This window comes from Streptomyces sp. NPDC005494, from assembly GCF_042872025.1.
GTDB lineage: Bacteria > Actinomycetota > Actinomycetes > Streptomycetales > Streptomycetaceae > Streptomyces.
Genome location: NZ_JBIAJR010000001.1, coordinates 463,354 through 576,076 on the forward strand (window position 1 = coordinate 463,354; position 112,723 = coordinate 576,076).

Annotated in this window: 96 protein-coding genes, 1 other RNA gene and 3 pseudogenes (2 of these 100 running past the window's edge); 52 read left to right on the top strand and 48 right to left on the bottom strand. The window is 72.2% G+C overall.

Annotated elements, in window-relative coordinates; genetic code table 11:
* Positions 1-355, bottom strand: the beginning of a protein-coding gene (locus ACFYQ6_RS02120) for a Gfo/Idh/MocA family protein (protein WP_388759835.1). Its footprint begins 584 nt before the window's first position; 355 of the gene's 939 nt are visible here — the first part of the coding sequence; the start codon lies at positions 353-355; its stop codon lies beyond the left edge, outside the window.
* 196 nt (positions 356-551) lie between these two features.
* On the opposite strand from ACFYQ6_RS02120, the gene glnII reads away from it, so the two are divergent.
* From glnII to ACFYQ6_RS02145, 5 genes are all read left to right on the top strand, one after another.
* A complete protein-coding gene (glnII, locus tag ACFYQ6_RS02125; protein WP_356735776.1) occupies positions 552-1,586 on the top strand; it encodes a glutamine synthetase in 1,035 nt (344 codons plus the stop codon).
* A 390-nt stretch (positions 1,587-1,976) separates the two neighbouring features.
* Complete coding sequence (locus tag ACFYQ6_RS02130; protein WP_361570544.1) at positions 1,977-2,606, top strand: winged helix-turn-helix domain-containing protein; 630 nt, start codon at positions 1,977-1,979, stop codon at positions 2,604-2,606.
* A gap of 186 nt (positions 2,607-2,792) precedes the next feature.
* Positions 2,793-4,058 (top strand): sensor histidine kinase, encoded by a 1,266-nt coding sequence (locus ACFYQ6_RS02135; protein ID WP_388760905.1) that lies wholly within the window; start codon positions 2,793-2,795, stop codon positions 4,056-4,058.
* Complete coding sequence (locus ACFYQ6_RS02140) at positions 4,043-4,690, top strand: response regulator transcription factor (RefSeq protein ID WP_361570547.1); 648 nt, start codon at positions 4,043-4,045, stop codon at positions 4,688-4,690. The genes ACFYQ6_RS02135 and ACFYQ6_RS02140 overlap by 16 nt, the downstream gene beginning before the upstream one ends.
* Positions 4,691-4,913: 223 nt before the next feature.
* Positions 4,914-6,407, top strand: a complete 1,494-nt coding sequence (locus ACFYQ6_RS02145) for a DUF1996 domain-containing protein (protein ID WP_388759839.1) — start codon at positions 4,914-4,916, stop codon at positions 6,405-6,407.
* Between the two features lie 44 nt (positions 6,408-6,451).
* On the opposite strand, the gene ACFYQ6_RS02150 is transcribed toward ACFYQ6_RS02145, so the two are convergent.
* Positions 6,452-6,928 carry a hypothetical protein gene (locus ACFYQ6_RS02150; protein ID WP_361570551.1) on the bottom strand — a complete coding sequence of 159 codons (477 nt, stop codon included), beginning with the start codon at positions 6,926-6,928 and terminating at the stop codon, positions 6,452-6,454.
* Positions 6,929-7,044: 116 nt separating this feature from the next.
* Between ACFYQ6_RS02150 and ACFYQ6_RS02155 the strand changes: the two genes are divergently transcribed.
* Both ACFYQ6_RS02155 and ACFYQ6_RS02160 read left to right on the top strand, forming a co-directional pair.
* Positions 7,045-8,970, top strand: a complete 1,926-nt coding sequence (locus ACFYQ6_RS02155; RefSeq protein ID WP_388759842.1) for a hypothetical protein — start codon at positions 7,045-7,047, stop codon at positions 8,968-8,970.
* 115 nt (positions 8,971-9,085) lie between these two features.
* Positions 9,086-9,820: a TetR/AcrR family transcriptional regulator gene (locus ACFYQ6_RS02160; RefSeq protein ID WP_361570556.1), complete on the top strand. Its 735-nt coding sequence runs from the start codon at positions 9,086-9,088 to the stop codon at positions 9,818-9,820.
* Here ACFYQ6_RS02160 and ACFYQ6_RS02165 read toward each other — a convergent pair.
* The 9 genes from ACFYQ6_RS02165 to ACFYQ6_RS02205 all read right to left on the bottom strand — a co-directional run bounded on the left by ACFYQ6_RS02165 (position 9,805) and on the right by ACFYQ6_RS02205 (position 25,102).
* Complete coding sequence (locus tag ACFYQ6_RS02165; protein ID WP_388759845.1) at positions 9,805-10,155, bottom strand: 5-carboxymethyl-2-hydroxymuconate Delta-isomerase; 351 nt, start codon at positions 10,153-10,155, stop codon at positions 9,805-9,807. The genes ACFYQ6_RS02160 and ACFYQ6_RS02165 overlap by 16 nt on opposite strands.
* Before the next feature lie 232 nt (positions 10,156-10,387).
* Positions 10,388-15,694, bottom strand: coding sequence for a pullulanase-type alpha-1,6-glucosidase (gene pulA, locus ACFYQ6_RS02170; protein ID WP_388759848.1), 5,307 nt, complete (start codon positions 15,692-15,694; stop codon positions 10,388-10,390).
* Positions 15,695-15,786: 92 nt separating this feature from the next.
* Positions 15,787-17,511 carry a carbohydrate-binding module family 20 domain-containing protein gene (locus tag ACFYQ6_RS02175; protein ID WP_388759850.1) on the bottom strand — a complete coding sequence of 575 codons (1,725 nt, stop codon included), beginning with the start codon at positions 17,509-17,511 and terminating at the stop codon, positions 15,787-15,789.
* Positions 17,512-18,025: 514 nt separating this feature from the next.
* Positions 18,026-18,787, bottom strand: a complete 762-nt coding sequence (locus tag ACFYQ6_RS02180) for a hypothetical protein (RefSeq protein WP_361570566.1) — start codon at positions 18,785-18,787, stop codon at positions 18,026-18,028.
* 312 nt (positions 18,788-19,099) lie between these two features.
* A complete protein-coding gene (locus ACFYQ6_RS02185; protein ID WP_361570568.1) occupies positions 19,100-20,158 on the bottom strand; it encodes a LacI family DNA-binding transcriptional regulator in 1,059 nt (352 codons plus the stop codon).
* Positions 20,143-21,819: a glycoside hydrolase family 13 protein gene (locus ACFYQ6_RS02190; protein WP_361570571.1), complete on the bottom strand. Its 1,677-nt coding sequence runs from the start codon at positions 21,817-21,819 to the stop codon at positions 20,143-20,145. The genes ACFYQ6_RS02185 and ACFYQ6_RS02190 overlap by 16 nt, the downstream gene beginning before the upstream one ends.
* A 98-nt stretch (positions 21,820-21,917) precedes the next feature.
* A complete protein-coding gene (locus ACFYQ6_RS02195) occupies positions 21,918-22,796 on the bottom strand; it encodes a carbohydrate ABC transporter permease (protein WP_361570573.1) in 879 nt (292 codons plus the stop codon).
* On the bottom strand, positions 22,793-23,809 hold the full coding sequence (locus ACFYQ6_RS02200; RefSeq protein ID WP_388759855.1) for a carbohydrate ABC transporter permease: 1,017 nt from the start codon (positions 23,807-23,809) through the stop codon (positions 22,793-22,795). The genes ACFYQ6_RS02195 and ACFYQ6_RS02200 overlap by 4 nt, the downstream gene beginning before the upstream one ends.
* 21 nt (positions 23,810-23,830) lie before the next feature.
* Positions 23,831-25,102, bottom strand: coding sequence for an extracellular solute-binding protein (locus tag ACFYQ6_RS02205; RefSeq protein WP_361570579.1), 1,272 nt, complete (start codon positions 25,100-25,102; stop codon positions 23,831-23,833).
* Positions 25,103-25,462: 360 nt separating this feature from the next.
* Here ACFYQ6_RS02205 and ACFYQ6_RS02210 point away from each other — a divergent pair, with 360 nt between their 5' ends.
* Together ACFYQ6_RS02210 and ACFYQ6_RS02215 are read left to right on the top strand one after the other, a co-directional pair.
* Entirely contained in the window at positions 25,463-26,506 is a 1,044-nt protein-coding gene (locus ACFYQ6_RS02210) for a LacI family DNA-binding transcriptional regulator (protein WP_356735734.1), read from the top strand.
* A 91-nt stretch (positions 26,507-26,597) separates the two neighbouring features.
* A complete protein-coding gene (locus tag ACFYQ6_RS02215) occupies positions 26,598-27,566 on the top strand; it encodes a phosphatase PAP2 family protein (RefSeq protein WP_388759859.1) in 969 nt (322 codons plus the stop codon).
* Positions 27,567-27,622: 56 nt separating this feature from the next.
* Here the strand turns inward: ACFYQ6_RS02215 and ACFYQ6_RS02220 are convergent, their stop codons facing one another.
* Positions 27,623-30,619, bottom strand: coding sequence for a bifunctional [glutamine synthetase] adenylyltransferase/[glutamine synthetase]-adenylyl-L-tyrosine phosphorylase (locus tag ACFYQ6_RS02220; RefSeq protein WP_388759862.1), 2,997 nt, complete (start codon positions 30,617-30,619; stop codon positions 27,623-27,625).
* Between the two features lie 173 nt (positions 30,620-30,792).
* Here ACFYQ6_RS02220 and ACFYQ6_RS02225 point away from each other — a divergent pair, with 173 nt between their 5' ends.
* A complete protein-coding gene (locus ACFYQ6_RS02225) occupies positions 30,793-31,317 on the top strand; it encodes a pyridoxamine 5'-phosphate oxidase family protein (protein WP_361570588.1) in 525 nt (174 codons plus the stop codon).
* A 24-nt stretch (positions 31,318-31,341) separates the two neighbouring features.
* Here the strand turns inward: ACFYQ6_RS02225 and ACFYQ6_RS02230 are convergent, their stop codons facing one another.
* On the bottom strand, positions 31,342-32,130 hold the full coding sequence (locus ACFYQ6_RS02230) for a putative protein N(5)-glutamine methyltransferase (RefSeq protein WP_361570591.1): 789 nt from the start codon (positions 32,128-32,130) through the stop codon (positions 31,342-31,344).
* 227 nt (positions 32,131-32,357) lie between these two features.
* Positions 32,358-32,540, bottom strand: a complete 183-nt coding sequence (locus ACFYQ6_RS02235; RefSeq protein WP_388760960.1) for a hypothetical protein — start codon at positions 32,538-32,540, stop codon at positions 32,358-32,360.
* A gap of 57 nt (positions 32,541-32,597) precedes the next feature.
* Between ACFYQ6_RS02235 and ACFYQ6_RS02240 the strand changes: the two genes are divergently transcribed.
* Positions 32,598-33,188, top strand: a complete 591-nt coding sequence (locus tag ACFYQ6_RS02240; protein ID WP_361570594.1) for a TetR family transcriptional regulator — start codon at positions 32,598-32,600, stop codon at positions 33,186-33,188.
* 169 nt (positions 33,189-33,357) lie between these two features.
* On the opposite strand, the gene ACFYQ6_RS02245 is transcribed toward ACFYQ6_RS02240, so the two are convergent.
* Positions 33,358-34,101 (bottom strand): metallophosphoesterase, encoded by a 744-nt coding sequence (locus tag ACFYQ6_RS02245; protein WP_361570597.1) that lies wholly within the window; start codon positions 34,099-34,101, stop codon positions 33,358-33,360.
* A gap of 23 nt (positions 34,102-34,124) precedes the next feature.
* Here ACFYQ6_RS02245 and ACFYQ6_RS02250 point away from each other — a divergent pair.
* A pseudogene (locus tag ACFYQ6_RS02250) lies at positions 34,125-34,253 on the top strand (CGNR zinc finger domain-containing protein); the annotation flags it as partial.
* 121 nt (positions 34,254-34,374) lie between these two features.
* Here the strand turns inward: ACFYQ6_RS02250 and ACFYQ6_RS02255 are convergent.
* Complete coding sequence (locus ACFYQ6_RS02255) at positions 34,375-34,860, bottom strand: hypothetical protein (protein ID WP_361570599.1); 486 nt, start codon at positions 34,858-34,860, stop codon at positions 34,375-34,377.
* A gap of 231 nt (positions 34,861-35,091) precedes the next feature.
* On the opposite strand from ACFYQ6_RS02255, the gene ACFYQ6_RS02260 reads away from it, so the two are divergent.
* Together ACFYQ6_RS02260 and ACFYQ6_RS02265 are read left to right on the top strand one after the other, a co-directional pair.
* Complete coding sequence (locus ACFYQ6_RS02260; RefSeq protein ID WP_388760907.1) at positions 35,092-36,345, top strand: MFS transporter; 1,254 nt, start codon at positions 35,092-35,094, stop codon at positions 36,343-36,345.
* An 82-nt stretch (positions 36,346-36,427) separates the two neighbouring features.
* Positions 36,428-36,892: a hypothetical protein gene (locus ACFYQ6_RS02265; RefSeq protein WP_361570602.1), complete on the top strand. Its 465-nt coding sequence runs from the start codon at positions 36,428-36,430 to the stop codon at positions 36,890-36,892.
* A 157-nt stretch (positions 36,893-37,049) separates the two neighbouring features.
* Here ACFYQ6_RS02265 and glnA read toward each other — a convergent pair whose 3' ends face one another.
* Positions 37,050-38,411: a type I glutamate--ammonia ligase gene (glnA, locus tag ACFYQ6_RS02270; RefSeq protein ID WP_014156604.1), complete on the bottom strand. Its 1,362-nt coding sequence runs from the start codon at positions 38,409-38,411 to the stop codon at positions 37,050-37,052.
* Positions 38,412-38,657: 246 nt separating this feature from the next.
* Here glnA and ACFYQ6_RS02275 point away from each other — a divergent pair, with 246 nt between their 5' ends.
* The 6 genes from ACFYQ6_RS02275 to ACFYQ6_RS02300 all read left to right on the top strand — a co-directional run bounded on the left by ACFYQ6_RS02275 (position 38,658) and on the right by ACFYQ6_RS02300 (position 45,760).
* Positions 38,658-39,332 carry a DUF3105 domain-containing protein gene (locus ACFYQ6_RS02275; protein WP_361570604.1) on the top strand — a complete coding sequence of 225 codons (675 nt, stop codon included), beginning with the start codon at positions 38,658-38,660 and terminating at the stop codon, positions 39,330-39,332.
* The gene (locus ACFYQ6_RS02280; protein ID WP_388759868.1) at positions 39,329-40,006 is read left to right on the top strand and encodes a DUF305 domain-containing protein; all 678 of its coding nucleotides are present in this window, start codon (positions 39,329-39,331) and stop codon (positions 40,004-40,006) included. Before ACFYQ6_RS02275 ends, ACFYQ6_RS02280 begins: the two co-directional genes overlap by 4 nt.
* Before the next feature lie 125 nt (positions 40,007-40,131).
* Complete coding sequence (locus ACFYQ6_RS02285; protein ID WP_361570609.1) at positions 40,132-40,557, top strand: CBS domain-containing protein; 426 nt, start codon at positions 40,132-40,134, stop codon at positions 40,555-40,557.
* Between the two features lie 360 nt (positions 40,558-40,917).
* Positions 40,918-42,492, top strand: a complete 1,575-nt coding sequence (locus ACFYQ6_RS02290) for a multicopper oxidase family protein (RefSeq protein ID WP_361570612.1) — start codon at positions 40,918-40,920, stop codon at positions 42,490-42,492.
* A 123-nt stretch (positions 42,493-42,615) separates the two neighbouring features.
* Complete coding sequence (locus ACFYQ6_RS02295; protein WP_388759872.1) at positions 42,616-44,370, top strand: NAD+ synthase; 1,755 nt, start codon at positions 42,616-42,618, stop codon at positions 44,368-44,370.
* A gap of 172 nt (positions 44,371-44,542) precedes the next feature.
* A complete protein-coding gene (locus tag ACFYQ6_RS02300) occupies positions 44,543-45,760 on the top strand; it encodes an MFS transporter (protein ID WP_388759875.1) in 1,218 nt (405 codons plus the stop codon).
* Between the two features lie 206 nt (positions 45,761-45,966).
* Here the strand turns inward: ACFYQ6_RS02300 and ACFYQ6_RS02305 are convergent, their stop codons facing one another.
* From ACFYQ6_RS02305 to ACFYQ6_RS02325, 5 genes are all read right to left on the bottom strand, one after another.
* Positions 45,967-47,187: an MFS transporter gene (locus ACFYQ6_RS02305; protein WP_361570620.1), complete on the bottom strand. Its 1,221-nt coding sequence runs from the start codon at positions 47,185-47,187 to the stop codon at positions 45,967-45,969.
* Between the two features lie 178 nt (positions 47,188-47,365).
* Positions 47,366-48,553, bottom strand: coding sequence for a Cmx/CmrA family chloramphenicol efflux MFS transporter (locus ACFYQ6_RS02310; RefSeq protein ID WP_361570623.1), 1,188 nt, complete (start codon positions 48,551-48,553; stop codon positions 47,366-47,368).
* A gap of 292 nt (positions 48,554-48,845) precedes the next feature.
* Positions 48,846-49,877 carry an endonuclease/exonuclease/phosphatase family protein gene (locus tag ACFYQ6_RS02315; protein ID WP_361570626.1) on the bottom strand — a complete coding sequence of 344 codons (1,032 nt, stop codon included), beginning with the start codon at positions 49,875-49,877 and terminating at the stop codon, positions 48,846-48,848.
* 167 nt (positions 49,878-50,044) lie between these two features.
* Positions 50,045-50,779, bottom strand: coding sequence for a TetR/AcrR family transcriptional regulator (locus ACFYQ6_RS02320; RefSeq protein ID WP_361570629.1), 735 nt, complete (start codon positions 50,777-50,779; stop codon positions 50,045-50,047).
* 99 nt (positions 50,780-50,878) lie between these two features.
* Positions 50,879-52,489 carry an MFS transporter gene (locus ACFYQ6_RS02325; RefSeq protein ID WP_361570632.1) on the bottom strand — a complete coding sequence of 537 codons (1,611 nt, stop codon included), beginning with the start codon at positions 52,487-52,489 and terminating at the stop codon, positions 50,879-50,881.
* 201 nt (positions 52,490-52,690) lie between these two features.
* Between ACFYQ6_RS02325 and panB the strand changes: the two genes are divergently transcribed.
* From panB to ACFYQ6_RS02340, 3 genes are all read left to right on the top strand, one after another.
* On the top strand, positions 52,691-53,578 hold the full coding sequence (gene panB / locus ACFYQ6_RS02330; protein ID WP_361570634.1) for a 3-methyl-2-oxobutanoate hydroxymethyltransferase: 888 nt from the start codon (positions 52,691-52,693) through the stop codon (positions 53,576-53,578).
* A gap of 110 nt (positions 53,579-53,688) precedes the next feature.
* Complete coding sequence (locus tag ACFYQ6_RS02335) at positions 53,689-54,711, top strand: ATP-binding cassette domain-containing protein (protein WP_361572346.1); 1,023 nt, start codon at positions 53,689-53,691, stop codon at positions 54,709-54,711.
* Positions 54,708-55,565 (top strand): ABC transporter permease, encoded by an 858-nt coding sequence (locus ACFYQ6_RS02340; RefSeq protein WP_361570637.1) that lies wholly within the window; start codon positions 54,708-54,710, stop codon positions 55,563-55,565. Before ACFYQ6_RS02335 ends, ACFYQ6_RS02340 begins: the two co-directional genes overlap by 4 nt.
* Positions 55,566-55,567: 2 nt before the next feature.
* Here the strand turns inward: ACFYQ6_RS02340 and ACFYQ6_RS02345 are convergent, their stop codons facing one another.
* Complete coding sequence (locus ACFYQ6_RS02345) at positions 55,568-58,894, bottom strand: BTAD domain-containing putative transcriptional regulator (protein WP_388759881.1); 3,327 nt, start codon at positions 58,892-58,894, stop codon at positions 55,568-55,570.
* Positions 58,895-59,030: 136 nt separating this feature from the next.
* On the opposite strand from ACFYQ6_RS02345, the gene ACFYQ6_RS02350 reads away from it, so the two are divergent.
* Entirely contained in the window at positions 59,031-59,843 is an 813-nt protein-coding gene (locus ACFYQ6_RS02350) for a site-2 protease family protein (RefSeq protein WP_388759883.1), read from the top strand.
* Here the strand turns inward: ACFYQ6_RS02350 and ACFYQ6_RS02355 are convergent.
* Both ACFYQ6_RS02355 and npdG read right to left on the bottom strand, forming a co-directional pair.
* On the bottom strand, positions 59,840-60,028 hold the full coding sequence (locus ACFYQ6_RS02355; RefSeq protein ID WP_361570646.1) for a hypothetical protein: 189 nt from the start codon (positions 60,026-60,028) through the stop codon (positions 59,840-59,842). The two genes, ACFYQ6_RS02350 and ACFYQ6_RS02355, sit on opposite strands and share 4 nt — an antisense overlap.
* Positions 60,029-60,112: 84 nt before the next feature.
* Complete coding sequence (npdG, locus tag ACFYQ6_RS02360; protein ID WP_388759886.1) at positions 60,113-60,823, bottom strand: NADPH-dependent F420 reductase; 711 nt, start codon at positions 60,821-60,823, stop codon at positions 60,113-60,115.
* Positions 60,824-60,996: 173 nt separating this feature from the next.
* On the opposite strand from npdG, the gene ACFYQ6_RS02365 reads away from it, so the two are divergent.
* Positions 60,997-61,599, top strand: coding sequence for a hypothetical protein (locus tag ACFYQ6_RS02365; RefSeq protein WP_388759889.1), 603 nt, complete (start codon positions 60,997-60,999; stop codon positions 61,597-61,599).
* 67 nt (positions 61,600-61,666) lie between these two features.
* Complete coding sequence (locus ACFYQ6_RS02370; RefSeq protein ID WP_388759892.1) at positions 61,667-62,947, top strand: MFS transporter; 1,281 nt, start codon at positions 61,667-61,669, stop codon at positions 62,945-62,947.
* Here the strand turns inward: ACFYQ6_RS02370 and ACFYQ6_RS02375 are convergent, their stop codons facing one another.
* A complete protein-coding gene (locus ACFYQ6_RS02375) occupies positions 62,948-63,184 on the bottom strand; it encodes a hypothetical protein (RefSeq protein ID WP_356735680.1) in 237 nt (78 codons plus the stop codon). It abuts the gene before it with no gap.
* 58 nt (positions 63,185-63,242) lie between these two features.
* On the opposite strand from ACFYQ6_RS02375, the gene map reads away from it, so the two are divergent.
* A complete protein-coding gene (gene map, locus ACFYQ6_RS02380; RefSeq protein ID WP_356735678.1) occupies positions 63,243-64,100 on the top strand; it encodes a type I methionyl aminopeptidase in 858 nt (285 codons plus the stop codon).
* A 169-nt stretch (positions 64,101-64,269) separates the two neighbouring features.
* Positions 64,270-64,932 carry a heme oxygenase (biliverdin-producing) gene (locus ACFYQ6_RS02385; RefSeq protein ID WP_388759895.1) on the top strand — a complete coding sequence of 221 codons (663 nt, stop codon included), beginning with the start codon at positions 64,270-64,272 and terminating at the stop codon, positions 64,930-64,932.
* Between the two features lie 72 nt (positions 64,933-65,004).
* Here the strand turns inward: ACFYQ6_RS02385 and ACFYQ6_RS02390 are convergent, their stop codons facing one another.
* Positions 65,005-65,676, bottom strand: a complete 672-nt coding sequence (locus ACFYQ6_RS02390; RefSeq protein ID WP_388759898.1) for a PhzF family phenazine biosynthesis protein — start codon at positions 65,674-65,676, stop codon at positions 65,005-65,007.
* A gap of 463 nt (positions 65,677-66,139) precedes the next feature.
* On the opposite strand from ACFYQ6_RS02390, the gene efeO reads away from it, so the two are divergent.
* Genes efeO through ACFYQ6_RS02410 form a run of 4 tightly spaced genes read left to right on the top strand, consistent with a single transcriptional unit; the run spans position 66,140 to position 70,431 of the window.
* Positions 66,140-67,276 (top strand): iron uptake system protein EfeO, encoded by a 1,137-nt coding sequence (efeO, locus tag ACFYQ6_RS02395; RefSeq protein WP_388759901.1) that lies wholly within the window; start codon positions 66,140-66,142, stop codon positions 67,274-67,276.
* Between the two features lie 13 nt (positions 67,277-67,289).
* Positions 67,290-68,549 (top strand): iron uptake transporter deferrochelatase/peroxidase subunit, encoded by a 1,260-nt coding sequence (gene efeB, locus ACFYQ6_RS02400; protein WP_361570666.1) that lies wholly within the window; start codon positions 67,290-67,292, stop codon positions 68,547-68,549.
* A 36-nt stretch (positions 68,550-68,585) separates the two neighbouring features.
* A complete protein-coding gene (efeU, locus tag ACFYQ6_RS02405; protein WP_361570669.1) occupies positions 68,586-69,521 on the top strand; it encodes an iron uptake transporter permease EfeU in 936 nt (311 codons plus the stop codon).
* The gene (locus tag ACFYQ6_RS02410; protein WP_388759906.1) at positions 69,433-70,431 is read left to right on the top strand and encodes a hypothetical protein; all 999 of its coding nucleotides are present in this window, start codon (positions 69,433-69,435) and stop codon (positions 70,429-70,431) included. Before efeU ends, ACFYQ6_RS02410 begins: the two co-directional genes overlap by 89 nt.
* Positions 70,432-70,446: 15 nt before the next feature.
* Here ACFYQ6_RS02410 and ACFYQ6_RS02415 read toward each other — a convergent pair whose 3' ends face one another.
* Both ACFYQ6_RS02415 and ACFYQ6_RS02420 read right to left on the bottom strand, forming a co-directional pair.
* Entirely contained in the window at positions 70,447-71,190 is a 744-nt protein-coding gene (locus ACFYQ6_RS02415) for a bifunctional DNA primase/polymerase (RefSeq protein ID WP_361570675.1), read from the bottom strand.
* Positions 71,191-71,326: 136 nt separating this feature from the next.
* Positions 71,327-71,962 (bottom strand): TetR/AcrR family transcriptional regulator, encoded by a 636-nt coding sequence (locus tag ACFYQ6_RS02420; protein WP_388759909.1) that lies wholly within the window; start codon positions 71,960-71,962, stop codon positions 71,327-71,329.
* 186 nt (positions 71,963-72,148) lie between these two features.
* Between ACFYQ6_RS02420 and ddaH the strand changes: the two are divergent.
* Positions 72,149-72,988: pseudogene (ddaH, locus tag ACFYQ6_RS02425) on the top strand (dimethylargininase); the annotation flags it as partial.
* Positions 72,989-73,058: 70 nt separating this feature from the next.
* Here the strand turns inward: ddaH and ACFYQ6_RS02430 are convergent.
* The gene (locus tag ACFYQ6_RS02430; RefSeq protein WP_388759912.1) at positions 73,059-74,066 is read right to left on the bottom strand and encodes a small ribosomal subunit Rsm22 family protein; all 1,008 of its coding nucleotides are present in this window, start codon (positions 74,064-74,066) and stop codon (positions 73,059-73,061) included.
* Positions 74,067-74,232: 166 nt separating this feature from the next.
* Here ACFYQ6_RS02430 and ACFYQ6_RS02435 point away from each other — a divergent pair, with 166 nt between their 5' ends.
* Positions 74,233-75,540, top strand: coding sequence for a hypothetical protein (locus ACFYQ6_RS02435; protein WP_388759915.1), 1,308 nt, complete (start codon positions 74,233-74,235; stop codon positions 75,538-75,540).
* Positions 75,541-75,806: 266 nt separating this feature from the next.
* On the opposite strand, the gene ACFYQ6_RS02440 is transcribed toward ACFYQ6_RS02435, so the two are convergent.
* Both ACFYQ6_RS02440 and ACFYQ6_RS02445 read right to left on the bottom strand, forming a co-directional pair.
* Complete coding sequence (locus tag ACFYQ6_RS02440) at positions 75,807-76,589, bottom strand: phosphotransferase (RefSeq protein WP_361570687.1); 783 nt, start codon at positions 76,587-76,589, stop codon at positions 75,807-75,809.
* Positions 76,590-76,683: 94 nt separating this feature from the next.
* Positions 76,684-78,078 (bottom strand): Bcr/CflA family multidrug efflux MFS transporter, encoded by a 1,395-nt coding sequence (locus tag ACFYQ6_RS02445; protein WP_388759918.1) that lies wholly within the window; start codon positions 78,076-78,078, stop codon positions 76,684-76,686.
* An 85-nt stretch (positions 78,079-78,163) separates the two neighbouring features.
* Between ACFYQ6_RS02445 and ACFYQ6_RS02450 the strand changes: the two genes are divergently transcribed.
* Positions 78,164-79,171 carry a Gfo/Idh/MocA family oxidoreductase gene (locus tag ACFYQ6_RS02450; protein ID WP_361570692.1) on the top strand — a complete coding sequence of 336 codons (1,008 nt, stop codon included), beginning with the start codon at positions 78,164-78,166 and terminating at the stop codon, positions 79,169-79,171.
* Positions 79,172-79,183: 12 nt separating this feature from the next.
* Here the strand turns inward: ACFYQ6_RS02450 and ACFYQ6_RS02455 are convergent, their stop codons facing one another.
* Entirely contained in the window at positions 79,184-80,851 is a 1,668-nt protein-coding gene (locus ACFYQ6_RS02455) for an alkaline phosphatase D family protein (RefSeq protein ID WP_361570694.1), read from the bottom strand.
* A 142-nt stretch (positions 80,852-80,993) separates the two neighbouring features.
* On the opposite strand from ACFYQ6_RS02455, the gene ACFYQ6_RS02460 reads away from it, so the two are divergent.
* The 3 genes from ACFYQ6_RS02460 to ACFYQ6_RS02470 all read left to right on the top strand — a co-directional run bounded on the left by ACFYQ6_RS02460 (position 80,994) and on the right by ACFYQ6_RS02470 (position 83,360).
* Positions 80,994-81,749, top strand: a complete 756-nt coding sequence (locus ACFYQ6_RS02460) for an SDR family oxidoreductase (protein ID WP_361570697.1) — start codon at positions 80,994-80,996, stop codon at positions 81,747-81,749.
* A 138-nt stretch (positions 81,750-81,887) separates the two neighbouring features.
* Positions 81,888-82,352 carry a lamin tail domain-containing protein gene (locus ACFYQ6_RS02465; RefSeq protein WP_388759921.1) on the top strand — a complete coding sequence of 155 codons (465 nt, stop codon included), beginning with the start codon at positions 81,888-81,890 and terminating at the stop codon, positions 82,350-82,352.
* A 153-nt stretch (positions 82,353-82,505) separates the two neighbouring features.
* Complete coding sequence (locus ACFYQ6_RS02470; protein WP_361570703.1) at positions 82,506-83,360, top strand: PhzF family phenazine biosynthesis isomerase; 855 nt, start codon at positions 82,506-82,508, stop codon at positions 83,358-83,360.
* Positions 83,361-83,508: 148 nt separating this feature from the next.
* Here ACFYQ6_RS02470 and ACFYQ6_RS02475 read toward each other — a convergent pair whose 3' ends face one another.
* The gene (locus ACFYQ6_RS02475) at positions 83,509-84,507 is read right to left on the bottom strand and encodes an aldo/keto reductase (protein WP_388759925.1); all 999 of its coding nucleotides are present in this window, start codon (positions 84,505-84,507) and stop codon (positions 83,509-83,511) included.
* A 70-nt stretch (positions 84,508-84,577) separates the two neighbouring features.
* Positions 84,578-85,189, bottom strand: a complete 612-nt coding sequence (locus ACFYQ6_RS02480) for a TetR/AcrR family transcriptional regulator (RefSeq protein ID WP_361570709.1) — start codon at positions 85,187-85,189, stop codon at positions 84,578-84,580.
* 107 nt (positions 85,190-85,296) lie between these two features.
* Here ACFYQ6_RS02480 and ACFYQ6_RS02485 point away from each other — a divergent pair, with 107 nt between their 5' ends.
* Both ACFYQ6_RS02485 and ACFYQ6_RS02490 read left to right on the top strand, forming a co-directional pair.
* On the top strand, positions 85,297-86,742 hold the full coding sequence (locus ACFYQ6_RS02485) for an MFS transporter (RefSeq protein ID WP_388759928.1): 1,446 nt from the start codon (positions 85,297-85,299) through the stop codon (positions 86,740-86,742).
* 57 nt (positions 86,743-86,799) lie between these two features.
* Positions 86,800-87,372, top strand: a complete 573-nt coding sequence (locus tag ACFYQ6_RS02490) for a GNAT family protein (protein WP_361570714.1) — start codon at positions 86,800-86,802, stop codon at positions 87,370-87,372.
* A gap of 49 nt (positions 87,373-87,421) precedes the next feature.
* Here ACFYQ6_RS02490 and ACFYQ6_RS02495 read toward each other — a convergent pair whose 3' ends face one another.
* Positions 87,422-88,219 (bottom strand): inositol monophosphatase family protein, encoded by a 798-nt coding sequence (locus ACFYQ6_RS02495; RefSeq protein WP_361570717.1) that lies wholly within the window; start codon positions 88,217-88,219, stop codon positions 87,422-87,424.
* 107 nt (positions 88,220-88,326) lie between these two features.
* On the opposite strand from ACFYQ6_RS02495, the gene ACFYQ6_RS02500 reads away from it, so the two are divergent.
* On the top strand, positions 88,327-88,755 hold the full coding sequence (locus tag ACFYQ6_RS02500; RefSeq protein WP_388759932.1) for a pyridoxamine 5'-phosphate oxidase family protein: 429 nt from the start codon (positions 88,327-88,329) through the stop codon (positions 88,753-88,755).
* Between the two features lie 100 nt (positions 88,756-88,855).
* Here ACFYQ6_RS02500 and rnpB read toward each other — a convergent pair.
* The 3 genes from rnpB to ACFYQ6_RS02515 all read right to left on the bottom strand — a co-directional run bounded on the left by rnpB (position 88,856) and on the right by ACFYQ6_RS02515 (position 91,359).
* Positions 88,856-89,255: RNase P RNA component class A (gene rnpB / locus ACFYQ6_RS02505), an RNA gene on the bottom strand.
* Between the two features lie 18 nt (positions 89,256-89,273).
* Entirely contained in the window at positions 89,274-89,801 is a 528-nt protein-coding gene (locus ACFYQ6_RS02510) for a TetR/AcrR family transcriptional regulator (RefSeq protein ID WP_361570722.1), read from the bottom strand.
* Between the two features lie 118 nt (positions 89,802-89,919).
* Positions 89,920-91,359 carry an RNB domain-containing ribonuclease gene (locus ACFYQ6_RS02515; RefSeq protein WP_388759936.1) on the bottom strand — a complete coding sequence of 480 codons (1,440 nt, stop codon included), beginning with the start codon at positions 91,357-91,359 and terminating at the stop codon, positions 89,920-89,922.
* 207 nt (positions 91,360-91,566) lie between these two features.
* Between ACFYQ6_RS02515 and yaaA the strand changes: the two genes are divergently transcribed.
* A complete protein-coding gene (gene yaaA / locus ACFYQ6_RS02520; protein WP_388759939.1) occupies positions 91,567-92,367 on the top strand; it encodes a peroxide stress protein YaaA in 801 nt (266 codons plus the stop codon).
* 73 nt (positions 92,368-92,440) lie between these two features.
* Positions 92,441-93,091 carry a bifunctional 4-hydroxy-2-oxoglutarate aldolase/2-dehydro-3-deoxy-phosphogluconate aldolase gene (gene eda / locus ACFYQ6_RS02525; RefSeq protein ID WP_361570730.1) on the top strand — a complete coding sequence of 217 codons (651 nt, stop codon included), beginning with the start codon at positions 92,441-92,443 and terminating at the stop codon, positions 93,089-93,091.
* Positions 93,092-93,282: 191 nt separating this feature from the next.
* On the opposite strand, the gene ACFYQ6_RS02530 is transcribed toward eda, so the two are convergent.
* From ACFYQ6_RS02530 to ACFYQ6_RS02545, 4 genes are read right to left on the bottom strand one after another with little or no spacing between them, the layout of a single operon-like run.
* Positions 93,283-94,068 carry a sulfite exporter TauE/SafE family protein gene (locus tag ACFYQ6_RS02530; RefSeq protein ID WP_388759942.1) on the bottom strand — a complete coding sequence of 262 codons (786 nt, stop codon included), beginning with the start codon at positions 94,066-94,068 and terminating at the stop codon, positions 93,283-93,285.
* Positions 94,069-94,078: 10 nt separating this feature from the next.
* Positions 94,079-95,416, bottom strand: a complete 1,338-nt coding sequence (locus ACFYQ6_RS02535; RefSeq protein WP_361570736.1) for a bifunctional RNase H/acid phosphatase — start codon at positions 95,414-95,416, stop codon at positions 94,079-94,081.
* Positions 95,416-96,159, bottom strand: coding sequence for a C4-type zinc ribbon domain-containing protein (locus ACFYQ6_RS02540; RefSeq protein WP_361572349.1), 744 nt, complete (start codon positions 96,157-96,159; stop codon positions 95,416-95,418). The genes ACFYQ6_RS02535 and ACFYQ6_RS02540 overlap by 1 nt, the downstream gene beginning before the upstream one ends.
* On the bottom strand, positions 96,156-96,992 hold the full coding sequence (locus tag ACFYQ6_RS02545) for a Nif3-like dinuclear metal center hexameric protein (RefSeq protein ID WP_361570738.1): 837 nt from the start codon (positions 96,990-96,992) through the stop codon (positions 96,156-96,158). The genes ACFYQ6_RS02540 and ACFYQ6_RS02545 overlap by 4 nt, the downstream gene beginning before the upstream one ends.
* Positions 96,993-97,842: 850 nt before the next feature.
* On the opposite strand from ACFYQ6_RS02545, the gene ACFYQ6_RS02550 reads away from it, so the two are divergent.
* Together ACFYQ6_RS02550 and ACFYQ6_RS02555 are read left to right on the top strand one after the other, a co-directional pair.
* Entirely contained in the window at positions 97,843-99,243 is a 1,401-nt protein-coding gene (locus ACFYQ6_RS02550; protein ID WP_388760911.1) for a hypothetical protein, read from the top strand.
* A gap of 675 nt (positions 99,244-99,918) precedes the next feature.
* A pseudogene (locus ACFYQ6_RS02555) lies at positions 99,919-100,353 on the top strand (response regulator); the annotation flags it as partial.
* 22 nt (positions 100,354-100,375) lie between these two features.
* On the opposite strand, the gene ACFYQ6_RS02560 reads toward ACFYQ6_RS02555, so the two are convergent.
* Entirely contained in the window at positions 100,376-101,818 is a 1,443-nt protein-coding gene (locus ACFYQ6_RS02560; RefSeq protein ID WP_388759946.1) for an MFS transporter, read from the bottom strand.
* A gap of 232 nt (positions 101,819-102,050) precedes the next feature.
* Here ACFYQ6_RS02560 and ACFYQ6_RS02565 point away from each other — a divergent pair, with 232 nt between their 5' ends.
* The 4 genes from ACFYQ6_RS02565 to ACFYQ6_RS02580 all read left to right on the top strand — a co-directional run bounded on the left by ACFYQ6_RS02565 (position 102,051) and on the right by ACFYQ6_RS02580 (position 106,293).
* Positions 102,051-103,568, top strand: a complete 1,518-nt coding sequence (locus tag ACFYQ6_RS02565) for an MFS transporter (protein ID WP_361570744.1) — start codon at positions 102,051-102,053, stop codon at positions 103,566-103,568.
* 55 nt (positions 103,569-103,623) lie between these two features.
* A complete protein-coding gene (locus ACFYQ6_RS02570) occupies positions 103,624-104,319 on the top strand; it encodes a class I SAM-dependent methyltransferase (RefSeq protein ID WP_388759949.1) in 696 nt (231 codons plus the stop codon).
* Between the two features lie 22 nt (positions 104,320-104,341).
* Entirely contained in the window at positions 104,342-105,298 is a 957-nt protein-coding gene (locus ACFYQ6_RS02575; RefSeq protein WP_388759952.1) for an N-acetylmuramoyl-L-alanine amidase, read from the top strand.
* A 185-nt stretch (positions 105,299-105,483) separates the two neighbouring features.
* A complete protein-coding gene (locus ACFYQ6_RS02580; RefSeq protein WP_388759955.1) occupies positions 105,484-106,293 on the top strand; it encodes a DUF5336 domain-containing protein in 810 nt (269 codons plus the stop codon).
* A gap of 76 nt (positions 106,294-106,369) precedes the next feature.
* Here ACFYQ6_RS02580 and ACFYQ6_RS02585 read toward each other — a convergent pair whose 3' ends face one another.
* Positions 106,370-107,149: a maleylpyruvate isomerase family mycothiol-dependent enzyme gene (locus ACFYQ6_RS02585; RefSeq protein ID WP_361570753.1), complete on the bottom strand. Its 780-nt coding sequence runs from the start codon at positions 107,147-107,149 to the stop codon at positions 106,370-106,372.
* A 202-nt stretch (positions 107,150-107,351) separates the two neighbouring features.
* Here ACFYQ6_RS02585 and ACFYQ6_RS02590 point away from each other — a divergent pair, with 202 nt between their 5' ends.
* A complete protein-coding gene (locus ACFYQ6_RS02590; RefSeq protein ID WP_361570756.1) occupies positions 107,352-107,645 on the top strand; it encodes a hypothetical protein in 294 nt (97 codons plus the stop codon).
* A 62-nt stretch (positions 107,646-107,707) separates the two neighbouring features.
* Here the strand turns inward: ACFYQ6_RS02590 and ACFYQ6_RS02595 are convergent, their stop codons facing one another.
* Genes ACFYQ6_RS02595 through ACFYQ6_RS02605 form a run of 3 tightly spaced genes read right to left on the bottom strand, consistent with a single transcriptional unit; the run spans position 107,708 to position 110,875 of the window.
* Positions 107,708-108,781: a prenyltransferase gene (locus ACFYQ6_RS02595; protein ID WP_361570759.1), complete on the bottom strand. Its 1,074-nt coding sequence runs from the start codon at positions 108,779-108,781 to the stop codon at positions 107,708-107,710.
* Positions 108,778-109,509 (bottom strand): class I SAM-dependent methyltransferase, encoded by a 732-nt coding sequence (locus ACFYQ6_RS02600; RefSeq protein WP_356735593.1) that lies wholly within the window; start codon positions 109,507-109,509, stop codon positions 108,778-108,780. Before ACFYQ6_RS02600 ends, ACFYQ6_RS02595 begins: the two co-directional genes overlap by 4 nt.
* A gap of 52 nt (positions 109,510-109,561) precedes the next feature.
* Complete coding sequence (locus ACFYQ6_RS02605; RefSeq protein ID WP_388759960.1) at positions 109,562-110,875, bottom strand: glycosyltransferase family 4 protein; 1,314 nt, start codon at positions 110,873-110,875, stop codon at positions 109,562-109,564.
* 233 nt (positions 110,876-111,108) lie between these two features.
* Between ACFYQ6_RS02605 and ACFYQ6_RS02610 the strand changes: the two genes are divergently transcribed.
* Both ACFYQ6_RS02610 and ACFYQ6_RS02615 read left to right on the top strand, forming a co-directional pair.
* The gene (locus ACFYQ6_RS02610; protein WP_361570765.1) at positions 111,109-111,714 is read left to right on the top strand and encodes a TetR family transcriptional regulator; all 606 of its coding nucleotides are present in this window, start codon (positions 111,109-111,111) and stop codon (positions 111,712-111,714) included.
* 128 nt (positions 111,715-111,842) lie between these two features.
* A protein-coding gene (locus ACFYQ6_RS02615) for a substrate-binding domain-containing protein (RefSeq protein ID WP_388759963.1) crosses the window boundary here: on the top strand, positions 111,843-112,723 show its 5' portion. It continues 355 nt past the right edge of the window; only the first 881 of its 1,236 coding nucleotides appear in the window; the start codon lies at positions 111,843-111,845; the stop codon falls past the right edge of the window.

Here is a 112,723-nt window from a genome sequence, read left to right on the forward strand (position 1 = left end):
CCTCGGCGACCGTACGGGCTCCCTCCACCGTGGTGGCGACCGGCTTGTCCAGCAGCAGATGGCAGCCGGCGGCAGCGGCGCGCGCCGCCAGCGGGGCCTGGACGTCCGGCGGCACGGCGAAGGCCACCGCGTCGCTCGCGGCCAGGAGGGCCTCGAAACCCTCGTCCCCCGAGTACGCCTCGGCGCCGTGGGCGGTGGCGAGAGCCCGGGCCGCTTCGGGCCGACGGCCCCAGACGCCGCTCAGCCGGACACCCGGGTGGGAGGCCAGCGCGGGGGCGTGGGTCAGGCGTGCCCAGGGGCCCGCCCCCACGAGGCCCGTACGCATCGGTGCGCCGGAAGCGGCGTGTGTGGTCATGCCGCCAGTGTGCCGGGCGGGGCGGGACCGTATCCATTCCGACGCAGGGTGAGACGGCCCCGGACGGCGCGGGCCTGGCGTCCGACACTCTCGGGAAACCTCGGTAACACGGGGTTCACATTCGGGCAACGGTCGGGAAATCGCGTCTTGCGAAGCTGCGCACCATAGACCGCAGCACCCGCAAAGGATGGCGTCCGTGACCTTCAAGGCTGAGTACATCTGGATCGACGGCACCGAGCCGACCGCCAAGCTTCGCTCCAAGACGAAGATCATGTCGGGGAGCCCCTCGCAGGATGTGGCGGATCTGCCCATCTGGGGCTTCGACGGTTCGAGCACCAACCAGGCCGAGGGTCACGCGTCCGACCGGGTCCTGAAGCCGGTCTTCACGTGTCCGGACCCGATCCGCGGCGGCGACGACGTACTCGTCCTGTGCGAGGTCTTCAACATCGACATGACCCCGCACGAGTCCAACACGCGCGCCTCGCTGCGTCCGGTCGCCGAGCAGTTCGCGGGCCAGGAGCCGATCTTCGGCATCGAGCAGGAGTACACCTTCTTCGACGGCCACCGCCCGCTGGGCTTCCCCGAGGGCGGCTTCCCGGCCGCGCAGGGCGGCTACTACTGCGGTGTCGGCGCGGACGAGATCTTCGGCCGCGACATCGTCGAGAAGCACCTCGACAACTGCCTGAAGGCGGGTCTCGGCATCTCCGGCATCAACGCCGAGGTCATGCCCGGCCAGTGGGAGTTCCAGGTGGGCCCGCTGTCCCCGCTGGAGGTCTCCGACCAGCTGTGGATCGCCCGCTGGCTGCTCTACCGCACCGCCGAGGACTTCAACGTCTCCGCGACCCTGGACCCGAAGCCGGTCAAGGGCGACTGGAACGGCGCCGGCGCGCACACCAACTTCTCGACCAAGGCGATGCGTGAGGGCTACGAGGCCATCATCACCGCGTGCGAGTCGCTCGGTGAGGGCTCGAAGCCGATGGACCACGTCAAGAACTACGGCGCGGGCATCGACGACCGTCTGACCGGTCTGCACGAGACCGCCCCGTGGAACGAGTACAGCTACGGCGTCTCCAACCGCGGCGCCTCGGTCCGCATCCCGTGGCAGGTCGAGCAGGACCAGAAGGGCTACATCGAGGACCGTCGCCCGAACGCCAACGTCGACCCGTACGTCGTCACGCGGCTGATCGTCGACACCTGCTGCACCGCGCTGGAGAAGGCCGACCAGGTCTGATCCGTACCGGATCCGGTGCGGAGGGGCGCCCGCCGACGGGCGCCCCTTCGGCGTTCCCGGCCGCTTCCGAGCCCCGCCGGCGACCGGAACCGGGCGGTGCGCAGGGGGGAGGCGGGACGGCTGACACCAGGGTCCGTATCGACGGGTGAGAGACCACTCCTGCCCGGCCCCGATCTCTGCTTCAATGGGGGCATGGCAGGCTTCCAGTACACCGCATCGGGTCGCAGCGACCTCGAGCCGTTCTGGCCTTCCCGTCAGCATCATGACTTCGACCGGGTGTGTTGCCGCGCGTGGAACGCGCAGGCCCTCTAAAGCCGCCTCACCCCGGCCTTCGGCCCGCGCGCACGACGTACGTCCTCGACGACTCCTCGCGCGAAAGAGCTGACCCTCATGGCGAACACCCGTACCTTCTCCGCCGCCACCGCGGCGTCCGCTGCGACCCCCACCGCCCGCACCGCTCTGTCATCCAGCCGCCACCGGCTGCGCGCCGTCGACCGTGACGAGGTCGTCGAGCTCACGGACGTGGCGGACTTCCTGCCGCCGGGCGCCACCTGGCTGCCCGCTCCCGCGCACACCCTGCCGGCGCTTCCCGGCCGGCCGCCCATGGTCGGTTACCTGGTGCTGGTCCCCGCCGACCAGCAGCCGGCCCTGGCCGGGGCCGTGGCCTCCGCCCAGCACCGGCAGCTGGTGCCGGAGCCCGTGGCGGAGCCGCAGGCACCGGCCTCCGGCGTTCCGGCGACCGGTCCCGTGCGGATCGACTCCACCCGGCGCACGGCCTCCGTGGACGGCGTCGCCCTCGACCTCACGTACCTCGAATTCGAGCTGCTGGCGCACCTCGTGGCGCACCCGCACCGGGTGCACACCCGCGACCAGCTGGTGACGACGGTCTGGGGTTACGGACACGTGGGCGACGGGCGGACCGTCGACGTCCACGTCGCCCGGCTGCGCCGCAAGCTGGGCGCCGAGCACCGCCGGTCGATCCAGACCGTGCGGCGCGTGGGCTACAAGTACACGCCCTGATCACACCGCACGGACGGACGGCGGCCCCGGGAACCGTCCCGGGGCCGCCTCCTGCGTGAACGGGCGGAAGGTGGTGCCAGGTACACCCTTGTCGGGTGGCGGAACGGCTGACGACGACCCCCGCGCGCAGGACAGACTGGAGGCCGGACGGGATCCGACGGGGGCCCGGTGAGAGGAGACGTCATGATGAGACCGGCAAGGAACCGGGTGCGGGCCGCAGTGCGGACCGGGGGGCGGGCTTTCGCCCTCTCCTTCGCGAGCATCGTGGGCTCGACCGTCCTGTTCGTCCTGTCGCTCCTCTCCCTCGTCTTCATCCTGCTGGGCGTGGGTCTGGTCACGACGCCGTGGCTCATGGGTCTGGTGCGCCGACACGCAGACCGGCGGCGCGCGCTCGCGTCGGCCTGGTCGGACGTCAGCATCCCGGTCCCCTACCGGCCGTTCCCGAAGGATGTGCGCTCCGGCTTCACCGGGCAGGTCGAGCGCACCACCCTGCTGCTGAAGGACCCGGCGACCTGGCGGGACCTGCGGTGGCTGCTGATCGACATGACCGCCGGTTACGTGGTGCTGGTCCTCGCCTTCGGGCTGCTGCTCTTCCCGCTGGAGGGGCTCGTCCTGGCGGCCGGACTGTGGCGGGTGTTCGCGGACGACCCGTACTGGTACGGATTCGTGCCGGTCGACAGTCAGATGACGGCGCTGGCCGCCGCCCTGCTCGGCATCGTGATCTTCCACGTCGGGGTGTGGGCGAGCGGCCCGCTGCTGCGGCTGCACTTCGTGCTGGCCCGTTCGGCACTGGCGCCCACCCCGGACGAGCTCAAGCGCCGCATCGACCGGCTGACCGAGACACGGCACGAGGCCGTGGACACGGCGGCGTCCGAACTGCGGCGTATCGAGAGGGATCTGCACGACGGGGCGCAGGCCCGGCTGGTGGCCATGGGCATGAATCTCAGCACCATCGAGGCGCTGATCGAGAAGGATCCGGCGCAGGCGAAGAAGATGCTGGCGATGGCGCGTACGTCGTCCGCCGAGGCCCTCACCGAGCTGCGGGACCTCGTACGGGGCATCCACCCGCCGGTGCTCGCCGAGCGCGGACTCGGGGATGCCGTGAGGGCGCTGGCCCTGCGGCTGCCGGTCACCTCGGAGGTGACGGTGGAGCTGCCCGGCCGCGCCGAGGCCCCGGTCGAGTCGGCCGCGTACTTCGCCGTCAGCGAGACCCTGGCCAACGCGGTGAAGCACGCGGACGCGGACCGCCTGTGGGTGGACATGCACCACGCGGAGGGCATGCTGCGGATCTCCGTCACGGACAACGGCAAGGGCGGCGCGGTGGTCGGAAGCGGATCGGGACTGAGCGGGATCGAACGCCGACTGGGTACATTCGACGGCGTACTGGCCGTCAGCAGCCCTGCGGGCGGTCCCACCATGGTGACCATGGAGATCCCTTGCGCGTTGTCCTAGCCGAAGATCTCTTCCTGCTCCGCGACGGGCTCGTGCGCATGCTCGAAGCCTTCGACTTCGAGGTCGTGGCAGCCGTCGAGACAGGTCCTGAACTGACGAAGGCACTGGCCGAGTTGAAGCCGGACGTCGCCGTGGTCGACGTCCGGCTCCCGCCGTCGCACACGGACGAGGGCCTGCAGTGCGCCCTGACGGCCCGCCGGAACAGGCCGGGGCTGCCGGTGCTCGTCCTCTCCCAGCACGTGGAGCAGCTGTACGCCCGGGAGCTGCTGGCCGACGGCAACGGCGGCATCGGCTATCTGCTGAAGGACCGGGTGTTCGACGCGGACCAGTTCATCGACGCGGTGCGCAGGGTCGCCGCCGGCGGTACGGCGATGGATCCGCAGGTCATCTCCCAGCTGCTCTCGCGGCGTGCGGCGGACAAGCCGATGGGCGGCCTGACACGCCGCGAGCGGGAGGTCATGGAGCTCATGGCGCAGGGTCGTTCGAACGTGGCGATCGCCTCGCAGATGGTGATCACGGAGCGGGCGGTGGCCAAGCACACCTCGAACATCTTCACCAAGCTCGGCCTGCCCCCGTCGGACGACGACAACCGCCGCGTGCTCGCCGTCCTCGCCTATCTCGACCACGGCTGACCGTCCTCCCCGGTCAGCCGTCGTACGGCGTTCCGGCTCCCGGCCGGAACGCTCCGGCGGGCACCGCCCGGCGCGGGTCCGCGGCAGAGCGGCCGGGCGGCACGGCCCCTGCCGGCGCCCCGCCAATTCCCCCGCGCCCTGAACGGGGCGGCCCCGCCGTCCGTATGGGACGTCACGCTTCCGATTCGAAGCACTCGAAGCGGACTCGAAGCGGAGGAGTTCCATGGGACGCACATCGCGCAGGAAACGTTCGACTCCGGCCAACCGGGTGATCGTCGCCACGGCCGCTCTGATTCTGGGGGGAGGTGGGCTGATCGCCGTCAACGTCTACGCGAGCGCCGGCGAGGGTTCGTCCGGCTCGTCGCGCGGGGAGTTCCGTGACGCGGGCCGCCGGATGTCCACCATCGACTGTCCCGACGCGGGCATCGCGCTGCCCGGGATACCGGAAGGCGCGCGGCCGGAGGTCGACCGTGAACTGGCCGCCATGGATACGCAGATCACCGAGGCGTACCGGCAGTTCGCGGACCGCAGGGAGCAGATCGCCCGGGATCCGGCTCTCGCCGGGAACGCCGTGCTCGGACCGCTGAAGGACAAGAGGACCGCCAGCCTCGACCGGATCGGGATCGCGGTCGAGCGGGCCTCGGGCGAGCGGCCCCAGGGCCTGGAGGGGCTCGCGGGGTGCAGCATGCGTGCCGACGACGAGCAGGGCGCGGGGCAGGAGGCGGGCTCGGGCGGACAGGGCGAAGGCCAGGAGCCCGGCGAGGACCCGGAGCAGGGGCAGGACGGGGGCCAGGACCCGGGTCAGGGCGAAGGTGAGGGCGAGGTGCAGGGCAACGGTCCCGAGGTCTCCGACTTCGTGGACATCGAATCGGTCCGGCCCGCCGCCGACCGCCCCCGCAACCGCAGGGGCGCCTCCCGGGGTTCGTTCAGCACCGACTGCGGGCGTAACGACAACGGGAAGTTCAACCCGGACAACGTCATCGCCGCCCCCGGCGTGAGCAACGGCGCGCACCACATGCACGACTACGTCGGGAACCAGGCCACCGACGCCTTCGCCGGCGACGACGACCTGGCCGCCGGGGCGACCACGTGCCGGAACCAGGGCGACAGGTCCACGTACTACTGGCCCGTGCTGCGCCTGCAGAACGGCCAGGACGAGGACGACGTGGCCGCGGACGGCGGCGGCAAGGACCAGAACACCGGGGAGATCCAGACCCCTTCCCAGGTCACGCTGAAGTTCGTCGGCTCACCGGCCGGAAAGGTCACGGCCATGCCGCGCTTCCTCCGGATCATCACAGGGGACGCCAAGGCCTTCACCAACGGTGACGCCAACGCCAACGCCTCGTGGAGCTGCACCGGGTTCGAGGACAGGCAGCTCAGGGACAAGTACCCGATCTGCCCGGAAGGCAGCCAGGTGGTGCGCTCCTTCGCCTTCCAGAACTGCTGGGACGGGCAGAACACCGACAGCGCGAATCACCGCACGCACGTCGCTTTCGCCCAGGAGGACGGCCGGTGCCCGGACGGCTTCAGGGCCATCCCGCAACTGGTGCAGCGCATCGTGTACGACGTCCCTCCGGGGCCGGGCTTCGCCGTGGACTCCTTCCCGGAGCAGCTGCACAAACCGGTCACCGATCACGGTGACTTCATCAACGTCTTCGACGACCGGCTGATGAAGAAGGTGGTGAGCTGCATCAACGGCGGACGCAGGTGCCGCTGACGCGGCTCCCCCGGCGGCGGTGTCCGCCCCCTCGACCTGCGCGGTCAGCTCCCGTGGTGACCGGAGTGCCCGTCCTCGCTCCCCCCACCGCCACTGTTCCCCGAGTGGTGCGGCGAGGCGGTCTCCACCGTCCCCCCGAGCCGGCCGCGCAGCGCCGCGACCACCTCCGGGTCACCGACGGCGACCCACCTGCGGCCGACGAGATACGAGCCGCCGTAGTCGTTGGCCTCGTTGATCCACTCCCGCTGGCCGCGGTCGGTCGCGAACGTGGCGAGGACGTAACGCCCGTCCTTCGTCGTACAGTTGGCCTGCCGGATCTCCTCGGCGTCGGTCTGCACGTTCGGTTCGCAGTCCGCCTTCGACGCGAGCTGCTCCAGCGTGCCGCTCGCGGTCCGCGGCGCGGCGTCCGCCTCGCCGCGGACCGCTCCGCCGGTGCACGCGGCGAGCAGGGCACATCCGGCCAGCACGGCCGCGGCGGCCCCGCGGGCCCGTCCTCGTCGCCACTCCAGCTGCTCCACCATCCGGCCATCGTGCCCCGCCCGCTCGCGGCGCGCGGGGAAACGCGGGAAACGCCACGACCCGCCCCGGGGCGCGCACGCCGGAGTGACCATCGCACCATTCGCTCGTTCTGCTGAACATGCCCCCACTGCGAGCAGTACCGCCGTCCGCAGGCCGCCCGTTCGCGGAGCAGGCCGCCGGGGAGCGAGCCGACGCCGAGGCCGCCGAGCACTACGCCCGGCTGGTCCGGATCGCGTACCTGGTGCTGGCCCCCTCGCTCGGCCGCACCCGCCGGGTGCTGTCGGCCCACTGGCTGGCCCAGCGGGCACTCGGCGGGGGCCGGGGGCCCGAACCCGGGCGCGCGTACGCCTCCGTGCGGCTCCGGGTGGTGCGCGCCGCGCTGGAGGCGGGGCTGCCGCTGTTCCGGCTCGCCAGGCCCCGGCGGGCGCAGTTCCCGCCCCTGGTGCCGCAGGTGTGGGGGCTGCGGCTGTTCCCGCACTCCTGCGGTGCGGACGAACTGGCACTGGAGCAGGCGCTGGCCGGGGTGTCGGGGCCCTGCCGCGCCGCGCACGTGCTGCGGGGCCTCGAAGGGCTCGACGACGCCGAGGTGTGCCGGGAGCTCGAAGCGGCGGGCGTCGCGGACCCCCGGGCGGCGCTCCTGGAGGCCGACGTGCTCACGGCGCCCCATGCCCTGCTGGCCTCGCCGGAGTTCGACCCCTGCTCCCTGCAGGTCCGGCCGGCCGATCCGGCACGCCGGCGGCGGCGTGGGCGCACGCTCCTGGCCTCGCTGGGCGCGCTGCTGGTCTGCGGCTCCCTGCTGCTGTTGCCGGGCGACGGCCTGGGCGGCCCGCAGCCCACCTCGGGGCCGCTCTACTCCCGGCACCACAGCGCCGAGGAGGCGCTGGACCCGGCCGCGATACGCCGGGTGCCCGCCGGGCTCTGGCGGGGCTCCGCCCGCATGGACTTCACCGTCTGGCCCACGCGCGGCGACCGCACCGGGGACAACGGGCTGCTGGGCCGCGCCCTCGCGACGTGGGCCAGGCCAGGGGCCCCGGTGGTCTCCTCGGCCACGCCGGGGACGCCCGACGGCCCTCCGATGGGCCCGCCCCAGCTGCTGTACGCGGGCGAGGTCGGCGCCGCCGCCGTGGTGCTGTTCCACGACGGATTGCGCGTCGTGCGCTACGCCGAGTCCCGCAACGCCGATCCGGCCCGGGGGGCCGCGCTGGACTTCGCCCGGGTGGACGGCGCGGACGCGGTGTCGGCGAGCGCGCTCGTGGTGCAGCGCCGCGACGGCCGGGTGCGCTATCTGACCGCGCCCTGGGTGCGCGAGGCCGCCGTACGGGATCTGCTCGAACCGGGCGGACCCGCGCGGACGTTGCACCGGGACGGCGCCGGGGTGACGGACCCGGTGTCCGCGCCGGCGCCGTCCCGGGACGGCGGTGCGGACTGCCGTTCCTGGCAGGCGCTGGAGGTACGGGACGGCACCGCGGTCCGGCTGATGACCGACCTCGGGGAACTCACCCCGGTCCGTCTCACCTCCGGTGCACCCTCCTCCCCCCACGACGTGACGGGCCGCGCGGAGCGCGAGAGCTGGGCGCGCACCGCGTGCCTCCTTCCGGCCGTACGCTCCAACGGCGTCCGCTCGGTCAACTCCTGGCCGTACGCGAAGCAGCGGCTTCCCGAGGGCGCGGGGGTCGCCCGGTGGCTCTGCACCCGGGCGGACACCTGGCGGGGCACGGGCAGCAGGGTGCTGGCGCAGTTCCAGGCGCCGCCCGAGGTGTCCGGCGGCGCGGGTGCGCCGGGGGCGGTCGCGGCCCGCGCCGAGGACTCCCCGGACTGCGGTACGCGCCGGCCGAGGGTACTGGCGGGCGTGCTGTGGCGGTCGGACGGCGGCCGGTGGTACGTACTGGCGGCGGGCTCACGGCAGTTCACGTCGCTGACCGCCACGGGAGGCGTGCGGGGCCGGGCCCCGGGGCGGTTGCTCGCGCTGCCCGCCGGGGAGGGCGACCGGGCCCGGCTGGACGGCCTGCTGGCGGACGGCAGCCGGGTCGGCGCCCTGCACTGACCCCGTGGCGGCGGCGGCCGGGGCACGCCCCGGCCGATCGCTGCCGACGGGCCGGTGAACTGCCTGGTGGGAGCGGGCCGCAGGCCATCGGGCAGGGCCCGTTAGGCTGTTCGGCATGACGACCGGGGTGCGGCGCAGGATGGGTGTCGAGGAGCGCAGAGCACAGTTGATCGGCGTCGCGCTGGAGTTGTTCAGCCACCGCTCGCCCGACGACGTGTCCATCGACGAGATCGCGGCCGCGGCCGGCATCTCGCGGCCACTCGTCTACCACTACTTCCCGGGCAAGCGCAGTCTGTACGAGGCGGCGCTGAAGCGTGCGGCCGACGAGCTGGCCGGCCGCTTCCTGGAGGCGCACGAAGGTCCCCTGGGGGCCCGGCTGAGCCGCGTGATGCACCGGTTCTTCGATTTCGTCGAGGAGCACGGGCCGGGCTTCGCCGCGCTGCTGCGCGGCGGCCCGGCCGGCGGGTCGTCCACGGCCGACGCCCTGATCGACGGGGTGAGGCAGGCGGCGTACGAGCAGATCATCGCGCATCTCGGTGTCCCGCACCCGCCTGCCCGGCTGGAGCTCGTCGTGCGGTCCTGGGTGTCGCTCGCCGAGTCGACGGCCCTGCAGTGGCTGGACGGGAAGCGCGTCCCGCGCGCGGAGCTGGAGTTGCAGCTGGTGCACGACTTCGCGGCGCTGGCGTCGGTGAGCGCCGCGTACGACCAGGAGATGGCCGGGATCGTGCTGCGGGTCCTCGCGCAGGAGCCGGCGGACGGGCCGTTCGGTGAACTGCTCGCCCGGCTCGCGGTCCTGGCGCCCGCCGCTCCTGCCGTGCCGCCGCAGCGGAAGCCTCAGCTCTTCCGGTAGGAGGCGTCCAGGTCCCGGACCTCGGCCGAGACGTGGACGGTGAGGCCGTCGACGGGCTTCAGGTGCCCGGCCAGCAGTTCCAGCACGGCCTCCGTCAGCTCTGCCTTGATCTCGGGGGTGCGGCCGGGCAGCATCGCGATCGAGACGTTCACGATGGAGTCACCCGCCGGTGCGTCGCCGACGACGGTGTCCTCGGCCCGGCGGAACCGGGTCTTGCAGGAGGGGACCTTGGTGGACACGGTCTCGGCGACGAGCGGGTGCAGCGCCAGGGCGAAGCCGCGGCGGTCGAAGCTGTCGTCCAGCTCGGCGGAGTAGTCGACGGTGATCTGCGGCATCAAGCGCTCCTGGATGCGGGTGTCGTACGGATACGTGTACGACGTGCATGGACATGTACGCCTTCAGCTTCGCGTGATCGCGCCGTCGGCACAAGGGAGCACGAGGGAGCACGAGGCGCGAAGGACCACGAGGCACGAAGGACCACGGCCGTGCGGGAGGGAAAACGGAGCGGCCGGCCCGGGCTCCCCGCGCGAGGGCGGGGAGCCGGGGCCGGCCGGTGAGGTGGGTGCGTCAGCGCGCGGAGAACACGGCGACCGTGCGTCCCGGGACGGTGAAGCTGCCCGACTTCCCTTCGTACGAGGCCTTCTTGACCGTGGCGTCCGAGCCCGCCGCCTGGACGGGGTGCAGGGCGTACGCCTTCCCGGCCAGGCCGGAGACCTCCTGGCTCTGCGTCTGCGGGGTGGCGTTCAGGACGACGACCAGGTCACCCAGGCGCATCGTGATCACGCCGGGGGTCTCGTCCTTCCCGGAGAGCGGGAAGGAGAGGGCTTCCTGCACCTGCGCGGTGGTGGAAAGACCGAAGTCCTTCTCCGTGGTGCGGATCGTGAGCAGGTCCTGGTACGCGGTGGACGCACCGGTGATCTCCGCGCACCCGGGGGTGAGCGCCGCGGAGGACAGCAGCGGCTTGCCGTAGGACCACTTGGGCTGGTTGTCGGCGGCGGGCGGCAGCCCCCGGCCGAAGCCGTTCCCCTTGCGGCAGTCCCAGTTCAGCACGTTGAACCAGTCACCGCTGTCGTAGGAGTTGCGGTCGAGCGACTTGGAGCGCAGCAGGTCGGTGCCCGCCTGGGAGAGCGCGGGCCCCTGCGAGAGCACCGCGGTCGCCATCGCCAGGACCTGCATGCGGGACCGTTCGGCGGGCGTGGTGTCCGCCGGGAGCTTGAAGGCGAGGGCGTCGTAGAGGGTCTCGTTGTCGTGTGCGTCGGCGTAGGCGAGGGCGTCACCGGGGACCGCCGCGTATCCGGCGGGGGCTCCGTTGTAGTCGACGGCCGAGCCCTTGACCGTACGGCCCTGGGTGTCGGTGAAGGTGTAGTCGGCCAGGTTGCCGGTGAGACCGACCTTGATCAGGTCCTGGTAGTGGAGCAGCCGGGCCTTCTGTTCGGCCTCGGTGCCGTTGGCGGACGACGTGTTGGGGTCGGTGTAGAGACCGGAGGCGAAGCCCTGGACGCCGGGGTCCTCGTCGAAGGGGCCGCCGCCGCGGACGGCGTCGCGGGCCCGGTCGGAGAAGGTGGCGATCCCGGTGCCGGCCATGTTCTTCTGGGTGGCCTGGACGAAGCGGGCGTCGTCGGCGATCTCGCCGAAGTTCCAGCCCTCGCCGTACAGGATGATCTTCTTGCCGTCGACGCCGTCCTCGGCGACGGTCAGCTCGTCGAGGGCCTTGCGGACCGCGAGGATGTTGGCCTTGGGGTGGTGGCCCATCAGGTCGAAGCGGAAGCCGTCGACCTTGTACTCCTTCGCCCAGGTGACGACCGAGTCGACGACGAGCTTGCCCATCATGGTGTTCTCGGGCGCGGTGTTGGCGCAGCAGGTCGAGGTGGCGACGGTGCCGTCCTCCAGGAGCCGCTGGTAGTAGCCGGGCACGATCTTGTCGAGGACGGACTTGTCGTCCTGGCCGGAGGCGACGGTGTGGTTGTAGACGACGTCCATGACGGTGCGCAGTCCGGCCTTGTTGAGCCCCTGGACCATCTGGCGGAACTCGGTGGTGCGCTTGGTGCCGTCGGGGTCGGAGGCGTAGGAGCCCTCGGGGACGGTGTAGTGCAGCGGGTCGTAGCCCCAGTTGAAGGCGTCCTTGGCGGCGGCCTTGGTGACGCAGGCCTGCTGCTCCTCGGAGTCGGGGGCGTAGACGGAGAGGTCGCAGGCGGGCTTCTGCTGGTCGGACTTCTTCTCGGGGATGGTCCCGATGTCGAAGACGGGCAGCAGGTGCACGTAGCTGGTGCCGGAGTCCGCGAGCTCCTCGAGGTGCTTCATGCCGTCGGAGCGGGTGTCGGTGAAGGCGAGGTACTCACCGGGGTGCTTCGACGTGGTGTCCGTGACCGAGAAGTCGCGGACGTGCAGTTCCTGGATCTGTGCGTCCCGCAGCGGCACCGCGGCGGGCTTCTTCAGGCCGGACCAGCCGCTCGGGGCGAGCTTCGGGTCGTCGAGGTCGACGACGAGGCTGCGGGCGGAGCCGGCGGTGAGTGCGGTGGAGTAGGGGTCGGTGACCTTGTTGGTGACCAGCTTCTGGACGGTGGGCGCCCAGACCTGGACCGCGTAGCGGTAGGGCTTGCCGTTCCAGCTCCTGGGGCCGGTGACCGACCAGACGCCGGTGCGGTCGTCGCGCCGCATCGGGACGCTCTTCCCGTCGAGTTCGAGGGAGACGGTCCGCGCGGTGGGTGCCCAGACGGAGAGCGTCGGGCTGCCCTTGCGGAAGACGGGGCCGAGCGCGGAGCCGCTCGCGGCCTTCCCGTACAGCTCGTCCAGCACACCGGCGGTCTGTACGCCGGTGGCGGCGAGCAGGGCGCCGTTCGCGGCACGCTGGGTGGCGATCAGCTGGCCGCGGAGGGACGTGACGACGCGGTCCCGGTCCCGGGTGTCAACGGTGAACGCCGGATAGTCCTTCAGGTGCGGGTACTTCGCCTTCTGCGCGTCGGTGAGTTCGGTGGCACCGAGCCGCAGCCACTGCCCCTCGTCGGACAGGGCGCCGTCGACGACGGAGATCCCGCCGTTCTTCGCGTACACGAGCTGCTGGCTGGTGGCGTCGGTCGCCTTGACCTTCCAGACCACGGTGTTCGCGTCGATCCACTGCGCCTCGGCCTTGGTGAGGTCGAGCGTGGGCGCGCCGCCGGTCTGCGGCAGCAGGTAGCCGGGCTTCCCGCCGAGCATCCAGACCTCGTGGCCGTAGGAGGCGATGTCCAGGGACTGGTCGCTCGGGAGGTCCTTCTCGTCGCCCTTGTGGAGGATGTAGCTGAGCGAGGTGGCGCCGTCGGTGAGCGGGACCTCGAAGGTCACGCCGTAGGCGTCGGTCTTCACCGGTTCCAGCGGCTTGGCCCAGTCCGTGGGCGAGGCCGCCCCGGTCCAGGTGTGCAGGCCCCAGCCGGCGTAGTCGCCGTCGGCGCGGTGGTAGTGCAGGACGGCCTTGCCCGTGTCCTGCGGGGCGGTCTCGGGTGCCTCGGTGGCCTGCCCGTCCTTGCCCTGCTCGACCCAGACCTGGCCGGTCTTCGCGAGGTCGACGGTGCGCTCGGGGCCGTCGGCGGTGCCGTCCTTGACGACGGTGTACGGCACGGAGGACGCGCCCTCGGCGAGGTCGATCCAGGCGAAGGCTCCGTAGGCGTCCCGGCCGATGAAGTCGGCGGTGGTGTCGCCGGACTTCAGCTGCCAGCCCTCGTAGTCGCCGTCGGCCCGCTTGTAGTGCACGACGGCCTGGTCACGGTCGACGGCCACGGGCTTCGGGGCGGCCGGGGCCTGGCCCGCGGTCGTGGAGGCGAGGGCGCCTGCGGTGCGTCCGGCGCGGTCGACGACGACGGCCTTGTAGCGCAGCGCGGTGCCGGCCTTCACCGACCGGTCCAGGTGCTGGGTGACCTTGTACGGGGCGTGGTCGGCTGAGCCGAGCGTGACCCACTTGCCGTTGCCGGTCTGCGCGGCGAAGACGACGCGGTTCAGGTCGCCGCCGTCCACGTCGGCGGTGAGCTCGACGGTGCCGGTGGCCCCGGCGGCCGGTGCCTTCAGGGTGACCGAGGGCTTGGTGGCGGGGGTGCCGAGCTGCTTGTCGGCGCGGAGCACGATGCTGGACAGCGCGGGCACGGTGACCTCGACGGTCCTGTCGGCGGCGCTGCGGACCGTGCCGGAACCGCCGTACAGGGTCCGGAAGGTCATGCCGGCCGACTCGGTGGCGAGCTCGACGGTCTTCGCCTCGGTGCTGTTGTTCGTGGCCACGAGGTATTCGTACGGGCGCTTGCTGTCCGTCCGCGAGAAGGCGTGGACGGAGCCCTCGGCGTAGCGCTCGGTCTGGGTGCCGTCGCGCAGGGCCGGGTGCTCACGGGTGAGCTTCGACAGGGCCGCTATGGACCGGTAGAGCGGGTGCGTGGCGTCGTACGCGTCGGAGGCGTGCGTGCGGTCGGTGCCGATCTGGTCGTCGTCGAGGTAGTCGGCGGTCTTCGAGGCGAACATCGTCTGACGGGCGTCCTTGTCGCCGCCCGCACCGGTGTAGCCCTGCTCGTCGCCGTAGTAGATCACCGGGTTGCCGCGGCCGAGGAACATCAGCTCGTTGGCGAGGCGGGCGCGGTTCAGGAGCTCGGCGTCGGAGGCCTTCGGGTTGTCCTGCTTCAGGAAGGTGCCGATGCGGCCCATGTCGTGGTTGCCGAGGAAGGTCACCTGCTCGTAGGCGTTGGCCTTGTCGGTGGTGTAGCGGTAGTCGTCCGCGTAGACCGAGGCGAGCTTCGAGGCCGGGGCGCCCTGGGAGGCGTACTGGCGGGCGGCTTCCTGGAAGGGGAAGTCGAGCGTGGCGTCGAGCCTGCCCCGGGTGACGTAGGGCGAGGTGATCGCGGTGTCGGCGGAGTAGACCTCGCCGAACATGAAGAAGTCGTCCCGGCCGTGCTTCGCCGCGTAGCCGTCGAGCGCGGTGGCCCACTGGGTCCAGAAGTCGAGGTCGACATGCTTGACGGTGTCGATGCGGAAGCCGTCGATGTCGAAGTCGCGGACCCACTTCTCGTAGATCTTCTCCATGCCGGAGACGACCTCGGGGCGCTCGGTCCACAGGTCGTCGAGCCCGGAGAAGTCCCCGTACTCGGTGGACTCGCCCGCGTAGGTCGAGTCACCCCTGTTGTGGTACATCGTGGTGTCGTTGAGCCAGGACGGGACCTTCTTCCCCGTGTTCACCGGGTTGTACGGGAAGGAGTCGGCGTCCACCTCCTCGACGCCCTGGGTGTCGTCGAAGGGCCGGCCGTCCTCGTCGAGGTACGGGAAGGCGCCCTTCGGCTTGTAGCCGTACTTCTTCTCGGCGTAGTCGACGGTGTCGGCGGTGTGGTTGGTGATGACGTCGAAGAAGACCTTCATGCCCTTGGCGTGGGCCTTGTCGATCAGTTTCGTGAGGTCCGCGTTGGTGCCGAAGTGCGGGTCGACCTGGGTGAAGTCGGTGATCCAGTAGCCGTGGTAGCCCGCGGACGCGTTGTCGCCGGTGCCCTGCACGGGGCGGTTCTTGAAGATCGGCGCGAGCCAGATCGCGGTGGTGCCGAGCCCCTTGACGTAGTCGAGCTTCTGGGTGAGGCCCTTGAGGTCGCCGCCCTGGTAGAACCCCTTGTCCGTGGGGTCGTAACCGGTCTCCAGCCGGGAGCCGGTCAGGCCGCCCCGGTTGTTGGAGGTGTCGCCGTCGGCGAAGCGGTCGGGCAGCACGAAGTAGAACTGCTCGCGGGTCAGGTCGTGCCTGGCCGGTTCCTTCGCGAGCTTCGCGTCCGAGGGCGGGGACGGAGGTCTGGGCGCGGCGGACGCGGTGGCCGCCGGCACGACGGGCAGCAGCGCCGCGCACAGTGCGGCTACGGCTCCCCGCCGGAGGGTGGTTCGGGACACGGGCGGGTACTCCTCGGCTTTCGGGGATCGTGCGGTGCGAAGCGGCGGGCCGGGGACGCGGGACGCGCCTCCGGCCCGCCGGTGGTGTGGGGTCAGCTGCGCCAGACGTCGCCGGTCAGCGTGACCTTGCCGGAGGACGGCACGGTGCCGGTGCGGTTGGCGCCGCTCTCCCAGGTGACGTTGCCGCTCGCGTCCTTGCGCAGGTACTTGTACTCGAAGGACGTACCGGCGGGCAGGGCGACGTCGAGCTTCCAGACGGGGTACGTCGCCGGGTCGAGCTTGAGCGCGCTGCCGGGGGCCCAGTTGCCCAGCGCGGCCTGGTTGCCGGTGACGTAGATGTTCTGGCCGAGCTGGGTGGTGGCGTTGACGCCGAAGGTGACACCGGAGTCCCCCGTACCGGGGCCGGGGGTCGTTCCGCCACCGGTGCAGGTGCGGGCGCCGGTGTGCAGGGCCAGGGCGGTGTTGGCGGCGAGGGTGGCGGTGAACTGGCCGGAGCCGTTCACCGTGACGCCGTTCCCCGTCTGTACGTCGCAGTAGTCGCCGGCGGGCAGCGACGTCTGGAACGTCCGGCTCAGCGAGGAGCCCTCGTGGTTGATGGCGACGTACGCCTTGGAGCCCCGGCCGAAGGCGATCTGGTCGCCGCCGTTGTCCCACCAGTTGGAGACGGCCTCACCGCGGGCGGTGTTGCGGAAGCCGACCATCGACGAGATCTCGCGCCAGGCGTGCTGGCACTTCCAGCCACCGCTGTAACAGGCGCTGACCTGCCCGCCGTTGGGCGGGCCGGCGTCCTTGTCGGACCACTCGTAGCCGGAGTGGACGTCCGGGGAACCGTACGGATAGGCGAGCATGAAGACGCTGGCCAGGGTGTAGTTGGCGCCGTCCTTGTAGTTCAGGGTGTCGCCGCCGCGCTCGGTGTCGTGGTTGTCGACGAAGACGGCGGACTTGCCGGACTCCATGAAGCCCCAGCCCTCGCCGAAGTTCTTCAGGTTGGCGAGGTTCTCGTTGTTGAAGACCTGCTTGAGGCTGCGGCCGTAGCGGAACTCCTGGACGTCACCGCTGCCGAGGTACTCGGACGGCGAGACGGCCTCGCCCGCGCCGTGGATGGCCTCGTGCTTCCAGTAGACGCCGGTGTTGCTCAGCCGCGACTTGATGTTCGCGAGGTCGGCGGCCGGCATGTGCTTGGCGGCGTCGATGCGGAAGCCGTCGACGCCCAGGGAGAGCAGGTCGTTGAGGTACCCGGCGATCTTGCCGCGTACGTAGTCCTCGCCCGTGTCCAGGTCGGCGAGGCCGACCAGTTCGCAGTTCTGGACGTTGCCCCGGTCGCCGTAGTTGCTGATCTGCGACTGGCAGTCGTTCATGTCGCTGACCGAGTAGACGCCCGGGTAGTCGTACTTGGTGTACGAGGAGCCGCCCGTTCCGGTGCCGGAGCCGGCCGACATGTGGTTGATGACCGAGTCGGCGATGACCTTCACACCGGCCGAATGGCAGGTGTTCACCATGTTCGCGAAGGCCGTACGGTCACCGAGGCGTCCGGCGATCTTGTAGCTGACCGGCTGGTACGAGGTCCACCACTGGCTGCCCTGGATGTGCTCCTGGGGCGGGGAGACCTGGACGAAGCCGTACCCCGCGGGGCCGAGGCTGTCCGTACAGGCCTGGGCCACGGAGGCGAACTTCCACTCGAACATCACCGCGGTGACGTCCTTCGCGCCCGGCGGCGCGGCCTGGGCGGTTCCGGCGGCTCCGAGCCCGGTGGGGAGGGCGAGGACTGCGGCACCCATGGTGAGGGCGAGCGCGCCAGACAAGGGTCTGCGTGCCATGACTTTCCTCCTGCGGTGGGGGAAGTGCGGGGATGGCGGAGCAGCCTCACGTGGCAACGCGCCGTGCCCTCAAGGCTCATGCAGGTTCTTGCAGCAAGGATGCAAAAAGCCTGTGCGCAGCAGACCGTACGAGCACTGCCTGCCCTGGTCAACCCCCTGGACATGACGTGATTACATCCCGATCACATCCTGGAAATGCTGGAGATTTCTCCCTGCAAGGTCTTACGCAAAATATTGCGTGCCTGTTAAGTTCGTCCCGACTCCGGCCCGGCCGGCCGGGGGTCCGGTCCGCCGGGCCCCACGCGCCCGGCCGGCCGGGCCGGTCACGCCACGGAGAGGCCCCGACGTCGCTTCCCCGCCGGCCCATCCTGGGCCGACGCCGGGGCCTCTCCGCGACGGAAGCCGTCATTGTGAGGCTACGGACCGCCCGGCCCCCCGAATCGGGCCGTTCCGCGTCCGCCACCTCCCACCGACGCATGGATCACGCTGCGCGGACGGACGTCGGCGGTCCGGCTCAGTAGGTGTGGCCGGGCCAGTGCGGGTCCTCCCAGCGCGCGGAGCCGGACAGGCCGAGCAGGCGTACGCAGTGGAGCAGTTCGGCCGAAGCGCCCTGGGAGCGGAGCCTCGCGGGGGCGTGTACGGCCAGCCAGGCGCTCAGCTCACCTGTCCGCTTCTCGTCGTCCTCCCGGGCGAACCAGGGGAGTTCGTCTCCCAGCAGGTCGTACTCCCACCGGTTCACGGCCTCCACCAGCCGCGCGTCGGCCGTGGGGTGGTCCGTTCCCTCCCACACGGAGAGCCACGGGGCCACCGTGCCCGAGGCTTCGGCACACAGGGCGAAGACCTCGTACGCCGGTACGGCCGGGTCGGGCGTCACCAGGCTGTCGGCCCACCACGCGTGCAGGAACTCCCGCACGGGGCCGGCCTGGCCGGCGGGCCACCGCTGCCACGTGCCCCGCCCGAAGGACTGGCCGACGTCCCCCATGTCGAAGAGCGGAACCACCTCGCCCGCGACGAGGGCTGTCGCGAACTGGGGCAGGACGCGGCGCAGTACGGCTCCGTGATCGCGCCAGTCGGTCGCCTGCCAGGCGCGCCGCAGCAGGTCGGGGTCGAGTTCCACGTCCGGGGTCTTGAGCGCGGCGAGGTCTTCGGCGCTGCCCCAGTGGCACTCGCAGTTGTTCTCGTCCGGGATGGCCGTCATGCCTCGGAAGACGACCGAGAGGTCGTGCAGTGCGGCTTCGAGGCGGAGGCGGGACGGGGTGCGGCCGGAACGGTTCATGGGCTGTCGCCTTAGGGACTCCGGCCGGTCGCGCCGGCCGAAGATCACCACGTTACAGGGCCCGGCGCGGACGGCCCACGGAGATTCCCGGCGTCCGACGGGCGCCCTGTCTGCGTCCAGGGCGCGGATCGACCAGCCGAACCCCCGCTGAGCGCTGCGGAGACCGGCGCTGCCGGAGACCGCTCTGCCGGGCCGGGCGGAGGCGGAGGCACCGGGACGCGTGTGCGGGGCCGCGTCCCCCCTCCGGACCCGGCCCCGCACATCCCCCTGCCGCGCCCGTTCAGGCGCCCCGCACATCCCTGCCGCGCCCGTTCAGGCGCCCCGCACCGCCGCGGTGGAGCCGCGGACCACCAGCTCCGGCTGGAAGACGTACTCCGTGCGCTGCACGGGACTGCCGCCGATCTCCTCCAGCAGGGCGCCCACCGCCGCCGCCGCCATCGCCTGCACCGGCTGGCGCACGGTGGTCAGGGGCGGGTCGGTGAAGGCGATGAGCTGCGAGTCGTCGAAGCCGACGACGGAGACGTCCCGCGGGACGTCGAGGCCTCTCCCCCGGGCCGCTCTGACGACGCCGAGCGCCATCAGGTCGCTGCCGCAGACGATTCCGGTGCAGCCGCGGTCGAGCAGGGCCCCGGCCGCGACCTGGCCGCCCTCGACGCCGAACAGGGTCGAGCACACCAGGAGTTCGGCCTCGCTCCGGTCCATGCCCAGCACGGACACTGCCGCGTCCACGAAGCCGTCGCGCTTGCGCCGGGAGGGCACGTAGCGCTGCGGCCCGATGGCCAGGCCGATCCGCCGGTGTCCCAGCTCCGCGAGGTGGCTGACGGCCATCCGGACGGCCGCCTGGTCGTCGGGCGAGACGAACGGGGCGCTGATGCGCTCGTTGTAGCCGTTGATCAGGACGAACGGCACGCCCCGGTCGGTGAGCGCGGCGTAGCGCGCCGGGTCCGCCGAGGTGTCGGCGTGCAGCCCGGACAGGAAGACGATGCCGCCGACGCCACGCTCGACGAGCTGTTCGACCAGTTCGTCCTCGGTGGCGCCGCCGGGCAGCTGGGTGCAGAGCACGGGCGTGTAGCCGTGCCCCGCGAGCACCTGCTCCACGGACTGGGCGAACGCCGGGAAGATCGGGTTGGTGAGCTCGGGTGTCACCAGCCCGATCAGCCCGGCACTGCGCTGCCGCAGCCGCACGGGGCGTTCGTAACCAAGGATGTCGAGCGCCGCGAGCACCCGCTGACGCGTGGTGTCCGCGACGCCCGGCTTCCCGTTCAGCACCCGGCTGACGGTGGCCTCGCTGACCGCGGCCTGACCGGCGATGTCGGAGAGCCGCAGCGCCGGTCCGGTCCTGGGTGCGGGGACGGTCACACCGTCCACCACACCGTGGTGTCGGCGGGCAGCTCGAAGGTGTCGCCGTCGACGGTCACCGGGGCGCTGGCGAGCAGCAGGGTGCCGGGGACCGTGACGCGTACCGGTGCACCGGTGGTGTTGACGGTGCAGACGAAGCCGGGGCGTCCGACGGCCAGCACGCCCTCGGGGGCGTCCAGCCACCGCACTTCGGTGCCGGCGCCGAGCCCCGGGTGCTCGCGCCGTGCGGCGATCGCGGCGCGGTACAGCTCCAGCGTGGAGCCCTCCACACCGGTCTGCGCCTCCACGGAGAGCGCGCCCCAGCTGTCCGGCTGCGGCAGCCAGCTGCTGCCGCCGCCGAAGCCGTACGAGCTGCCCTCACGGGTCCAGGGGATCGGCACCCGGCAGCCGTCGCGGAAGCCGTCCTGGCCTTCGGCGCGGAAGAACGACGGGTCCTGACGGGCCTCGTCGGGCAGGTCGGTGACGTCCGGGAGGCCGAGCTCCTCGCCCTGGTAGACGTAGGCGGAGCCGGGCAGCGCCAGCATGAGCATGGTCGCCGCGCGTGCCCGCCGCAGACCCAGCTCGGGGTCACCGGGGGTGCGGATCTGGGTGCCCAGGCCCGGCGGGTTGGCGAAGCGGGTGGTGTGGCGGGTGACGTCGTGGTTGGAGAGCACCCAGGTGGTGGGGGCGCCCACCGGACGCATCGCGTCGAGCGAGGAGTCGATGACGGCGCGCAGCTCGGCGGCGTCCCAGGCGGTCGACAGGTACTGGAAGTTGAAGGCCTGGTGCATCTCGTCGGGACGCACGTAGTTGGCGGTGCGCTCGACGGTGGGGGTCCACGCCTCGGCGACGAGGATGCGGTCGCCGGGGTACTCGTCGAGGATGGTGCGCCAGCTGCGGTAGATCTCGTGCACGCCGTCCTGGTCGAAGAACGGCATGACATCGTTGCCCAGCAGCTTCAGCTGGTCGTGGGACCCGAGGTCCGGCAGGCCCTCGGCCTTCACCAGGCCATGGGCGACGTCGACGCGGAAGCCGTCGACGCCCATGTCGAGCCAGAAGCGCAGGATGGAGCGGAACTCGTCGGCGACGGCCGGGTGTTCCCAGTTGAAGTCGGGCTGCTCGGGCGCGAAGAGGTGGAGGTACCACTCGCCGGGGGTGCCGTCCGGGTCGGTGGTCCGGGTCCAGGCCGGTCCGCCGAAGATGGACTCCCAGTCGTTGGGCGGAAGTTCGCCGTCGGTGCCCTTGCCGGGACGGAAGTGGTAGCGCTCGCGCAGCGCGGAGCCGGGGCCCTCGGCGAGGGCGCGCTTGAACCACTCGTGCTGGTCGGAGGAGTGGTTCGGCACCAGGTCGACGATGATGCGCAGGCCCAGACCGTGGGCCTCACGGATCAGCGCGTCGGCGTCCAGGAGCGTGCCGAACATCGGGTCGATGGCCCGGTAGTCGGCGACGTCGTACCCCGCGTCGGCCTGCGGCGACGCGTAGAACGGGCTGAGCCAGACGGCGTCGACACCGAGGTCCCTGAGGTAGGGCAGCCGCGCGGTGACGCCCGGGAGGTCGCCCATGCCGTCGCCGTTGCCGTCGGCGAAGCTCCGTGGATAGACCTGGTAGATCACCGCGTCCTGCCACCAGCCGGTGCGGTGGCCCGGGGCGTCGTCGGACGTGCCGGTGGAGGGGGCAGCGAGGTGCTGGGTCATGTCGTCCCTGGGGTGTCTGGGTGGGGAGCGGCGCCGGGACCGGGTCGGGGATCCGGCGCCGCCGTGACGTTGCGTGCGGTCGTACGGGACTGGGTGCGTCAGCCCTTGACGGCTCCGGCGGACATGCCGGTGACCAGGTGCTTCTGCGCGAAGAGGAAGACCAGTGCGGCCGGGATGGCGATGAGCACGGACGCCGCGGTCATCGGGCCCCACTGGGCTCCGTACTGGTTGACGAACTTCTGCAGTCCGCCGGCGAGCGTGAGGTTCTCGTCGCCGACCATGAAGGCGGAGGCGTACGCCACCTCGCCCCAGGCGGTGATGAAGGAGTAGAAGGCGGTGACGGCGAGGCCGGGCTTGGCCAGCGGCAGGATGAGCCGCCAGAAGGTCCCGAACGGGGTGAGTCCGTCGACCTGTCCCGACTCGTCGATCTCGTGCGGGATCGTGTCGAAGAAGCCCTTCATCATCCAGGCGCAGAACGGCACCGAGATGGTGAGGTAGGTGATGACGAGGCCGGCCGGCTGGTTGAGCAGGCCGATGCTCGACATGATGTTGTAGATCGGCACGATGAGGACGGCGACCGGGAACATCTGGGTGATCAGCAGCGTCCACATCAGCCCGCGCTTGCCGGGGAACCGGAAGCGGCTGACGGCGTAGCCGGTGGTGGCGGAGACGAAGACACCGATGACGGTGGAGAGCGCCGCGATGATCACGGAGTTGCCGAACCAGGTCAGGAACTCGGTGTCCTTGATCAGGTTCGTGTAGTTCTCGAACGTCGTCTCTTTGAAGAAGTCCGTCGTCGTCGCGAACTTGGCGGGCTTCAGCGAGGTCAGCAGGACCCACAGCACCGGGAAGACCGCGATCACCGAAGCGATGATCAGGGTGAGGTGCAGGGCCACGGACGCGAGCGGCGAGCGGTCGCCGCGCAGCTTGGGCTTGCGGGCGGAGTGCCGTGCGGTGTGTGCCGTGACAGTGGTCACCAGTTGTCTCCCTGCGTGCGGAGCACTCGCCGGTAGACCACGGCGAAGAGCATCAGGAGTACGAGGATCAGCACGCCCCAGGTGGAGGACTGCGCGAAGTCGCGCGGGCTGATCTCGAAGGAGAATTTGTACGCCTGGGTGACCAGGATCTGGGTGGCCTCGCCGGGTCCGCCGCGGGTCAGCAGGAAGATCACCGGGAACATGTTGAAGGTCCAGATGGTGGAGAGCAGGATCACCGTGGTGGACACCGGGCGCAGGCCGGGAAGCGTGATGTGACGGAAGCGCTGCCATGCGGTGGCGCCGTCCATCTCCGCGGCCTCGTACTGCTCCGAGGGGATCGACTGCAGTCCGCCGAGCAGGGCGACCATCATGAACGGCACGCCGAGCCAGACGTTGACGGCGATCACCGAGAACTTGGCCCAGGTGGGGTCGTTGAGCCACGGTATGCCGTCGATGCCGCCGCCGCCCAGGATCTTGTTGAGCAGCCCGCGGTCCTCGTTGTAGAGGAAGCGCCAGGCGAAGACCGAGACGAAGCCGGGGATGGCCCAGGGCAGGATCAGGGCCATGCGGTAGGCGGAACGTCCCACGATACGGCGGTTGAGGATGTTGGCGAGAGCCATGCCCAGGCAGAAGGTGATGCCCACGCAGGAGACCGTCCACACCAGCGTCCAGCCGAGCGTGCCGAGGAACTGGGTACCCGTCAGCGCGTCGACGTAGTTGTCCACGCCCACGAACTCGTAGGTGGCGGGCAGTTCGTTGACGCCGATGGACCGTGCGACGTTGCGCTCGTTGGCGTCGGTCAGCGACAGCCAGATACCGCGGACCAGCGGGTAACCGATGATCACGCCGATCACGATCACGACCGGGGCGACCATGGTCCAGGCGTACCAGTGGACCGACATGGCCCGCCGGAACTTGCTCGGTGGAGCGGGGTTACCAGTACCGCGGCTCCGGCCGCGGGCGACGTCGTCGCCCGCGGCCTTCGCCACCGACTGGCTGGTGTGGACAGCCATCAGCCGGCCTGCCTTCCTGAGTTACTTCCAGCCCTTGAGGAGCTTGCGGTAGGAGTCGCCGGTCGCCGAGGCGGCCTTCTCCGGCGTGGTCTGGCCGGTGAGGACCTTGGTGTACTCGGTGACGAGCGGCGCGAAGAGGCTGCCGGTCTCCGGGATCCAGGGACGCTCGACGGCGGTCTCGACGACCGGCTTGAAGAACTGCACGATCTCGCTGTCCGCGGCCTCCTGCTTGGAGTAGGCCGAGGTGCGGGTCGGGAGGAGGTTCAGCTCACCGGCGGTCTGCGCCTGGGACTCGACCGAGGTCATGTACTCGACGAAGGCGTAGGAGGCGTCGAGGTTCTTGGAGCCCGCGTAGACGGCGAGGTTGTGGCCACCCTGCGGGGCGCCCTGCGCGGCCGAACCGGCCGGCACCGGGGTGATGCCCAGGTTGGCCTTGTCCGTGAACTCCTTGCCGGTCAGCGTGTCCGCGACGGCCCACGGGCCGTTGATCATCATCGCGACCTTGCCGTCCTTGAACGACGACTGCATGTTCTCCCAGCCGTCGGTGGCGTCGGTCTTCGCGGCGCCGGAGTCGACCAGGTCCTTGACGGTCTCGAAGGCCTTGACGCCCTCGGGCTTGTCGACCGTGACGGTCTTCGAGTCGGCGTCGACCAGGTCGCCGCCCTCGCCGTAGAGGAAGGAGAGGAACCAGTACGCGTCGTCGCCGCGCAGGTAGAGACCGGTCTTGCCGGTCTTGTCCTTGATCTTCTTCGAGACGGTCTTCAGGTCGGCGATCGTCTTGGGGATCTCGACGCCGGCCTCGGCGAAGATCTTCTTGTTGTAGAAGATGCCCATGGAGTCGATGACCTGCGGGACGGCGTACGTCTTGTCCTTGTACTTCGTCGACGCGGCGGCCTGCTCCAGGAAGTCGTCCTGGTCCTTCAGCGCGGCGGTGCCGTCGAGCGGGGCGAGGTAGCCGAGGTCCGCGAACTCAGGGGTCCAGGCGACCTCGGAACGGATGACGTCCGGGGCGCCGGCGCCGGCCTGAGCGGCGTTCTTGAACTTGTTCTGCGCCTCACCGAAGGGGACGTTGACGTACTTGACGTCGACCTTCGGGTGCTTCTTCTCGAAACCCTCGGCGATCTTCTTGAAGACCTTGTCCTCACTGCCGACGGTCGAGGTGTCCCACCACGTAACCGTGCCGGAGAGCTCGCCCGAGCTCTTGCTGCCGCCGGTCTCGTCATCGCTGCCGCAAGCGGTAGCCGCGAGCGCCAGGGCCGCGACCAGGGCGGTGGCCGTTATGCCACGTCGCATCTGAACTCCTTCAACTGCCGTACCGCTCCGTCGCGGCGCCGGGTCGACGTGAACGTAACAAGGATGAAAGACGACCGAAAGACTTTGCGGAAGATTTCTGCAAGCACCGCTGATCGTTACATTGGCGTGTCCGCAAGGTTGCCGTCAAGACTCTTGACCAAACGGTCTTCTCCCTGCACATGGCAGGCCAGGGCGGCCACGGAGCCCGTCGGAACCCCTGCACAGGGTGTGCGGAGAAGGCCCGCAAGGGCTTGCAAGATGTTGCCGCGCACGGTGCGGGCGGCGGCGAGGGCTGGTACGGAGTGCCCGGATACCGCGCATGGTGGGCAATCCGACACGCGCCCGGTACAGTCCATTGCCATGACCGCACGGCTTGCCGATATCGCAACTCAGGCGGGGGTCAGCGAAGCGACGGTCAGCCGAGTCCTGAACGGCAAGCCCGGTGTCGCAGCGGCCACCCGTGAATCCGTCCTCGCGGCGCTCGACGTCCTCGGCTACGAACGCCCCGTGCGGCTGCGCCGGCGCAGCGCCGGTCTCGTCGGCCTGATCACGCCCGAGCTGGAGAACCCGATCTTTCCCGCGCTGGCCCAGGTCATCGGCCAGGCGCTCACCAGGCAGGGCTACACGCCGGTGCTGGCGACCCAGACGCCGGGCGGCTCCACCGAGGACGAGCTCACCGAGATGCTCGTCGACCGCGGGGTCTCGGGCATCATCTTCGTCTCAGGTCTGCACGCCGACACGTCGGCCGACATGCAGCGCTACGAGCAACTGAGGGCCCAGGGCGTTCCCTTCGTACTGGTCAACGGCTTCTCCCCCAAGGTGCAGGCTCCGTTCATCTCCCCCGACGACCGCGCCGCGATGCGGCTGGCGGTGACGCATCTGGTGGCGCTGGGGCATCAGCGCATCGGCCTGGCGGTCGGACCCAAGCGCTTCGTCCCCGTGCTCCGGAAGATCGAGGGTTTCCACGCCACGATGCGGGAGCAGCTGGATCTCACCCCGGACGAGGTCGAGGAGCTGATCCAGCACTCCCTGTACACGCTGGAGGGGGGCCAGGCGGCCGCCTCGGCGCTGATGGAGCGCGGCTGCACCGCGGTGGTGTGCGCGAGCGACATGATGGCGCTCGGCGCGATCAGGGCGGCGCGGCGGCTGTCGATGGAGGTACCGCGCGACCTCTCGGTGGTCGGCTACGACGACTCGCCCCTCATAGCGTTCACCGATCCGCCGCTGACCACGATCCGCCAGCCGGTGACGGCGATGGGCCAGGCCGCCGTCCGCACGCTGCTGGAGGAGATCGGCGGCACGCCCGCTCCGCACAGCGAGTTCGTCTTCATGCCCGAACTGGTCGTACGCGGTTCAACTGCTTCGGGTCCGGGCCCCTCCTCCGGTCCCCGCGCGCGTCGGTGAAGTAGCCGATGTGCGACCGGAACCCGACCGGAGGATCATCGGGCAGAGAGGGACGTATCTGGCAGACTCTGCGCCTATGGGTGAATCGCACGTGACCACACAGGAAGACCGCACGGCGGCCACCCCGTCACCTGTCGCGGATCGGGCGACGGTGTGCGGTTCGACGAAAGCGATCTCCCCGCGTGGAGGCTTCCTCCCGCGGCTGCGTTCGCTGCGTTCCCCCCGCCGGCCGCGCCTCTGGTTCGAGATCCTGCTGATCGCGGTCAGTTACTGGCTCTACTCGCTGGTGCGCAACGCGGTTCCCGAGCAGAAGGCCGCGGCACTGCGCAACGCCGACTGGATCTGGTCCCTCGAGCACACGGTGGGTCTCGCTTTCGAGGAGACGGTCAACCAGGCCGTCAATTCGGTGACATGGCTGATCGTGTCGATGAACTACTACTACGCGACGCTGCACTTCGTCGTCACCATCGGTGTGCTCGTCTGGCTGTTCCGCCGCCATCCCGGCAGATACGCGGCCACCCGTCTGATCCTCTTCGCCACCACGGCGGTGGCGCTCCTCGGCTACTACCTCTTCCCGCTGGCCCCGCCCCGGCTGATGAGCGGCGGCGGTTTCATCGACACGGTGATGCTGCACCAGACCTGGGGATCGATGGCCTCGGGCAACTTCAAGCACATGTCCAACCAGTACGCGGCCATGCCGTCCATGCACATCGGCTGGTCCCTGTGGTGCGGTCTGACCATCTGCGCTCTGGCCACCGCACCGTGGGCGCGGATCCTGGGCCTGCTCTACCCCGTCGCCACGCTGGTCGTGATCGTGGCGACGGCCAACCACTTCTGGCTGGACGCCGTGGGCGGGATGGTGTGCCTGTCCTTCGGCATCGTGCTCTCGTACGCCTGGTACGGGGCGTTGCCGCACCGCCTGGCGAGACGGGTGCCGTCACGTGGGGGGACCCGGCTGCGCCTGCGGCCGCGCCGGACGCCCGCGTCGCGGCCCGGGGCCGGGGCGGAGGTCCAGGCCCCTCCCGCCGCGCACGCCCGCCCGATGGCCGAGGAGCACTGAGGCGCGGTCCCTGGTCCTGCGGGCGGTCCCGGGTCCTGCGGGGCGGCGTGGGGCCTTCAGCCTGCCGCGCCGTAGAAGCGCTCCTCCACCACCGCACGGGCCCGCCTGGTGATCCGGCGGTAGTCGTCCAGCATGGTGCCCACGTTCCCCGGCTCGTATCCGAGGTACCGTCCCACCGCCGCCAGCTCGCGCGGGTTCGAGGGGAACGTGTCGCCGGGCCGCCCCCGCACCAGCATCACGGCGTTCCGCACCCGTGAGGCGAGCACCCACGCCTCGTCGAGCGTCTGCGCCTCCTCGGCCGGGATCAGCCCCGCCGCGCAGGCCGCGGCCAGCGCCTCTCTCGTACGCGTGGTCCGCAGCCCGGGTTCCGCCCAGCCGTGCTGCATCTGCATCAGCTGCACGGTCCACTCGACGTCGCTCAGCCCGCCGCGCCCCAGCTTGGTGTGGAGCGTCGGATCGGCCCCGCGCGGCATGCGCTCGGACTCCATCCGTGCCTTGAGCCGCCGGATCTCGCGGACGGCGTCGTCGCCGAGCCCCTCCATCGGGTAGCGCAGCGGGTCGATGAGCTCGACGAAGGTGCGCCCCAGCTCCGCGTCGCCGGCCACTGGCTGGGCGCGCAGCAGCGCCTGGCTCTCCCAGACCAGGGACCAGCGGCGGTAGTACGCCTCGTACGACTTCAGGGTGCGCACCAGGGGCCCGGTCTTGCCCTCGGGCCGCAGGTCGACGTCGATGAGCAGCGGCGGGTCGGCGGTCGGCAGCTCCAGGAGCCTGCGCATCTCGGTGATGACGGTGTTCGCGGCCCGGGCGGCCTCCTCGTCGCCGACGCCCTCCCGGGGTTCGTGCACGAACAGGACGTCGGCGTCCGAGCCGTAGCCCAGCTCGTGCCCGCCGAAGCGGCCCATGCCGATGACGGCGAAGCGGGTGGGCAGGGTGTCGCCCCACCGCTCCCGCACTGCGGCACGCACGGCGCCGGAGAGCGTGGCGGCGTTCAGGTCGCTGACGGCGGAGCCGACCCGGTCGACGAGTGCGCCCGGGTCCGTCTCGGCGGGGCTGTCCTCGGTGCCGTAGGAGCCGATGATGTCGGCCGCCGTCGTCCGGAACAGCTCGCGCCGCCGCACCCCGCGTGCCACCGCGACCGCCGTCTCGGCGCCCGGGGCCCGGCCGACGGCGGCGAGCACCTCCTGTTCCAGGTGGTCCCGGCCGCGCGGTTTCAGCCCTTCGGGGTCGCCGAGGATGGCGACGGCCTCGGGGGCGCGCATCAGCAGGTCGGGGGCGAGCCGGCCGGCGGACAGGACCCGGGCGAGGTTCTCCGCCGCGGCGCCCTCGTCGCGCAGGAGCCGCAGATACCACGGGGTCTTGCCCAGCGCGTCGGACACCTGCCGGAAGCCCAGCAGCCCGGCGTCCGGGTCGGCGGAGTCCGCGAACCAGCCGAGCAGCACCGGCAGGAGCGTGCGCTGGATCGCGGCCTTGCGGGTCACCCCGGACGACAGGGCTTCCAGGTGACGCAGCGCGGCGGCGGGATCGGCGTATCCGAGGGCTTCGAGGCGGACGACGGCGGCTTTCGGGCTGAGCCTGCTCTCGCCGGGAGCGAGCTGGGCCACGGCGTCCAGGAGAGGCCGGTAGAAGAGCTTCTCGTGCAGTCGCCGCACCACGGAGGCGTGCCGCCGCCAGGCGCGGTTCAGCTCGGCGACCGGGTCCGTGCGCAGTCCGAGGGACCGTCCGAGCCGCCGCAGGTCGGCCTCGTCCTCGGGCACGAGATGTGTGCGGCGCAGGCGGTAGAGCTGGATGCGGTGCTCCATGGCCCGCAGGAAGCGGTAGGCCTCGTCCAGCTGGGCGGCGTCGGCCCGCCCGACGTAGCCGCCGTCGGCGAGCGCCCGCAGGGCCTCCAGCGTGGATCCCGAGTGCAGGGTGCTGTCACTGCGGCCGTGGACGAGCTGGAGCAGCTGTACGGCGAATTCGACGTCCCGGAGGCCGCCGGGGCCGAGCTTGAGCTCCCGGTCGATCCGGTCGACGGGGATGTTGTCGACGACGCGGCGGCGCATCTTCTGCACGTCGCCGACGAAGTTCTCCCGGTCGGCGGCCTGCCAGACCAGCGGAGACACGGCGTCGACGTACTCCGCGCCCAGCTCGGCGTCGCCGGCGACGGGCCGGGCCTTGAGCAGCGCCTGGAACTCCCAGGTCTTGGCCCAGCGCTGGTAGTAGGCGAGGTGGGAGGAGAGGGTGCGCACCAGCGGCCCGTTGCGGCCCTCGGGGCGGAGGTTGGCGTCGACGGGCCAGATGGTGCCCTCGACGGTGGTGTCGGAGCAGATCCGCATCATGTGGGCGGCGAGGCGGGTGGCGGCCTGCATCGCGCCGCTCTCGTCCGCCCCCGCGACGGGCTCGCCCACGAAGATCACGTCGACGTCGGACACGTAGTTCAGCTCGTGTCCGCCGCACTTGCCCATCGCGATGACGGCGAGGCGGCACTGCGCGGCGTCGTCGGGCGCGGCGGCGCGCGCGACGGCGAGCGCGGCCCGCAGGGTGGCGGTGGCGAGGTCGGCGAGCTCGGCGGCGACCTGGGCGACGTCCGTCGTCCCGCACACGTCGCGGGCCGCTATGGACAACAGGGACCTGCGGTAGGCGATCCGCAGCGAGTCCGGGTCGACGGCGTCGCCGAGCATGGTCTCGAACTCGGGAACCCCGGGGTGCAGGTCGGTGGCCTCGTACGTGACCAGCACCTGCCAGTCCCGGGGGTGCCGCGCCAGGTGGTCCCCGAGCGCCTCGGAGGCCCCGAGGGCCCCGAGCAGGCGGTCCCGCAGGGGTTTCGCGGTGACGAGGGTGTCCAGCAGCATCTGCCGTTCCCCGGGCTCCTCGGCCTCCACGAGCCGTACGAGGCTGTGCAGGGCGAGATCCGGGTCGGCGGTGGCCCCGAGGGCGTCGAACAGGACGGGGTCGGCGCGTACGGAGGAGAGTTCCGGCAGATCCAGCAGCCGTTCGGCGGCCGACGGATCGGTGAAACCGTGTCGCAGCAGTCGGGTGAACGTACTGCTCCTGCGTCCCGGCACCGTCGTCATCCCGTGTCTCCTGCCCGCCGATCACACATGTCCGCCCTTCGAGCCTAGCCCTGTGCGGGTGAATCCGGAGAGGGAGCGCCGAGCGCGCTTCCCGGGCAGCGGGGTCCGGCCTCCCCGGGCACGATCGGCACAGGACCACGCACACCGCCGCACCGCCCCCAGGAGGCCCCGCCATGCCGGAGCAGGACACCGCCGCCCCCGACACCGCCCTGGACTCCCGCTACAGCGGTGAGGACGCCACCGCCCGCCCGTGGGCGGAGGCGGTCGCGCTGCTGGAGGGCGCCGAGCTGTACTGGCTGTCCACGGTGCGCCCCGACGGCCGCCCGCACGTGACCCCGTTGATCGGCCTCTGGTCGAACGGCGCGCTGCACTTCTGCACGGGCCCCTCGGAGCGCAAGGCGCGCAATCTGGCCGGAAATCCGGAGGTCGTGCTGACCACCGGCACCAACACGCTGGACGAGGGCTTCGACGTCGTGGTGGAGGGCCGGGCCGCCCGGGTGACGGAGGAGCCGCGGCTGATCGCGCTGGCGGAGGCGTGGGAGGCGAAGTACGGCGCCGAGTGGCACTTCGGCGTCACGGACGGCATGTTCTCCAACGGGGCGGGCGGCCGTGCGGTGGTCTTCGCGGTGACCCCCCGCACGGCCTTCGGCTTCGCCAAGGGCGATCCGTACGGCCAGACGCGCTGGAGCTTCACCTGAAGCGTGCGCCGGTGCCGTGTCCGGTCACCGCGCCAGGGTCCCGATCACGACGGTGGCGTACAGCTCCTCGGAGCAGACGACGCGCGGGATCAGTCCGCTGCCGCCCACCGTCTCCTCGGCGCGTGCCGCCTGCCGTTCGCTCGTCTCGACCAGCAGACTGCCGCCCGGTGCCAGCCAGCCGGGGGCCTCGGCGACCACACGCCGCATGACGTCCAGCCCGTCGCCCCCTCCGTCGAGCGCGACGAGCGGCTCGTGGTCCCGGGCCTCGGCGGGCAGCAGCCCGACGTCCTCGGTCGGTACGTACGGCACGTTGGCGAGCAGGATGTCCACGCGTCCGCGCAGCGAGACGGGCAGCGGTGCGAAGAGGTCGCCCTCGTAGACGGTTCCCAGACCGCCCACGTTGCGCCGGGCGCAGCGCACCGCGGCCGGTTCGACGTCGGCGGCGTGCAGTTCGACGTCGCGCAGGGACGAGGCGAGCGCCGTGCCCAGGGCTCCGGAGCCGCAGCAGAGGTCGATCACGACCGCCGCGTCGGGGGCGAGCGCCGCGGCCTGCCGGACGAGGAACTCGGTGCGCCGGCGGGGCACGAAGACCCCGGGGTCCACGGCGATGCGCAGTCCGCAGAACTCGGCCCAGCCGAGCACGTGTTCCAGGGGGTGGCCGGCGGCGCGGCGCTCGGCCATGGCGGCGAGCTCGGCGGGGCCGCTCGCCGTCGAGAGGAGGAGTTCCGCCTCGTCCTCGGCGAACACACAACCGGCGGCGCGGAGCGCGGTGACGAGCGAGGTGAAGGTGTGCGGTGGGGCGAATTCCTGCATGGTGCGGAGCCTTTCGGGGTGAACCGAGGGCGCTCCGCGATCGCTCAGGCCGGATCGGCCACGCGACGGCGAGGGGTGAGCGCCCAGCCTGCTGAAGCGGTAATGGGTCTCACCTCCTGGGGTCGGTCCCGGTCTCGGGAGAGGTCACACTACCCGACCGGTGCCGGACACGGCCGCGCCCCGCACCAGTTGCTCTCGGCAGCCGGTACGGGGCACGTGCGGTGCGTCTACAGGTCCACGCTGTCCCGCAGCTTCGTCGGGGTCAGGAAGAGCGACGCGATCACACCGACGACCGCGATACCCGCCGAGACCAGGAAGATGTGGCCGGTCGCGTCGCCGTGGGCCAGAGGAAGAGCCCGGCGGGAACGCAGAAGAAGCGGGCAAGGCCGGGAAGAGCCTTCATCGTACATGCACACTGAGCAATTTTGCTCAGTGTGCATTTTTCTCGCGGTGTAGATAATGGCCCCATGGAGAGCCCTGTGGGACTGCGGGAACGCAAGAAGGCCGCCACCCGGCAGGCGGTGCACGAAGCGACGATGCGACTGACGGTGGAGCACGGCTTCGACCATGTGACGGTCGAGGCGGTCGCCGACGCGGCCGGAATCTCCCGCAGGACGTTCTCCAACTACTTCACCAACAAGGAGGACGCCCTCCTCTACGGCGACGAGCAGATGATCGGGGAGCTGGTCCGGAACGTCCGGAACCGCCCCGCCGCCGAACCGGCCTGGACGGCGCTGAGGGCCGCGGTGGCGGAGTTCTCCGGGCACGCCGCACCTCCGGAGCGGGAGTGGGCCGTGCGCACGAGACTGGCCCTGCGCCATCCGTCGCTCCTGGCCCGCCAGCTCGGCAACCACGCAGCACTGGAACGGGATCTGGCGGACGCCATAGCCGTACGCCAGGGCCCCGGGGACGGCCCGGTGCGCCCGGTGGTCCTGGCGGCCGCCTTCCTCTCCTCGCTGCGGGTGGCGATGCGCATCTGGATCGAGGAGGACCTGGCGCGGGGGCCGGGCGAGGTGATCGACGAGATCCTCGACGAGACGGGCCGAAGCTTCACCTGAAACCGGCTCGGCCTGCCTGCCCTGCCTGCACGCACGCCTGCCCGCCCGAAGCCGGCCCCGGGCGGGTCCGCACCGGCGGAGCCCGTTCCGGAAGCCCCGGGCCCGGCCCGCACCGCTGGATCCCGCTCCGGCCGCGCACACACGGGCGGCGGCGGAGCCGGGGACCGGATCAGGGCACGACGCGGAAGTGCGTGGTCAGCCGCCCGTCGTCGTCCAGGACATGGAAGGCGAGGCCGGGAGGCTGGTCGCGGTCGGCGGGGCTGGCGCCCTCCCACGGCATGCGCAGCGTCCAGGTGACCGCCGGGCCCACGAGGAGCGGACGCCCGGCGAAGGTGGACGCCGCCGCGGTGTGGCCGTGCCCCGTGAGGACGGCGACGACCTGGGGGTGCGCGTCGAGAAGGGCCGCCAGATCCCCGGGGCGCTCGAGCATGCCGGAGTCCGGCAGCGGGTGGTGCAGTTCGACCGGCGGCTGGTGGAAGGCGATCAGCGCCCGCTTCCCCTCGGGCAGCGCGGTGAGGGTGTCGTCGATCCAGGCGAGCGTCCGCTCGTCGAGGCGCCCTTCGTCCCGCCCGGGGACGGTGGAGTCACACATCAGGACGGCGACGTCCGCGAGGTGATGGAGCCGGTTGACGGCCCCTTCGCCGGGACCCTCCCCCAGCAGGGCCTTCCGGTACGCGGGCCGCACGTCATGGTTGCCGGGGCACATGAGGACGGGGAAGGGCGCGGCCAGAATCCTCGCCGCCTCCTCGTACTCCGCCTCCGCCCCGTGGTCCGCGATGTCCCCGGTCACCAGCAGGGCGTCGACGGGGCGGGGCAGCGCCCGAAGGTGATCCATGACGCGTACGGCGCGCCTGGTCGCCCTCTCGCCGCCGTCCAGGTGCAGATCGCTGATCTGCGCGAGCAATGCGCCCACGACTCCCCCTCCAACGCTTGCGTGTCCGTTACTCCGTGAAGCGTCACGGCCGCCAGGAATGGTGCAAGCCCTCCTGCGGGAACCGCGCCCGCGCGGCCCGCCGCTACGACCGCCGTCGCCGGGTGCCGGAGGGCGCCGGGGACTCACGGTAGGGCGGGCGCCGCGGGGCGCCCGCACCGGGGCGGCGACATCGACGGGACAGCGGCGCCCGTACTCCCCACGCGCCGCCGCCCGAGGACTTCCTCGCACGCCCCGGGCCTCCTCCGTACGGCCTCAGCCCCGTCGCGCGGCGCCGTCCGGCCAGACCACGTCGACCGGCACACCGGTCCGCCTGGCCTCCTCGACCAGGTCCGCCGTCCCGCCGCCGTTCCCGGACGGCGGCGTTCCGTCCCACACGGCGACGAGCCGGTCCGCCCGCTTGAGCAGTTCGGCGTTGGCCGCCTCGTACGCGGTGCGGTCGGCGATCTCGAACGGCAGGGTCACCACCTCCACGGCGGTCTCGTTGAGGTGGTCGTGGACCGCGGCGTCCTCGGGCCGCACCACAGCACTGCGGTAGTCGAGGGACGGGACGACCACGACCAGCCGGCCCCCGATCGCGGAGACCTCCTCCGCGAACAGCGAATCGGCCCCGGCGGCGATGCACGAGACCCCCGTGAGGTCCTCGCTGTACGGCGCCAGCACCTCCCGCAGCGCGGCCCGTACGAGCGGCACGGTCTCCTCGGTCAGGTCGATGTGCCCGGTCACGGCCAGCGTCGTCATGCGCCGTCCCTCCTCAGCTCGGCAGCGGGGCGTGGACCGCCCACGGCGTACGAGTACGGCTGCCCGGGTTCGCACCCCCGCACGCCCTGAACCGCATCCCGGAGGACCGGACGGCGGTACGGGGACCCGCCGTGCACCGCTTCCCCTGTTCGAGCCGGGAGTGTACGTTCGTACACACAAAACCCGGGTGACCCACACCCTTCCGCGTACCTCGTGAAAGACACGTACCTGATGGACCTGGCCACCCGCCGCCGCCGAACGGCGCTGTTCCTCTTCTTCCTCGTGCCCGGCTTGTCGATCTCCTCCTGGGTGACACGGACCCCCGACATCAGGGACCAACTGGGCGCCTCCACCGCGCAGATGGGCCTCGTCCTCTTCGGCCTGTCCGTCGGCTCGATGCTCGGCATCCTGAGCTCCGGGGCGCTGGTGGCGCGGTTCGGCACGAGGCCGGTCATGGGTGTGGGCACGGTCGTGGTCATCGTCGGACTGGCCGTCATCGGCTGCGGCGCCCTGCTCTCCTCCGCCCCCATGGTCACCGCCGGACTGTTCCTGTCCGGCGCCGGTATGGGAGGCGGCGAGGTCGCGGTCAACATCGACGGCGCGGAGGTCGAGCAGCTCACCGGACGGACGGTGCTGCCCACCCTGCACGGCTTCTTCAGCCTGGGCACCGTGGTGGGAGCCGTCGTCGGCATCCTGTGCACCGCCGTCGAGTTCCCGGTGATGTGGCACCTGACCGCGGTGGCCGTCGTCGCCGCCGGAATGTTCGCGTACGCCTTTCGTGCCATCCCCTCCGGCGTCGGCCTGACCAAGGGCGCCCGGGCGGCCGGGGGCGGCACGGTACAGGCCCGCCCGGCGGTCTGGAAGGACCGTCGCCTGCTGCTGATCGGCGGCATCATCCTCGCCATGGCACTGGCCGAGGGCGCCGCGAACGACTGGCTGCCGCTGCTCATGGTCGACGGCCACGGAGTGGACCCCGCCCTGGGTTCGGCGGTCTACGCGGGCTTCGCCGCCGCCATGTCGATCGGCCGCTTCGGCGGCGGCTTCTTCATCGAGCGCTTCGGCCGCACCCCCGTCGTCCGGGCCAGCGCGGTGTCGGCGGCCGTCGGACTCACGCTCGTCATCTTCGCCGACTCCCCCGTACTCGCCGGTGCGGCGGTGCTCTTCTGGGGCCTGGGAGCCTCACTCGGCTTCCCTGTGGCCCTCTCGGCGGCCGGCGACTCCGGCCCCGACTCGGCGGCCCGCGTCAGCCTCGTGGCGATGATCGGCTACATCGCCTTCCTCGTCGGACCCCCCGGCCTGGGCTTCCTGGGTGACCACTACGGCTTGCGCTCCGCCATGATCGTCGTCCTGGGCTTCGTCGCGGTGGCGGTCTTCCTCGCCCCGGCCATCGGCGCCCGCCGCACCACCGAACCGGAGGTGCGCACTGCGCAGTTGCCCAGCCCCGACACGGCCCGGGACGCCCAGCAGCCGGCCCGGGGCGAGTGACGCGGGCGGCCCCGGGCAACTCTGCCGGAGGACCGGCGCGAAACCTGGCGGCCCGGTGCGGCCGACTCGTAGTCTCCCCGTCATGGAGTGGACAGCGTTGGTCGCCACAGCGGTGGGAGCGGTCATCGGGGTGGGCAGCACACTCGTCACGGAGCGAGTGACCTGGCGGCGGAACGCCGGGGAGCAGGACAGGGAGACCCTGCGCACGACGGCTGCCCAGTTCCTGGAGGCTCTGACCGAGGCCCGCGACACCATAAGCGACGCCAGCCGGTCGGAGCACCTGCCCGTGGACGAGCGAGCCCAGCTCGCTCGCGCCGCCTTCCTGACCTACGGCGTGCACGCGAAGCAGTACCAGCTGGAGCTGCTCGCCACACCGGAGGTCGCCGAATGCGCCAAGGACGCCGCCCACCAACTGGTGCTGTACCGGGACGCAGTGGCTGCCGGTCACCTACGTGACGCCCCTGAGTGCGCACAGGCTCGGCGCATGTTCCGGGAGGCCCGCCAGAAGCTCATGGCCGCCATGCGGGCCTCGCTGACTCGCCCCTGAAGCGCACCCCCGGCCGCACGGGTCGGACGGCCTGGCGCCCGGGGCATCGGGTCCGAAGCCTTGCTGCGAGAGCGGGCAGCCCTCGCGGACGAAAGCGGCCCCGGGCCCGCGGTGGTCGTTCCGCCGGACCCGAGCCGCTCGCGTACAGCAGGTGCGCTTACAGCACCGGCAGCAGGTTCTTCAGCTCGAAGGCCGTGACCTCACTGCGGTACTCCTCCCACTCCTGCTTCTTGTTGCGCAGGAAGAAGTCGAAGACGTGCTCGCCCAGCGTCTCGGCGACCAGCTCGCTCTTCTCCATCAGCGAGATCGCCTCGCCCAGGTTCTGCGGGAGCGGCTCGATGCCCATCGCGCGGCGCTCCGAGTCCGAGAGGGCCCAGACGTCGTCGTCGGCGCCGGCCGGGAGCTCGTAGCCCTCCTCGATGCCCTTGAGGCCCGCGGCGAGCAGCACCGCGTACGTCAGGTAGGGGTTGGCTCCGGAGTCGATGGAGCGGACCTCGACGCGCGCCGAGCCCGTCTTGCCGGGCTTGTACATCGGGACGCGGATCAGCGCGGAGCGGTTGTTGTGGCCCCAGCAGATGTACGAGGGGGCCTCGCCGCCGGCGCCCGCGGAGCGGCTGGAACCGCCCCAGATGCGCTTGTAGGAGTTGACCCACTGGTTCGTCACCGCGGAGATCTCCGCCGCGTGCTTGAGCAGGCCCGCGATGAAGGACCGGCCCACCTTCGACAGCTGGTACTCGGCGCCCGACTCGTAGAAGGCATTGCGGTCACCCTCGAAGAGCGAGAGGTGGGTGTGCATGCCCGAGCCCGGGTACTCCGAGAACGGCTTCGGCATGAAGGTGGCCTGCACGCCCTGCTCCAGGGCGACCTGCTTCATGACCAGGCGGAACGTCATGATGTTGTCGGCGGTGGAGAGCGCGTCCGCGTAGCGGAGGTCGATCTCCTGCTGGCCGGGGGCGCCCTCGTGGTGGCTGAACTCGACCGAGATGCCCATCGATTCGAGCATCGTGATCGCCTGGCGGCGGAAGTCCATGCCGACGTTCTGCGGGGTGTGGTCGAAGTAGCCGGAGCTGTCGGCCGGGGTGGGGCGGCTCCCGTCGACCGGCTTGTTCTTCAGCAGGAAGAACTCGATCTCCGGGTGGGTGTAGAAGGTGAAGCCCAGGTCGGAGGTCTTCGCGAGGATGCGCTTGAGGACGAACCGCGGGTCCGCGAAGGAGGGCGAACCGTCCGGCATCAGGATGTCGCAGAACATCCGCGCCGTGCCCGGGGCCTCCGCGCGCCAGGGAAGGATCTGGAAGGTGCCGGGGTCCGGCTTCGCGATCATGTCCGATTCGTATACACGGGCGAAGCCCTCGATCGCGGAGCCGTCGAAGCCGATGCCCTCGTCAAAGGCCTGTTCGAGCTCGGCCGGGGCCACGGCGACGGACTTGAGGTAACCGAGAACATCGGTGAACCACAGCCGTACGAAGCGGATGTCGCGCTCCTCAAGCGTCCTGAGGACGAATTCCTGCTGCTTGTCCATAGCCACATCCTTGCAGTTCAGACGGTCCGTGCACCACCGCCCGGGGTAGGGGGGACACCTCAGTATCACGACCCGGGATTTCACCCAGATTACGCACACGGTGTGAGAGAGAGCACGCGGCCACCCACTACGATCGGCGCCCGTGGTGTGCAAGGGCCGCTGCCGCTCTCCTGTGGCCCTGTGCGCCCAGGTTCTCCACGCTCCGCACCCGTCCCTCCCGACCCCTTGGCAGAAGGACCCGACCTCATGAGCTTCGACCGCAGGACCCGCATAGAGCAGATGCGCAACGCCGACCGCGCACGCGACCGCCGGAACAAGGTCGTCGCCATAGGCGTGAGCGCCGTCGTGGTGGCCGGGCTGCTGGGATTCGGCTCGTACATGCTCCTGGAGAAGTCCGAGGCCAAGGAGAAGCAGGAGGAGAGCCAGGCCCAGGACTCCAAGCAGACCGAGCAGGAGAAGAAGAAGCTCGCGGCCGAGCCCATCGAGGGCGAGAAGACGTGGGACGCGAAGAAGCTGACCCGCAACCACGTCACGACCGACGTGACGTACCCCATGGAGCCGCCCGTCGGCGGTGACCACAACCCGGCCTGGCTGAACTGCGACGGCGTCGTATACGAAAAGGCCGTCCCGAACGTCAATGCCGTGCACGCGCTGGAGCACGGTGCGGTCTGGGTGACGCACAACGGGAAGGCCTCCCCGGACGACCTCGCCGCCCTCACGTCGCGCGTGAAGAGCACCCCGTTCTCGATCATGTCCCCGTACGAGGGGCAGGAGGGGGCGATCATGCTCAGCGCCTGGGGCAAGCAGGTCACGGTCGACAGCGCGGACGACCCCCGCGTGGCGAGGTTCTTCGCGAAGTACGTCCAGGGCGCGCAGACGCCCGAGCCGGGCGCGCCCTGCACCGGCGGGGTGGACGGGTGAGCGCGGCGCTCAGCCGGCGCGCGCGGTGGGTCGCGGGCTCCGCCGTGGCGCTCGCCCTGCTGTTCGCGGGTGCGGCGACCGTCGCCTCCGCGCGGGGTGACGGGGCCCCGGCCGGTCCGCGCGCCCCGTCCGCCGATTCGGCGGACGCGGGTTTCGCCCGGGACATGGCCGTCCACCACCAGCAGGCGGTGGAGATGTCCTTCGTCGTGCGGGACGGGACGAAGGACGAGGACGTCCGGAGGCTCGCGTACGACATCGCCAACACGCAGGCCAACCAGCGGGGCATGCTGCTCGGCTGGCTGGACCTGTGGGAGCTTCCCAAGACGGCGCCCGACGGGCGGGGCCCGATGGCGTGGATGCCGGAGGGCCACGGCGGGCACGACATGCACGGGATGGAGGGCATGGACCACGACGGGGCGCTCATGCCCGGCATGGCGACCAGGACCGAGCTCGACCGGCTGCGCGGGGCCCGAGGCGAGCAGGCCGAGATCCTCTTCCTGCAACTGATGACCGACCACCACGAGGGCGGTGTCGCCATGGCCCGCGGCTGCGCCACGCGATGCACCGTGCCCGCGGAGAAGCGGCTCGCCCAGGGCATGGTCGAGGCACAGCAGTCCGAGCTGGACCTGATGGCGGACATGCTGGCCGCCCGCGGTGCCGCCCCGCGCCCCTGAGGACCGGCCGCCGCCCGGCGTACGCCCGTACGGGTGACAGCACTCGCGTGCGCCGGGCAGGAGCGGGACCATGGAGGCACTCGGGGTCGTACACCAGTGCCCACGGGCACGCAGGAGGCAACCTCATGACCACGGCCAAGGACATCATGCACAGCGGGGCCCACTGGATCCCCGCCCACGAGACGCTCGACCGCGCCGCCCAGATGATGCGGGACCACAAGGTGGGGGCGCTCCCCGTCTCCGCCAACGGCGAGCAGGACCGGATGGTCGGGATCATCACCGACCGCGACATCGTGATCAAGTGCGTGGCGTCGGGGCACGATCCGTCGAACGTGACGGCGGGCGAACTCTGCGACGGCACGCCGCGCTGGATCGAGTCGACGGCCGACGTGAACGCGGTGCTGGACGAGATGCAGAGCCACCGCATCCGCCGCCTCCCGGTCGTCGAGAACAAGAAGCTCATCGGCATGATCAGCGAGGCAGACCTGGCGCTGCATCTGTCGGACGAGCAGGTCGCAGGCTGGGCGGAGAGGGTCTACTCCCAGGCCTGACTCCCGCGCCGCACGCCCGCTCCCCCGGCACCCGCCCGCCGCGGGCGCCGGTACCGCTCCGCCCCCGCATCGGCCCGGCGATCTCACCCGGACGAGAACGCCGGGCCGCCCCGCGTCACGGACCAAGGGCCACGGACCAAGAGCCACGGACCAAGAGCCACGGACCAAGGGCCACGGGCCACGGGCCGCTCCGCCTCCGTTCCCGACGGCGGCCGCCCCGGCCACCCCCGCCCCATCGACCGCCCGGCCGTCGCGAGCGCCCGGTCGCCCGACGCGGTGCCGAGGCCGCCCCGCACCCCTGCCCGCCCGACCGGGTGTCACGACCGACCCCCTATACCCGACCGGGGTACGGTGCGCAATATGTCTGAAATGCCCACGCGTCGCACCGTGCTCGGTGCCGGTATCGCCCTGGCGGGAACAGCAGCCGTCGCCCCGCAAGCCCACGCAGCCCTCCGCCGCACCCCCTCCACCGCGCGCGCCGCCGACCCCTACGTCGCGCCCGACGGGCCGGAGGTGGTGGACACGGAGGCCCGGCGGGGCGCCGGCCCGTTGCGCAAGGTCTCCCTCACCGCCACCGCGTCCCGCATCGACCTGGGCGACGGCCTCACCGTCCCCACCTGGTCCTACGGTGACCGCCTGCCCGGTGAGGCGATCCGGGTCACGGCGGGTGACACCCTGGAACTCGCCCTCGCCAACCATCTGCCCCGGTCCACCTCGATGCACTGGCACGGCCTCTCCCTCCGCAACGACATGGACGGGGTGCCGGGGCTGACCCAGCGGGCGATCGAACCGGGCGCGGCATTCACCTACCGCTTCGCGGTGACCCGCCCCGGGACGTACTGGATCCACCCGCACTCGGGGGTCCAGCTCGACCGGGGACTGTACGCGCCGCTGATCGTGGACGACCCGAGGGAACCGCTCGCGTACGACAAGGAGTGGGTGGTCGTCCTCGACGACTGGCTCGACGGGGTGGACGGCTCCACCCCCGAGGCAGTGCTGGCCGAACTCACCAAGGGCCGGGCCACCGGTCACGACGCGGCGGGTCACGAAGCCGCCGGTCACGGTACGGCGGCCACCTCCGCCGACGGTCCTTCGCGGCTGCTGAAGGGCGCGCGCAGCGACCTGCTGGGCGGCCACGCGGGCGATGTCGCCTATCCCCACTACCTGGTCAACGGCCGCAGGGCGCAGTCCCCTTCGGTGTTCGAGGCCCGCCCGGGGGACCGCATCCGGCTGCGTGTCATCAACGCCGGAGGGGACACCGCGTTCCGGCTGGCGCTGGGGGGCCACCGGATGACGGTGACGCACACGGACGGATTCCCCGTGCGGCACACCGACACCGACGCGCTGCTGCTGGGCATGGGCGAGCGCTACGACGTGCTGGTGACGGCGGGGGACGGGGTGTTCCCGCTGACCGCGCTCGCCGAGGGCAAGGGGGCATCGGCGCAGGCCGTGCTGCGGACGGCTTCGGGCGACCTGCCGCCGGCCGGCGTACGGCCCGGGGAGCTGGACGGCGAGATGCTCGACGCCGCCCGTCTCGTCCCTGACGAGTCGGTGGCCCTGGCGGCCCGCGAGCCCGACCGGACCGTACGGCTCAAGCTCACGGGCTCCATGGAGGCGTACAACTGGGCCTTCGACGGCAAGCGGTACGACCCGGCGGTGCGGCAGCCCGTCAGGGCCGGGGAGCGGGTGCGGCTGGTCTTCGCCAACCGCACCCCGATGTGGCACCCGATCCACCTGCACGGCCACACGTTCGCGCTGGGCGGCACGGGCCGGGGGGCGGGGCTGGGTGCCCGGAAGGACACCGCCCCGGTCCTGCCGGGGCGTTCACTGACGGTCGATCTGGACGCGGACAACCCGGGCCTGTGGATGCTGCACTGCCACAACGTCTACCACTCGGAAGCGGGCATGATGACGGTCCTCGGCTACCTGCGCTGAGGCCGCAGCGCGGAGTACCGGCCGGGGCGCGCCGCCCGGCAGGGAGACCTCCGCGCACAGTTCCGGCCGGGGATGAGCCGCTCGGCCGGACATCGCGTCAATCAGACGATTACACTGGGCGGCGTGCCTCAACTACGTCTCGCACTGAATCAGATTGACGCGACCGTCGGCGACCTGGCCGGCAACTCCGAGTCGGTCGTCCACTGGACCCGGCACGCCGCCGAGCAGGGCGCCCATCTGGTGGCGTTCCCCGAGATGGTGCTGACCGGCTATCCCGTCGAGGACCTGGCCCTGCGCTCCTCGTTCGTCGAGGCCTCACGGCAGGCGCTGCGCGCGCTCGCCGGACGCCTCGCCGACGAGGGTTTCGGGGAACTGCCCGTCGTCGTCGGCTACCTCGACCGCTCCGAGCACGCCGCGGCGCGTTACGGTCAGCCCGCGGGGTCCCCGCGCAACGCCGCCGCGGTGCTCCACCGCGGCAAGGTCGCGCTGAACTTCGCCAAGCACCACCTGCCCAACTACGGCGTGTTCGACGAGTTCCGGTACTTCGTGCCCGGTGACTCGATGCCCGTGGTGCGGGTGCACGGCATCGACGTGGCGCTCGCGATCTGCGAGGACCTCTGGCAGGACGGCGGCCGTGTCCCAGCCGCGCGCGCGGCGGGCGCCGGACTGCTGCTGTCGATCAACGCCTCCCCGTACGAGCGGGACAAGGACGACACCCGGCTGGAGCTGGTCCGCAAGCGCGCCCAGGAGGCCGGCTGCACGACCGCGTACCTCGCCATGACCGGCGGCCAGGACGAGCTGGTCTTCGACGGGGACTCGATCGTCGTCGACAAGGACGGCGAAGTCGTCGCCCGCGCCCCGCAGTTCTCCGAGGGCAGCGTGATCATCGACCTGGATCTCCCGGCCGCTCCGCCCGAGCCTCCCTCGGGGGTCGTCAACGACGGGCTGCGGATCGACCACGTGGTCCTGAGCGAGGAGCCGCTCCCCGCCTACGCGCCGGAGTTGACCGGCGGTTACGCCGAGCGGCTCGACGACGACGAGGAGCTGTACTCGGCGCTGGTCGTGGGGCTGCGCGCGTACGCCGCGAAGAACGGTTTCAGCAGTGTCCTGATCGGGCTCTCCGGGGGCATCGACTCCGCACTCGTGGCGGCGATCGCCTGCGACGCGCTGGGGGCCCACAACGTGTACGGCGTCTCGATGCCGTCGAAGTACTCCTCGGACCACTCCAAAGGTGACGCGGCCGAGCTGGCCCGGCGCACGGGACTGAACTTCCGTACCGTACCGATCGAGCCGATGTTCGACGCGTACATGGGGTCGCTGGAGCTCACCGGGCTGGCCGAGGAGAACCTCCAGTCACGGTTGCGCGGCACGATGCTGATGGCCCTCTCCAACCAGGAGGGCCAGATCGTGCTCGCGCCGGGCAACAAGTCCGAGCTGGCGGTGGGCTACTCGACGCTCTACGGGGACTCCGTCGGCGCGTACGGGCCGATCAAGGACGTGTACAAGACGTCGGTCTTCCGCCTCGCGAAGTGGCGCAACCGGGCCGCGGAGGAACGGGGGCAGACCCCGCCGATCCCGGAAGCGTCCATCACCAAGCCGCCGAGCGCCGAACTCCGCCCGGGCCAGGTGGACACGGACTCGCTGCCGGACTACGACGTGCTGGACCGGATCCTGGAGATGTACGTCGACCGTGACCAGGGCCGGGACGCGATCGTGGCGGCGGGCTTCGACGACACGCTGGTGACGAAGACGCTGCGGATGGTCGACACGGCGGAGTACAAGCGGCGGCAGTACCCGCCGGGCACGAAGATCTCGCCGAAGGGCTTCGGCAAGGACCGCCGGCTCCCGATCACGAACCGGTGGCGCGAGTCGAGCTGAGCCGGCGCGGGCGCCGGTCCCCACACAGTGCGGGCCGGCGGCCTTCGTCCGACTCGCGTGGCGCCACACCTAGGGCATCTTCCCGATGCCCCCGCCCCGCCTCAGTCAGCAGCATGGCCTGACGAGGCGCCCCGTCCGGGAGCGCGGTCGAGGCGGGTGCGGGGAGGCCGGGATGGCTGCGGGTGCGGTGGTACGGGATCGCACGGCCCTGCTGTGCCTGACGGGGTTGCTCGTGTCCGGTTTCGGCACGTCCGCGATGTGGCTGACCGCCGGGATCTGGGTCAAGTCGGCGACGGGGTCGGACACTCTGGCCGCCCTGACGGTGTGCGCGATGTGGGCGCCGGTGCTCGCGGGCCCGGCGCTCGGCGCGGTGGCCGATCTGGTCCCTCGCAGACTGCTGCTCATCACGGTGAACCTGGGGATGGCGGGCCTGATGGCCTCGCTGCTCCTCGTCGGCCCGGGCCACCGGATCGGTGCGCTCTTCGCCGTCCTGTGCGTCTACGGGGCGAGCGGTGTGCTCCTGGACGCGGCCGAGGCCGCACTGGTCGCCCGGGCCGTCGACGCGCGGTTGCTGGGTGACTTCAACGGGCTGCGTACGACGGCGAACGAGGGCATGAAACTGCTCGCGCCTCTCGTGGGCGCGGGACTGTTCGCCCGCTACGGGGCGGTCCCGGTGGTGGTGCTGGACGCGGTGACCTTCGCCCTGGCCGCCCTGGTCTTCGCGCGGCTGCGGATCGAGGAGTCCGCCGGAGCGCGCGAGAAGGCCCGGGAGGCCGGGTGGGGCGGTACGGCGGCGGGGATACGGCTGCTGCGCGCCTCGCCGGTGCTGCGGCCCCTGGTGTACGCCGGGGCGCTGACGATGCTGCTCGCCGGGCTCAACGGGGCGTCGGTGTACGCCGTGGTGGACGACACGCTGGGCCGTCCCCCGGCGTACACCGGAGTGCTGTACGCCTTCCAGGGCGCGGGTTCCGTCGCCGTCGGGCTGCTGGCAGGCCCCCTGCTGCGGCGGTTTCCGGAGCGGTCCTTCGCGGCGGCGGGCATCGCGGTGTTCGCGGTGGCCGTGGGAGCACGGGCGCTGGGCGGTGACGTGGTGGCCCTGGCGGCGAGCGTGGCGATCGGCGCGGGGCTGCCCTGCGTGCTGATCGCGGCGATGACGGCGGTGCAGAGGGAGACGCCGGACGCCGTACTGGGAAGGACAGCCGCGGCGGCCGGCTCCCTGATGACCGTGCCGAACGCGGTGGCCCTGGCGGGTGGAGCAGGGCTGGTCGCGGTGGTCGACGTACGGCTGCTGCTGCCGGTGGCGGCCGTGGCGGGACTGCTGACGGCGGCCCGGCTGAGTCCGGTCCGGTGGGAGCGCTCGTCGCGCGCCCCCACCGGACCGCCGTCGTGAGGCGAGGGCCGCATCACGCTCCCGGTCGCAGGGCGCATCGCGCGTCCCCGCCGCCGTCGTGTTCCAGCTCCCGGTCGCAGGGCGCACCGCGCGTCCCCGCCGCCGTCGTGTTCCAGCTCCCGGTCGCAGGGCGCATCGCGCGTCCCCGCCGCCGTCGTGTTCCAGGGCCCGTCGCCCCGCGTGGGGAAGCGACAGGGCCGTCCGGCTCAGGCCTCGGAGGAGCGTGCCTCCGCGTACTCACGGGTCTCGGTCCGGGCGCCGGACGCCACGACCCGCGAGGTGCCCGGGGTCCGGTCCAGGAAACCCGCCGTGACCGCAACGGCGAGGCCGGCCACGGCCAGCACCGCGCCGACCAGGGCCGGGGACGTCCAGCCCCAGCCCGCCGCGATGGCGACCCCTCCGAGCCAGGCCCCGCCCGCGTTGGCGAGGTTGAAGGCGGAGTGGTTGGAGGCGGAGGCCAGCGTGGGCGCGTCCTTGGCCTTGTTCATCACGAGCATCTGGAGCGGCGTGGTCGTCATGAACCCGATGCCGCCGAGCAGCACGACCATGACCAGGGCCGCCCACTGCACGTGCACGGTGAACGGGAAGACGACGAGGACGACGGCCAGGGCCCCGAGCGACCCGTAGAGGGTGGGACGCAGCGCCCGGTCGGTCAGCGGTCCAGCCGCCAGCGCGCCCAGCGTCATGCCGATGCCGAACAGCGCCAGGACGAGCGTCACGGAGGATTCGCCGAAGCCCATGGCCTCGGTCGTCATCGAGGAGAGGTAGGAGTAGACGGCGAAGACACCCGCGAAGCCGAGGACGGCGGTGAGCAGGCCGAGCATGACCTGCCGGTTGCCGAGCGCGCTCAGTTCACGGCGTACGTTCTGGTGCGCCTCGACGGGGATCTGCGGTACGAGCCGGGCGAGCGCGGCCATCGCGCCCAGCCCGATCACCGCGACGACCATGAACGTGGCGCGCCAGCCGAGGTGCTGTCCCAGCAGGGTGGCCGCCGGTACGCCCACGATGTTGGCCACGGTCAGGCCGAGAAACATCGTGGCGACCGCGCGTGCCTGCCGGCCGTCCGGCACGAGGCGGGCGGCGACGACGGCGCCGACCCCGAAGAACGCGCCGTGCGGGAGCCCGGCCAGGAAGCGGCCTGCGAGCAGCCAGCCGAAGTCGGGGGCGAAGGCGGAGGCGACGTTGCCGACCGTGAAGACGGCCATCAGCAGCAGGAGCATCCGCTTGCGCGGGATCCTGGAGCCGAGACCGGTGAGCAGCGGGGCACCGACGACGACGCCGATCGCGTACGCCGAGACGAGGTAACCGGCGGTGGGCACGGACGTTCCCAGATCGTCCGCGACGTTGGGCAGCAGGCCCATCATCACGAACTCGGTGGTGCCGATGCCGAAGGCGCTCACAGCGAGGGCGAGCAGGGCCAGGGGCATGGGGAGAACCTTTCGGGCAGGGGCCGCCCGGACCGTTCGGATCCGGGTGGCGGTGGTGTGAGTGCGGGAGCGTCGGCTTCATTGCCGGAACGGGTTATGTATCCCGTCGGAACAAAGTCTCTCAGACGTTTTATGCCCGGACGTGAACATGCCGTTGCGCCGGGGTGTGATCTGGGCGTCACTCGGTGGGTGCGCCTGCCTCGGCGCGGGCCGGCAGGACCCGCCCCGAGGACACCGACAGCGCCCCCGCGGCCGCGAGGGCCGCGCACATCAGCAGGGCGCTCACCCAGACCGGTGCGCGGAAGCCGAGGCCGGCGCCGAGGGCCAGGCCGCCCAGCCAAGGACCGGCCGCGGCACCGACGTTGAAGGCGGCCGTCGCGAAGGAGCCCGCCAGGGTGGGGGCGTCGGGGGCCAGATGGAAGACCCGGGTGATGAGTGTCGTCCCCGTACCGAAGGCCAGCGCGCCCTGGAGCAGCACCAGGGCGAGGGCCGCGGCCGGGTGCGCGGCGGTCAGGGCGAGGGCGGCCCAGCCCAGCGCCAGCGCGGCCATGCCGATCCCCGCGACCGCGTGCGGGCGGGCGTCGGCCAGCCGTCCGGCCAGGGTGACACCCGCGAACGAGCCGACGCCGAACAGCGCGAGCACCAGGGGCACCCACCCCGCGCCGAAGCCCGTGACCCGGGTGACCAGCGGTTCCAGGTAGGAGAAGGTGCAGAAGGTCGCGCCCTGTACGAGCGCCATCACCAGCAGGGTCAGCAGCAGCCGGGGCCGGGCCAGGGCGCGCAGTTCACTGCGCGCGCTCACCTGCGGCACTCCGTCGGTCCGGCCCTTCGGCACGGCGAGAAGCAGCGCGACCGCCGCGGGTACGGACACCAGGGCGACGGCCCAGAACGCCGAGCGCCAGCCCCAGAGTTCACCGAGTGCCGCCCCCGCCGGGACGCCCACCACGCACGCGACGGTGACCCCGCCGACGACCACGGCGGTGGCGCGCGCCCGCTGGTGCGGACCGGCCATGGCCAGTGCGGTCACCAGCGCCACCGCCCAGAAGCCGGCGTTGGCGAGCGCCCCGGCCACCCGGGTGGCGAGCAGCACCCCGTAGCTGGAGGTCAGGGCGCCGGCGACGTGGACGGCGACGAAGACGCCGAGGAAGAACAGCAGCGCCCGCCGGCGGGGCCAGGCGCGGCCGGCCAGGGCGGTGAGCGGCGCGCCCACCACCATCCCGACCGCGAAGGCCGAGGTCAGCAGCCCGGCGGCACCCAGCGAGACGTCCAGGTCACCGGCGATGCCCGAGAGCAGGCCGGACAGCATGAACTCCGATGTGCCCTGGGCGAAGACGGCCAGCCCGAGCACGTACACAGCGAATGGCATGAGAAGGAACCCCTTGTGCGGAACCGTCGGAGGAACGAGCGGTGTGCAGGGGATGCGGGCCGCGCCCGTCGTCACGCGCGGGAGCGCGAGGACGGCGACACGGTGGAATGTCCGGTGTTCCCACGGGACATGAGGATCGGCCCACACCGCCGAGGAGGATCCGGCGGTGCCGACGGCGCGACGGGGGAAGCCGGGTGACCGCTGGGGTCAGAGGCTTGCGGCGTCACGGGCCGGCCACCGGCGAACCGGCGGCCGGAGTCTGTCGGACTCGGGGCTGGACATGGGGGCGAGCCTACTCGGTCCCGAGCCGCACACGGGCCGCGATCGGGAGGTGGTCGCTGTCGGTGGCCGGGAGGGTCCAGGAGGCCATGGGCTCGACGCCCCTGACCATGATCTGGTCGATCCGCGCCATCGGGAAGGCCGCGGGCCAGCTGAAGCCGAAGCCGTCGCCCGCGGCGCCCTGGGTGGAGCGCATCTGGGCGGTGACGGCGTTCAGCGAGCGGTCGTTCATGGTCCCGTTCAGGTCGCCGAGCAGGACCACCCGGTCCAGCGGCTCGTCGGCGATCGCCTCGCCGAGCGCGTCCGCGCTGTCGTCCCGCTGGTTGGCGGTGAAGCCCGCGTGCAGCTTGACCCGCACGGAGGGGAGGTGGGCGACGTACACCTTGATCCGGCCCTCGGGGGTGGTGACCGTGGCCCGCATCGCGCGGGTCCAGCCCAGCTTGATGTCGACGGGGCGGGAGTCCGACACCGGGTACTTGCTCCACAGGCCGACCGTGCCCTGTACCGAGTGGTACGGGTAGCGGTCGGCGAGCGCGTCCTCGTAGGCGGCGACCTTGCCGCCGGGCAGTTCCTGGAGGGCGACGACGTCCGCGCCGGAACCCGCGACCTGCTGGGCGGTGCCCGCGGGGTCGGGGTTGCCCGCGTTGACGTTGTGGGTGGCGACGGTGAGATCGCCGCCGGTGCCCGACTTGTCGGCGAACAGGAGGCCGCCGAAGAGGTTGAGCCAGACCGCGACCGGCAGGACCAGGGCGATCAGCGCGGTGGCGGAGCGCCGGACCAGTCCCAGGACCAGCAGCAGCGGCACGAGGACGCCGAACCAGGGCAGGAAGGTCTCGATGAGGCTGCCGAGGTTGCCGATGGCGTTCGGGATCTCGGCGTGGAAGACCATCACGAGGGTAAGCAGCACCGAGCAGAGCGCGAGGAGGATCCCGCGCCGCCAGATGCCCAGGTCGGAGGTCAGTCTGCGGCGCAGGGCCTGGAAGCGGGTGTCCGGCCGCGGACCCACGCCGGCGTTCTCGGTGTCCGCCCTGTACGCCTGCACCATTGCGCTCGTCCTCACTGCCTTGCCTTACACATCACCGCGCCTCACGACCCTAGGCGATGGGTGACCTCATTCCCGCCGTCGACGACGGCCGTACTGCCATCAGGACGACCGAAGCGGCGTGGTGGGTTCCGGCGGGACGGGTGGACGTACGGCTTGTGACAGAACGATCACACAGGCGTGGCCTTCGGCTCACCGGCCGTGATCTGCTGTTCCGCCGCCCGGGGCGCGAGGCCCTGGAGCAGGGTGCCGATGATGCGGTCGGCGAGGTCCTCGGGCAGGGGCGCCTCGGGACGGTGGACGGTGCGTACGAGCATGGGCCCCAGGAACAGGTCGTCCATGAGCTCGACGTCGAGGTCGTCGCGGAGCTCACCCGCGTCCACCGCCCGCCGGACGGCGGCCAGCATCGCGACGCGCCGGGGTGCGATGACGGTGGCCTGGTACTCGGTCCACAGCCGCGGGTGTTTCTTCATCTGGACGAAGACGTTGTGCAGCAGGGCGGAGGACCGCTGGGCGAGTCCGCGCGTACGCATGGACTCCAGCAGCACGCGCAGGTCGTCCAGGCCCGCGTCGCCGGAGACGGTGGGATCGGCGGGCTCGATGTCGCGCAGGACGTCGACGAAGAGCTCCTCCTTGCCGCTCCAGCGGCGGTAGATGGTGGCCTTGCCCACCCCCGCCGTCCGGGCGATGCGTTCGATGGAGAGACCGTCGAGGGTCTCCCCGGCCTCCAGCAGCTGGACGACGGCGTCCAGGATCGCCCGCTCCACGGCCGCGCTGCGGGGGCGGCCCCGGCGGGGCTCCGCCTCCTGGCAGGGCGGGGCGGGCGGGGCGGCCCGGTCATCGGCGGGGCCCTGTGCCCGGCCCCCGGCCTCGTCCCGTGCCGGGTTCTGTGCCGCCTGACCCACGTGGGCCGCCTCTCGCTGCGCCTGTCCGCCGTTCACTGTTCCGCCGTCCGTCCCGATTCTCGCCGACCGGCGGGTGCCGGGGCGAACGGCGGGGCCGGGTCAGCGCTGGTGCACCGGCTCCTCGGCCGGGGCTCCGCCGCGCGTCCGACCGGCGTCCTGGGCCGGCTGCCTGCCCGGGAGGAACGCGGCCACCACGACGGCGCCGATGAGCGCGACCGCGGCCGAGCCGAGCGCGGTGACGTGCATCGCGCCGATGAAGGCGTCGTTCGCCGCCGCGACCAGCGGCTTGCCCGCGGGGCCCAGCTTCTCCGCGACGCCGAGGGTGGCTTCGATGGACTCACCGGCGACGTCCCTCGCACCGGCCGGTACGGCGCCGAGGTGGCCCTCGATGTCGCCCCGGTAGACCGTGGAGAGCACCGAGCCGAGTACGGCGATGCCGAGCGCCCCGCCGACCTGGCGGAAGGTGTTGTTGATCGCGGAGCCCGACCCGGCCCGCTCGCGGGGCAGGGCCTGCATCACGGCCACCGTGACCGGCGGCATGATGTGGGCCATACCGGTGCCCTGGACGAAGAAGACCACGCACAGCACCCACAGGGGCGTGTCCGCGCCGAACAGCGCGAAGGCCGCGAGACCGGCGGCGACGAGCAGCATGCCGGCCGTGCAGACCGCGCGGGCGCCGAACCGGTCCACGACCAGGCGGGCGCGCGGAGCGAAGATCATCTGGGCGGCGGCGAGCGGCAGGATCAGCAGCCCGGACTGCAGCGCGGTGTAACCACGCACGCTCTGGAGGTAGAAGGCGGAGAAGAACGTGACGCCCATCAGCGCGAAGAAGACCAGCGCGATGGCGGCGACGGCGGCGGAGAAGGCCGGCTTCCTGAAGTAGGAGATGTCGATCGACGGGTGGTCACTGCGCTTCTCGTGCCAGACGAAGGCCGTCAGGACCAGCAGGCCGCCGATCAGCGGTGCGAGGACGGTGACGTCGGTGAAGGAGGCGAGTTCGCCGCCGCGGATGATGCCGTAGACCAGCAGGACCAGGCCGACGATGGACAGGACGACGCCGAGCGGGTCGACGCGGCCGGGGGCGGGGTCCTTGGAGTCGGGCACGAGGAGGGCCATGGCGACGAGCGCGACGACCACCACGGGCACGTTGACCAGGAAGATCGAGCCCCACCAGAAGTGCTCCAGGAGCACGCCGCCGGTGATCGGTCCGATCGCGATGCCGAGGCCGACGCTGCCGGCCCAGATGCCGATGGCCTTGGGCTGCTCGTCGCGCTCGAAGACGTTCATGAGGACGGCGAGGGTGGCGGGCATCACGAACGCCGCGCCGAAGCCCATCAGCGCGCGCCAGGTGATGAGTTCACCGGGTGTGGTGGAGAGCGCGGCGAGGCCGGAGCCGATGCCGAAGACGAGGATGCCGGCCAGCAGGACCTTCTTGCGGCCGATGCGGTCGCCCAGCAGTCCGGCGGTGAACAGCAGCCCGGCGAAGACGAGCGTGTAGGAGTTGATCGCCCACTCGAGCTCGCTCTGGGTGGCGCCGATGCCGGTCGGCGCGGGGCTGGCGATCGTCTTGACCGCGACGTTCAGGATCGAGTTGTCCAGGACGACGATGAGCAGGCTGAACATGAGGACGCCGAGGATGGCCCAGCGGCGGCGGTGGACCGCCTCCGGGACGCGGGGCGCGGCGGCGGGAGCGCCGGACGGTATGGACATGGCCACGACTTTATCCGCATTCCGATACGAGACCGTCTCGTATTGGAAAGTCTTTACCCGGTCGCCCCGCACCGTTCACCGGTGCCGCCGTTCGGGCGCCGCCGGTGGGCCCACTTCACGGGAACGGCCGCGGGATGCCACCATGGAAGGGATCCGGGGACGCCGTCAGGGCGCCTCGAGATGACGAAGGAGCCGTTGGCCATGTCGCTTCAGGCTGCGCAGAACCAGCCCGCCACTCCCCCCGCGGGCCCCACTCCCGGTGCGGGCAAGGCCCTGTACGGGGGCAAGAGCACCCGCCGCATCAGTGTCCACGACATCGCCGCCGCCACCGAGCGCGGCGAGAAGTGGCCCATGCTCACCGCCTACGACGCGATGACCGCGTCCGTCTTCGACGAGGCCGGCATCCCGGTGATGCTCGTCGGCGACTCCATGGGCAACTGCCACCTCGGTTACGAGACCACCGTCCCGGTCACGATGGACGAGATGGCCATCCTCTCGGCCGCCGTCGTACGGGGCACCAAGCGCGCCCTCATCGTCGCCGACCTCCCCTTCGGGGCGTACCAGGAAGGCCCGGTCCAGGCCCTGCGCAACGCCACCCGGCTGATCAAGGACTCCGGTGTCGGGGCGGTCAAGCTGGAGGGCGGCGAGCGCTCGCACGAACAGATCCGGCTGCTCGTGGAGGCGGGAATCCCGGTCATGGGCCACATCGGCCTGACCCCGCAGTCCGTCAACGCGATGGGCTACCGCGTCCAGGGCCGCGGCGAGGAGGCCGCCCAGCAGCTGCTGCGCGACGCGAAGGCGGTGCAGGACGCGGGCGCGTTCGCCGTCGTCCTGGAGCTCGTGCCGGCCGAGCTGGCCGCCGAGGTGACCCGCATCCTGCACATCCCGACCGTCGGCATCGGCGCCGGGCCCGAGACGGACGCCCAGGTGCTCGTCTACACCGACATGGTCGGGCTGACCGGCGGCAAGGTGCCGCGCTTCACCAAGCAGTACGCCGACCTGCGTCAGGTGATGACCGACGCCGCCAGGGAGTACGCCGAAGAGGTCGTCGGCGGCACCTTCCCCGCGCCGGAGCACACCTTCCACTGACGCACCGCTGACCACTGCCGCACCACCGACAGCCCGCCGACTTCCCCCATCGGCGGGCTGTCGCCTGCTGTCACCGACATGTCGGTGACTTGTCGGTGAGCGCTGGTGTGATGGTCTGCATGACGCGAAACGACAAGAACCTCATCAGGGGCGGCACCAACGCCGTCGAGGTACGGGGGCTGGTCAAGCACTACGGCACGACCAAGGCACTGGACGGCGTGGACCTCGACGTACGCGAGGGAACCGTCCTCGGCGTGCTCGGTCCCAACGGTGCCGGCAAGACCACCCTCGTACGCTGCCTGTCCACCCTGATCCAGCCCGACGCCGGGCACGCGGTCGTGGCGGGCTACGACGTGGTGAAGCAGCCGCGCCAGCTGCGCCGCACCATCGGCCTGACCGGGCAGTACGCCTCGGTCGACGAGAAGCTCTCCGGCTGGGAGAACCTCTACATGATCGGGCGCCTGCTCGACCTGCCGCGCAAGAAGGCCAGGGCCCGCGCCGACGAGCTGCTGGAGCGCTTCTCGCTCACCGACGCGGCGAAGAAGGCCGCGATGGACTACTCCGGCGGCATGCGGCGCCGGCTGGACCTGGCGGCGTCCATGATCGGCAGCCCGGCCGTCCTGTACCTCGACGAGCCGACGACGGGGCTCGACCCCCGCACCCGCAACGAGGTCTGGGACGAGGTGCAGCGGATGGTCGCGGAGGGGGCGACCGTGCTGCTCACCACCCAGTACATGGAGGAGGCCGAGCAGCTGGCCAGCGAGCTCACCGTCATCGACCAGGGCAGGATCATCGCCCGCGGCGGGGTGGACGAGCTCAAGGCCAAGGTCGGCGGGCGCACCCTGCAGATCCGCCCCTCCGACCCGGCCGAACTGGCCGCGATGGCGCAGGCCGTGCGGGAGGCCGGTCTCGACGGCGTCGCGGGGGCCCAGGCGGTCCCGGACGAGGGGCTGCTCCACGTGCCGATCCTCAGCGACGAGCAGCTGACCGCGGTCATCGGGCTCCTCGGCACCCGGGGCTTCTCACTCGCCCACGTCGCCACCGCACTGCCCAGCCTGGACGAGGTGTTCCTGGCCATCACGGGCGACAAGGCCACCGTCACCGACACGAACCCCCAGGAGGTCGCGGCATGAGCACGACGACTCTGACGCCCACCCCCACCGGCGCGGGCACGTCCGCGCCCTCCGCGAAGCTCCACGACGAGGGCCGGATCGGTCTGCGGAACAACCTGCGGCACATCGGGGCACTCGTACGGCGCAACCTGCTCCAGATCAAGAAGGATCCGGAGTCGATGTTCGACGCACTCCTGATGCCGGTCATCTTCACGCTGCTGTTCGTGTACGTCTTCGGCGGCTCGGTCGGCGGCAGCATGGGAGGCGGCCGGCAGGAGTACCTCAACTACCTGATCCCGGGTCTGATGGCGATGATGGGCATGAACATCGCCATGGCGGTCGGCTCCGGTGTCAACGACGACTTCCGCAAGGGGGTCATGGACCGGTTCCGGACGATGCCGATCGCCCGCTCCTCGGTGCTCATCGCGAAGATCGTGGTCGAGCTCGGCCGGATGATGGTCGCCACGCTGATCCTGCTGGCCATGGGCTTCGCGCTCGGCATGGAGCTCCAGGAGTCGGTGCTCGGGCTGATCGGCGCGATCGCCCTGTCGGCCGCGTTCGGCGCCGCCATCATGTGGATCTTCATCCTGCTCGGACTGACCATGAAGACGGCTCAGGCCGTCCAGGGAATGGGGATGCTCGTGCTGATGCCGCTCCAGTTCGGTTCGTCCATCTTCGCGCCGACGCAGACCATGCCCGGGTGGCTCCAGACGTTCACCGACTACAACCCGCTGTCCAACCTGGCCGACGCGGCCCGCGCCCTGATGATGGGCGGCCCGCTCGCCCACTCGGTCTGGGTGACGCTCGGCTGGACCGTGGTGATCACCGCGGTGATGGCACCGCTCGCGGTGGCCAAGTTCCGCAAGAAGTCCTGACGTCACTGCTCGTCCAGGTACGCCTGCAGCAGGGCGGTGGCCTCCTCCAGGGTGAGGCCGCCGCCTTCGGCGTACGCGGCCCGGTAGGCGACGTCGTCCGTCAGGCCGGCCCGGACGACGGCCTCCGCCCTGGAATGGTTCAGCCGCTCCGACTGCGTGGGGACGTATCCCTCGGGGAGCAGCCTCGCGTGGAGGCCCAGCAGCCGGGCGGCGTCGGCGGCACGCTTCTCCCCGCCGATGCCGGCGAGCGCCCAGGCGACGGTGACGAGGTGGATGGCGGTCATGTGCGGGGCGACCATCTCCGACATGGTGTCCCTGGACCGCTCCAGTGCCTGTACGGACCTGGGCAGGGCGATGCCGTAGAGCCCTTCCAGGTTGTCCAGCCACGCCTGGATGCCCAGCACGAACCCCTCGAAGAGCGCCACCGCTTCGGCCGCGAACAGCTCGCGCAGCACGTCCAGGTGCTCGCGCGCCTCGGTGACGCGGCCGGTCCTGCCCAGCCACATCGCGAGGTGCATCCGGGCCACGGGCCTGGCCTCGGCGCCGGACCAGCGTTCGTCGGCGAGCAGTTCGCGCAGGATGCGCTCCCCCTCCTCCCCACGGCCGGTGTCGCAGAGGGCGCCCGCGTACCTGGACCGCAACACCGCGACCTGGGCGTCCGCCCCGATCTGTTCGGCGTAGGCGATGCCCGCGCGGAAGTCCTCGGCGGCGGCGGCGCTGTCACCGCCACGTTCCCTGGCCTCGCCCCTGGAGGCGAGGGCCTCGGCGGCACCCCAGGCGTCCCCGAGACGCAGGAAGATCTCCAGGCTCTCGTCGGCGTCCCGCCCGGCCTCACCGGCCCAGTCGGGCCGGTTGGCGAGCGCGTTGGCGCGCAGATGGAGGGCGGTGGCGAGCTCCCATTCGTCACCGAGGTCCCGGCAGGTACGCACCCTGCCGTCCAGGAGCTCACGGAACTGGCCCACCTCTCCGGTGAACATGACGGCGAACAGCCACAGTGAGCCCGGGGTCCGGCAGGCCTGCGGCTGCCCCGGACGGTAGGTGCGGGCGATGGTCCGGAGCCGGTCCAGCCCCGCTTCCGTGACCCACTCGTCGGCGTTGTGGTCCATGTTCGCCAGCTGGACCAGCCGCACCCCGCGCCGGGCCTCCTGCAGCTGCTCCTCCGGCATCGGCGGCGGGCGGTCGGTGCAGCGTTCGTACAGCGAGGGGACGGGCGCGGCGGGTTCGGTGAACGGGTCGGGGCCGAGAGCGGCGACCGCCTCCGACCACAGGCGCGCCTCGGTCCGCAGGTCACGCATCTGCCAGTACCAGAAGAGGCAGTGCACGAGGCAGAGTGCCTCGTGCTCGTCCCGCGCGGCCACGGCACGCCGCAGGGCGGTGCGTACGTTCTCGTACTCGCGCAGGAACAGGGCGAGCGCGGCCCTCTGTTCCGATCCGCGGAGCCGGGGATCGGTGGTGCGGGCGAGCTCCCGGTAGTGGACGAGGTGACGCCGTTCCGCGGCGGCGCGCTCCCCGGACGCGTCGAGGTGTTCCGCGGCGTACTCGCCGACGGTCTCCAGAAGGCGGTAGCGCATGTCGCCGTCGTCCCCGGGCACGGCCACGACCAGGGACTTGTCGACCAGGGAGCCGAGCAGCGGCGCCACGTCGCGGGCGTCTCCCGTCTCCGCCCCCGGCAGGGAGCAGACCTGCTCCGCCGCGGTGAGGTCGCAGCCGCCCGCGAACACCGACAGCCGGCGCAGGACGGCGCGTTCGCCGTCGTCGAGCAGGTCCCACGACCAGTCGACGACCGCGCGCAGGGTCTGCTGGCGTGGGAGGACGGTGCGGCTCCCGCTGGACAGCAGGCGGAAGCGGTCGTCGAGACGGTCGGCGATCTGGCGCGGGCCGAGCATCCGCAGCCGGGCGGCGGCCAGTTCGATGGCGAGCGGAAGGCCGTCGAGCCGGTGGCAGATCTCCGCGCAGGCCGCGGCCGTGCCGGCGTCGGCGTCGACCCGGAAACCCGGCCGGGCCGCGGCGCCTCGGTCGGCGAACAGGCGCAGGGCCATGGGGTCGGGCAACGGGCCCAGGGGGCGCACCAGTTCGCCGGGGACGCCGAGCGCCTCACGGCTGGTCGCGAGGACGGTGAGACCGGGACAGTGGGCGAGGAGGTGGTCGGCGAGCCGGGCCGCGGCCGTGACGACGTGCTCGCAGTTGTCGAGCAGCAGGAGCATGCGCCGCGGGGCACAGTGGTCGGTGAGATGGGCCAGCGCGGTCCCGGCCCCGGAGCCGCGTTCGACGGCGCGGATCCCTTCGGCGCCGGCACCGCGCAGCACGGTCTTGCGGGCGCCCAGCGCGCTGATCACGGCCTCGGGCACGGCCTCCGGGTCCTCGACCGGGGCGAGTTCGGCCAGCCATACGCCGTCCGGCCACAGGGAGGAGACCGTCTCGGCGGCCTCCTGGGACAGCCGGGTCTTGCCCGCCCCACCGGGACCGAGCAGGGTGATCAGCCGCGCCCGGGTCAGGTCCTCGCCCAGGGCCGCGAGGTCGGCCTCGCGCCCGACGAAGCTGGTCAGCCTGGCCCGCAGGTTGCCCTGGGGCTGGGTACGGGGGCCGGGAGCGGGGGCCCGTCCGGGCTCGTCCTGGCGGAGCAGCTCACCGTGCAGGGCGCGCAGGGCGGTACCGGGGTCGGCGCCCAGGCGGTCGGCCAGTACGGTGCGGACCTCGTCGTAGGCGGCGAGCGCCTGGGCGGTGCGCCCGGCGTCCCGCAGCGCCCTGATCCGCAGGGCCTGGAGGGGCTCGTCCAGCGGGTGGTCGGCGCAGAGACCGGCGAGTTCGGGCAGCGCCTCCTCGGGACGGCCCTGTACGAGGACTGCCTCGATCCTGGCCCTGCGCGCGTCCAGGCGCAGGGCCTCCCACCGCGCCGCCGCCACGGCGCGGTCCGGCAGGTCGGCGAGGGCCGGTCCGCGCCACAGGGCGAGCGCCTCGTCCAGGAGGGGGGCGGCCTTCACCGCGTCGCCCTCGGCCATCGCCCGTACGCCCTCGCCCGCCAGCCGCTCGAAGCGGTGCAGGTCGACGGTGTCCGGCTCGGCGGCGAGGCGGTAGCCGTTCTCCGCGGAGACCACCGCCTCCCGCCCCAGTGCGCGCCGGAGCCGGCCGACCAGTGCCTGCAGGGCGCCCTGGGCGTCGGCGGGCGGGTCGTCGGCCCACACCTCGTCGACGAGCACGCCGGCCGGGACCGTGCGGCCCGGCCGGAGCGCGAGCACGGTGAGCAGGGCGCGCAGCCGCGCCCCGCCGAGGGCGACGGCCGTGCCGTCGGGGCGGAGGACGCGGGTGGTACCGAGGATGCCGTAGTGCACGCGCCCATTCTCCGTGACGGCTCGCGGGCTCGTGGAACTACCACCCGCCCACGAGACGTTCACCGCGTGCCACCGCGTACCCTCGGGGGCTCGTCGCGATCCGCCGGCCACCGCCCAGTCCTCAGGAGTTCCGCCGATGACCACCGCGTTCCGCCGCCCCAGCGACCGGCGGGTCAGTCCGGTCTTCCTGGGGATCGTCGCCGTCATGGCCGTCTCGGGCTGGGCGGTGTGGACGGGCTTCGCCGAGCAGACCGGCTTCGCCGTCTTCCTCTTCGTCACGGCGGCCTGGATCGTCTCGCTCTGCCTCCACGAGTACGCCCACGCGCGCACCGCGCTGCACAGCGGTGACATCTCGATCGGGGCGAAGGGCTATCTGACCCTCAACCCGCTCACGTACACCCATGCCCTGCTGAGCATCGTGCTGCCCGTGCTCTTCGTGATCATGGGCGGCATCGGCCTTCCGGGCGGTGCCGTCTACATCGAGCGGGGCCGTATCAGCGGGCGCTGGAAGCACAGCCTGATCTCGGCGGCCGGGCCCCTGACGAACGTGCTGTTCGCCGTCGTCTGCACGGCGCCGTTCTGGCTGGGCGGGCTGGACGGTGTCCCGCTGCCGTTCCGGCTCGCGCTCGCCTTCCTGGCACTGCTCCAGGTGACGGCGGCGATCCTGAACTTCCTGCCGGTCCCGGGGCTCGACGGCTACGGCGTGATCGAGCCCTGGCTCTCGTACAGGATCCGGCGCCAGGTGGAGCCGTTCGCGCCGTTCGGGCTGATCGCGGTCTTCGGGCTGCTGTGGATCCCGGAGGTCAACGGCGTGTTCTTCGACGCGGTGGACGCGCTGCTGCGTGGCCTGGGCGTCAGCGAGGTCGAGACGTACTGCGGCCTCGACACCTACCGCTTCTGGCAGGAGTGGTTCGGCGACCAGGACCCGGGCTGCGCCCTGGTCCGCTAGCGGGCCGCGGCCTCGGCGCGGGACTCCGCCTTGTGCTTGCGCAGGTAGAACCACGCCATGTTCGAGGAGAGGCCGGCCAGCAGCACCCACACGATGCCGAGGAAGCTGCCCTCGACGAAGGAGACCACGGCAGCGGCGACGGCGAGGACGCAGACGACGAGGGAGTACAGAGCGAGGCGGGGCATGAGGGCTGGGTGCTCCTGTCCGGGGATGGTGCGCGGTCCTCCCCAGTGTCCCTCATGCCCGTTTCGGCTCCGAGCACGGGCTCCTCAGACGTCGGTGGTGCGCAGCCCCGCGTGTGCCTTGTAGCGGCGGTTGACGGAGATCAGGTTCGCCACCAGCGACTCGACCTGGTGCGCGTTGCGCAGCCGGCCGGCGAAGACGCCGCGCATGCCGGGGATGCGGCTCGCGAGCGCCTGCACCGTGTCCGTGTCGGCCCGCGCTTCGCCGAGCACCATCACGTCGGTGTCGATCTCCTCGATGGACTCGTCCTGGAGCAGTACCGCCGACAGGTGGTGGAAGGCTGCGGTCACCCGCGAGTCCGGCAGCAGGGCCGCGGCCTGCTCCGCGGCGCTGCCCTCCTCGGGCTTCAGGGCGTAGGCGCCCTTCTTGTCGAAGCCGAGCGGGTTGACGCAGTCGACGACGAGCTTCCCCGCCAGCTCCTCCCGCAGGGACTCCAGCGTCTGGGCGTGGCCGTCCCACGGCACGGCGACGATCACGATGTCGCTGCGGCGCGCGCACTCGGCGTTGTCCGCGCCCTCGACGCCGTGGCCCAGCTCGGCCGCGGCGGCCTCGGCGCGGTCGGCGGCGCGGGAGCCGATGACGACCTTCTGCCCGGCACGGGCGAAACGGTAGGCCAGGCCACGGCCCTGGGGGCCGGTTCCGCCGAGTACGCCGACGGTCAGTCCGGACACGTCGGGGAGGTCCCACGGGTCCTTGGCGGGGGGCTTGGGCGCGCTGCCACTGTCATTCGTAGTCATGCCGCCGACCCTACTGCCAGGTAAAGAACGCGTACCCGAAGCGGAACACGGTGCGACGAGGGTCACGGCGGACGGCCCCCGTATCCACGAATTCCGGAGGCCCGCTCCCCGTTCGGGTGGATTTCGGCGATCGGGCCGTCACGAGGGCACGGCCGGGGGCAGGATGCCGGGCCATGGATGCCGTGCGTGTCGCCCTGTTGCGTGAGGTCCTGTCCGGGACGGAGTGGCCCGCCGCGGCCAGGGGGTTCGCCCGTACCCTGCGGTCGTCCGTCGTCCCGCGGGGCGGGGGGCTGCTGCTGGTGGGGACCGAGGTCTATGAGCCGTGGCACATGGCCGCGCACCTGGTCGACGAGTCCACCTGGTCGGGGCTCCCGCAGCTGCGTCCCACGCTCGTACGCCACCGCGTGGAGCCGGACGACCCGGTGCACCTGGCCGTCGGCCTGGGCCGGATCGAGGCGGCCGGGCGTGGCGAGACACTGCTCGTGGTCGCGCCGGAGCGGCCGGACGGCGGGCTGCTGGAGCGGGTGCACGACGCGCGCCGGGCGGGGGCGACCGTGCTGTCGCTGGACGGCGGCGATCCGGAGGTGCGGGGCCTGGCCCACGAGGCGCTGACGGTGACTGCCGACGACGACGTGGATCTGGACACCGTGCAGCACCTGGTCAGCGCGGCGGCGGGCGAGAACGGCACCCCGTCCCCCCGGGGCCGCCGCACCTTCCGCGACCGGCTCTCCCGCCTCGCCGACCAGCTGACGGCCCCGCCACCGGCCCGCTGGTGAGGGCCCCTGGCCCACCCCGCCGCAAATCGGTTGCACGGAGGACCACGGCGGCAGAGCATGACCCCCCGTGACCTCCCGACTGCTGCCCGATCTCTCCCCCTGGCGTTCCTCCGCCGACTTCCGGCTGCTCTGGATCCAGGGGCTGATCACCTATTTCGGCAGCTTCATGGCGCTGATCGCGCTGCCGCTCCAGATCAAGGACCTCACGGGGTCCCCGCTCGCCGTCGGAGCCATGGGCGCCGTGGAGCTCGTGCCCCTGGTGGTCTTCGGGCTGTACGGAGGGGCGCTCGCCGACTCCGCCGACCGGCGCAAGGTCATCCTCGGCACGGAGGCCGGGCTCGGCCTGCTCGCTGTCGTCCTGCTGGCGAACGCGCTCGCACCCGAGCCCGCGCTCTGGCCGCTGTACGTGGTGGCCGGCGGGGTCTCCGCGCTGGCCGGGCTCCAGAGGCCCGCACTGGACTCGTTGATGGCCAGGATCGTCCCGCACGGCCAGCAGACGGCTGCCGCCGCGCTGAACTCCCTGCGCTGGCAGGTCGGTGCGATCGCCGGCCCTTCGCTGGCCGGTGTGGTGGTGGCCTACGCGGGGCACGCCACCGCGTACGGGGTCACCGTCGTCACCTTCGCCCTCTCGGTCCTGTTGTGCCTGAAGCTGTCGTCGGCGCCGCCCGCCCATGACGCCGAGAAACCGTCGCTGCGCGGGATCGCCGAGGGTGCGCGGTACGCGTGGAGCCGCCCGGTGCTGCTGGGGACGTACGCGATCGACCTGGCCGCGATGTTCTTCGCCTTTCCGAACGCGGTCTTCCCGTTCCTGGCGGACGAGCTGGACGCGGAGTGGTCGCTGGGCCTGATGTACGCGGCGGGGTCGGTGGGGTCGTTGCTGCTCGGGCTGACCAGCGGCTGGACCTCACGGGTGCGCCGGCACGGCCTGTTCGTCGTGGGCGGCGCGGCCGTGTGGGGTCTGGCGATCGCGGCGGCGGGATGGTTCGGGAACATCTGGCTGGTGCTGTGCTGCCTGGGGGTCGCGGGCGCGGGCGACATGCTGAGCGGGCTCGGTCGCTCCACGATCTGGAACCAGACGATCCCGGACGAGCTGCGGGGCAGACTCGCCGGGATCGAGGTCCTCTCCTACAGCGTCGGCCCTCAGCTCGGCCAGGTCAGGGCCGGTGCGATGGCAGGCTGGACGGGGACGCGGGCCGCGGTCTGGTCGGGCGGCGTGGCGTGTGTCGCCTCCGTCGCGCTGCTGGCCGTGTCGCTGCCGAAGCTCCTCACGTACGACTCCGAGACGGACGAGGACGCCGCACGGCGGCGTGCCGTGGGCGCCCGCCCCGAGGAGACCCCGGCGGTCTAGCTAGTCCGGCATCTCGTCCGACGGCCGGTCCGCGCGGTCGTGCCACTTCGGGTCGTTCTCCCACTCCAGGTTCCGCTCGCGCGCCGTGTCCATCGCGCGCTGCGCCTCCCCCTGGGTGGCGTACGGCCCGAAGCGGTCCTTCGCCGGGCACTCGGGCCCTTCCTCGACCTTCTTGTGTTCCAGGCAGTAGTACCATTCGCCCGGTTTGCCCACCGTGCGCTTCTTGAACAGGGCCATTGCGGAATCCTTTCCTCGTTGCCATGGTGCCCCGAGTGCGCTGGTTAGACTCGCCGACATGTCTGGCCAGTCACTGCTCGTACCAGGGGAGATCACTCCCGTCCGTTCCGTGCCCGGAAACATCCGGCGCCCCGAGTACGTCGGGAAGCCCGCGCCCACGCCGTACACCGGGCCGGAGATCCAGGACTCCGACACCGTGGAGCGCATGCGGATCGCGGGCCGCATCGCGGCACAGGCGATGGAGGAGGCCGCCAAGCACATCGCGCCGGGCGTCACCACCGACGAACTCGACCGGGTGGCGCACGAGTTCATGGTGGACCACGGGGCGTATCCGTCGACCCTCGGCTACCGGGGCTTCCCGAAGTCGCTCTGCACCTCGCTCAACGAGGTCATCTGTCACGGCATCCCCGACTCCACGGTGCTGCGCGACGGTGACATCGTGAACCTCGACGTCACGGCGTACATCAACGGTGTGCACGGCGACAACAACGCCACCTACCTGTGCGGCGACGTCGACGAGGAGTCGCGGCTCCTCGTGGAGCGCACCCGCGAGTCGCTGAACCGCGCCATCAAGGCGGTTCGGCCCGGCCGGCAGATCAACGTGATCGGCCGTGTCATCGAGTCGTACGCCAAGCGTTTCGGCTACGGGGTGGTGCGCGACTTCACCGGGCACGGGATCAACTCGTCGTTCCACTCCGGGCTGATCATCCCGCACTACGACAGCCCGCACGCGACGACCGTGATGCAGCCCGGGATGACGTTCACCATCGAGCCGATGCTCACGCTCGGCACCCACGACTACGACATGTGGGACGACGGCTGGACCGTGGTGACGAAGGACCGCAGGCGGACCGCCCAGTTCGAGCACACACTGGTGGTGACGGAGACGGGCGCGGACATCCTGACCCTCCCGTAGGGCGGCTTCCGCGAGGACGGTCTTACCGACAGACAGTCGGGAACCTGTTGACTTAGGTAAGCCTAAGCAGGAAGATCGGCGTACTGGTGCACGAAGGCACGCACCCCTTGCACCGGTATGCACGCTTCTGTCCCGACTCCCCGTCCCCCCAGGCCCCCGGAGGCCCGCCTTGGACGCAACCGCCACCACCCCCTTCTCCACGCTCATCCGCACCGCCTCGCACGAGCAGCACACGGAGGCCGAGTCCTCGACCTTCATGAGCGACATGCTCGGGGGGCGGCTCGGTGTGGACGCGTACACGCGCTACACCGAGCAGCTGTGGTTCGTCTACAGGGCGCTGGAGGCGGGAGCGGAGAGCCTGCGCGCGGACCCGGTGGCCGGGCCCTTCATACGGCCGGAGCTGATGCGCCGGGCCGAGCTGGAGCGCGATCTCGGCCACCTGCGGGGCGAGGGCTGGCGTGCGGGGCTGGAGCCGCTGCCCGCCACCGCCGCGTACGCGGAGCGGGTCGCCGAGTGCGCCCGGGAGTGGCCCGCCGGATACATAGCGCACCACTACACCCGCTACCTCGGGGATCTCTCGGGCGGCCAGATCATCCGGGGCACCGCTGAGAAGACCTGGGGCTTCGAGCGCAAGGGTGACGGGGTGCGCTTCTACGTGTTCGAGCAGATCGCCAACCCGGCCGCCTTCAAGCGGGATTACCGCGAGCTGCTGGACGCGGTGAACGCCGACGACCTGGAGAAGCAGCGCATCGTCGACGAGTGCAAGCGCGCCTTCGCGCTGAACACCGCCGTCTTCCGGGAGCTCGGTGAGGTCTTCCCGCTCAGCGCGTGACCGTGCGCGCGTGTGACCACGTCCCCGTCTGACCGTGCGCGCGTGTGACCACGTGCCCGCGTGACCGCAGGGTCACGAGGCGAGCACCAGAAGGACGCGGCCCCCGACCTCCATCGTGCCGTCCGGCGCGGGCGCGGTGAGGATCTGGGAGCCGCGTCCTTGTGTGATGTTCAGGGCGCGGCCGAGCTCGGCGCTCAGCAGCATGGCCGCCGCGCCGGTCGCCTCGTCCTCGACGATGCCGTCGTCGCGCCTCGGGAAGGCGCGGGCCCGCACCCGGCCCGCGGCCTCGTCCTCCCAGGCCCAGACGTAGACCCAGCCCTCACCGGGCGGCGGGCCCGTCAGCGCCTCGACCTCGGCGGCCGAGTCGTACCGCTCCAGCGCCCTCGGCGGCGCCCACTCGGGGCGGGCGGTGATCCAGGTGAACTCCCCGTCCTGGCGGGCCGCCACGTCCCCGACGGGCAGCTCCAGCAGGTCCAGGTCGAGCAGCCAGGCCGCGCCGACGAGCGGGTGCCCGGCGAAGGGCAGCCGCAGGCCGGGGGTACGGATGTCGACGGTGCCGCGCTCCGGGTCGTCCACGAAGACCGTCTCGCTGAAGCCCAGCTTCCTGGCGAGCGCCTGCCGGGACTCGTCGTCGGGATACTCGCGTCCGTCGCGCACGACCCCGAGTGCGTTGCCGTGACTGCCGTCGGGGCCGCAGAACACGCGCAGTACGTCGATGCCGGCGGGTACGTCGAAGTCGTTCACGTCCGCATTCAAGCACCCGGGCGGGGCCCCTCCGCGCCACGGGGCCGCACCGGCGTGACACCGCCGGTGCGGCCCCGTGTGCGCGTACCGGCTCCGGGGGCCCGGCTCCGGGGAGGGACGGGATCAGGCGGTACGGCGTCTGCGCGCCGCGGTCACCGGCTCCGCCCCCTCGTGGGTCGGCGAGGCGTACGGCGCGGTGCACCGGCAGCCGGTCGGGGTCTTCCCGCACCCGCGCACCGGGGTTCCGGCCCGTCGTACCGAAAAGGCTTGCTTGACCCGTCTTTGACCTTCCCGTGGGTTCCCCATGAACGCCCCGTGACCAGGCCGTTTCCTGCGCGGGCGAGTGAGAGCTGAATCACTTCACCAACGGGTGGCGGCCGGGTGGGGCCCAGTTAAGTTAGGCCAGCCTCACCTGCTCTTCGTCCGCACCGTCCCCCCGCTCTTTCACCCTTGTGGAGCCCTCATGCGAGCCCTTCGTCCCTCCGTCGTCACCGCTGTCGCCGCGGTGGCCGCACTGACCGTCGTCACGGGCTGCGCCGAGAAGAGCGACGGCAAGGGCGACGGTGCCGTCCAGGTGGTCGCCGGGGACAGCTCCTGCGAGGTGTCCTCGAAGAGGATCCCGGCCGGGCACGTCGAACTCGCCGTGGAGAACAAGGGATCGAAGGTCACCGAGGTCTACGTCCTCTTCCCGGACGGCCGGATCGTCACCGAGCGCGAGAACATCGGCCCGGGCACCAAGGCGAGGGTCACCGCCGAGATCAAGGCCGGTACGTACGAGATCGCGTGCAAGCCGGGCATGAAGGGCAAGGGCATCCGGCAGACGGTCGAGGTCACCGGAGGCAAGGCCGCCGCGCGCAGCCCCGAGATGGACAAGGCCGTCGCGGACTACCGCACCTATGTGCAGGCGCAGGCCGACGAGACGCTGCCCAAGGTGAAGGTGTTCACGGACGCCGTCACCGCGGGCGACATCGAGGCGGCCAAGAAGGCGTACGCCGTCTCCCGCATCGGCTGGGAGCGGACCGAGCCGGTGGCCGAGTCGTTCGGCGACATCGACCCGAAGGTGGACTTCCGCGAGGACGGCCTGGAGGACGGCCAGGAGTGGACCGGCTGGCACCGTCTGGAGAAGGCGCTGTGGCAGGACGGGAAGCTGGGCGCGGAGGAGAAGGCCCTCGCGCCCCGCCTCTACAAGGACCTGGAGGACTGGCAGAAGCGGGTCGGCCGGGCGGAGATCACCCCGACCTCGATGGCCAACGGCGCCAAGGAGCTCCTCGACGAGGTGGCCACCGGCAAGGTGACCGGCGAGGAGGAGCGCTACAGCCACACCGACCTCGTCGACTTCAAGGCGAACGTCGAGGGCGCCGAGCGCTCCTACGAGCTCCTGAAGCCGATCGCGTCGAAGAACGACGCCGCGCTGACCGCCTCCCTGGACAAGCAGTTCGCGGCGCTGGACACCCTGCTGGACAAGTACCGCGCGGACAAGACCTCCTACGACTTCACCCCGTACGACAAGGTCGGCGCGGCGGACCGCAAGGAGCTCTCCGACGCGGTCAACGCGCTCGCGGAGCCGCTGTCCAAGCTGGCCGCCGCGGTCACGAAGTAGGGGGCGTCCGATCATGACGGAGACAGGGATCGAGGGTGAGGGCACCGGCGGTGCCCCCTCACGTCGTGCGCTGCTCGGCTGGGGCGGTGCCGGGCTGGCGCTCGGCGCCGCTGCGGCGGGCGGCGTCGCCGCCGTGCGCTCCGGCGAGGACGCGGAACCCGCGGCGGACAGCGGTGCGGCCGTCCCCTTCCACGGGGCACACCAGGCAGGAATCGCGACCGCGGTGCAGGACAGGCTGCACTTCGCCTCGTTCGACGTGACCACGAAGGACCGGGCGGAGCTCATCGCTCTCCTGAAGGAGTGGACCAGGGCCGCCGAGCGGATGACGGCGGGCCGGACCGTCGGCGAGGGGGCGTACGGAGGAGTGGCCGAGGCCCCGCCGGACGACACGGGTGAGGCACTGGGCCTGAGGCCGTCCCGGCTGACGCTCACCATCGGCTTCGGCCCGTCCCTGTTCGCCGAGGACCGCTTCGGCCTGGCGGACCGGCGGCCCGAAGCGCTGGTGGACCTGCCGAAGTTCCCCGGTGACAACCTGGACGCCACCCGCAGCGGCGGGGATCTGTGCGTACAGGCCTGTGCGGACGACCCGCAGGTCGCCGTGCACGCCATCCGGAACCTCGCCAGGATCGGCATGGGCCGCATCGCCGTCCGCTGGTCCCAGCTGGGGTTCGGCAAGACGTCCTCGACGACCCCGCACAGCCAGACCCCACGCAACATGATGGGCTTCAAGGACGGCACCCGGAACATCTCCGGCACGGACGAGTCCGCCCTGCGCAAGCACGTGTGGGCCGGCGCGACGGACGGCACCGGATGGATGACCGGTGGGTCGTACCTGGTGGCGCGGCGCATCCGCATGCACATCGAGACCTGGGACCGCGCCCCGCTCCAGGAGCAGGAGGACATCTTCGGCCGCGACAAGGGCGAGGGCGCTCCGGTCGGCAAGGCAAAGGAGCGCGACGAGCCGTTCCTGAAGGCGATGCTGCCGACCGCGCACGTGCGCCTGGCGCACCCGGACAGCAACAACGGGGCCAGGATGCTGCGCCGGGGCTACTCCTTCACCGACGGTACGGACGGCCTGGGCAGGCTCGACGCGGGGCTGTTCTTCCTGGCCTACCAGCGGGACGTGCGGACGGGCTTCATCCCCGTGCAGCGCGGCCTCGCGGCGTCGGACGCGCTCAACGAATACATCCAGCACGTGGGTTCGGCCGTCTTCGCCGTCCCGCCGGGCGTCCGCGACACGGACGACTGGTGGGGCAGGGCGCTGTTCTCCTGACGTGGCTCCCATGACCCGCACCGTGGAAGGACCGGCATGTTCGGCAACTATCTGATCGGCCTGCGCGAGGGGCTCGAAGCCGGCCTGGTCGTCTGCATCCTCGTCGCCTACCTGGTCAAGACCGGCCGCCGCGACGCGCTGCGCCCGGTGTGGACCGGCATCGCCATCGCCTGCGCCATCTCGCTGGCATTCGGCGCCGCGCTCGAATTCGGCTCCCAGGAGCTGACGTTCGAGGCGCAGGAGATGCTCGGCGGGTCGCTGTCGATCATCGCCGTCGGGCTCGTGACCTGGATGGTGTTCTGGATGCGGCGTACCGCGCGGCATCTGAAGCAGGAGCTGCACGGCAGGCTGGACACGGCGCTCGCCATGGGTACGGGCGCCCTGGTGGCCACCGCCTTCCTGGCGGTGGGCCGCGAGGGTCTGGAGACCGCGCTGTTCGTGTGGGCGTCGGTGCGGGCCAGCGGCGAGGGTTCCTCGTCGCCGCTGATCGGGGTGCTGCTGGGCATCGCGACCGCGGTACTGCTGAGCTGGCTGTTCTACCGGGGTGCGCTGAGGATCAACCTGTCGAGGTTCTTCACCTGGACGGGCGGCATGCTCGTGGTGGTGGCGGCGGGTGTGCTGGCCTACGGCGTGCACGACCTGCAGGAGGCCCGGTTCCTCGGCGGCCTGGAGGACAAGGCGTTCGACGTCACGAGCGCGGTTCCGCCGGACAGCTGGTACGGCACCCTGCTCAAGGGGGTCTTCAACTTCCAGGCCGATCCGACCGTTCTCCAGGTCACGGTGTGGGCGCTGTATCTCATCCCCACGCTCGCGCTGTTCCTCGCCCCGGTAGGGTTCAGGCGGTCAGTGCGGACGACGGATCAGAAGGCGCAGAAGGCAACGGATGAGAAGGCTGGGTCGACTGGCGGCGGGGCTCACGACGGCGACGGTACTGGTCGTGACGGCGAGCGGCTGCGTGACGGTACACGGTGAACTGGAAGTAGTGCCGGGAGCGACGAAGTCCGAGGCCGCGAAGGCCCTGGAGGACTTCACCGTCGCGTACAACAAGGCGGACAAGGCGTACGATCCGGCGCTGGACGCGGACCGGGTGACCGGTTCGCTCGGCGCGATCAACCAGGCGGGTCTGGCCGCGCGGCAGAAGACCAGCCCGGAGGGCAACGCGGCGCACAAGCCGCTGGAGTTGACCGACGCCTCCTACACCATTCCCAAGAAGGCCGGCTGGCCGCGCTGGTTCCTCGCGGACACCGACTCCAATCGTGACGAGGACACCGGCAAGCAGGACACGCGCTGGCTGCTGGCGTTCGTCCGCACCGGGCCGGACGCGCCCTGGAAGGTCGCCTATCTCGCGGTCGTCTCCCCGTCCGTGATACCGGAGTTCGGCAAGGACGCCGACGGGTGGGCGCAGCCCGTGCCCTCGGCGGACGGGGACTCCGCCCTGGCCACCGCTCCCGCGGACCTGAGCACCACGTACACCGGCTACCTGAAGGACGGCGCGCCGGACGTCTTCGCCCCGGGGGCCACGACCTCGGGCTGGCGTGACGCGCGGAAGAACACCCGCAGGGCGGGCTTCTCGTACCAGTTCGTCGACCAGGCGCTGGATTCCGGGACGTTCGCGCCGCTGGGCCTGCGCACGGAGGACGGCGGGGCGCTGGTGTTCTTCAGCAGCAGGCACTTCGAGCGGCAGACGGCGGCGCAGGGACTGCGGCCGACGGTCACGGCGGACGTGCAGGCGCTGCTGACCGGCGAGGTGAAGAGCACCCTCACCAAGGAGCGGGTCTCCAGCCAGCTGGTCTACGTCCCGAAGAAGGACGCGGGCGGTACGGACGCCAAGGCGCGCGTGCTGAACCGGCTGCCCGGCCTGGTGGCGGCGCAGGGGTCCTGAGCGGGTGGGGGCGTCTCAGCGGCTGAGCGGCCAGGCCACCGAACCGCGGTCGAGGTCGCTCTCGTCGGCCGAGTCCGCGTACCGCGCGCAGGCGTCGGTGAGCGTCTCCAGCAGGGTCAGCGGGTCGGGCAGCGGGTGCTCGGGCCCGCGGATCCAGTGGACGTCCAGGTCACCGGGGAGGCGTGCGGGCGGCAGGAGGACATAGCTGCCACGGCAGTGCCAGCGCAGTCCCGGGTGCTCGTCCATGGTCTCGGGGTGGCAGTCCAGCTCGCACGGCCACCACTCGTCCTCGTCGTCCGGGGTGCCGCGGGTGGCGGTGAAGAAGAGCATCCGGTCGCTGCCGGACCGGGCCACGGGGCCGACGTCGACGCCTGCCTCGGTGAGCCGCTCCAGCGCGGCCTGCCCCGCGGCCAGGGGGACGTCGAGGACGTCGTGGATCATGCCCGTCGCGGTGATGAAGTTGGCCAGCGGCTGGCCGGCGGCCCAGCGCTCGATCTGGTCGCGGTCCGTCGTGGACTGCGTCTGCCAGGCGAAGGAGATCGGGTGCCGGGCGGGGGTGGGACAGCCGATGCGCTCGCACGAACACCGGTAGCCGGACGGGTGCGCGGCCGGCGAGATCGGCATTCCTGCCTCGGCGACGGCGAGGAGCAGCCCCAGCCGGGTCGCGTCGTCGGCTTCCGGCTGCGGTTTGGGCCGCCTGCGCAGCCACTGGGAAATCCTGCCCTCTGTGCCGCGATAGCGGCCGGAATCGGCGCCCATCTATCCCCTCACCTCAGCGGTTACCTCTCCATGGTCCCACCATCCTGCGCCTCGGGTGGCCAGAGTTCTCAAGCGGGGTGCCCGGGCGGCCGGGCAGAGGGCGCCGCGCTCGTGCGGAATGTCACGGAATGGGCGGTCACTCTCCACCCGGCGGCAGGAGCCCGTGGAGCGCGTGGTCGACGACCGCGTCCGCGTAGGCATGGGTGAGCGGAAGGGTTCTCAGCAGCCAGCGATGCGTGAGCGGGGCGATCAGGAGTTCCAGCGCGATGCGGGTATCGATGTCCGCACGCGCCTGGCCGGCGCTCCGGGCCGCCTGCAGCCGTGTGACATACAACCGCATCTGCGGTTCGAGCAGGTTCTCGACGAACTGGGCACCGAGGGCCGCGTCGACGATGCCCTCGGCCGCCAGGGCCCGCATGGGCGCCTCGGTCGCCGGATCGTTCAGCTCGTCGACGGTGGCCCGCAGGACCAGCTTCAGGTCGGCCGCCAGGTCCCCGGTGTCGGGGATGGCGTACGCGGCGCCTTCCTCCGCCCCGGCCGACTCCTCCGCCTGGCGTGCGGCCGTGTCGAGGAAGGCGTCCATCAGCACGGCCGCCTTCGACGGCCACCAGCGGTAGATCGTCTGCTTGCCGACCCCGGCGCGGGCGGCGATGCCCTCGATCGTCGTACGCGCGTATCCGACCTCGCCCACGAGCTCCAGCGCGGCGTCGTGGATCGCGCGGCGTGAGCGGTCGCTGCGGCGGGTGGAGTCGGGAGCCTTGTGAGGTGACATCCGGCCAGCCTAGAGGGATCGCAGCCCGATACGTATCGTCTTGCGATGTCTCCGGGCCCCCGTCCGGTGGCCCGGCCGCCCCGGCGTGAACCACCCGAACGGATCACAGCGCGCAGGCCCCGGTGCGGAGCACCATGAACACACGCACACACCCCGTGCGCATCCCACCGTGCCGCGGCTACGGCCGCCGTTCGTGAGGAGCCTGCATTGACCCGTGACGCCACCCCTCGTCGCTACCTGATGTGCCCGCCGGCCCATTTCCAGGTCACGTACTCCATCAACCCGTGGATGGACCCGTCCAAGCCCGTGGACCTGCCGCTGGCCACCACCCAGTGGGAGGACCTGCGTGACCGCTACCGGTCGCTGGGCCACACCGTGGAGCTCCTCACCCCCCGCCCGGACCTGCCCGACATGGTGTTCGCCGCCAACGGGGCCACCGTCGTCGACGGACGGGTGCTCGGCGCCCTGTTCGCCTACCGCGAGCGGTACGCCGAGGCCGAGGCGCACCGGGAGTGGTTCCGGGCCCACGGTTTCACCGAGATCCACGAGCCGGCCCACGTGAACGAGGGCGAGGGGGACTTCGCGGTGACGGCGACGTACCTCCTGGCCGGGCGGGGCTTCCGGTCCAGTCCGCTCTCCCACGACGAGGCGCAGGAGTTCTTCGGGCGCCCGGTGATCGGGCTCGACCTGGTGGACCCGCGCTACTACCACCTGGACACCGCGCTCTGCGTGCTCGACGAGGCGGCCGACGAGATCATGTACTACCCGGGGGCCTTCTCCCCGGGCAGCCGGTCCGTGCTGGCCCGGCTCTTCCCCGACGCGCTGCTCGCCGGGGAGGCGGACGCCGCCGCTCTGGGCCTCAACGCGGTCAGCGACGGACGCCACGTGCTGCTCCCGCAGGCGGCGACGGGGCTCTTCGACCCCCTGCGGGACCGGGGCTTCGAGCCGGTCCCGATGGATCTGGGCGAGCTGCTCAAGGGCGGCGGCAGCGTGAAGTGCTGCACCCAGGAGCTGCGGGCGGCGTGAAGGGCCGCACGCCGGAGAGCGGCCGAGCCGCCTGGGGTCTTCCGTTCTGGCCTGATCCGAACGAGAGGCCCTATCGCTCCTGGTCGCTCTCCGGCGGCGGCCAGGGGTCGCCCCACGCGGTGTCGCGGGCGGCACGGTAGAGCTCGCCGTGCCGCTTGGTGACCGTGGCGCGCCGCAGGCCCTCGTCGCGGGTGCAGAGCTCCAGCAGCACCTGGCCCTTGCGGATCTGCGGCCTGCGGGTGACCCTCGCGCCGGCCGGGAGGGCCGGGAACCGGGTCGCGACCACATAGCTGAACTTCTCGTCCTCGTGGCTGAGGGAACCCCCCTTGACCTGGCGGTGCAGGGAGGAACGGCTGACCCGGGCCGAGAAGTGGCACCAGTCCGTGCCGCGCTCGATGGGGCACGCGCCGTCGTGCGGGCAGGGCGCAGCGACGCTCATCCCGGCGGCGATCAGCCGGTCGCGGGCCTCGATGACGCGTTCGTAGCCGTCGGGGGTGCCGGGTTCCACGACGAGCACGGCCTGCGCCGCGCTCGCGGCGGCGTCCACCAGCGCGACCCGGTCCGCGGGGGTGAGCTCCTTGAGTACGTACGACACGGTCACCAGGTCCGTGGCCCCGAGCTCCAGCGCCGTACCGATCCTCGCCCGCTCCCAGGTGGCGGCCCGCAGCCCGGGCAGACCGGAGGACATGGCCAGCTCACGGCCGAGGGCGAGAGCGGGTTCCGCCCAGTCCAGCACCGTGGTCCGCGGCCCCTCCCCCCAGGCCCCGGCGACCGCCCAGCTCGCCGCGCCCGTACCGCCGCCGACGTCGGTGTGCGTGGCCGGCACCCAGTCCGGCGCGGCCTCGCGGAGTGCGTCGAGGCAGGAGCGTACGGCCTCGAAGGTCGCGGGCATCCGGTACGCGGCGTACGCGGCCACGTCCGAACGGTCCCGCAGAATCGGGGCATCGGTGGGCGTGGTCCCGCGGTAGCTGGCGATGAGCCGGTCGACGGCCTGCGCCGCCTGCTTCGGGGGCAGCCCGCCGAGCAGGCCGGCCAGTGCGGCACGCAGGGCTTCCGCGGTGGGGAGGGTGGCGTTCACCGCCGAATTGTAGGCGCTGCGGGACCCCGCTCGGCTGCCCGGTGGTCCGGCACAGGATCGGGACGTAACGGGTACGGAACCGAACTGCTCTTCGCCTCGGGCCCGTTGCTACGCTGATCGCCGCCGTGCCGGGGACGGCTCGGAGATCGGCTCATCGGGGGGACCAATGAGACAGAGGATCGTGCGCCTGACCCTGGTCGGCGGGGTGCTCGTCCTTGCGCTGCTGATCCTGCTGGCGACCTGTGGGGGCGGGGGCGGCGGCTCGAAGGACGACGAGCCGAAGAAGCCCGCGAAGAAGAGCACCGGCCCCGCGACACGGCTGACCGTCCCCACGGAGTACGCGACGGGGAGCGGCTGGGAGGTCGTCGGTGCGGGGCCCGACTACGCCGTCTCACGGACGACGGGTCTGCTGGCCTACCTGGTGCGTGAGCCCCACGGCCGTTACCGGCTGCGGACGCTCGACACGGAGACCGGCGAGGCCTACTGGAGCGGTGAGGCCGGGCGGCCTGCGGACCCGTCGCGCTTCCCGAAGCTGCTCACCGTCGCCAAGGACGACCAGGAGTTCTTCGTGACCTGGTCGGTCGGCAGGCCCGCGGACGCGCTCTCCCCCACGGAGACGTTCGTCTCGCTCGACGTGTACGACGTGGTGGAGGGCGAGCGGCGGCACGTCGAGGTGCCGTGGACCGGTACGCCGGCCGTCACGGCGACCGGGCCGGGCGTCCTGATCAGCGACGGCCGGGCGAACAGCGCGGTCGTGGACCCCATCGACGGCGAGGTGTCGGAGATCGCCGCGTCGGCCGTCACCTACCCGAAGGGCTGCACGGCCTGCAAGCAGCTCACCGAGGTGCGGGGGCAGACGGCGAAGGGCCTGCTGCTGAGCGGGGTACGCGAATTCTGGGTGCGGGGCGGCTGGTTCAGCAGGCAGAACGCACCGAAGGGAGCCGACCCGCTCTCCGGAACCCCCACCTCCGTGGCTCCGGGGCTGGTGCTGGCGAAGTGGCAGCTGGCGAAGGGCACTGAGCGGGCGGCCACGCATCAGCTGTGGACGGTCCACGACTCGGCGAGCGGGAAGCCGGTCGCCTCGGTGGAGTGCCACACGCCGGCCATAGAGCCGGGGCGTTATCCGCAGGCCGTCGTCTCGTCCTCGGGTGGCTATCTGGTGGCGGGGAACCTCGCGTTCGACCTCGACGCGAAGAAGGGCTTCTGCTTCGAGGACGAGGACGGTTCTCCGCAGCTGACGCTCGCCTCGGTGACCGACGGGGGCACCGCGTACGGCGCGACGACCGCGCGCGACGCGGCCGAGGCGCTGGACGGCGGGGGCGGCCCGGTCACGATGAGCTTCACGACCTGGAGCGTGGAGCCGCTGCCGGCGAACACACGGCTGCCGGAGACGGAGACGTCCGGCATCGGGGTGTTCCGCTGGACGGACCGCAAGGACCGTCTGCACCTGCTGGGTTACCCGCGCGAGGGCTGACCGCGCCGGGGCCGCGGGCGCCGCTCCCTGACACCTGCCGGGCCGGGGGGGGGGAGGGTGCTCTGCTCGGCCCGAGCACCTTCCGGGCCGGGGGACGCGGGCCCCGCTCTCCCTGACACCTGCCGGGGGCAGGGTGCTCTGCTCGGCCCGGGCACCATCCCGGCCAGGGGCGACGTGCTCTGCTCGGCCCGGGCACCATCCCGGCCAGGGGCGACGTGCTCTGCTCGGCCCCGGGCCCCTGCGGGGCCGGGGCCAGCGAACGCTGCTCAGCCGGCGAGCATGGCCCTCAGCCAGCGGTCCTCGCGCTGCTCGACGTATTCGGCGTCGCTCCGCCAGGCGTCCCCGTGGCCTTCGGCCCAGTGCCTCGCCCAGGGCTGGTTGCCCTCGGCGGCCTGGGCGCGGAGGAAGTCGTGCATGGCGCGCGTACGGCGGCCGAGCAGCGGCACCAGCGCGCGCCTCCCGGTCTCGTCGAGGCCGTAGGTGTCGACGAAGAGGCGGAGCCGCTCCGGGGCGTCGGTTCGCTGCCAGTCGGGGTGCGCGGACAGCGGGACGAAGCCCCGTACGGCGTAGGCGAGGTCCCAGAGGCGTGTGCCGGGGCCGGCGTTGTCCCAGTCGATGAAGGCCCACCTCTCGTCGCCGTCGGCGACGAGGTTCCACGGCGCCAGGTCGTGGTGGGCGATGATGTCGGCGCCGTCCGCCGGGACGAGCGCGTTCCACCGGGCGTCCGGCGGAGGCGTGAAGCCGGCCACGGCGTCGTGGAAGTCACGGACCATCCGCGCGACCCGCTTCAGCCCGGCCGAGGGGTCCACCAGGGCGAACCGGTCCGGCCAGATCATGTCGCCCGGCACGAAGGTCAGGACCTCCCTGCCCCGGTCGTCGATGCCGAGGGGGCGGGGAGCGGCCCGGAAGCCGGCCTCGTGGAGGTGGGCCAGCAGTGCGTGCACCGCCGGGGTCCACGGCCCGGCGGGGCGGCGGACGGTGTCACCGACGCGGACGATGCCCTCGCTGACGTTCCCGCCGGTCAACGGAAGTTCCTCTTCGGCGTGCACCGCCGCAGTCTGACCGGGGGGCCCGCCCGGGCGCAACAGGGAGGAGGGGGACGGGCCGTGCGCGCCCGTCCCCCCCTCCCCGCCGGTGCGGCGCTCAGCCCGTGGCCGGCTGCCGCTTCCCGCCGCCCGTGCTCCGCCACGGCCTGCACAACAGCAGGAAGCTCGCCATCGAGGCGAGGGCGCAGGCCACCTGGACCACGGCCATCGGCACCGCCGTCCGTTCGCCCGCGATCCCCACCAGCGGCGAGGCGACGGCGCCGATCAGGAACTGGGACGTGCCGAGCAGGGCGGACGCGGAGCCCGCCGCGTGCCTGGTGCGCATCAGCGCCTGGGTGTTGGTGTTGGGCATCGCCAGGCCCATCGCGGACATGAGCACGAACAGCCCGGCGGCCACCGGCAGCAGACCGACCTCGCCGAAGACCCCGGAGGTCATCAGCAGCAGGGCGATCGCGGCGACGGAGATGACGGTGAGACCGAAGGCCAGCGCCTTGTCCAGGCTGACCCTCCCGACGAGCAGCTTGCCGTTGATCTGGCCCACGGCGATGAGCCCGACGGAGTTGATCCCGAAGAGCAGGCTGAACGTCTGGGGCGAAGCGCCGTAGATCTCCTGGACCACGAACGGTGAGGCGCTCACGTAGGCGAAGAGCGCGGCGAAGGCGAGGCTGCCCGCGATCATGTAGCCGGTGAACACCCGGTCGGCCAGCAGCCCTCGCATGGTGCGCAGCGCGTCACCGATGCCGCCGGTGTGGCGGCTGTCCGCGGGCAGGGTCTCGTGGAGCCACTTCCAGACGACGAGTGTGAGCAGTGCGCCGATGACGGTGAGGACGACGAAGATGCCGCGCCAGTCGGTGAACTGGAGCACCTGACCGCCGATCACGGGCGCGATCACGGGGGCCACGCCCGAGATGAGCATCAGGGTGGAGAAGAACCGGGCCATCTCGTCGCCGTCGTAGAGGTCGCGTACGACGGCCCGGGAGATCACGATGCCGGCCGCGCCTGCCAGGCCCTGGAGGAGGCGGAAGCCGATGAGGAGTTCCGCGGAGGGGGCGACGGCGCAGATCGCGGTGGCGATCACGTAGACGATCATGCCGAGGAGCAGCGGCTTGCGCCGGCCCCAGCGGTCGCTCATGGGTCCGACGACGAGCTGTCCGAGCGCCATGCCGGTGAGGCAGGCGGTCAGGGTGAGCTGGACGGTGGACGCCGGTGCGTGCAGGGAGTCGGTGACCTCCGGGAGTGCCGGGAGGTACATGTCCATCGAGAGGGGCGGCAGTGCGGTGAGTCCGCCCAGCACCAGGGTGACCAGGAGTCCGGCCCGCCGGGCGGTGGTCGCGGCGGTGGCCGGGAGGCTCGATGCGAGGGTCGGGGTAACGGCCGGTGCACCCGCAGCGGTGGGGGTGGCGGTGGCCGGGGCTCCGTGTGCGGCGCCCTTGGTCTTCGTCGGTATGTGCTCGTGTTCTTGCTGGGCCCGGCTCGCGCCGTTGTCCGGCATCCTCTTCTCCGCTTCGTTGAATCCGCATCTATGCTCTCAGGTCAGTCGTAGTGGTCGATACCTTTTTGCGTGAGAGCGGGCGGGCATGAGCGGGACTGTGCGTTGGGGTGTACTGGCGACGGGCGGCATAGCCGCGACGTTCACGGCGGACCTCCTGGCGATGGAGGGCTCCGGGGGCGAGGTCGTGGCGGTGGCCTCACGGACGGAGGCGTCCGCGAAGGCGTTCGCCGACCGGTTCGGGATCGAGCGGGCGTACGGCAGCTGGGCGGAGCTCGTCGCCGACGAGACGGTCGACGTCGTGTACGTCGCCACTCCGCACTCCGCGCACCGGGAGGCGGCCGGGCTGGCGCTGGAGGCCGGGAAGCACGTGCTGTGCGAGAAGGCGTTCACGCTCAACGCGCGCGAGGCGCGGGAGCTGGTGGACCTCGCCCGGGAGCGCGGTCTGTTCCTGATGGAGGCCATGTGGACGTACTGCAATCCGCTCATCCGCCGGATGACCGAGCTGGTGCGGGACGGCGCGATCGGCGAGATCCGCACGGTGCAGGCCGATTTCGGCTTCGCGGGCAGCTTCGGGGCCGAGCACCGGCTGCGTGATCCCGCGCTCGGCGGCGGCGCGCTGCTGGACCTCGGGGTCTATCCGGTGTCCTTCGCTCAGCTGCTGCTCGGTGAGCCGGACCGCGTGCAGGCGGACGCGCTGCTGTCCCCGGAGGGCGTGGACCTGAACACCGGGATGCTGCTGGGCTGGGACTCCGGGGCCACGGCCCTGCTGAGCTGTTCGATCGTCGGGGACCTGCCGACCACCGCGTCGGTCACCGGCACGGCGGGGCGGATCGACTTCCCCCAGGGCTTCTTCCACCCGGAGCACTTCGTCCTCCACCGGCCGGGCCGGGAGCCCGAGAAGGTCGTCACCGGTCCCGGCCCTCAGGGGCTCACGGGCATGCAGTACGAGGCTGCCGAGGTGACCCGCGCGCTGCTGGCGGGCGAGAAGGAGTCCCCGCTGGTGCCGCTGGAGGGTTCGCTCGCCGTGATGCGGACGCTCGACGCGGTACGTGCCCGCGTCGGCGTCCGCTATCCGGCGGACGACCGCGGCTGACCCGGGGCCGGGTCAGGCGGGGGTCAGCCCCGGGTTCCCGGCCTCGGTCACGAAGGAGCCGGCCGTGCTGACGGGGGCGCCGGGCGTGGTGACCGCCGACACCGTGCGGAAGTCCGCGCGTGCCTGCTCCGTGCCGAGGGTGACGAGGGCGTACCCGCGGCGGCCGTTGTAGAACTTCATGTGCGGGTTGGCCTGGGTCTGGTTGTTCCAGCTGGCCGGCTTGTCGGATCCGTCCTTGCCGCTGGCGACGGAGGTGGCGACGATCTCCGTGCCCACCGTCCGCGAGGACGGGTCGTCGAAGTCCTTCTTCAGGTCGAAGGCGTACCCGACGTGCACGTCGCCGGTGAGGACCATGAGGTTCTCGATGCCGGCGGCCTCGGCCCCGTCCATGATCCGCTGCCGGGAGGCCGGGTAGCCGTCCCACGAGTCCATGGAGAGCTTGTAGGCGTCGGTCGGGACGTCGCGCCGCTGGGCGAAGGTGACCTGCTGCGGCACGACGTTCCACCGGGCGCGGGAGTGCTTCCAGCCGTCGAGCAGCCAGCGCTCCTGGGCGGCGCCCGTCATGGTGCGTGACGGGTCCTCGGACTCCGGGCCGGGGACCTTCCAGCCGTCGCCGTAGGCCTGGTTGCTGCGGTACTGGCGGGTGTCGAGGATGTCGAACTGCGCGAGCCGGCCGAACCGCAGCCGCCGGTAGAGACGCATGTCGGGGCCGGTGGGGCGCTGCGGGGCGCGCAGCGGCTGGTTCTCCCAGTACGCGCGGTAGGCGGCGGCCCTGCGCAGCAGGAACTCCTCCGGCGGGACGGTGTTCTCCGGGGTGTCGCCCGCGTAGTTGTTCTCCGTCTCGTGGTCGTCCCAGGTGACGACGAAGGGGTGCGCGGCGTGCGCGGCGCGCAGGTCCGGGTCGGACTTGTAGAGGCCGTACCGCATGCGGTAGTCCTCCAGCGTCAGGGTCTCCCGGTTGAAGTGGTCCGGCAGGACGCGGTCGGTGTACTTGCGGGCACCGCCGACGGCGGTCACCGCGTACTCGTAGAGGTAGTCGCCGAGGTGGAAGACCACGTCGACGTCCTCGGCCGCGAGGTGCTGGTAGGCGGTGAAGTAGCCGTCGTGGTAGGCCTGGCAGGAGACGGCGGCCAGGGTCAGGGAGCTGTTGCGCGCGCCGGGGGCGGGGGCGGTGCGGGTGCGGCCGGTGGGGCTGATCCAGCTGCCCGCGCGGAAGCGGTAGTAGAAGGTGCGGTCGGAGTCGAGGCCGTCCACGTCGACGTGCACGCTGTGGCCGAACTCCGGGTGCGCGGTCGTGGAGCCGCGCCGGACGATCCGGCTGAAGCGTTCGTCGCGGGCGATCTCCCAGCGGACCTGGACCCGCTCGGCGGGCAGCCCGCCGTCGGCGTCGTACGGGCGGGGCGCGAGTCTGGTCCACAGCAGCACGGAGTCGGGCAGCGGGTCGCCGGAGGCGACACCGAGGGTGAAGGGGTCCTCGGTGAGCTTCCGGGCGTCGAGCTCGGCGGCGGCAGCGGTGCCCGCTGCCGGCAGGTTGACCGCGAAGGCCAGCGCCGCGGCGGCGCCGGTGACGGTGAGGAAGCGGCGGCGGCCCACCCCGGATCCGAGCCGCTGGGCGGCGATGCGGAGCTCCTCGGAATGGCCGCTCTGGCCGGGCGTGCTGCGGATCTGTGCGGGTGTCATATGCCCCTCCCCTGCCGGATGTTGTCAGAGGCATTGGAATGCGGGGCGAAGACCTGCCGTTGGCGGGTACACAACATCCTTATGGCGGTGCGATGAGCACCGGGTGCCGGCCGCCGGTAAACCTCCCGTACGCTGCCGGGCCATGAACGCTGAGCAGAGAATCGCCGTCGTCACAGGTGCCGGATCGGGCATCGGCCGGGCCGTGGCCCTCACTCTTACGGGTGCGGGCTGGACGGTGGCCCTCGCCGGGCGGCGGGCCGCGGCCCTGGAGGAGACGGCAGCCGCCGCCGGACCGGGCACCACGGTGTGCCTGCCCACCGACGTGAGCACCCCGGACGGGGTGGCCGCGCTCTTCGCAGCCGTACGGGACCGCTTCGGCCGGCTCGACCTGCTCTTCAACAACGCGGGGACCTTCGGGCCGGGCTCGGTGCCGGTCGAGGACCTCGCGTACGAGGACTGGCGGACGGTGGTGGACGTCAATCTGACCGGGGCGTTCCTGTGCGCGCAGGCGGCCTACCGCCTGATGAAGGAACAGGACCCGCAGGGCGGCCGGATCATCAACAACGGATCGGTCTCGGCGCACGCGCCGCGCCCGCACTCGATCGCGTACACGGCGACGAAGCACGCGATGACCGGCCTGACGAAGTCGCTGTCCCTGGACGGGCGGCCCTACCGGATCGCCTGCGGCCAGATCGACATCGGCAACGCGGCGACCGACATGACGGAGCGGATGAGTACGGGAATCCTCCAGGCGAACGGCGAGGTGGCCGTCGAGCCGGTGATGGCCGCGGCCGACGTGGCGCGCACGGTCCTGCACATGGCGGAGCTGCCGCTGGAGGCCAATGTGCAGTTCGCGACGGTACTGGCGACGGCCATGCCGTACGTGGGCCGCGGCTGACCCCCGCCCTGCCCGAGCTTGCCCGGAACCTGCCCTCGGATGACCGAAGTTGCGAATTTCCGCCTAGGGGGCCGGGCAAGCGCATGCTGGCCGTATGCTGCTGACCTTCACCAGATGCACACAGAAGGACCACACCGCATGCGCATACGCACCGCCGCGCCCCTCGCCCTGGCCGCCGCCACCGCTCTGGCCGGCTCGCTCCTCGCCACGGCCCCGGCCACGGCGGCCACCCACCAGGGCGGTCTGCACCTCGGCAAGATCCAGTACGACAGCCCCGGCACCGACACCCGCAGCAACACGTCTCTCAACGCCGAGTACGTGGACCTGCACAACAACGGCACGTCCAAGCTGCAGCTCAAGGGCTACAAGCTGAAGGACAACACCGGCTACACGTACACCTTCCCCTCCGTCACCGTGGCCGCGGGCGAGACCGTACGGGTCCACACCGGCAAGGGCACGAACGCCGGGGCCCACGTGTACTGGAACCGCGGCTCGTACGTCTGGAACAACACCGGCGACAAGGCCCGGCTGTTCAAGCCGAGCGGCGCGCTCCTGGACTCCTGCTCGTGGAGCAAGGGGACGGGCGTCAAGGTCTGCCACTGACCGCAGTGAACAGGCCGCCGCGGCCCGGGGGGTCCGCGGGGAACGGCCGAACGGCGTGGTCCGGGGGGTCAGGACCCCGGGCCACGCCCGCGGAGGCGGCCCGTGCGATCGCTACCGGGAATGCGCGCGCGCCCCGTCCGGTTGATGTGCGGCATGAGCTCACTCCCCGGCCACGAGGTCCTGCGCTACACCGCCTTCTCCGCCGATCCGGCAGGCGGCAATCCGGCAGGTGTCGTCCTGGACGCCTCCACGCTCGACGACGCGGCGATGCTCGCCGTCGCCGCCGAGCTGGGATACAGCGAGTCGGCGTTCCTCACCGCACCGGACGGCCGCGGCGGACACACCGTCCGCTACTTCAGCCCGAAGGCCGAGGTCCCCTTCTGCGGCCATGCGACGGTCGCCGCGGCCATCGCGCTCGCCGAACGGGACGGCCCGGGCGACCTGGTGTTCTCCACCGCCGCGGGTACGGTCCCGGTCACGGTCACCCGCGAGGGCGACGAGCTGCGCGCGACCCTGACGAGCGTCGAGCCCCACACCACGGATGTCCCGGCCGACGACCTGGCGGAGGCCCTGGCGGCACTGGACTGGCCGGCCGCCGACCTGGACCCCGCCCTGCCGCCCAGGATCGCGTACGCCGGCGCCCGCCATCTGGTGCTGGCCGCCGCGAGCCGGGAACGCCTGGCGGACCTCTCGTACGACTTCGCCCGCCTGGAAGCCCTCATGCACCGGCTGGACCTGACGACTCTCCAGCTCGTGTGGCGCGAGTCCGCCACGGTCTTCCACGTCCGCGACCCGTTCCCGGTCGGGGGTGTGGTCGAGGACCCGGCGACGGGGGCGGCGGCAGCCGCGTTCGGAGCGTACGCGCGCGAACTCGGCCTGGTCCCGGCCGAAACCGTCCTCACCCTGCACCAGGGCGCCGACATGGGGCGCCCCGGCACACTCACCGTCGCGCTGCACGCGGGCGACGCGCGGGTCAGGGTGAGCGGGACGGGCACCCGCATCGGCTGATCCCGCGAGGTCGCACGGCGCCGTCCGGTCCCCCGTGACCGGACGGCGCCGGCCGATCCCCGTGACCACTGCGCACCGGCCGACTCCCGATCGGACGGGAAGGCCCGCGATCTCCCGTGACCACTGTGCACCGGCCGACTCCGCGCGATCAGACGAGAAGGCCCGCGATCTCCTGGATCTGCGCGGGCCGCAGCGGGCCGTACGCCAGGGCCCCGGCGTTCTCCTCGACCTGGGCCACGGTCCGGAAGCCGGGAATCGGCACCGCCCGTCCGCTCCGGCCCCAGAGCCAGCCGATGGCGCCCTGGGCGAGGGTCCTGCCGTCCGCCGTCAGCACCTCCCGGATCGCCTCGACCCGCCGCGCCCAGTGCGCCGAGGGCACCCCGCCGGCCTCGAACCAGTGCAGCCACTCGGGCGGGGTGGACCGGATGTCCCCCGCCGCCGCCCGCCGGCCGGGGTCTCGCGCCCCCGCGAGGAGACCCATCGCCAACGGGCTCCGGACGATGCTGAGCAGTGCCCGCTCCTCGCTGAGGCCGAGCATCCCGGGGGCGTCCTCCAGCACGTTGCAGGCGTGCTGGACAGCCGCGCAGTGCTCACCCTCGGCGAACAGCGCCGCGCGCTCCGGGTCGTCGGTGCTCCACGCGTACGCCCGGATCAGCCCTTCGGCCACGAACCCCTCGCAGGCGTCCCTCAGTTCGGCCGCCTCCTCGGGCGGGGTGTCGCCGATATGCAACTGGAAGAGGTCGATCCGGTCGGTTCCCAGCCTGCGCAGGGACGCCTGGAGCGCGGCGCGGGCGTAGCCGGGCGAGGTGTCGCACCCGTCCATGGTCCGGGTCCGCTCGTCGAAGAGGTTGCCCCACTTGGTGGCGACGACGGCCTCGTCCCGCCTGCCCGCGAGCGCCTTCCCCAGAACGCGTTCGCTGTGCCCCGCGCCGTACACGTCGGCGGTGTCGAAGAACCGCACCCCCAGGTCGAGTGCCCGGCGGATCGCCGCCACCGACTCGTCGTCGTCGACCTTGCCCCAGCCGAGCGGGCTGCCGTCGGGCGTCGCCCACTCACCGCCGATCGCCCAGCACCCGAGGCCGAGCGCGCCGACCTCGATCCCGCTGCGGCCCAATACTCTCGTCTGCCATTCCGTCGCTGTCCTCATGAGTGGAGAAGCTACGAATTGGAGTGCACAAGAGGTCAAGCACTCCGGTCGGGTTCCCCTCCCCTTCCCGTCAGTTCACGTACACGCCCGCCCTGGCCGCCACCGCCGCCGTCGCGGCCGCGCGGTCGGCGACGGCCTCGTCGAGGGGGTCGCCACTGGCCAGCAGGCGGTAGTAGAGCGGTGCGGAGACGGCCCGGATCACCTCGCGGGCGTCGGTGCCTGCCGGAAGCTCCCCCCGCTCGACCGCCGCGTCGACACAGCCCGCCCACTCGGCGATGCGCACCGCGTAGAAGTGGTGGAGGGCCTCGGCCGTACGGGCGTCGCAGGTGGCCGCGGCGATCACCGCGGCGAAGAGCGGTCCCTGCCGAGGGTCGGTCAGCGTCCGTACGACCAGCCGCGCGTTGGCCTTGAGGTCCTCGTCCAGGGAGCCGGTGTCCGTACGCGGCACGGACTGCTCGGCCATGTCGGTGAGCAGGTCGGCGACGAGCCCCGCGGTCGTGGACCAGCGCCGGTAGACCGTCGTCTTGCCCACCTCCGCGCGGCGCGCGACATCAGCCAGGTCGAGCCGGTCGAAGCCCTGCTCGACCAGGGCGTCACCGGCCGCACGCAGGACGGACTCCCGCACCCGCGCCGTCCGCCCGCCGGGCCGTACCGTGCCCGGCTCCACGTCCCCAGCATTCATAACGGTTCTCCAGTTCCATTAGTCGGCCGTCCCCTGCTACGGTGACACACATCTTAACGGAACCCAAGAACCGTTAAGCCTTCCGATGCTCCCGGAAAGGGCACCTCATGTCCGCATCCAGCACAGCCCCCGCCGCCTCACCTCCCCATGCTCCCGCCGCACGCATGACCGGCCGCCAGAAGCTCGTACTCGTCCTCCTGCTCGGCGCCCAGTTCATGATCGCTGTCGACTTCTCGATCCTGAACGTGGCCCTGCCCGCCGTCGGTGAAGGGCTCGGGTTCTCCCTCTCCCACTTCCAGTGGATCGCCACGTCCTTCGCCCTCGCCGCAGCCGGATTCACCCTGCTGTTCGGGCGGGTCGCCGATCTCGTCGGCCGTAAGCGCCTGTTCATGGGCGGCATGGTCGTCCTCGGCCTCTCCTCCGTGCTCGGCGGGCTCGCGACCTCCCCCGAAGTCCTGCTCGTCGCACGTGTGCTGCAGGGCCTGGCCACCGCTGCCGTCACCCCGGCCGGACTCGCCCTGCTCACCACGGCGTTCAAGGAGGGCCCGCTGCGCGAGCGGGCGCTCGGGCTCAACGGCGCCCTGATGTCCGCCGGTTTCACCGCGGGAGCGATCCTGGGCGGGCTGCTGACCGATCTGCTGTCCTGGCGCTGGGCCTTCTTCATCAACGTGCCCGTCGCCGCGCTCGTCGTCGTCCTCGCCCCGTCCGTGATCACCGACTCGCGGCCCGCCGAGCGCCCGAAGCTCGACGTCCCGGGTGCCGCGACCGTCACCGGCGGTCTGCTGCTGCTCGTGTACGGACTCACCCAGGCCGGCGAGTCGGGCTGGACCACCCCCACCACCCTGGCCGCGCTCCTCGTCGGCGCCGCCCTGCTGGCCGGCTTCTGGTTCGTCGAGAAGCGGGCGGCGGCGCCCCTGGTGCCCGTACACATCCTCAGGCGGCGCAGCGTCATCTGGGGGAACGTCACGGGGCTGATCGCCTTCGTCACCGAGACCTCGCTGGTCTTCCTGCTGACGCTCTACCTCCAGGAGGTACTGGGCTACTCCCCGCTCGCGACCGGTCTCGCCTTCGGCGTCCTCGGCATCGGCACCGTGGCCGGCGGCATGCTCGGCGGCCGGGCGGTCGGCCGCTTCGGCAACCGGCGCACCATCGTCCTCGGTGGCGTCGTACAGGCAGCCGCCACCCTCTCCCTCGTCGCTCTCGGCACCTCGGGCGGCTGGATCACGCTCCTGCTGGCCGCCACCTTCATCGGCGGGGTCGGCAACATGCTGATGATCGTGGGCTTCATGGTCACCGCCACCTCGGGGCTGCCCGACGAGGACCAGGGGCTCGCCACCGGCCTGGCCACGATGACGCAGCAGGTCGGCATCACCATGGGCATCCCGGTGATGAGCGCCGTCGTCACCGCCCGGATGGGCACGGCCACGGGGCCCGACGCGGTGCTCTCCGGAGTGTCGACCGCCGTGCTGGTCAATTCGGCGCTGGTACTGGCGGGCGCACTCCTCGCCGGGGCCTTCCTCCGCCGGCCGGGCACGCGGGCGTCCGCCGGGTGATCCACGAAGGTGAGTCGGGCAGGGCAGGGGGGACGGATCGGCGGCAGGATGACGCGCATGGCACAACCGCTGACCGTCCCCAGCCTGACCGCAGGAGCCGATTTCGTCCTGCGCCCCTGGGAGATGAGCGATCTGCCTCTCGTACGCGAGGCGGCGGAGGACGACTACATCCCACTGATCACCACCATCCCCTCGCCGTACTCCCACGAGGCGGCGCAGGCGTTCGTCCGGCGCCAGTGGAAGCGGGCGGCCACCGGGACCGGGTATCCCTTCACCATCGCCCGCACCCGGGACAGGCGGCCGGTCGGCTCCATCGGACTCTGGCTCTCGGACAGCGCCGAAGGCCGCGCGACCCTCGGCTACTGGATGACGTCAGCGGCCCGCGGCCAGGGGGTCGCGGGCGCCGCGCTGCGCACGGTCACCACCTGGGCCCTGCACGAGCTGCGCATCCCCAGGGTCCAGATCCTCGTCGAGCCGTGGAACACCGCCTCGGTCCGGACCGCCGAGAGCGCCGGATACCTGCGCGAAGGGCTGCTGCGCGGCTGGCAGGAGATCGGCGGCCGGCGTCGGGACATGCTGATGTACGCCCGGCTGAGCGACGACCGGTCCCCCGGCGGCGGGCGAGGGTGAGCGGACGACGTCCGCGACCGCCCTCCTGCCGGGCACGCCCACGGAGGGGTCAGCCACCGCTGCGGATCACCGACATCAGGATTTCGTGGGTCGCGGCATCGGCGGCGGCCACCAGTCCGCGGGCTCCCCGGCCGACGGGCGTGCCGTCGATCCCGGTCACCACGCAGCCCGCGGCCCGGCACAGGGCGACACCCGCGGCGAAGTGCACGTTCTCGGAAAGGTCCCCGCCGTCGGTGACATAGGCGGCGCGTCTGCCGGCGGCCACCCAGGCCAGCGCGAGCGTCGTGGACACGACGCGCGGCCGGAAGCGTGCGACGAACGTGGGGTGTGCCAGCAGGTCCGTGGCGCGGAAAGCCGGCGCGGACGGGAACGGTGGATCCAGGTTGACGTCCACGAGCCGGGTGGCCGAGGTGGGCACCAGCGGGGTGTCGGCGCCGTCCTGCCTCAGCCAGGCCGTCCGGCCGTCGGTGAAGAAGACCTCACGGCTGAAGGGGTCGGCCACCGCGGCCGGTCCGCCGCGCAGCGCCACGTTGACGGCCACCAGCATGTGGCCGGCCGCGTAGTTGAGCGTGCCGCACAGGGGATCGACCAGCCACCGGCGCTCCGTGCCGGCGGCGCCCCGCTGTCCGCCTTCCTCGCCGAGCAGCGCGTCTGCGGGCCGTGCCGCCCGGATGACACCGAGGATCGCCTCCTCGGCCTCCACATCGGCGTCGGTGGCGAAGTCCCCGCCGCCCTTGTCGACGCGGGTGAGGTGCCCGCCGTACCTGGCGCGCACCACGTCGGCGCCGGCCTGCGCGGCCGCTGTCGCCACCTCGGCGTCGCCGGTGGCGGTGTGGTCGTCGGTCACGCCGCGCAGGGTACAGGAGGCGACACGCGCGGCCGCCGGCGGCCGGCGGCCGGCGGTGCATAATGCCAGCCAGAACGACGCCTGCCCGCGCACGAAGGAGTCCTTCCGTGGCCTTGTCCCGAGCAGAACGCGAACAGTTCCTGGCGGAACCGCACGTCGCCGCCATCGCCGTGGACGCCGGGGAGGAGGGCCGGGCCCCGCTCACCGTGCCGATCTGGTACCAGTACGAGCCCGGCGGCGACCTCTGGATCATGACCGGCCGCGACTCCCGCAAGGGAAGGGCGATCGCCGGGGCCGGCCGCTTCACCCTCATGGTCGACCGCCTCTCGCCCACCATCCGTTACGTCTCCGTCGAGGGCCCGGTCGTGGCGACCCTGCCCGCGACCCGGGAGCAGCTGGTGGAGATCTCGTCGCGCTACCTCCCGGCCGAGAAGGTCGACGGCTACGTCGACTTCGCGTGGAAGTCACACGGCGAACAGGTGGTCATCCACATGCGCCCGCAGCACTGGCTCAGCTCCGACCTGGGCGAGATCTGACTCTGCTCGGCGACGGCGGGCCGAACCGGGCCCCCGAGAGCGCCGGAAGGGCCTCCGACGCAGGTCGGAGGCCCTTCCGGGCGATGTACCGAAGTGGGGGCAGACGAGTCGGGCTGTACGCCGGGTTCTGTCGCCCGGTCGCCTCACGGCGGCCGGGGAGACGGCCATCCATCTAGGACCGGCATTGCTGCCGGTCTCGTGCGGTCTACCCGCGAACTCGGGCGGGCAGCCCTCGGACGTTCGCGCAGGAGCACCGGGGTGCTCCCTCTTGACCTTGCTCCGGGTGGGGTTTACCTAGCCGTCCGGGTCGCCCCGGACGCTGGTGGTCTCTTACACCACCGTTTCACCCTTACCCGGGACCGAGGTCCCGGGCGGTCTGTTTTCTGTGGCACTGTCCCGCGGGTCACCCCGGGTGGCCGTTAGCCATCACCCTGCCCTGTGGAGCCCGGACGTTCCTCGGGAGGATCCGGAGATCCCCACGCGGCCGTCCGCCCGGCTCGTCTGCCGTGCCGACCATGCTACCCGGCGGGCCGGGCGGTGAAGGCCGCGATGCCCGCCTCCCAGGCACCCGAGAGGTCGGCGCCCGGCGGGAAGCGGCCGTCGAGCTCCAGGACCACCATTCCGTGGGCGAAGGCCCAGGCCGCCCGTGCCCGGTCGATGTCGCCGCCGGCCGCACGGAACAGCGGGGCCGCCGCCGCGTCCGCCGCTCCGGCGGAGGGGAGGGCGCGCCCCATGGTGACGAGGTAGAGGTGCGGGTGGGCCAGGGCGTAGGCCCGGTAGGCGGTGGCGAGCGCGGAGAAGGAGCCGGGTGCGGCCGCCTCGGCGGCTGCCAGCACCCCGGCCGTCTCCCGGAGCGTCTCGGTGGCCAGCGCCGCGACCACGGACGACTTGTCGGGGAAGTGCTTGTAGAGGGAGGAGGCCTTCACACCCACCCGGTCGGCCAGCCGGCGCATGGTCAGCGCCTCGGGGCCCTCCGACTCCAGGAGGGCGCGCGCGGCAGCGATGATCTGCCGGGGTCTGCCGGCCACGGTGGCGAGGTCACTCACGCGTAAGACCTTCCCTGGTACGGAGTCGGTACGCAGTCCGTAGCCGAAGACGTGATCGTACGAGATACGGACAACCCGGTCGCCAGGGGCTCGGTACGCCGGTCCGCCGTCCCGGCCGTCAGGCAGGTACGAACAGCACCTCGGCCGAACCCGGGGCCACTCGGGCGAGCCTGACCCGTAGCCGTTCGCCCAGGGGGAGAGCGGTGCCGGACTCGATCCGGGCGACGATCGCCGGGTCCTCGATGTGGACGGTGCCGACGGCCGGGTCGCCGTCCTCGACGTCGATCACACAGCCGTCGAAGACCTCGCCGGCGCGGTCCGCGACCAGTGCCCCCTCGACCAGGCCGACACACTCGCGCTCCACCGTGCCGGCCCGGCGGGTGCCGGTGGCCATCACGCCGGGCAGGCCGGGCAGCGCCTGGAGCACCCACTCCGGGGGCTCGTGACCGGCGGTCGCCGCGAGGCACAGCTCGGCGGCGTAGCGGTCGACGAGGCGTCGCAGCGGCGCGGTGCAGTGGGTGTAGAGCTCGGCCACGGCGGCGTGCACGGCGGGGGTGGGGAGGTTCCCGTGCTCGAACACGCTGTAGCCGGCGCCGCGCAGGAGCGTGGTGCAGTCCTGGAGGAACGCCGCGTGGCTGCCTTTCGTGGGGTCGAGGGAGCGCACCACCTCGGCGTACGGGACGTGGTGCGGCCATGCGACGTGCAGGGCCTCGGCCGAGCGGCGGAGCCGGGCGACGGCACCGTCGGGGGCGACCGGCAGCGTGCGCAGGATGCCGGTGCCCGAGTCCCGCATGATCCCGGCGGCCGCCATGCCGGTGAGCAGGGAGATCTGTGCGTTCCAGCCGTCCGCGGGCAGGAGCACGCGGTACGCGAGGTCGTAGCCGCCGTCGCGTTCGGCGATCTCCTGCTCGGGCACGTGGAGGGAGATGCCGCCCCGGGCGATCTCCTGCTGTTCGAGCAGCAGGCCGATGTCCCGGAGCAGTGCGAGGGGTTCCTCCGCCGTGCCGGCGTCGATCTGCCGCTGGACAGCCGCGTGGTCGAGTCTCGCCCTGCTGCGCACGAGGGCCCGGCGGACGTCGGCGGAGACGGTTCGGCCCTCCGCGTCGAGGTCGATCCGCCAGAGCGCGGCGGGGCGGGTCTCACCGGGGAGGAGGCTCGCCGCGCCTTCGGAGAGGAGCGCGGGGTGCAGCGGGATCCTGCCGTCGGGCAGGTACAGGGTCGTCACCCGCCGGTGCGCCTCGGCGTCCAGCGCGCCTCCGGGTTGTACGAAGGCGGCGACGTCGGCGATGGCGTAGTGGACCCGGAAGCCGTGCGGGCGCCGCTCCAGGTGCATCGCCTGGTCGAGGTCCCTGGAGGCCGGCGGGTCGATGGTGAGGAACGGCAGGTCCGTGGCGTCCTCGTGGCCCGACAGGTCCGGGGACCTCGCCGACTCCGCGGCCTCGGCGAGGACGGCGGCCGGGAAGTCGGCGGGCAGTCGCAGATCGGCGCGCAGAGCGCGCAGGGCCGCCCGCAGCGGAGTGCCGTCCGTACCGGTCACGTGAATCTGGCGACGGGGCATGCACCGAGCGTAGGGCGGGGTGGTGGCGTCGGCATCCCGGTCCCCGAGCGGACGAGGGCCTCGGCAGCTGCCTCCCGAGGCCTCCCGCGCAGACGGTGGTGGCGCCGTCCCGGTCGCCCCGGCGGCCCGCGGGGCTCCGGCCCGTACCCTTGCCGGGGGCTCCCGTGCGCGACGGGGCCCTGTGCCGCGTATGTAAGGAGAACTCCCGTGCTCGTGCTGTTGCCGCCCTCCGAAGGTAAGGCCGCCTCGGGGCGCGGGGCACCGCTGAAGCCGGAGTCCCTGTCCCTGCCGGGCCTCGCCGGGGCGAGGGCCGCGATCCTCGACGAGCTGGTCGAGTTGTGTCTGGCGGACGAGGACAAGGCCCGTGAGGTGCTCGGGCTGAGCGAGGGCCTGCGTGGCGAGGTCGCCAAGAACGCCGAACTGCGCACGGCCGGCACGCGTCCCGCCGGGGAGATCTACACCGGAGTGCTCTACGACGCCCTCGGCCTGGCCACCCTGGACGCGGCGGCCAAGCGGCGGGCGGGGAAGTCGCTGCTGGTCTTCTCCGGGCTGTGGGGTGCGGTGCGGGTAGGCGACCGGATTCCGTCGTACCGCTGCTCGATGAACGTGAAGCTGCCGGGCCTGGGCGCGCTGAACGCGTACTGGCGCGCTCCCATGGCCTCGGTCATGCCGGAGGCGGCCGGGGACGGTCTGGTGCTGGACCTGCGCTCGTCGGCGTACGCCGGGGCGTGGAAGCCGGCGGGCGCGGTGGCCGAGCGCACGGCGAGTGTGCGGGTTCTCCAGTCGCAGGTGGTGAACGGGGTGGAGAAGCGCTCCGTGGTCAGTCACTTCAACAAGGCCACCAAGGGCCGGATGGTCCGCGATCTGCTGCTGGCCGGGGCCCGGCCCGCGGGCCCGGCGGAGCTGGTGGAGGTGCTGCGCGACCTCGGGTACGTGGTGGAGGCGCAGGCCCCGCAGCGGGCGGGGCGCCCCTGGGCCCTGGACGTGGTGGTCACCGAGATCCACTGACTCGACCGGGCAGCCATTGCAGCATGCGCAACGCGCGTTGCGCAGTGTGCGGTTCTCGCGGCAGGATGAGTCCATGACCTCCTCCGCGCCCGCCGCCGTGTCCGCTTCCGTACTGGATCTCGCCCCCGTGGTCCCCGTCGTCGTCCTGGAGGACGCGGCCGACGCCGTGCCGCTGGCCCGCGCTCTCGTCGCCGGCGGGCTGCCGGCGATCGAGGTCACGCTGCGGACGGCCGCGGCCCTGGACACGATCCGGGCGATCGCCGCCGAGGTGCCGGAGGCAGTGGTGGGCGCGGGCACGGTGATCTCACCGGCGCACGTGACCGAGACCGTCGCCGCCGGGGCACGCTTCCTGGTCAGCCCGGGCTGGACCGACGCCCTGCTGGACGCGATGAAGGCCTCGGGTGTGCCGTTCCTGCCGGGCGTCTCGACGACGTCCGAGGTGGTCGCGCTGCTGGAGCGCGGGATCACCGAGATGAAGTTCTTCCCGGCCGAGGCCGCCGGCGGCACCGCCTATCTCAAGGCCCTGTCCTCTCCCCTTCCGCAGGCACGCTTCTGCCCGACGGGCGGCGTCTCGCTCGCCTCGGCGCCGTCGTATCTGGCCCTGCCCAACGTCGGCTGCGTGGGCGGCAGCTGGATGCTTCCCGGTGACGCGGTGGCGGCGAAGGACTGGGCACGCGTGGAGCGGCTGGCCGCGGAGGCCGCGGCGCTGGGGCGCGCGGCCTGACACCCGCGCAGGGCCCTGGCGTGCGCCGGGGCCCTGGCGGCACGCGCCCTCACACCGCTGCGGACCGGCCCGGCGCTCGGCCCGACACCCTGCCTGCCGGAGCCGGCCCTGGTACAGCCCACCGCCTGGACCGCGTAGGTCAGCCCACCGCCTGGACCACGTACGTCAGCCCACCGCCTGGACCGCGTACGTCAGCCCACCGCCTGGAACGCGTACAGCAGGCCGAGGCCCAGCGCGAGGACGCCCAGCAGGAGGCGCAGCCCCTTCTCGGGAAGGCGCGGCTGGAGCCGGGCGCCGAGGTAGCCGCCGCAGAGTCCACCGAGACCGCAGACCAGACCGAGGGGCCAGTCCGGCGCGATGTCGCCCGTCGCGGTGAGGGACAGCAGCGCGTAGGTGCCCGCCCCCGCCAGGGACGTGACGAAGGTGCAGGCGAGCGCGGCGGGCGCCACCCTGGCCACGGGGACCCCGCGCCCGACGAGGATCGGGCCGAGCAGGGAGCCACCGCCGATGCCGTAGACGCCACCGGCGGCACCGACGGCCAGGGCGAGCCCGACGGTCGCACGCGGCGAGGGCGGCCGGGCGCCACGACCGCTCCGGGCCGGCCGCAGCGTACGGGCGCACAGCCAGGCCCCCAGCGGGAGCAGCAGGACCGCGATGAACGCACGGAAGACAGTGGGCCCCGGCACGGCGAAGACGCGGATCACGGCGCCGGCCACCACTCCCGGTACGGCGCCTGCCACGAGCAGCCGGGTCAGCGGCCCGCGCAACTGTCCGCTGCTGCGGTAGCGCAGGAGCGCTCCCGGGCACGACACCACGTTGTACAGCAGGTTGGTGGGTGTCACGGCCGGGCTGGGCACGCCCAGGACGCTGACCTGGACCGGCAGCAGGAACACCGCGCCGGACACCCCGACCGGGGCGGTGGCCACCGAGATCAGCAGCCCCGCGAGGAAGCCCAGAAGGCCTGTCGGCCAGCTCACCGCGGGACCGTCACCGCAGATGCGAGGTGTCGTTGAGGAGCCTCAGCGAGGGGTTCCCGTCCGCGTAGTACGCCACCGTCGAGACGGAGGCGGGCGAGAGCTCCATGCGGAACAGCGACTCCGGCGGGGCGCCGAGCGCGAGCCGGACCAGGGTCTTGATGGGCGTGACATGGGTGACGAGGAGCGCCGTGCGGCCCTTGTAGCGGGAGATCAGCAGGTCACGGGTGACGGAGACCCGCTCGGCGACCTCGGCGAAGCTCTCGCCGCCGCCCGTCGGCGCGGCGTCCGGGGAAGCCAGCCAGGCGGTCAGGTCGGCGCCGTGGCGCTCGCGCACCTCGGCGAAGGTGAGTCCCTCCCAGGCCCCGAAGTCGGTCTCGCGCAGGCCTTCCTCGATGCGCACCTCCAGGCCGAGCCGGTCGGCGACGGCCTGCGCCGTCTCCCGGCAGCGGCGCAGCGGGGAGCTGACGATCTCCTGCACGGTGCCCCGAGCGGCGAACGCCTCGGCGGCGCAGGCGGCCTGGTGACGCCCGGTGTCCGAGAGCTCGGGGTCTCTGCCGCCGCTCCCCGAGAACCGCTTCTCCGGCGTGAGAGCCGTCTCGCCGTGCCGCAGCAGGACGAAGGTGGCGGGCGCGCCCAGATCGGGTGCGCTCCCCCAGCCGACCTGCGGCGCGGCCCCGGCGGTCGGTGTGACCGCGTCGGGCCGCGTGGCCCCGGCGGTCGGTGTGACCGCGTCGGGCCGCGTGGCCGCGGCGGTCTGCGTCGTGGCCTGCGCCGGGCGGGCGGCGGCCATGGCGGCGCGGACCTTCGCCGCGCCCGCCACCGCGTCGCCGGGCGGCCCGGACGGGGGCAGCGGCGGCTCCGGGGGAACGGGCGTGCGCGTCGTTTCGACGTCGGCCGTCGAGGACGCCGGGTCCCACTGCTCGCCCCGTCTGCCCGCGTCCATCGCCTCGTTGGCGAGACGGTCGGCGTGCTTGTTCCGCTCGCGCGGGATCCACTCGTACGTGACCGAGGAGGCGGGCAGGATGCTCGCGGCCTCCGCGGCGAGCGGCTTCATGTCGGGGTGCTTGATCTTCCAACGGCCTGACATCTGCTCGACCACCAGCTTGGAGTCCATCCGGACACGGACCTGGACGTCCGTGTCCGGGAAGAGCTCCCTGACCGCCTTCAGGCCGGCGATCAGGCCCTTGTACTCGGCGACGTTGTTCGTCGCGACGCCGATGTACTCAGCTGCCTCGGCGAGGGTCGCGTCGTCGAGCGCGTCGAGGACGACCGCGCCGTAGCCGGCGGGCCCGGGGTTGCCCCGGGAGCCCCCGTCCGCCTCGACGACCAGCCGGCGGGGACCGGCCATTACAGTCCCGAGTCCGCGGTGCGGACCAGGATGCGGTGGCAGTTCTCGCAGCGCAGCACGGTGTCGGGGGACGCGGCCTTCACGTCGTTGACCTCCGTGATGTTCAGCTCCAGGCGGCAGCCCTCGCAGCGGCGCTGGTGGAGCCGGGCCGCACCGACGCCGCCCTGCTGGGCGCGCAGCTTGTCGTAGAGCTTGAGCAGGTCGGCGGGGACGGCACCCGCGACGACCTCGCGGTCCTTGGCCACGGTGGCGGCCTCGGCGTCGAGCTCCTGGATCGCGGCGTCCCGGCGTGCGGTCGCGTCGTCGGTCTTGGCCTGTACGGCGCTGACGCGCTCGGTCAGCTCGGCGACGCGCTCCTGGGCGGACTCGCGGCGCTCCATGATCTCGAGGACGACGTCCTCCAGGTCACCCTGGCGCTTGGCGAGCGAGGTGATCTCGCGCTGGAGGCTCTCCAGGTCCTTCGGCGAGGAGACCGCGCCGGAGTCGAGCCGCTGCTGGTCGCGGACCGCGCGCTGGCGCACCTGGTCGACGTCCTGCTCCGCCTTGGTCTGCTCGCGGGTGGTGTCGCTCTCCTCGGTCTGCGAGGCGACGAGCAGGTCGCGCAGCTGGGCGAGGTCGCTGTTGAGCGAGTCGATCTCGGCGTGCTCGGGCAGCGACGTGCGCTTGTGGGACAGCTGCGACAGGCGTACGTCGAGGGCCTGGACTTCGAGGAGTCGGATCTGGTCGGCGGGCGCGGCGTTCAGTTGGGGGCTCCAGAAGAGTGGTGGGTGGTCCAGGGGTCGGTGACCAGCTTCGAGACGTGGACCCGCAGGTCCCATCCGTGGCGGTCGGAAATTGCGTCGAGCTGCGCGGCGGCCTGCTCGCACCAGGGCCATTCGGTGGCCCAGTGCGCGGCGTCGACCAGGCCGAGCGGCGAGTGCTGGACGGCCTCGGAGGCCGGGTGGTGGCGCAGGTCCGCGGTGAGGAAGGCGTCCACGCCCGACGCGCGTACGGCGTCGAAGAGGCTGTCGCCGGACCCGCCGCTCACCGCGACGCGACGGACGAGGGCGTCCGGGTCGCCGGCCAGCCGGATGCCCTGCGCGGTGGCGGGCAGCCGGGCGGCGGCGCGGGCCGCGAAGTCCCGGAGGGACTCGGGGTGGTCGAGTTCGCAGATCCGGCCCAGGCCCCGGCGGCCGGTCTCGTCGGTGGGGTCGGGCACGAGCGGGCCGGTGACCCGGAGGTCCAGGGCGGCGGCGAGCGCGTCGGACACGCCGGGGTCGGCGGTGTCGGCGTTGGTGTGTGCCACGTGCAGGGCGATGTCGTGCTTGATGAGCCCGTGCACGACCCGGCCCTTGAAGGTGGAGGCGGCGACCGTCGTCGTACCCCGCAGATAGAGCGGGTGGTGGGTGACGATCAGCTGGGCGCCGAGGCCGCGGGCCTCGTCGGCGATCTGCTCCACGGGATCCACCGCGAACAGGACACGGCTGACCTCCGCCCCGGGATCACCGCAGACCGTGCCGACGGCGTCCCATCCTTCGGCCCGCTCGGGGGGCCACAGGGCGTCGAGCTCGGCGATGACTTCAGACAGACGGGGCACGGGGGAAAGGCTACCTGTCCGGCGTGCCCCACCGCCCCTGACCACCGGAGCCCATGAGGGAGGACCGGCAGCCGGTGCGAATCGTTACGCGAAGGGGCGGCTCGTTCACGTGACGGGGCCGCTCCTCACGTGACCGGGCACGCCGTCTTGCGCCGTGCGGGCAGCGCCCGGCAGCACAGTCACCCCCTCCTCCGCAGGCGAATCCGGACATCGGCACCCTTATGTGTGAAGTGGTGTGGCTCGTGTTGTCCGGTGGGGAGTCCGAAACCTAGCTTCGGTGGCCGGAGGTGACCGCACCATGACTGCCTGTGTCATCGAGAACAAGACCGCCGGGGTCGCCGGAAGCGCCACGACCACGGAATCCGTACCCGCTCCCGCGGAGGCGGACGAGCCTGCCGAGCCCGAGAAACCGCCGGCCGTGGATGCCATGGACGGGCCCGCCGCGGGTGCGGACCGGATGAGGGCGATGCCGCCGCGGAGCGGCGTGGGTGCCGATCAGGCCATGCCGACGGTGGCGTACGGGACCGGAGCGCTGCCGCCGAACGCGACAGGCGCCGGTGTCGGGACCGGCATCGGGACCGGCTTCGGTGAGATCGCTGAGCGGAAGCCGGTGCCGGCCTCGGGTGTGGTCACGGACCCGGGCACGGCGCCCGTGTCCGGGGACGGCACCGAGCCGACGGCTGCGTCCCCGAGCGCGACGGTGGCAGCGCCGAGCGCATCAGGGGCAGCGCGGGGTGGTGTCGTGTTCCAGGGGATCGTCCCGTCCCGGGGCGGTACGGTCACATCCCTGCCGCTCATCCCACCCATGCCGTCCGTACCGCCCCTGGTAGTGGGCACGCCCACCATCCTGATGCCGGGCGTCGCCACGACCCCGGCGCCGAGCACACCCACGGGCCCCGGCGCTCCCGCCGCCCCTGTGCCGAACACACCCACCGGCCCGGCGCCCGGCACACCCCCCATGCCTGCGCCGAGCGCACCCACGGCCCCCGCGCCGGCCGCCGCCCCCACCGGCCAGGCACCGGGAGCGCCCGCCCGCGTGGCGCCGAGCACGGCCACCACGCCGAGGCAGGCCGCACCCGCGGGCCTGGCGCCCGGCGCGCCCGTCCGCCCCGCCGCCCGTCCGCGCCGCGTGCCGCCCTCGCTCACCATCGCCGCCGACCGGTCGTACGCCGCCCGCCTCACCGCGACCGACCGCGAGGCGGCCGACCCGGCCTGGTTCCCCGAGCGCTGGACCCTGGACGGTCCCGAGCCGTACGCCGTGCCGCTCCCCCTCGGGCAACCGGAGACCGCCGACTCCGATGTCATGCCGCTCTCCGACGGCCGCGTCCTGATCCGGCGCCGCGTGGCCGACCGGCACGCGTTCTCGCTGCTCTACCCGACGGGCCCCGGCACAGGTGAACTCTCCCTGGGCTCCCTCGCCTGCGCGGACCTCACCCTGCTGCCCCCGCCGCCGGACGGCATGAGCGCCTTCGCCCTGGTCCCGGCTGAAAACACCACCGGCGTCTGGCTCGTGGCGGGCGGCGCCTTCGGACCCGAGCACGTCGCGGATGTGCCCGGCCGCTGTTGGGGCGGGGCGTGGCTCGACCGCGAGGGACGGCTCCTCGCCCTGGACCGGCAACTGCCCGGCGGCGGACCGGTGAAGGCCGTCGCCGTCGATCTCGGGCGGGGCGGCGAGGTCACGCCGCTCCTTCAGATCGCACCCGGCAGCGACGACCGGCTGCTGCTCGCCGACGCCGACAGCGGCCTGCTGCTGATCCGCTCCGACGCGCCGGGCCACGAGCGCCTCGGCTGGGGCGTCCTCGGCAGCTGCCTTCCCGTGCGCTTCCCCGAGTGCCTGCGCCCGGCGGACACGGTTGTGACCCCCATCGCCGTACAGCCCGGCCAGATGCTCATGCCGGAGAGTTGCGCGGTCGCCCTGCGGCTCGACGGCGCCGCCGGCAGCTGGGTGGGGCTGTGGCGTCCGTCCGGCCGGAGGCTGCACCAGTACGCGGCGCCGGACGGCTGGCTGACCGGAGCGGCGTTCTGGAGCCGCGAAGGCACGCTGCACCTGCCGTACGCGCAGCCCGGCGCTCCCTGTGGCCTGGCCGCCATCGAGGCGCCGGCGGATTCGGACGGCGAGGTCGAGGCCGAGGAGCCGCACCACTCCGGCACGAATGGAACGCAACCGTCCGCGGCCTCCGGCACTCCTGGTGTGTGCAGGCCTGTGCCACTGGGCCAGGCGCCTCTCACGGGGAGCGCGGCGGTCGGCTGACGGCTGTGCCGGGTCATACACTCTGCCCCCGGGCCGAGCCGGCGGTTCGCACGGAAACCGAAGGTGGCCGGGCGAGGGCCAGAGGGCTTGCGACGCACATGTAAGCGATTTATACGGGGTGACTTTCCCAGATGTCTGAAGCCCGAAGCGACACGATCCAGACGCCTCCGCCGGGGGCGGACGGGGGCCGGGCCGGGGCCGGCGGCGCCGGAAAACACCGAGGGGGCGCGTCGGCGGAGAACTCCGCCGTGCAGCCGCACGGCCGCCACCGCCGCCCCTCCGAGGGGGGTGGCAGCGCCGCAGCCTGAAAACCGCGGCGTACGAGACACAGGGCCCGTCGCCGGCTCCACGCCGGCGACGGGCCCTCTGCACGTCCGGAGCCGTGCACGCAGGAACAGCGGGCACGGTGAAGCGGGTCGCGGGCCGGCGGACACCGTGACGCCCGTCGCGGACCGGCGAACACGGGTGCCGCCCGTCGCAGGCCAGCAGGCACGATGACACCCGTCGCGGACCGGCGAACACGGGTGCCGCCCGTCGCAGACCGGCGAACACGGGTGCCGCCCGTCGCAGACCGGCGGACACGGGGACGCCCGTCGCAGGTCGGCGGGCGCGTCCGACCGGGTTTCCCAGCGCGCCGGTCGGCCGTCCGCGGCCTAGTCTGGCCCCGTGAACGAGATGCCCCGGGAGACCCGGCCGGCCAGATCCGTACGCATCCTGCTCGCCGAGGACCGGGGCACGGCGCGGAGCGCGCTCGCCCTGCTGCTCGGCATGGAGCCGGGCTTCGACGTGGTGGCCCAGGTCGCCGACGGGGGCCGGGTGGTGGACGCGGCCCTCACCGCCCGCCCGGACGTGGCCCTGCTGGAGGTGGGCCTCCCGGGCATCGGCGGCCTGGACGCGGCGGCCCTGCTGCGCGACGAGGTACCGGACTGCCGGGTGATCATCCTCGCGTCGTCCGCCGGACCGGGGTATCTGCACCGGGCGATGGAGGCCGGAGCGGTGGGTTTCCTGGTGAAGGACGGCCCGGTCGGGGACCTCGTGAAGGCGGTGCGGCGGGTTCTGACCGGGGAGACCGTGATCGACCCCGCGCTGGCCGCCACCCCCGAGCCGCTCTGAGCACCCTCCCCGGGACTTCTCAGGTAGAGGCAGGGCGCTTGCGCTCGCCCCTCCCGGGCAGCCAGAGCAGCATGATCAGCGCTGCCGCCATCAGCACCACGGCCGACGTGCGGAAGGCCAGGGCGTACCCGGCCGTGATCTCCACCGCTCCGGCGGAGCCCCCGGTGCGGGCCGCCGCGACGGTGGAGAGCACGGCGAGGCCCAGCGCACCGCCCATCGTGCGGGAGGTGTTGACCAGGCCGGAGACCAGTCCGGCGTCGCCGGGTGCCGCACCGGAGGTGGCGAGCGCGGCCAGCGGAGTGGAGGCAAGTCCGGCACCGGCCATCATCAGGACGCCGGGAAGGCAGACCGCCGTGAGGTAGTCGCCGTCCACCCCCATCGTGGACTGCCAGCCGAAGCCCGCCGCCGCGACGAGGGCCCCCGCCACGGCCAGGGGCTTGGCGCCCGTCCTGGCCATGATCCTGGGCGCCGCCTTTGCACCGACGAAGATGGCGGCGGAGCTCGGCACGAGGGCGAATCCGGCCTCCAGAGGCGTGTAGCCGAGGACGTTCTGGGCGTAGACCGTCATGAAGTACCACATGCCGAAGGACGCCGAACCGAGCAGCAGCATCGAGACGTTCGCCGCCGAGACGGCCCGGACCCCCAGGATCCGCAGCGGCATCAGGGGCGCCGCCGCCCTCGTCTCCACCAGGACGAACACCCCGAGCAGCGCGAGACCACCGGACAGCGGCACCAGGGTCGCGGCGGCGGTCCAGCCCTCGGCCTCGGTCTGCACGATGCCGTACGCCGTCGTCGCCAGTCCCACCGTGACGAGCACCGCGCCGAGCAGGTCGATGCGGCGCCGGTCCCCCGCCCGGCTCTCGGCCAGCCACACCGCCGCGCCCGCCAGGACGAGGGCGCCGATCGGCACGTTGATCAGCAGGACCCACCGCCAGGAGAGGAAGTCGGTGAGCACTCCGCCGACCAGCCCGCCGGCCGCCCCGCCGCCCGCGCCGACCGCCATCCAGGTGCCGATGGCCCTGGTACGGGCAGGCCCCTCGGGGACGGCGGAGGTGAGGATGGTCAGCGTGGCCGGGGAGAGCACGGCCGCGCCGAGTCCCTGCCCGGCGCGGGCGGCGAGCAGTTGCCAGCCCTCCTGGGCGAGGCCGCCGGCCAGCGAGGCCGCCGCGAAGAGGCCGAGACCGGTCAGGAACATCCTCTTGCGGCCGTATATGTCGGCGGCCCGGCCGCCGAGGAGCATGAAGCCGGCGAAGGCGATGGAGTAGGCGTTGACGACCCACTGCAGCCCGGGTCCGCTCAGACCGAGGTCGGCGCGCATGGACGGCAGCGCGACATTCACGACGGACACGTCGAGGACGACCAGGAACTGCCCGGTGCAGGCGGCGGCGACCACGGCCCACGTACGGGTTCTCGGACGAGCGGGCAGCCGCGTGGGCGTGGTGACGTCAGCCATGTCCGTCATACTCCCAGGGCGCCCGTGCCCCGTACATCGGTTTGCGGACCCACCCGGGCCCGGGTCCTGGGGCGTAGGACCATTTACGGACTGCCCCGTTTTCACGTCGCGTTCACCGGAATACCGCGGGCACACGGAAACGTTCAGCATGCACACACTTGGTGACCGGCGCCCTCGGCGCACGGTCACATGCTCTGCCCGCTCACCCGTCCTCACCTTTCCCTGCCCGGAGGCCACACGTATGCAACGGACGACGAACGAACGGCAAGCCGGGGAGACCCTTCCCGACCCGCGCCGGCGCGGGAACGGCGGGGTCGTCCCCGTACTCGCGTTCGCGGGGATCACCGTCGCGGTGATGCAGACCCTGCTCGTCCCCGTCATCAAGGACCTGCCGTCCCTGCTCGGCACCGCACCGGCCGACGCGACCTGGGTGATGACGGCCACCCTGCTCGCCGGCGCCGTCGCGACCCCGATCATGGGCCGTCTCGGCGATCTGTACGGCAAACGGCGGATGCTGCTCGCCAGCCTCGCCGTGATGGTGGTCGGCTCGCTGATCTGCGCCTCCACCGACGATCTCGTGGTCATGATCGTGGGCCGGTCGCTCCAGGGCTTCGCCATGGGCGCCATCCCGCTGGGCATCGGCATCATGCGCGACGTGCTGCCGCGCGAGAAGCTCGGCTCGGCCATGGCCCTGATGAGCTCGTCCATAGGCGTCGGCGGCGGACTCGCGCTGCCCGCCGCCGCGCTCATCGCCCAGCACGCCGACTGGCACGCGCTCTTCCTCGGCTCGGCCGCGCTGGGCGTGCTCGCCATGACGCTGACCTTCCTCGTCGTGCCGGAACCGCCGCTGCGCGCACCCGGCCGCTTCGACCTCCCGGGGGCGCTGGGGCTCTCCCTCGGTCTGGTCTGCCTGCTGCTCCCCGTCACCAAGGGCGGCGACTGGGGCTGGACCTCCGGTGCGACCCTCGGCCTGATCGCCGCGTCCCTGGTGATCCTGGTGCTGTGGGGCCTCTTCGAGCTGCGCAGTCCGGCGCCGCTGGTCGATCTGCGGACCAGCGCACGGCGTGAGGTGCTGCTCACCAACCTCGTCTCGATCATGGTCGGGGTCGCCTTCTACGCCGTGTCGCTGGTGCTGCCACAGCTCCTCCAGCTGCCCACGTCGACGGGTTACGGACTCGGGCAGTCGATGGTGGTCGCGGGTCTGTGCGTGGCGCCGCTGGGCCTGACGATGATGTTCGTGGCCCCGCTGTACGCCCGGCTCTCCGCGCGGCGCGGCCCCAGGACGACCCTGGTGCTGGGCATGCTGGTCATCGCCGTCGGTTACGGCGCCGGGCTCGGCCTGATGAGCGCCGCCTGGCAGACCGTGGTGATCGCGGTGGTGCTCGGGGCCGGTATCGGGCTCGCGTACTCCTCGCTCCCCGCCCTGATCATCGGGGCGGTCGACGCGTCCGAGACCGGCGCGGCCAACGGGCTGAACACGCTGATGCGTTCGATCGGCACCTCGCTGTCGAGCGCGGTCATCGGCATGGTGCTGGCGAACACCTCGGTACGGGCGGGCGGGGTGGACGTCCCCACCATGGAGGGGTTCCGGGCCTCCTTCATGATCGCGACCGGGGCGGTCCTGATCGGCCTGGCGCTGGCCGCGTTCCTGCCCAGGCAGCAGCCCGCGTCCCCGGTGCTGCTGGCCAGCAGCGCGGGCGACGAGCTCGCGGCGGCGGAGGCCGCCGAGGGCCGGGCTGCGGCTCCCGTACGGCGCTGACCGGCGGGCACGCTCCTACGCCCCGGCCGCGTGCCCGGCGGGGGCGTACGGCACGATGGGGCGCCGACCGACCCCGCACCACCTGAGGAGAGCCGTGACCGCCGAGCCGACCGCCGTACCCGAGCCCGAGGTCCTCGCCGCGTTCGAGGGCGCCAAGGGCTTCATGCCGGTGCGCGAGGGGCTCGCCCTGTACGCCGCAGCCGTGGAGGCCGCCGGCCTCGGGCTCCCGCTGCTGGAGGTCGGCACGTACTGCGGGCGCTCCACGATCCTGCTGGCGGACGCCGCCCGCGCGGCCGGGGTGACGGCGCTGACCGTCGACCACCACCGGGGCAGCGAGGAGCAGCAGCCGGGCTGGGAGTACCACGACCCCTCGGTGGTGGATCCGGAGATCGGCCTGATGGACACGCTGCCCTCCTTCCGCCGCACCCTGCACCGGGCGGGCCTGGAGAAGCACGTGGTGGCGCTCGTCGGCCGGTCCCCGCAGGTGGCGGCCGTGTGGGGCGGGCAGCTCGGCTTCGTGTTCATCGACGGCGGGCACACCGACGAGCACGCCGGCGGCGACTACGAGGGCTGGGCCCCGAAGGTCGCCGACGGCGGGCTGCTCGTGATCCACGACGTCTTCCCCGACCCGGCCGACGGTGGCCAGGCGCCCTACCGCGTCTACCGACGCGCCCTGGAATCAGGGGCGTTCACCGAGATCTCGGTGACGGACTCACTGCGTGTGCTGCGGCGTACGGGGCCGGGGATCTGAGGGGCACGGATAGCATCGCGGCGTGCGCTACGACGATTTCGTTCCCCCCACCTCGCGCCCGGGTCCGCGCCGCCGGCCCGTGTTCGCCGCAGTGGCGCTGGCCGGCGTCTGCCTGACCTCGACGGGATGCGGCGGAGGCGACGGCGGGACGCTCCCGGATGACGCCGAGGCGGGCGCGGCCCGGCCGTCGGCGCCCGCCTCCCCCGGGACGCCCTCGCCCAAGCCCTCGGCGCCGGAGGCCACGAGCCCCTCGGCCGCGTCCACTTCCGCGAAGCCGAAGCCGAAGCCGAAGCCGCCTGCCCGTGGGCCGCTGACGGGCCGCACGGTGGTGATCGACCCGGGGCACAACCCGGGCAACCGTGACCACACGCGGGAGATCAACGCCCAGGTCGCCATCGGCACCGGGCGCAAGGAGTGCGACACCACGGGCACGGCCACCGACGCCGGTTACGCGGAGGCCCTGTTCACCCTCGACGTCTCCCGCCGCCTGCGCACGCTGCTGGAGGAGGAGGGGGCGAAGGTCGTCCTCACCCAGGACGGCGACCGCCCCTTCGGCCCGTGCGTCGACGAGCGGGCCCGTATCGGCAACGCGGCAGGGGCCGACGCGGTCGTCTCGGTCCACGCGGACGGTTCCGCAACCGGGAACCGGGGTTTCCACGTCATCCTTCCCGCAGCGGTGAGCGCGGGCGGCGCCGACACCACGAAGATCGTCGCGCCTTCGCGTGAACTGGGGGAACGGATCGCGGGGAAATTCGTACGGGCTACCGGAAGCGCCCCTTCCAATTACATCGGCGGGGATACCGGGCTCGACACCCGTGACGATCTCGGCGGGCTGAATCTGTCGACTGTGCCCAAAGTGTTCATCGAATGCGGCAATATGCGTGATCCGCAGGATGCCGCTCTGCTCACCAGTGCGAGCTGGCGCCAGAAAGCCGCTCTCGGTATCGCCGAGGGCATCAACAGCTATCTGATGCGGTAGTTCTGCGGTGACAGTGGCGACATTGGGGGGACAGTGAGTCCGAGGTCCGGGCAGCACCACAACCCGCCCGGGCAGACGATAGATTCATCCGTACGATGGGGAGCCGCCCCCAGCTTCGCACCGTACCCGCCGTTCAGGCGGCAGCGACGACCGCCCCGACGAGACGACCGACTAAGGACCTTCACGTGAATATCCGCTCCCTCACTCGAGGCGACGGCGTGGTGATCGGAGCAGCGGTCGTGCTGTTCATCGCCTCTTTCCTCGACCTCTCCGGCTTCGACTGCCCCTCGGGCGTGGACTGCTCCAACTACAGCGCGAACGCCTGGGACTCGCTGTCCGTCCTGATGAGCATCTATCTGTCCGGCATCATCGGCGCCGCGCTGCTGATCGTGAGCCGCGCCATGCCGGGCCGCAAGGTGGCCGGCTTCGAACTCGGCCAGTTCGGCGCCGCGTTCACCGTGTTCTCCCTGTGGACCATGTTCTGGACGATCATCGACGCCGGTGACGCGGGCGCCGGTCTCATCCTCGGACTGCTGGCCACCATCGCGCTGGCGGGCGGCGCGGTGGCCACTCCGCTGGTTCCCGCGCTCAAGGCGCCGCTCGTGGGCGCACCGCGTCCCGCGCAGGGTGTGCAGCCCGCCTACGGCCAGCCCGGCCAGGGTTACGGCTACCCCGGTGCCCAGCAGACCTTCGGCGCCCAGCCGGGCCAGCCCCAGCCGTACGGCGCGCAGCCGGGCACGCCGGAGCCGCAGCAGGCCGCGCAGCAGGCCCCCCAGGGCGGTGGCGCACCGGCCGGTGACTTCACGCCGTTCTGGTTCGCGGTGCCGGTGGCCCGTCCGCTCTACGGCGAGGACGGCTCCCCCAACCCGATCGCCGAGCTGGCGCCGGGCACCTGGTACCTCGCGGTCGAGCAGCGCGGTCCCGGGCTCGTCGCCCAGACGCAGGACGGCCGTCGTGGTGTGCTCCAGGACACCACGGGCATCCAGCGCGGCTGACCCTTCGCACGTGAACGGCCCCTGCCCGCAAGGGCGGGGGCCGTCGCCGTGTCCGGAGTCGAGGTCCGCCCCGGCCTCAGCCGAAGGACGACCTGTCCAGCCAGAAGTCGAGAAGCCCCCGGTCACCCAGCACTTCCAGGCCCCCTTCGTCCGGCTTCTGCCTGCGGTTGAACGCCAGCATCAGTTCGGTCAGCGGGCCCTTGAGGGCCACGGTGGCTTTCGCGTGGCCGTGGCTCCAGGTGAAGCCGTCCTCGCCGAACTCGATCAGCCACTCCGCGCCCGGCACGTCCGTGGCGTGCAGGTGCAACGACCTTCCGCCGCCGCGCAGTTCGGCCGCCTCCGGGTCGCCTTCGGCCTGCGCGAAGGCGACGATCCGGAGCCACTCCGTGACGGTGTCCGCGGCCAGGTCGGGTGCCACCGTGTAGGCCGTGCCCGTGGCGAGTGCGGCGTCCGCCCGGTGGACGACGGTCTCGTGGGCCATGCGCCGGGCCCAGAAGGCCGTTCGGTGGTCCCATCCCCAGGTCCAGACCGGGGTGTCGGGTCCCGCTTCCCGCAGGGCGTCCACCGTCTCGGTGGCGCCTTCCACCAGCCAGGCCCGCAACGCCTCCGCGCCGTCGCCCTCCGGCCCCGCGGCGCCCCTCACCCGGTCCTCGGGGACGTCCTCGGTCGCCCTGCCCCGGACGATCTCCCCGGCCCAGCGGTGGGCGCCCCCGACGTGGACGACGAGCTCGCGCAGATTCCAGGCGGGGCAGGTGGGCACCCGGCGGTTCAGGTCCGCGTCCTTCACGAGGCCGGCCAACTCGGCCGTCTGGGCCAGTATTTCGTCGCAGTAGCGGGTGTGTTCGAGAAGGGTCATCCAGGCACCCTACGCGGCCCGCCCGCCGCTCCCCGTCCGGTTCACCCGCCCAGTTCGGAGGTGGAGGGGACCTTGTCCGTCACCTCGGCGCCCGCGCTCCTCCGCGCCTCCTCGACGCTGTTGACGACGCTCTCGGGGACAGGCCGCCACCGGGCGCACACCGTACGGGTTTCACCCTCGGTAAAGCGGCAATCCGGAGAGCATGTCTCCCAGAACAGGCACAGGAAGCAGTACCGCCGCACGCGTCATAGCCGTCGTAGCGGACATCATGGCGTTCATCATCATTCTGTGGATCCTGATGTACCTGCTCGACGCCAACCGGGGCAACGACCTGGTGCAGTGGGTCCAGGACTCGGCCCGATGGCTGGCCGGCTGGTCGTACGACCTGTTCACCTTCGACGAGGCGTGGGCACGCGTCGTCACCGGTTACGGTCTGGCCGCCGTCGTCTATCTGTTCGTCGGTCACGCGGTGGCCGGGCGGGTCCGCCGCTTCTAGGGTCCTGCGTCCGGATCAGCCTGGGCCGCACACGCGAGCCCGGCGTGATCCGGACGTGAGGCCTAACGGCAGCAGTCCGGTTCCAGCCCCTTCGGCAGCCGTTCGCCGCCGAAGACCGCGGTGGTCGCCTCGTCCCCTCCGAGCGCGGCCACCGCGAGCAGCAGGGATCCCGCCGTCCAGGTGGTGAGTTCCTCGGGCCAGAAGGCCCGCTCACCCTCGAAGACGTAGCCCGTCCAGTACAGGCCGCCCTCGGCCCGCAGGTGCTGGACGGACTGCAGGATCTCCAGGGCCCGGTCCGACTCCCCCGTCACCCAGAGCGCCAGGGCCAGTTCGCAGCTCTCGCCCCCGGTGACCCAGGGGTTGGGGATCACGCAGCGCACACCGAGGCCGGGCACCACGAAGCGGTCCCAGCCCTGCTCGATCCGCCGCGTCGCTTCGGCTCCGCTGAGCGCGCCGCCGAGGACCGGGTAGTACCAGTCCATCGAGTAGCGGTCCTTGTCGAGGAAACGCTCCGGATGGCTGCGGATGGCGTGGCCGAGTGCTCCGGCGGCGAGCTCCCAGTCGGGCTGGGGCTCCTCCCGCTCCTCCGCGAGCGCCAGCGCGCACCGCAGGGCCTGGTAGACGGACGAGCAGCCGGTCAGCAGGGCGTCGGTGACGGGGGTGCCGTCGGCTTCGCGCTTCCAGCCGATCTGGCCGCCGGGCTGCTGGAGGCGCAGCACGAACTCCATCGCGGCGTAGACCGTGGGCCACATCCGGTCGGCGAACGCGTCGTCACCGGTGGCGAGGTAGTGGTGCCAGACGCCGACGGCCACGTAGGCGCAGAAGTTGGTCTCCCGGCTTAGGTCGGTCGGGCGGTCCGCCTCGCCGTCGTGGTAGGCGGCGTACCAGGAGCCGTCCTCGTTCTGGTGGCGGGCCAGCCAGGCGTAGGCGCGCGCGGCGGCCTCGTGTTCACCGGCCGCGTCCAGGGCCATCGCGGCCTCGGTGTGGTCCCACGGGTCGAGGTGGTGGCCTCGGAACCAGGGCAGCGCCCCGTCCTCTCGCTGCACGGCCAGCAGCGCGGCCACGGTCTCGGCGGCCTCCTCGGCGGTGAGGACGCCCGGCAGGACGAGGTGTTCGGTCTGCTCCGGCGTGCTCACGCCTCGGCCTTCGGCAGGTGCGGCTTGGTCGCGTACGCCACAAAGCTCTTGCCGACGACCGGGTTGAGCAACTGCTCGGCGACCCGGGTGGCCAGGGGCTTCTTCATGATGTCCCAGACCAGCAGCTTGTGGTACGCCCGCACCGGCAGCGCCTTCTCGTTGTCCACTCCGAACGCGCACTTCAGCCACCAGTACGGGCTGTGCAGCGCGTGCGCGTGGTGGGTGCCGTAGGGCTTGAGTCCGGCCTCACGGATCTTGCCGAGCAGCTCGTCGGCCTTGTAGATGCGGATGTGGCCGCCCTCGACCTCGTGGTACGCGTCGGAGAGGGTCCAGCAGACCTTCTCGGGGCCGTAGCGGGGGACGGTGATCGCGATCCGGCCGCCGGGCTTCAGTACGCGGACCATCTCGGCGAGCACGCCCTTGTCGTCGGGGATGTGCTCCATCACCTCGGAGATGATCACGACGTCGAAGGACGCGTCGGGGAAGGGCAGGTTGAGCGCGTCGCCCTCCATCGCGGTGGCGGTCGCGCCGGCCGGCGCCTCCCCGGCCTCCTTCATCGCGGCGAACCACTTCGCGACCTCGCGGATCTCCTCGCCGTTCCGGTCGAGGGCCACCACCTGGGCACCGCGCCGGTAGCACTCGAAGGCGTGCCGGCCCGCGCCGCAGCCCAGATCGAGCACTCGGTCGCCTGCGGCGAGCGGGAAGCGGGTGAAGTCGACGGTCAGCACGGGGGCCTGCCTTCGAGGTCGGAGGTACGGATTCCGGGAGCCACGGGGTCGCTCACCTGCGGGCCCGCCGGGCGGCGATCGACTGACGGTACAGCTCGACGGTGCCGAGGGCGGCCCTGGCCCAGGTGAAGTTGGCCAGGACCCGGGCCCGGCCGGCCTCACCCAGGCGGGCGCGCAGCGCGCCGTCGCCGAGCAGCCGGTGCAGGGCGGCGGCCAGGGCGCCCGCGTCGCCGGGCGGTACGGCCAGGCAGGTCTCCCCGTCGGGGCCGGCGACCTCCGGGATGGCGCCGCCGGTGGTGGCCACCAGCGGGGTCCCGGTGGCCATGGCCTCGGCCGCGGGCAGCGAGAAGCCCTCGTACAGCGAGGGGACGCAGGAGACCTGGGCGCTGCGGACCAGGTCGACGAGCTCGGCGTCACTGATGCCCTTGACGAACTCCACGGCGTCCTGGAGTCCGTAGCGCTCGATCGCCTGGGCGACGGGTCCGTCCTCGGCCCGCTTGCCGACGACCACGAGGTGCGCCGCGGGGTTCTCGGTGCGGAGCTTGGCAAGCGCTTCCACGAGGTGGACGAGGCCTTTGAGCGGGACGTCCGCGCTGGAGGTGGTGACGATCCGTCCGGGGATCTCCGCGACCGAGGGGTCCGGCGACCAGAGGTCGGTGTCGGCGCCGATGTGGACGACGCGGATGCGCTCCCGGCGCACACCGAGGTGCTCGGTGATCTCCTGCTGCGACGAGCCGGAGACAGTGAGGACGGAGGGCAGCCGGCGGGCGACGCGCTTCTGCATGCGGGTGAAGCCGTACCAGCGGCGGACCGAGAGCCGACGCCGCACCGACTCCGCGGCGTCCAGGTCCAGTTGGCGGTCGACGGTGATCGGGTGGTGGATCGTGGTGACGAGGGGGGCACCGAGGTCCCCGAGCAGGCCGTAGCCGAGCGTCTGGTTGTCGTGCACGACGTCGAAGTCGCCGCGTCTGGCCAGGAGATGCCGCCGGGCCCGCAGGCTGAAGGTGAGGGGCTCGGGGAATCCGCCGGTCCACATGGTGGCGACCTCGGCCAGGTCGATCCAGTCGCGGTACTCGCCGCGCCCCGGGGTGCGGAACGGGTCGGGCTGGCGGTAGAGGTCCAGGCTCGGCAGCTCGGTGAGCGGGACGCCCTCGTCGAGCACGGGGTAGGGCTGCGAGCCGATCACCTCGACGCTGTGGCCCAGCCGGGCCAGCTCGCGGCCGAGGTGGCGTACGTAGACACCCTGGCCACCGCAGAAGGGGTTGCCCTTGTAGGTCAGGAGCGCGATGCGCAACGGCCGGTCACCCTCGGTGCCCGACGCGGCGCCGCCCTCGAAGGGGCCCGTCTCTATGGCCTCAGCGGTCACACTCGGCCCCCTTCATCACTGCGTGTTCGCCGGAGCGTAACCGGTCGCGCTAATCTAGAACAAGTTTCAGACTCGTTCGTTCAACCCGCACCGAATCTACCGGCAGGTAGCGTCGGCGTGACGGCCGGATCAGGTGATTCGCGCCACGGAGGAGGCCCCGGCGGGCTGTGCGCGCCCGGAAAGGGCCGCCCGTCCGGACAGGGAACCGGTTCTCCCTTCTTGAATGGGGACAGATGACAGCGGAAGCCAGGCCGGCCGTGCCGCCCCTGACGGAACGCCAGGAGGCCCGTCGCCGCAGCATTCTGCAGGCCGGGGTCCAGCTCGCCGGGCGGGGCGGCTTCGAGGCGGTGCAGATGCGTGAGGTGGCGGACGCGGCGGGCGTCGCCCTGGGCACGCTGTACCGCTACTTCCCCTCGAAGATCCACCTCCTGGTGGCGGTCATGCAGGACCAGCTCCAGCACCTGCACGTCACCCTCCGCAGGCAGCCGCCCGCCGGGGACGACGCCGCCCAGCGGGTCGCCGAGACCCTGATGCGGGCCTTCCGGGCGCTCCAGCGCGATCCCCACCTGGCGGACGCCATGGTGCGGGCGCTGACCTTCGCGGACCGCGGGGTGTGTGCCGAGGTGGACGCCGTGTCCCGGCTGACGACGGCGATCGTCCTGGACGCGATGGGGGTGCAGGAGCCCTCGCAGGACCAGTTGTCCGTGGTCCGCGTCATCGAGCACACCTGGCACTCCGCCCTGATCACCTGGCTGTCGGGGCGGGAGTCCATCGCTCAGGTGACACGGGACATCGAGACGGTGTGCGGGCTGATCGGCTCTCCGGCGGACACCCGCTGAGGCGCGCCCATGTGCGGTGCCCACACCGGCACCCGCCGAGGTGAGGTGCCCTGCACCATGTCGACGGCGCCACGGTGTTCGTACGGTTCGGCCCACATCACCCGAACCACGCCGAGGAGCCGGTCACCATGCGTCGCAGAGCCGTTGGCACCGTCCACAGAAGAACCCTGACCACGGCCGCGCTCGGCGCCGCGGGTCTCCTCCTGGCCGGCTGCACCGCCGCCGGGCAGGCGGGCAGCGGCTCCGGGTCCGGCAAGGGGGAGGACGAGGCCGTGAAGGTGGGCCTCGTCTACTCCCGCACGGGCCTGCTCGCCGCGTACGGGAAGCAGTACCGCGACGGGTTCATGGCGGGTCTGGACTACGCGACGAGGGGCACCGGCAAGGCGGGCGGCCATCGCATCGAGGTCACCGAGCAGGACGACGCCGGCGACCCGGGCAAGGCGGTCTCGGCCGCGAAGAACCTGATCGGCAAGGGCTACAAGGTGCTGGCCGGCACGACCGACTCCGGGGTCGCCCTCCAGATGGCCCCGCTGGCCGCGCAGAACAAGGTGCTGTACGTCAACGGCCCGGCCGCCACGGACGCGGTCACCGGGGTCAACACGTACACCTTCCGCTCGGGACGGCAGTCCTACCAGGACATCCTCACCGCGGGCACCATGCTCGGGGACGCCGAGGGCAAGAGGGTCACGGTCCTGGCGCAGGACTCCACCTTCGGCCAGGCCAACGTCGCCGCCGTCAAGGCGGTCCTGGGCGCCAAGGGGGCGAAGGTCGGCTCCGTGCTGGCGCCGCCCAGCGCCACGGACCTGACGCCCTTCGCCCGGCAGGTCAAGGCGGGCGGTCCCGACCTGGTCTTCGTCGCCTGGGCCGGTGCGACCGCCCCCGCCCTGTGGACCGCGCTGGACCAGCAGGGGGTGCTGACGGCGGCCAAGGTCGTGACGGGTCTGGCGGGGACGGCCTCGTACCCCGTCTTCGGGGCCGCCGGCGCGAAGGTCTCCTTCCTCGCGCACTA

What these genes read in the sequence shown, in the direction of transcription:
- ACFYQ6_RS02130 (WP_361570544.1), top strand. Translation starts at nt 1,977, where the DNA reads ATGGCGAACACCCGTACCTTCTCCGCCGCCACCGCGGCGTCCGCTGCG.
- ACFYQ6_RS02135 (WP_388760905.1), top strand. Translation starts at nt 2,793, where the DNA reads ATGAGACCGGCAAGGAACCGGGTGCGGGCCGCAGTGCGGACCGGGGGG.
- ACFYQ6_RS02145 (WP_388759839.1), top strand. Translation starts at nt 4,914, where the DNA reads ATGGGACGCACATCGCGCAGGAAACGTTCGACTCCGGCCAACCGGGTG.
- ACFYQ6_RS02150 (WP_361570551.1), bottom strand. Translation starts at nt 6,928, where the DNA reads ATGGTGGAGCAGCTGGAGTGGCGACGAGGACGGGCCCGCGGGGCCGCC.
- ACFYQ6_RS02155 (WP_388759842.1), top strand. Translation starts at nt 7,045, where the DNA reads ATGCCCCCACTGCGAGCAGTACCGCCGTCCGCAGGCCGCCCGTTCGCG.
- ACFYQ6_RS02160 (WP_361570556.1), top strand. Translation starts at nt 9,086, where the DNA reads ATGACGACCGGGGTGCGGCGCAGGATGGGTGTCGAGGAGCGCAGAGCA.
- ACFYQ6_RS02165 (WP_388759845.1), bottom strand. Translation starts at nt 10,155, where the DNA reads ATGCCGCAGATCACCGTCGACTACTCCGCCGAGCTGGACGACAGCTTC.
- ACFYQ6_RS02175 (WP_388759850.1), bottom strand. Translation starts at nt 17,511, where the DNA reads ATGGCACGCAGACCCTTGTCTGGCGCGCTCGCCCTCACCATGGGTGCC.
- ACFYQ6_RS02180 (WP_361570566.1), bottom strand. Translation starts at nt 18,787, where the DNA reads ATGAACCGTTCCGGCCGCACCCCGTCCCGCCTCCGCCTCGAAGCCGCA.
- ACFYQ6_RS02190 (WP_361570571.1), bottom strand. Translation starts at nt 21,819, where the DNA reads ATGACCCAGCACCTCGCTGCCCCCTCCACCGGCACGTCCGACGACGCC.
- ACFYQ6_RS02200 (WP_388759855.1), bottom strand. Translation starts at nt 23,809, where the DNA reads ATGGCTGTCCACACCAGCCAGTCGGTGGCGAAGGCCGCGGGCGACGAC.
- ACFYQ6_RS02205 (WP_361570579.1), bottom strand. Translation starts at nt 25,102, where the DNA reads ATGCGACGTGGCATAACGGCCACCGCCCTGGTCGCGGCCCTGGCGCTC.
- ACFYQ6_RS02210 (WP_356735734.1), top strand. Translation starts at nt 25,463, where the DNA reads ATGACCGCACGGCTTGCCGATATCGCAACTCAGGCGGGGGTCAGCGAA.
- ACFYQ6_RS02220 (WP_388759862.1), bottom strand. Translation starts at nt 30,619, where the DNA reads ATGACGACGGTGCCGGGACGCAGGAGCAGTACGTTCACCCGACTGCTG.
- ACFYQ6_RS02225 (WP_361570588.1), top strand. Translation starts at nt 30,793, where the DNA reads ATGCCGGAGCAGGACACCGCCGCCCCCGACACCGCCCTGGACTCCCGC.
- ACFYQ6_RS02230 (WP_361570591.1), bottom strand. Translation starts at nt 32,130, where the DNA reads ATGCAGGAATTCGCCCCACCGCACACCTTCACCTCGCTCGTCACCGCG.
- ACFYQ6_RS02235 (WP_388760960.1), bottom strand. Translation starts at nt 32,540, where the DNA reads ATGTACGATGAAGGCTCTTCCCGGCCTTGCCCGCTTCTTCTGCGTTCC.
- ACFYQ6_RS02240 (WP_361570594.1), top strand. Translation starts at nt 32,598, where the DNA reads ATGGAGAGCCCTGTGGGACTGCGGGAACGCAAGAAGGCCGCCACCCGG.
- ACFYQ6_RS02255 (WP_361570599.1), bottom strand. Translation starts at nt 34,860, where the DNA reads ATGACGACGCTGGCCGTGACCGGGCACATCGACCTGACCGAGGAGACC.
- ACFYQ6_RS02260 (WP_388760907.1), top strand. Translation starts at nt 35,092, where the DNA reads ATGGACCTGGCCACCCGCCGCCGCCGAACGGCGCTGTTCCTCTTCTTC.
- ACFYQ6_RS02265 (WP_361570602.1), top strand. Translation starts at nt 36,428, where the DNA reads ATGGAGTGGACAGCGTTGGTCGCCACAGCGGTGGGAGCGGTCATCGGG.
- glnA (WP_014156604.1), bottom strand. Translation starts at nt 38,411, where the DNA reads ATGGACAAGCAGCAGGAATTCGTCCTCAGGACGCTTGAGGAGCGCGAC.
- ACFYQ6_RS02275 (WP_361570604.1), top strand. Translation starts at nt 38,658, where the DNA reads ATGAGCTTCGACCGCAGGACCCGCATAGAGCAGATGCGCAACGCCGAC.
- ACFYQ6_RS02285 (WP_361570609.1), top strand. Translation starts at nt 40,132, where the DNA reads ATGACCACGGCCAAGGACATCATGCACAGCGGGGCCCACTGGATCCCC.
- ACFYQ6_RS02290 (WP_361570612.1), top strand. Translation starts at nt 40,918, where the DNA reads ATGTCTGAAATGCCCACGCGTCGCACCGTGCTCGGTGCCGGTATCGCC.
- ACFYQ6_RS02300 (WP_388759875.1), top strand. Translation starts at nt 44,543, where the DNA reads ATGGCTGCGGGTGCGGTGGTACGGGATCGCACGGCCCTGCTGTGCCTG.
- ACFYQ6_RS02305 (WP_361570620.1), bottom strand. Translation starts at nt 47,187, where the DNA reads ATGCCCCTGGCCCTGCTCGCCCTCGCTGTGAGCGCCTTCGGCATCGGC.
- ACFYQ6_RS02310 (WP_361570623.1), bottom strand. Translation starts at nt 48,553, where the DNA reads ATGCCATTCGCTGTGTACGTGCTCGGGCTGGCCGTCTTCGCCCAGGGC.
- ACFYQ6_RS02315 (WP_361570626.1), bottom strand. Translation starts at nt 49,877, where the DNA reads ATGGTGCAGGCGTACAGGGCGGACACCGAGAACGCCGGCGTGGGTCCG.
- ACFYQ6_RS02325 (WP_361570632.1), bottom strand. Translation starts at nt 52,489, where the DNA reads ATGTCCATACCGTCCGGCGCTCCCGCCGCCGCGCCCCGCGTCCCGGAG.
- panB (WP_361570634.1), top strand. Translation starts at nt 52,691, where the DNA reads ATGTCGCTTCAGGCTGCGCAGAACCAGCCCGCCACTCCCCCCGCGGGC.
- ACFYQ6_RS02335 (WP_361572346.1), top strand. Translation starts at nt 53,689, where the DNA reads ATGGTCTGCATGACGCGAAACGACAAGAACCTCATCAGGGGCGGCACC.
- ACFYQ6_RS02340 (WP_361570637.1), top strand. Translation starts at nt 54,708, where the DNA reads ATGAGCACGACGACTCTGACGCCCACCCCCACCGGCGCGGGCACGTCC.
- ACFYQ6_RS02350 (WP_388759883.1), top strand. Translation starts at nt 59,031, where the DNA reads ATGACCACCGCGTTCCGCCGCCCCAGCGACCGGCGGGTCAGTCCGGTC.
- ACFYQ6_RS02355 (WP_361570646.1), bottom strand. Translation starts at nt 60,028, where the DNA reads ATGCCCCGCCTCGCTCTGTACTCCCTCGTCGTCTGCGTCCTCGCCGTC.
- npdG (WP_388759886.1), bottom strand. Translation starts at nt 60,823, where the DNA reads ATGACTACGAATGACAGTGGCAGCGCGCCCAAGCCCCCCGCCAAGGAC.
- ACFYQ6_RS02365 (WP_388759889.1), top strand. Translation starts at nt 60,997, where the DNA reads ATGGATGCCGTGCGTGTCGCCCTGTTGCGTGAGGTCCTGTCCGGGACG.
- ACFYQ6_RS02375 (WP_356735680.1), bottom strand. Translation starts at nt 63,184, where the DNA reads ATGGCCCTGTTCAAGAAGCGCACGGTGGGCAAACCGGGCGAATGGTAC.
- map (WP_356735678.1), top strand. Translation starts at nt 63,243, where the DNA reads ATGTCTGGCCAGTCACTGCTCGTACCAGGGGAGATCACTCCCGTCCGT.
- efeO (WP_388759901.1), top strand. Translation starts at nt 66,140, where the DNA reads ATGCGAGCCCTTCGTCCCTCCGTCGTCACCGCTGTCGCCGCGGTGGCC.
- efeB (WP_361570666.1), top strand. Translation starts at nt 67,290, where the DNA reads ATGACGGAGACAGGGATCGAGGGTGAGGGCACCGGCGGTGCCCCCTCA.
- efeU (WP_361570669.1), top strand. Translation starts at nt 68,586, where the DNA reads ATGTTCGGCAACTATCTGATCGGCCTGCGCGAGGGGCTCGAAGCCGGC.
- ACFYQ6_RS02410 (WP_388759906.1), top strand. Translation starts at nt 69,433, where the DNA reads ATGAGAAGGCTGGGTCGACTGGCGGCGGGGCTCACGACGGCGACGGTA.
- ACFYQ6_RS02415 (WP_361570675.1), bottom strand. Translation starts at nt 71,190, where the DNA reads ATGGGCGCCGATTCCGGCCGCTATCGCGGCACAGAGGGCAGGATTTCC.
- ACFYQ6_RS02420 (WP_388759909.1), bottom strand. Translation starts at nt 71,962, where the DNA reads ATGTCACCTCACAAGGCTCCCGACTCCACCCGCCGCAGCGACCGCTCA.
- ACFYQ6_RS02435 (WP_388759915.1), top strand. Translation starts at nt 74,233, where the DNA reads ATGAGACAGAGGATCGTGCGCCTGACCCTGGTCGGCGGGGTGCTCGTC.
- ACFYQ6_RS02445 (WP_388759918.1), bottom strand. Translation starts at nt 78,078, where the DNA reads ATGCCGGACAACGGCGCGAGCCGGGCCCAGCAAGAACACGAGCACATA.
- ACFYQ6_RS02450 (WP_361570692.1), top strand. Translation starts at nt 78,164, where the DNA reads ATGAGCGGGACTGTGCGTTGGGGTGTACTGGCGACGGGCGGCATAGCC.
- ACFYQ6_RS02455 (WP_361570694.1), bottom strand. Translation starts at nt 80,851, where the DNA reads ATGACACCCGCACAGATCCGCAGCACGCCCGGCCAGAGCGGCCATTCC.
- ACFYQ6_RS02460 (WP_361570697.1), top strand. Translation starts at nt 80,994, where the DNA reads ATGAACGCTGAGCAGAGAATCGCCGTCGTCACAGGTGCCGGATCGGGC.
- ACFYQ6_RS02465 (WP_388759921.1), top strand. Translation starts at nt 81,888, where the DNA reads ATGCGCATACGCACCGCCGCGCCCCTCGCCCTGGCCGCCGCCACCGCT.
- ACFYQ6_RS02470 (WP_361570703.1), top strand. Translation starts at nt 82,506, where the DNA reads ATGAGCTCACTCCCCGGCCACGAGGTCCTGCGCTACACCGCCTTCTCC.
- ACFYQ6_RS02475 (WP_388759925.1), bottom strand. Translation starts at nt 84,507, where the DNA reads ATGAGGACAGCGACGGAATGGCAGACGAGAGTATTGGGCCGCAGCGGG.
- ACFYQ6_RS02480 (WP_361570709.1), bottom strand. Translation starts at nt 85,189, where the DNA reads ATGAATGCTGGGGACGTGGAGCCGGGCACGGTACGGCCCGGCGGGCGG.
- ACFYQ6_RS02485 (WP_388759928.1), top strand. Translation starts at nt 85,297, where the DNA reads ATGTCCGCATCCAGCACAGCCCCCGCCGCCTCACCTCCCCATGCTCCC.
- ACFYQ6_RS02490 (WP_361570714.1), top strand. Translation starts at nt 86,800, where the DNA reads ATGGCACAACCGCTGACCGTCCCCAGCCTGACCGCAGGAGCCGATTTC.
- ACFYQ6_RS02515 (WP_388759936.1), bottom strand. Translation starts at nt 91,359, where the DNA reads ATGCCCCGTCGCCAGATTCACGTGACCGGTACGGACGGCACTCCGCTG.
- eda (WP_361570730.1), top strand. Translation starts at nt 92,441, where the DNA reads ATGACCTCCTCCGCGCCCGCCGCCGTGTCCGCTTCCGTACTGGATCTC.
- ACFYQ6_RS02535 (WP_361570736.1), bottom strand. Translation starts at nt 95,416, where the DNA reads ATGGCCGGTCCCCGCCGGCTGGTCGTCGAGGCGGACGGGGGCTCCCGG.
- ACFYQ6_RS02550 (WP_388760911.1), top strand. Translation starts at nt 97,843, where the DNA reads ATGCCGGGCGTCGCCACGACCCCGGCGCCGAGCACACCCACGGGCCCC.
- ACFYQ6_RS02560 (WP_388759946.1), bottom strand. Translation starts at nt 101,818, where the DNA reads ATGACGGACATGGCTGACGTCACCACGCCCACGCGGCTGCCCGCTCGT.
- ACFYQ6_RS02565 (WP_361570744.1), top strand. Translation starts at nt 102,051, where the DNA reads ATGCAACGGACGACGAACGAACGGCAAGCCGGGGAGACCCTTCCCGAC.
- ACFYQ6_RS02570 (WP_388759949.1), top strand. Translation starts at nt 103,624, where the DNA reads ATGGGGCGCCGACCGACCCCGCACCACCTGAGGAGAGCCGTGACCGCC.
- ACFYQ6_RS02585 (WP_361570753.1), bottom strand. Translation starts at nt 107,149, where the DNA reads ATGACCCTTCTCGAACACACCCGCTACTGCGACGAAATACTGGCCCAG.
- ACFYQ6_RS02590 (WP_361570756.1), top strand. Translation starts at nt 107,352, where the DNA reads ATGTCTCCCAGAACAGGCACAGGAAGCAGTACCGCCGCACGCGTCATA.
- ACFYQ6_RS02610 (WP_361570765.1), top strand. Translation starts at nt 111,109, where the DNA reads ATGACAGCGGAAGCCAGGCCGGCCGTGCCGCCCCTGACGGAACGCCAG.